Raw genomic sequence first — 110,690 nt, 5'->3', positions numbered from 1 at the left:
GCGCAGATGGCCTGGAACCAGGCGCTTGGCGCGCGCTACCGCTCCGGCGAGGGCGGCTCGGTGACCGAGCAGGACGCGGTCCGCCGCATGCTCGACAAGGGCGGCTCCAAGCCGACCGCCATGGAATATATGCTGCAGCAGGTGATCTTCGTGGTGCCGGCTTCCGAGCGCTCCGCGACGCTTGCCAAGCGCAAGCGTGAGGCCGACGCCATGCGTGCCCGCTTCAACGGCTGCAACACCACGCGCGAATTCGCCAAGGGGCTGATCGACGTCACGGTGCGGGATCTCGGCCGCGTGCTGGCGCCGCAATTGCCGTCGGACTGGGCCGAGCAGATCAAGGCGACCAAGGTCGGCGGCGCGACGCCGACGCGCGAGACCGAACGCGGCGTCGAGTTCATCGGCATCTGCTCCTCGCGCGAGGTTTCCGACGACAAGGCCGCGCAGATGGTGTTCCAGGCCGAAGGCGGCAACGACAAGGATGCCGACGAGCTCAGCAAGAAATATGTCGACGAACTGCGCAAGAAGGCCAAGATCGTCGAGCGCTAGGCCGTTTCGGCGCATGACGGAACAAGGCTCGAGCCACCCGCCCTGCCGCGAAGCAGGCATGGCGTCCCGCAGGGCGCCATGAGCATGCGCAGGAGCGATGCGCCGCTGGCGCTCAGCGTTGGCGACCCTTCCGGCGTCGGACCGGAGATCGCCATCACCGCCTGGCAGGCTGGCGACAGCGCCGGTGTGCCGCCTTTCTACCTGCTTGCCGATCCGGCCCTGATCGCGGCGCGTGCGCGCGAAATCGGTGCCAGCGTGGCGATCATGGAGACCTTGCCGGGGGAAGCGGCGCATCACTTTCCCCGCGCGTTGCCCGTCGTTCCGCTCTACGCCCGCCATACGGATAGCCCCGGGGTGCCTAATCCAGCCAATGCCGCGGGCACCATCGAGGCGATCGACCGCGCCGTCGCCGACTGTCTCGCCGGCCATGCCGCCGCGGTCATCACCTGCCCGATTGCCAAGAAGCCGCTCTACGACGCCGGCTTCCGCTTTCCCGGCCACACCGAATACCTGGCGCATCTGGCCTCGCGCCACACCGGCTCCGAGGTGACGCCGGTGATGCTGCTTGCCGGACCCGAACTGCGCACCGTTCCGGTCACCATCCACATCGCGCTTGCCGAGGTGCCGAAGGTTCTGACGAGCGAGCTGATCGTCACCACCGCCCGCATCACCGCCGCCGATCTCCAAAGCCGCTTCGGCATCGCGCGGCCCAGGCTCGCCATTGCAGGGCTCAACCCGCATGCCGGCGAAGGCGGCGCGATGGGCATGGAGGATCTTTCCATCGTCCTGCCGGCCGTCGAGGCGCTTCAGGCCGAAGGCATCGATGCGGTCGGACCACTGCCTGCCGACACCATGTTCCACCCGCAGGCACGCGCCGGTTATGATGCGGCACTTTGCATGTATCACGACCAGGCGCTGATCCCGGCCAAGACGCTGGCCTTCGACGAGGCCGTCAACGTGACGCTCGGCCTGCCCTTCATCCGCACCTCGCCGGACCACGGCACGGCCTTCGACATCGCCGGCAAGGGGATAGCGCGCGCCGACAGCCTGATCGCTGCGCTGAGGCTCGCGCGCCGGCTTGCCGACAGCGGCCGCCACGCCGCGGCCGCATGAGGCTCGATTGAGCGGGGGGCGCGTGACCATCGACGGATTGCCGCCGCTGCGCGAGGTGATCGAGCGCCATGGCTTGCAAGCCAAGAAGGCGCTCGGCCAGAACTTCCTGCTCGACCTCAACCTGACGAGCAAGATCGCGCGCGCGGCCGGCGAGCTTGGCGAGACGACGGTGATCGAGGTCGGCCCCGGCCCCGGCGGGCTGACCCGAGCGCTGCTCTTCAACGGCGCCCGGCGCGTGATCGCCATCGAGCGCGACGAGCGCTGCCTGGAAGCGCTGGCCGAGGTGTCCAGCCATTATCCCGGCCGGCTCGAGGTCATTCCCGGCGATGCGCTGAAGACGGATTTCGCTGCGCTTGCCCGCAAGGCAAATGGCGGCCCGGTGAAGATCGCCGCCAACCTGCCCTACAACATCGGCACGGAGCTCCTGATCCGCTGGCTGACGCTGGCCGAATGGCCGCCTTTCTATCAATCGATGACGCTGATGTTCCAGCGCGAGGTAGCCGAGCGCATCACCGCCGGCCCGGGCAGCGACGCCTATGGCCGGCTCGGCGTGCTGGCCGGCTGGCGCACCGAGGCAAAGATCGCTTTCGACGTGCCGCCGCAGGCTTTCACGCCGCCGCCGAAGGTCACCTCCTCGGTGGTGCATCTGGTGCCGCGCGCCTCCCCCCTGCCCGCCGATGGCAAGCGGCTGGGCCGCGTCACCGAAGCCGCCTTCGGCCAGCGCCGCAAGATGCTGCGGCAAAGCGTGAAGAGCCTCGGCGGCGAAGCGCTGCTCACTCGCGCCGGCATCGACCCGACAAGGCGGGCGGAGACGCTCAGCGTTGAGGAATTCGTGAGGTTGACGAACGCGGTGTAGCTCCTTCTCCCCGTAAACGGGGAGAAGGAAGGTGCACTGGCATTCGTCATTCAAGTGCATTACATTCTTGGCAAAGGAGACCGCCATGCCAACGAACGCACTTGTCCAGACGCGTATCGATGCCGACATCCGGGACCGGGCTTCCGCGGTGCTCGAAAGCATGGGGCTGACGGTTTCGGACGCGGTGCGGATACTCCTCACCCGAACCGCCAACGAGGGCGCGCTGCCCATCGATCTGGTGGCAAACAGTGAGGCTTACGATGTGTGGTTTCGCGCCAAGGTGCGCGAGGCCCTCGACGACACCCGACCTGACATTCCTGATGATCAAGTCGAGGCGCATTTCGCCGAAAGACGCGCGGCAGCGCGCAGCAAGGCCGGTGAACCTAAATCTTGAAGATCGTCTGGTCGGCCTTTGCGCTTTCGGATCGCGACGGGATATTCACGCATATCGAGGCTGACAACCCCGTAGCCGCAATCGCCGTCGACGGGCGGATTGTCGCCGCGACAGCCCGTCTTCGTGGCTTTCCCGAGAGCGGCCGGACCGGCAGGGTTGCAGGTACGCGAGAGCTTGTCATCGTCGGCACGCCCTACGTCGCAGCCTATCAGCTCAACGAAAATACTGTTCGAATCCTGCGTGTGCTTCACGGAGCGCAGCGATGGCCGGATGACCTGCCGGACGGCTGATGCGATTTAATCGCCCGAAGGCGGAAGAGCGCCTACTCCGTCTTCTCGTCCAGCAATCCCGAGATGAAGTCGAACAGGCCCGGCCGCCTGTCGCGCCGAAGCCGCTCCGCCGTCACTATGGCGCGGACCTCGGCGAAGGCGCGGTCGAGATCGTCGTTGACGATGACGAAGTCATATTCCTTCCAGTGCTCGATCTCGACGCGGGCATTCTTCAGCCTGGTCTCGATGACCTGCTCCTGGTCCTCGGCGCGGCGCTTCAGGCGCGCCTTCAGCTCCTTCATCGAGGGCGGCAGGATGAAGATCGAGACGATGTCGGCGCGCATCTTCTCCTTGAGCTGCTGGGCGCCCTGCCAGTCGATGTCGAACAGCATGTCGCGGCCTTCGGCCAGCGCCACTTCCGCCGGCTCGCGCGGCGTCGCATAGAAATTGCCGTGTACCTCCGCCCATTCCAGCAGCGCATCGGAATCGCGCAGCCGCTCGAACTCGCGCATGGTGCGGAAATGGTAGTGGACGCCTTCGATCTCCGAGCCTCTGCGCGGCCTGGTGGTGACGGAGACCGACAGCTCCAGGCTCGAATCGCTTTCCAGAAGATTGCGCGCGATCGTGGACTTGCCGGCGCCCGACGGCGACGACAGCACCAGCATCAGCCCGCGGCGGCGGATGCGGGATCCCAAATCCCTGGCAGCCGTCGGTTCCTTGGCAACCATCCCGTCACTCCAGATTCTGAACCTGTTCGCGAAACTGGTCGACCACCGCCTTGAGCTCCAGCCCGATCGCGGTGACCGCGGCGGCGTTCGACTTGGAGCACAAGGTATTCGATTCGCGATTGAATTCCTGCGCCAGAAAATCGAGCTTGCGGCCGACGGCGCCGCCGCCGGAAAGCAGCGCGCGCGCGGAAGCGACATGCGTCTTCAGCCGGTCGATCTCCTCGCGGATGTCGGCCTTGGTGGCGAGGAAAGCTGCTTCCTGATGCAGCCTGACCGCGTCGAGATTGGCCGACGCATCCATCAGCAGACCGACCTGTTCGGCGATACGCTCGCGGATCGCCGCCGGTTCGCGCGACGGGTCGGCTTCGGCCTTGAGCGTCAGCGCCTCGATGGTGGCTATATGGCCGGACAACAGCGTGCGCAGCGCGGCACCCTCGCTCTGCCTTGCCAGCTCGAGCCCGGCAAGTGCGGTGTCCAGCGCCGACAGGATCGCGGCGTCGAGAGCGGCTCGCTCCTCCTCCGTCTCGACCGTGTCCGGAATGTCGAGCACGCCGCGCAGCGCAAGCAGCCCATCGGCGGTCGCGGGCTGGGTGCCGAACTGCTCCTGCAGGCGCTTGGCCAAGCCCGCCAGATCCTTCAGGAAGGCTTCGTTGACCACCGGCTGCGCCTGCTGGGCGACGGCGCGGGCGACGGTCAGCGTCGCCTGGAAATTGCCGCGCGCGAAGCGCTTCTGCACGGTCTGCCGTACAGCGGGTTCCAGCCGGTCGAAACCTTGCGGCAATCTCAGCCTGACCTCGACGCTCTTGCCGTTGACCGATTTCACTTCCCAGGCGATCGACGTGCCGTCGCGTTCAGCAACGGCTCGCGCGAAACCGGTCATGCTCTGCACGTTCATATGCGTGTCACCCCTGTCGCAGGCCCAGGCGCGCTATTGCCCGAACATGCGCCCCTTGCAGACGCCGGGCCTCAGGCCCAGCGTCGGATGTCCCCTCAAAACATGAATACGGCCCGGCGTCAAAGGCGGCGAGCCAGATCGGCAATGGCCGCGACCTACTGGGCGGCGTCGCCGCCCGCGTCGCCATTTTCGCCGCTGTCGCCGGCATCACCGGAATCGGGGCCGGCATTGTCGTCGGGGGCGGCCGGCGCCGTCGTCTGGCCGGAGGCCTTGGCCGCCGCATCGGCCTGCTTCTTCTGCAGCGCCCGGTAGCGGGCGACGTTCTGGTTGTGCTCTTCCAGCGTCGCGGCAAAGACATGGCCGCCATTGCCGTCGGCGACGAAATAGAGGTCGCCGGTCTTCGACGGATTGGCCACCGCCTCCAGTGCCGCGCGGCCCGGATTGGCGATCGGCGTCGGCGGCAGGCCCTTGATCAGATAGGTGTTGTAGGGCGTCTGCTTCTCGATGTCGGACTGGTAGATCGGCCGGTCGGCCGGTTTGCCCTTGCCGCCGAACAGGCCGTAGATGATGGTCGGGTCCGACTGCAGCCGCATGCCCTTGGCCAGCCGGTTGAGGAAGACGGCGGCCACGCGCGAGCGCTCGTCGCCCCGGCCCGTCTCCTTCTCGACGATCGAGGCCAGGATGACGAAGTCCTCCATGTTGGCGATCGGCAGATCGGGCGCGCGATGCTCCCAGACGTCCTCGACCAGCTTCTTCTGATCGGCGACCAGCTTGTCCACCATCTGCTGCCGGGTGGCACCGCGGGTGAAGCGCAGCGTGTCGGTCGCGATGCTGCCCTCGGGCGGCATGGTCGCCGGCATGTCGCCGGTCAGCGCCTCCTGGTCGGCCACGCGCTGCAGCGCCTGCTCGACCGTCAGCCCCTCGGGAATGGTCAGCGAATACATCACCGACTTGCCGCTCTTGAACAGCTCCATGATGTCGCGCATCGAGGCGCGCGGCTTGATAGCGTATTCGCCGGCCTTCAGCGCGGAATCGTTGCCGGTGGCGCGCACGCCCAGCCTGAAGATGCGCGCATCGCTGACCAGGCCGCGACGCTCCAGCTGGTCGGCGATCTCCTGCACGCCGGTGTTCGGCTTGACCATGAAAGTGTCGCCGTTGGCCGACGGACCCGGCTCAACGAAGGCCTGCATGCCGAAATAGAGCGCGGCACCCGAGGCGAGCACGAGCAGGATGACCAACGAAAGGAAGAAATTCAGGAACACGACGACCTGGCTGCGCGACGCGCGCGAGCGTTTCGACGGCGGCGGCGTGCCGGCCTCTGGGCGCAACGCTTCGGCGGCTGTCTTGGGCACGATCGGTCCTTGCGTCTGACGCTGTCCGAATTCCCCGCCGCCGCCCGGATTTGTATTCATGGCGCCCTGCCGTCTGATCTTGCAACGAATCCCCTAGCCGAAGCGTAGGGACAAATTTGGCAAAAATGACGGCAGGCGGCGGACCTGCCGGCGGGCTGAATGCTCAGCCATTATAACGTTGGAAGACGAGCGAGGCGTTGGTGCCGCCGAAGCCGAAGGAGTTCGACAACGCCACATCGATCTGGCGCTGGCGCGGCTTGTTCGGCACGAGATCGATCGCCGTCTCGCGTTCCGGATTGTCAAGGTTGATGGTGGCGGGGGCAATGTTGTCGCGGATGGCGAGGATGGAGAAGATCGCTTCCGCGGCGCCCGCAGCGCCCAGCAGATGGCCGATCGACGACTTGGTCGACGACATCGAAATCTTGGAGGCGGCATTGCCGACCAGCCGCTCGACGGCGCCGAGCTCGATCGTGTCGGCCATGGTCGAGGTGCCGTGCGCATTGATGTAGTCGATATCGGCGGGCGAGAGCTTCGCCCGGTTCAGCGCCGCCGTCATGCAACGAAAAGCGCCGTCGCCGTCCTCGGCCGGGGCGGTGATGTGATAGGCGTCGCCGGTGAGGCCGTAGCCGGTGACTTCGGCATAGATCCTGGCGCCGCGCGCCTTGGCATGCTCGAGTTCTTCCAGGACGACGACGCCGGCGCCCTCGCCCATGACGAAGCCGTCGCGGTCGCGGTCATAGGGGCGCGAAGCGATCTCGGGCGTGTCGTTGCGCTCGGTGGATAAAGCGCGGCACGCCGCGAAACCTGCCATGGAAAGCCGCGTGATCGGCGCCTCGGCGCCGCCGGCCACCATGACGTCGGCATCGCCCCAGATGATCAGCCGCGCGGCGTCGCCGATGGCGTGCGCGCCGGTCGAGCAGGCAGTGACGACCGCATGGTTCGGGCCTTTCAGCCCGTGCCGGATGGAAACCTGGCCGGAGACCAGATTGATGATCTGTCCGGGGATGAAGAACGGGCTGATGCGGCGCGGACCGCGCTCCTTGAGGATCAACGCGTTCTCGGCAATGCCGTCGATGCCACCGATGCCGGAGCCGATCAGCACGCCGGTGGCACACTGATCCTCATGCGTCTCGGGCTTCCAGCCGGAATCGGCCAGCGCCTCGTCGGCGGCCGCGATGCCGTAGAGGATGAAGTCGCCGATCTTGCGCAGTTCCTTCGGCTCGAGCACGGCCTCGGGATTGAAGGTGCCGTTGGTGCCGTCACCGCGCGGAACGATGTGGGCGATCTTGCAGGCAAGGTCGTCCACCTCGAATTCGGTGATGCGGCGGGCAGCGCTGCGGCCGGAAAGCAGTTCCTTCCAGCTGTGCTCGAAGCCCGTGCCGAACGGTGAAAGCAGGCCAAGGCCTGTGACGACGACTCGCCTCATCGCAGGTCCTCCCCGGTGATGCCCGCGGAAAGTCTCAGGCCGAGGCCTTGTCGATGTACTTCACGGCATCGCCGACAGTCAGGATGGTCTCGGCGGCGTCGTCCGGAATCTCGACGCCGAACTCTTCTTCGAACGCCATGACGAGTTCAACCGTATCGAGGCTGTCCGCGCCCAGATCGTCGATGAAGCTCGCCTGCTCCGTCACTTTGTCGGCATCGACGCCGAGATGCTCGATGACGATCTTCTTGACGCGCTCTGCGGTGTCACTCATTTGGGGCCTCGTCTTACGTTGTGTTGTCTTCGTTAGCGGGCGGAATGCCGCTAATCAAGCTGAAAGATGGTCTTGTGGGAAACGCAACGCCACAGGACCGGTTCTTGCCCGAACCGCCGGGTTGCCGGCCGCATTACACGAAAAATGGCGGGCGTCCAAGCCGAAATGGCTGTTTTCACAGCCGCCGGACCTTGGTCGGTCAGGCTGTGTTGAGATTCAGGTCAGGCCGAGCTGAAGATGTGGCTTTCGAGAACCGGAGCGGAGCGGACATTCGGGGGGCCGTGAGCACCGCAAGCGCAGAAAGCCACTGTTTGCAGGCCGGCATTACCTGAATCTCAACACAGCCTAAATCATCGCCATGCCGCCATTCACGTGGATGGTCTGGCCGGTGACGTAAGCCGCCTCATTGGAAGCGAGGTAGGCGACAGCCGAGGCGACCTCGGCGCTGGTGCCCATGCGCCTGGTCGGAATCGCGGCCATGATGGTCTCTTTCTGCTTGTCGTTGAGCTTGTCGGTCATGGCCGATTCGATGAAGCCCGGGGCGACGCAGTTGACGGTGATGTTGCGGGTGGCGATCTCCTGCGCCAGCGACTTGGAAAAGCCGATCATGCCGGCCTTGGAGGCGCAGTAATTGGTCTGGCCCGGATTGCCGGTGACGCCGACCACGGAGGTGATGTTGATGATGCGGCCATGGCGGCGGCGCATCATCGGATGGGTGAGCTCGCGGGTGAGCCGGAACACGGCGGTGAGGTTCACCTCGAGCACTGAATCCCAGTCGGCATCCGACATGCGCACGAACAGGCCGTCCTTGGTGATGCCGGCATTGTTGACCAGGATGTCGACGCCTTCGAGGTCGGCTTCCGCCTTCTGGCCGAGCGCCTTGACCGCGTCGCGGTTGGTCAGGTCCGCCGGAAACAGCTTTACGCGGTCGCCGAACTCGCCGGCCAGCGCTTCCAATTTCTCGACACGGGTGCCGTGCAGGCCGACGATGGCGCCCTGGCTGTGCAGCACCCTGGCGATCGCCTCGCCGATACCTCCCGATGCGCCGGTGACGAGCGCCTTGCGGCCGGTCAGTTCGAACATTTCTTCAACCTCTCTCTTCCGGACGCCGCGGGAGCGGCCCTCGTTCCGTATACGTCATATTGTCCAGGCCATGCCAGAAGTCCTCTGCGCTCACGACGCGCTCTTCGCCACGCGCGATACGTTCCACCACCTCTGCGGCCAGGTAATAATCCTCAAGATCTTCCAGTCCGCGCTCAACAAAATCGCGTATGCACTGAGCTTTGCTTTGGCCGGTTTTCGTCGCCAGACTTTCGATGCGTCGCTCAAGTTCGGGAGAAAGACGGATCGATATAGGCATGGCCGCACCTGTCGATAGAAGTTCCAGTTTTCCCGCCTATAAGACCGCCAGCGCCGTTTCGACCTCCGCGGCCGTGCCGATGGCCCCGGTGACGATATCGCGGTTGATGCGCCGCGCCAGCCCCGACAGCACCTTGCCGGCGCCGACTTCGTAGAGCGTCGCCACGCCGTTGGCGCCGAACCATTCCACCGTCTCGCGCCAGCGCACACGGCCAGTTATCTGCTGGACCAGACGGCGGGCGATCTCGTCCGGATCGCTGGTCGGGGTCACGGTGACGTTGGAGACGACGGGGACCACTGGCGCGGTCTTCTTCACGCCGGCCAGCGCCTCGCGCATGATCTCGGCCGCCGGCGCCATCAGGGCGGAATGGAAGGGGGCGGAGACCTGCAGCATCAGCGCCCGCTTGGCGCCCTTTTCGGTGCAGAGCTTTGCCGCGCGCTCGACCGCCGCCTTGGCGCCGGAAATGACCAACTGGCCGCCGCCATTGTCGTTGGCGACCTGGCAGACGGCGCCCTGCGCGGCTTCCGCACAGGCGGCTTCGACATCGGCCTGCTCCAGCCCGATGATTGCGGCCATGGCGCCCTGGCCCGCCGGCACCGCCGCCTGCATGGCGTTGCCGCGGATGCGCAGCAGCCGCGCGGCATCGGCGACCGACACGAAGCCGGAAGCGGCAAGCGCCGAATATTCGCCGAGCGAATGGCCGGCGACGTAAGACACCTTGTCCTTCAGCGAAAAGCCGCGCGCTTCCAGCGCCCTCAGCGCGGCAAGCGACACCGCCATCAGCGCCGGCTGGGCGTTGGCCGTCAGCGTCAGGGCTTCTTCCGGTCCTTCCCAGATCAGCTTCGACAGCTTTTCGCCAAGCGCATCGTCAACTTCCTCGAAGATGCGGCGCGCCTCGGGAAAAGCATCGGCAAGGTCCTTGCCCATGCCGACGGCCTGGCTGCCCTGTCCCGGAAAGGTGAATGCGACGGCCATCTTAGCGTCTCCAACGGCTTGTTTTTCCCAGCCTCTGGCGCAAGGCGGACGGCCAAGTCAAGCCCGCGGGGACCAATTCAGCGCCTATTTCAACCGGGAAACCGGCCGATTTCCCTGTTCCAAAAGGCTTTTTGGCGATCACACTCCATGAATCAATTTGCCGCCAGATCTTTTAGCAAAACTCACCATTCGGGATCGGCGACCAGACAGCTACCTCGGTGCAATTTTTTCGAACCTAAATTTATAGGCAGGACTGACCATCGAGGGCTCTTCCAGCAGATTGGTATCCGCAAGCCCACTGACATCCGATGGGTAAAAATGTCCCGAGAAAACGATTGTTTGGCCGACCTCCAACCCCAACAGGGTTTGATACAAGCTCGAATCGGCGGTTATGAAACTTCCGTCCTCCGGCTTGGTTCTCTCCGACGACCCAAGCGTTTCTGCGGTCTGATTCAGAATTCCGTTCACCATTGAATCCGGATTGTCCAATAAGCCGCCGGAGCCAATTCGAATTTCCTCTCCAACCTCAACGGAAAGCGATGCCCAACGGCCGCTCACCCGATCAACTTTGGACACTTTCCCTACCCAGTTCGAGACCGAACCATCTTGGCTGAACGCTTCGAGCTTTTTACCCCTTTCCTGCACGAGCGTGGATTTTAGCAGGTCGTTCTGCGAAGCCTTGTATCTCTCCCGAAATTCGCTGTTGATTGCGACAAATCTCGCTTCCTGATCAGGAATGACCGGCTCAGATTGAACGTTTTGGACCGGATTGGACTGGACCCCTGCCGTGCTGGTTCCTGCGTCGGTAACGGCCTCGTTCCCTGCTGCGAATTTGGTCGAGTCACCATTGAAGTTGATGGCGAGGTGCAGCAAATACAGCCCGCCAACTACAACCACGAGCCTGACCAGAAACTTCGAGCCAAATTTGGCTTCGGGCGCCCGGGCACCCGAACTTTTTGAATTCGGAGGAAACATCAAAGCTGACACGGCCCTCTCGAATTCCTTTTTGGTCAGCGTCTTGTCTGATAGCAGCCCGTACAGCTTTTCGATTTCCTCAGCGATTTCCACGTGCCTGCCACTGAGAAGTTGCGACTTCACACTTTCGTACCCCTTGGCCGAGATAATTCCCCTCCCTCTGAGAGCCGAAAGACGAGTCAGTTCGTCGGCTTTATCTGCGCTCATTCCCTTCCCCCAAGCCATCGTCACCACCCGACTTAAATAGCCAATGAAAGTGAGAATCTCAACGGAATTTCCGTAACTTATTACGCCTCACATCGGGATTTGACGGACGTTGTTCGGTTCACCGTTTGAAGCAGGCAGCGCAATGCTGCCTCATGTCAGCGAACACAAATTTCGGTACGATTCTGAGAGAACTCCGCAACTTGCGAGAGCTTACGCAAGAGGATTTGGCGCTCCGGACTGATAGGTCAGTTGACGCCGTGTCCCAGTGGGAAAGGGGCGTATATTGGCCAAATTTCGAGACCCTCGTGCGTCTCGGGAAGGCGCTGGATGTCCCTGTTAGGGTTTTCTTTCAGGAAGGCGATCTGGCTCAATCCGAGGAGCGAGCCATGCTTGAAATTCAAGCCGGCGTGATCCTCGCCGGCCTTAGTGACGGCGATCTGCAGGTCGCCATTGAGCAGCTAAAGGCGTTAGCAAAACGAAGCCCATCGGCGTCATAGATTGAATTGGTCGACTCTCCTCTCCTCGACCATCCGGCGATCCGTCCTCCAATTTCGGTTTCCGTCGCAGTCGCATGTCCGAGCCTTAAGGCCAAGAGAGCGATCCGATCATCCTCAACCTATTTTCTTACACGCTTTATTGTTTCCGAAATTATCTCTCGGGTATTGTTCACATACGGAGTGTTCTTCAGCGCCGCATCCGCCACCGCATCGTTATCTGAAAAACAGAGGAGTAACCTTACGATCCCGTACTTCGTATATTTCTTGACAAGACCTCTTTTTGCGGCCTCCGAGGCAAACTCAGAGAATATCTTAGGAGCCTTGCCTGCAATTTCACTGATGAACTGACTCAACTGCCTAACGTTCGTGATTCCAATAAGGTTAAGTAGGTCGATTAGATTACCTAACGTTTTGGTAGCTTGATCTGAGGACAATTCAATATTGCTTGCTATCTTTGCATTGTCCGCCTGCTCCCATATGCGCTCCAACTCCTTGCTTTGTTGGACAAAAACTTCTAACGAATCCTTGTTTATGTCAGAAGATGGATCCCCCTGCTTGAGTTCATCGCTGTATAGCTTTCTCAGCTCTGCAACCTTAAGATCAATGTCAGTCAGGTTACTATCAGCATCCTCAAGCTTTGCGCTAACTAAGAACAACTTCCTTTTTATCTCCTTTGGTATTGCAGACTTTGTATTGTAACGTAGCTTGCGGTCCAAAACGGCCCATGCATGCTGAAGGACAGTTCTCACCTGAACTTCAGCCTTTAGATGAACAAAATTGGCGTTTTCCGGTAGTTTATTCCTAATATCGCTTAAACCCAACACATAGTGGACAGAGAGGTAGCCGAACCTGTCGCTTTCCATTGTTTTCCGTTTGTCAACGGAATTTTCGTTGTCGATATTGAAGTTCTGCTCAAGAACCCTACATATATTTTCCACATCTCTTTCATAAAATGTGACAATTCTCAGACCGGATAGATCGGTTATGTCGCCAAGAGATTTATATTTTCCCTCTTTCTCCGGACGATTTAGCTTACCAACAAGGCTTTCAATTGTCTTTGTTCTGCTTTCGATTTGCAGATATTCAGTTCCATTTACTTCAAAAAGGGTTTCAAGAAGTCGCTTGAGGACGCTCGTATAGGACTCATAGATCGGGCGGCTCTGAACGAATTGAGCCAGTATGTCGTCCACCCCATCGTTGGCTGCCACGATTTCCTCCAAATAGGCCCTGCTCTTGTGGGACGGACCATATCGGTTCCTTTCAGTCCCACAAGAGTTCCATTGACTTTTTGGGAATTTTATCCCACAATCTCTAAGAGGCTATTGGGAAGGAATTTGGATGTTTGTAGGCTACGCCAGAACCAGCACGATTGAGCAGCAGGCCGGCTATGAAGCGCAACTTCGGGATTTGAGATTGCAGGGCTGTGAAAAGGTTTTTGGTGAGCAGGTTTCTTCCGTCAATTCCAAGCGCACGGAACTTGAAAGCGCTATCGAGTTTGTTCGGGACGGAGATACCTTGGTTGTTACCCGCCTCGATCGCCTCGGTCGCTCAGTTGGCGACGTTCACAACATCGAAGCCCGACTGGCTGCAAAGAAGGTCGGTCTGAAAATTCTGGACCCGGCGATTGACACTACCTCGGCGACAGGCCGGCTGATGATGAACTTGCTGGGGTCAATTGCTCAGTTCGAGCGAGAAATCATGCTGGCGAGGCAGCGTGAGGGCATCGCTAAGGCCAAGGCTGAGCACAAGTTCCTTGGCCGGGTGCCCACCGCCCGCCGGAAGTCGGATGCCATCTGGTCAATGCACCACGCAGGGAAGAAGCCGGCAGAGATCGCAAAAGCGCTCGGCGTTGGCCGCTCCTCGGTGTACCGGATTTTGGCTGAGGCCGCTTGATGGCTCAAACTGCGATAAGGCTCCTTCTGGAGCAGTTGCCGGACGACGCCAGGGCGTGGATCGGCAATCTTCCCCTGCCCGCCCGTGCTGAGATCGACAGGTTGCTGAAAGAGACCGGAGTTGAGAATTTCAAAGCCCACTGGCGAGAACACAAAGCCGATCTTGACGAACTGGAACGTAGCTTCACCCTCAAGCCCTGATACCGGACAGAGGTGTTATCGTCAGCGGTTCAAAATCGAAGGACTGCTATTCGAATTCTCAGCGACACATGGCGGTCCCGTTGCCTTCCGAGTAATCGGCGGGCAGACACCGTTAAAGGCCTTCTCGGGTGGCTCGTGGGCAGACTGGGACGATGAATGCGTCCAGTTCACTGGTAGTGGCTACTTCCGGAACGGATTTCCCGTGCTGCGGCACGTGGTGTCACTCACAACCGCATGGGTTTCTCGTGAAAAGCCCTACGGGTTCCACTTCGAGGCGACCGATGACCGGAAGCATCGGATTTATGGCCGTCTCCTCGCCCGGTACGGCATGTCCACGAAGCAGTTTCCCTACACGCACTTTATGAGTGGCAAACAATTCTGGTTCGTTCGTCGAGATGCGCAGCCCATATAGCGCTGTCATTACGTGCACGACGGGCTAAACCTCGAAATTTTATTCCTGTTCGGCAGAGAAGAAAGCAATAATATTTCGCAAAGTCGCACAACAATTCGAGATACATACTGATGGTTAATCGTAATACGGCTGATTTATAAGAAAGCTCTCCCGTACGACGTTACCAGCGCCAAGCGCTTTATGATGAATATTTTTGAAAGGCATTAAGCCACCAACTCTATAACCTCGTCCAAAGAAAGAAATAAATGAACTTTCAAGATACCACTTATACCTCAAACGATGATAGCTGTCAATGTAACGAACCAAGAATTGATATTGCCAAAAGTGCATTTGGAATTGATGGAGACGAATTTTATATAGACCAGTTGATTAAATCATCCAAACTCCAAATGGAGCACATCATAGAGCGAAAAAATAGAAGCTCGTATAGGATTAGACTTGAAATTGCCGTGAGAGAACTCAATACTCTTGCAAAAAACATTACAATTGTCACCGAAGAATTGCAAGCTACTGATTTTTCTCCGCTCGATGATTAACGTCCGTCTCGACCCCACCACGCACAACGCCCTTGCCGCACTGGCAAAACGATCCGCTTCTGGAAACACCAGCGCCTTGGTCCGAAAAATCTTCGAAGACCATTTGGCCAAGGCCGGCACCGGCATAGCCAAGGAACTCATCCTTGGCGAAGTGCAGAAGCACGACATGACCCAATTCGTCACGATTTCTTTCGTAGCAGCAAACGATCCGGAGGCCGCCTACCGGCGACTGTCTGGAAAAACCAAGGAGGGGGTAATGCCATTCGCTGTTTCCGAGAGGGACCGCCCGACAGGTGATCGCCTCGTGAGAGCCTATTTCTCCGCCATGCGCAGAAAATTTGGCTCCGACGGAAAGCTGCCGGCGTTGGGCGTCTGTGAGACGGTCAAAAAGAACGGCATTGATGACACCTTCCTTCACTATCACTGCCTCCTTGCCGTTCCCTGTGTCAAAGAGAGCCTCTTTCAGCAGGCATCGCAGGATTTCTGGACGAAGATTGGAAAGCGCCATTTTGGCGCTCCCATAGCGTGCAAGGTCGAACCAGCGATTTCCAAGGAAGCCGTCGCTCGCTATGCGTTGAAAAACGTTGACGAGAACTACCCTATCGATTCGATCATTATGGTGGGGTTTGATCGAGCGCCCGGTTGACACCTTAGAAGCCATTGAAGCCGCCAGCACCGTCAGAACGCCACATACGGCCCTCGATACCGGGGCCGAAGCCGTTGAAGCCACCGGCTCGGTCGGAGCGCCACATTTGACCGTCGATGCCCGGTCCAAAGCCGTTAAATCCGCCTTGGCCATCGGGGCGCCACATTCTTCCGTCGATGCCGGGTCCAAAACCGTTAAAGCCACCGGCACCGTTGGAACGCCACATCTGCCCGTCGATGCCCGGTCCAAAGCCATTATAGCCACCGGCTTGGTTAGATCGCCACATCTGTCCATTAATGCCCGGACCGAAGCCGTTGAAGCCATCACCCGCCGCCCTCCACATAGCACCGGAACCTCCTTCGAAAAGAATGACTGTCAATTTACCCTCCTGCCGAAAACATGATCGTCGTTCGAGATTCAAATGGTGCTAAATCTTCACCCCCAGGGGAGATCGCTTAACCCATCAACACCCGTTAAGCGCACGTATCTTGCTGATCAGCGTCTTGCCGTACTGGTATGTGGTCTGCACTTCTGCCTTGCCTTGGCAGGTCGACCCATCAGCTCGGGCGTATGCGTAAGCGACGGTGACCTTATCTGCACCACGCCGTGAAATCGCCTGGAGTTGCAGCGGAGAAGAAAGCCCGCCGAAATAGGAATGGATAGACGCCTCGTTGAAGGGGCCAATTCCACGCTTCTCCGGCACGACAAGTGCGGATGCGGAAACCCCATCGGCATTAGATAGCGCATTGTAGAAGGCGGCGGCGACCTTCATAGGATCGTAAGGCGCTGGAGCGGTCTGCGTCACCACCGTTGCTGGCCCACCGGCCTGTGTTTGATAAGTGGCGAATTGCACGCCCAATTCGCCCGCCTTTTCCCCAGATAGCCAAGCCATCCCCTCAGGCGGCGCAGAGGTGATAAAGACAATCGCATCCTGCTAAAGGCCGAGTTGGTTCAAGTAAGCGCCTATTAAGGCGTTCCCGACACCGGTCTCGCTGGGAGTTCCATCCTTGACAATATACGAGGCGTGGAAGCCGATGTTGGCGGTTTGGCCTGCCAATCGTGGCGTACCAGCAAGCCACGCCAGAGCACACGCAGAGGCGCAAAGGGTGTCGCTCGCCACGGCGGTAGAAAACCCCCTGAGCCTAATGGATCTTCCTATTTCAAGGGCTGGCAAGACGGCCCCGCCCTCGCTGTTGAGAACGACAATCGCTTGGCCGGTCGTGGCGGCCACTTGGTTGAACTGGAGATCGTCTTGGGGCTCGATTACGCCTGTGATCGTGATCAAGTCGGGCGAACCCGCCGCCTGGGGCGGCCCCTTTTCGATAGCCGCCGCAGTTGCCTGCCCCGCCAACAGCGTTGCCGCAAGGCACCACAACAATCTGCCCACTTGATCCCCCCTACCCATGAAGCTTTGCATTCTGCCAGAGCCGCAGTTTAGGGCAAGACAAGCGATTGAAGGATCGATCAGCGAATATGGTGGTCACGAGCGTTGAGCCAATGATCTGCTCTTCCAAACCACCGATCGACTAAGCCGAGAGCTAAGAAGCCGCTTCAATCTGTGGCAGAACTTCCCTTTCAAACTTTTCCGCCTTTTTCGCCATGATAGCGTAGCGCTCCGGTTCCGCCTTCTTAATGTGGTTCAAGAACGCCAATTCCTTGTAGTAATCCCTGTTTGAAAAAATTTTCAGCGTAAGGGCCGGAAAGATCGCAACAACAATGTTTGCAGCGATTAGGAAAAAAACGAAAAACAGGATAATACCGACAACCATGGCCATCATGAATGACAGGAATGGGTTATCAACGGCAAAGTTGATAACCGGGTACATCGGGTTTCCTTCATCTACCGACTGGTTTGTTCTGATGGGAATTGGCCTATCACCCACAGCAACCAAAATCTTGGACGCTGGATCGATTCCAAACGAACCATTATAGCCATCAGACACACCTGAAATTATTATCACGTCACCGGGGTTCAAATTGAATATTTTATCCCCGGAAAGTATCTCTACCCGTCCATCATATTCCGCCAACACCATGCGGAAGTCTGATGTTCTCACCAGAACATCCTTATAGATGCGATCACCGTTGTTCCTAATTTCATATTTTTGGACAACATAAACCGCTGTGTAATTGTCGGGAGATGCTGGAATAAGCATCTTGTTTCCGCTGTTCATCGGAATGCCGACAATGCTTCGCTGAACGTCCAGAGCGGGAATTTCTGGCCTGCTCCCGAAAAAGTAATAAGTGAGCGCTGCCACGATAAGCGCACTGGTAACGGACGTGACCACGGTAGCAACGTGATTTTTCATGGTGATTCCCTCAAAGCCAATGCGGGGCCAATATAGGCGAAATCGGCTATCTACTAATTACCGATGTGTAGAATTTTTAGAATTCGGTCGTGGCGACATGCAAAACTGTCAACCCAAGTTTCCGATTCGAAAAGCATTCCTTCAACGGGCCAAGGCCACCGCCAGACCATTGGGTAAAGAAAAGGGCCAGAGAACCGCCAGCCCTTGCCAAGATCGAGAATGAAGTGCTGTTAGCTGGTGCGTCTGGCGATGATGCGCCGCACTGTCATGCTGGCAGAGCCGGTGGAACCGGCCAATGGCGCAATGTGTTTGTAGGCACCAAACGGGCACCGTCTATCAAGTCTTGATCAATTCCCCAAACTTCTCAATGACTCCCCTCACCTGTTCCCGCTGTTCATCGGTTCGGGCGTTATCGATGGCCCATTTAATTTCTTTGGTGATGTCACCAATCATGTAATCACGCATATCTAAAGCCGTCTCTTTGTCCGCTGGAATGATATCAACGCCACCATGCGCACCAGTGACCGCATAGGGCTTCTTGGCGTTCGTGTAGTCCACATGCACGGTACGGGTTGCACCGCCCGCAAAGTGAACTGTGAAGCTCGAACCGAACTTAGATGAACTGTCACGTTTGAGCGTCACAGAGTCCACAATCGTCCTGATGTGTTCGGCCACCTTCTTACGCATCGTGGCGTCCTTGGGTATCTCCACCGGTAGCAATTCGTTGGATGCCCTACGCTCTGCCTGTACCCGGTTCCTGTCTGACTCCAGCGCCTTTATGCGTTCGATGATGGCATTGATCTTTTTGCGATTGTTTTTGATGCGCTCTCTGTAGATCGGTTCCACTTCCCTATCTTCGTCAATGGCTTTCAGGTAGGAATCTTCCACCTTCATCAGATTCGAACGCTCACCCTGTAGGCTCTGCAAATCGGTTGTGATTTTATCCTGCGTCGAACCCGAACCACCATGGATGATGGTGTTAAGGTCAATCTCATTTACGAACGACATGAAGGCAGTTTCAAACACATCATAATTCCATGGCTTGGCGCTGCACTTGTTGATTCCGCCCACGCACTTCAACTGCAATGGCCGGTTCGGTGAACGCCTGTTCCTGCCGTTTTTGATGGTCATGGACTCACCGCAAACCGAACATTTGGCGATGCCCTTAAACAGGTTGTGGTAATGCTTCCCATTCCTGCCACGTGCCGTGTTGTGGCGTTTGGTTCGTGCTGCCTCTGCCCGGTAAAAGTCTTCCTTCGGTACGATCACCGGGAACGCTATCCATGGCTCACCGTGCTTCGGGTGGTATTCCCCGAAAACAGCCTTGTAACGAAGGATGCAAGCAACGCTGGTGACGGTCCAGAAGTTTGAACGGTTCTTGATCGACTTGCGCTTATGCAGTGACAGAGGCGGCACACCAGCTTCATTCAGCGTTTGGGCAATGGCGTTCAGACCAACACCCGAAATGCATAGGTCAAAGATGCGCTGGACAATGACCACCTTGGCGTCATCTTCCTGCAAATTCCCATTGGCGTCTTCATAGAGCCATGAAGGCGGGTTGCCCGGTACGTGCTTGCCCTTCTCACGGGCCTTTTTCGTCCTGCCTACCCATGACTCCCTGATGCGTTCAGACCGCTTCACAACCTCTTCATGGGCCATGGCCATTTTCGTAATGGAAATTATCAGGGTGCTTATGTCCAACTGCCCTGCCCGATATTCCTGCCCATCCATCAGGGTCACGATGTTGACACCCGAGTTGATGATTTGCAGGAAGATCGCCAATGCCTCTGCCGGGGTTAGGCGGCTGATGCGATCAAGGGACTCTACCAGCAAATAAGTTCCCTTTGGTATCCTGCCTTCCTGAATGGCGGCTAGAAAAGCTCCAAGCGCACCGTCCTTAACGTTCTTGCCTTTGAAGGCAGAGACACCGGCATCCACCAGTTCGTGAGCCAATCGGACGTTGGGATGCGCTGCCAACCACTCATTGGTTTTGCTGGTTTGACGCCGCAATGAGTCACCTTCACCCTGAATGGCCGATGACCACCTAAGGTAGGAAATGGCGACTGTTTCAACATTTTCCCTATATGAATGAGAATGTAAAATATCCAGCTTTTTCATAGGCTTCCACCGATCCTTGATCGCATATGGGAAGCCGGTTCGGTCAAACAAGCTCCCTGTCGGCAGAATTTTTACTTGATCACACCTGATGAAAACCGCTCACGAATCGTTTGCTGGCTCTTCTTATTTCCGCCACAGGCGCTAGCTTTGCGTGACATTTCGATGACAGTGGCGTGACGCGTGTGGAAGACGCGTAACATGGGCCGGGGAAGCGACGTGGCAAGGATCAGGAAAGGCGCGGCCAAGCCCGCGCCGCAATTTTTGGAAGACGATCCGTCCACCGGCTATCTGCCGGGGCGGAGATGGCCGATCGTCCGCTACGGTCTCGCGACGCTGCTTGCCTCCGCCCTTCTGGTGTTCGCCATCGAATGGATCGTGCGCGGCGATTTCTTCGGCACGGTCGACTTCTTCCTGCAGCCGTTCAAGCCCGGCTGGACGACCATCATCCTCTTTGCGCTGGTGCTGATCGGGCTCGACGCCATACTCGGCCGCAGCCATCAGAGCCTGATGATCGTCGCGCCGCTGACGTTGGCACTGGCTTTTGTCGGTCACCAGAAATCGCACTATCTCGGCGATCCGCTCTACCCGACCGATTTCCTCTATGCCCGCCAGATCATGGCGCTGATGCCGCTGCTGGTGCGCGAGCGCCCCTGGACGGCGGTATTGCTTGCGGCGGCGCTCGTCGCCAGTCTGACGCTGCTCGTCTATGGCTGGCGGCTCTGGCGCCGGCGCGTGCCGATCCTCAGCCGCAAGGGACGGCTGGCGCGGCTGACGCTGACCGTGCCGCTGCTCGCCTTCTTCGTCTCGATCATGGACTACGCCACCTTCTCGTGGACGCGCGACAGGCTGCAGATCATCCCGATCATGTGGGACCAGAAGGAGAACTATGCCTCCAACGGCTTCGCGCTCGCCTTCGCGATGAACGTGCCGATGGCGCATGTCTCGGCCCCGCCCGGCTATTCCGACAAGACGATGGACGCGATCGCGCGTCCCGAGGTCGCCGCCTCGATGCCGGACCAGAAGCCCGACATCATCGTGGTGATGAGCGAATCCTTCTGGGATGCGACGGAACTTCCCGGCATCAGCATCAAGCCCGATCCGATCCCGACGGTGCGCGCGCTGCGCTCGGGCTCGATGTTTTCACCGGAATTCGGCGGCATGACCGCCAATATCGAGTTCGAGGCGCTGACCGGCTTCTCCAACGCCTTCCTGCCGGCGGGTTCGATCCCTTACCAGCAATATGTGCGCACGCCGACGCCATCGCTGGCGACCTTCCTGAAGAGCGAAGGTTATAGGGCGCGCGCCATCCACCCGGGCACCAACTGGTTCTGGAACCGCGGCGCCGTCTATGCCGATTTCGGCTTCAACGACTTCCGCTCGGAAGAGACGCTGCCGCCGATGGAGAAGCGCGGACCGCTCGCTTCCGACGCGGCGATGACCGACGAGATCATGCGCGAGGCCGATGCCAGCGAGGATCCGGTGTTCCTGTTCGCGGTCAGCCTGCAGAACCACGGCCCTTACGAGCCCTACCGCTATTACAATCCGACCCATGCGGTCGACGCGCCCATCAGCAGCTGGGCGCGTGAATCGCTGCTCTCCTACGCCGAAGGCTCGGCCGATGCCGATCGCGGCCTGCAGCGGCTGATCGAGTGGGCAAAGAAGCGGGAGCGGCCGACCATCGTCGCCTTCTTCGGCGATCATCTGCCGCCGCTCGGCCCCGTCTATGTCGAGACCGGCTTCCTCAAGGACAATGTCGCGCCGCGCAAGGAGCCGACGCCGGAGGCCGCGCTCGAGCATCACGACACGCCGCTGATCATCTGGTCGAACCGCTCCGGTCCGGTGGAGAACCTGGGCTCGGTAAGCCCGGCCTTCCTGCCTTACCATATCCTCACCACGGCAGGGATCACGCACCCCTACTACACCGGCTTCCTCGGCGCGCTGCGCGAGCGTTACCGCGTGGTCGACCGCAACATGCTGCTGTCGCCTTCCGGCGAGGCGACGCCCGACTGGGCGAGGCAGAAGAAGATCGATCCGCAGATCAACGATTTCCGGCTGATCCAGTACGACATGATGTTCGGCAAGCGCCGCGTGGCGCCAGACTTCTTCCCCGAAACGGTCGCCCCGCTCGTCGCCCATACCAGTTGAGCCTGGCACCATTTTCCGCAGGCGCCGGAGAATCCGGCCCTGCGGCATTGTGGAATCGTCGATCATGGCTCCCTCCCTTGCCTTCCTGGAGAATTGCTGTATAGACGCCGGCAATCTGCCGGTCCTTGCTGGGGGCTGAACGGAGGGCCGTGGCTTTTCGAAGCCACGTCATGAAGCCAGAAGCGCTTTTGGCCTCCCGTGTCTCCGCTCTCGACCGTCTCGTGATGCTCCTTTCTTCCCCGCTCCTTCGCGATCGGGTCAGACAAGTTGCAGAGGCTTAGCCGCGAGGGCCGGTAAGAGAAACGAAGAAAGGCAGAAAAACATAATGGCTCTTTACGAACATGTGTTTCTTGCCCGGCAGGACCTGTCGCAGCAGCAGGTTGATGCGCTTGTCGAACAGTACAAGGGCGTCATCACCGCCAATGGCGGATCGGTCGGCCGGATCGAGAACTGGGGACTGAAGTCCCTCACCTACCGGGTCAAGAAGAACCGGAAGGCTTACTATACGCTGATGGACATCAACTGCCCGCCGGCCGCGCTCAACGAAATGGAGCGCCAGATGGGCCTGTCCGAGGATGTCCTTCGCTTCCTCACCATCAAGGTCGAAGCGCATGAGGAAGGCCCCTCGGCGATGATGCAGAAGCGCGAGGAGCGCTCGGAACGCGGCGGCTTCGGCGACCGTGACCGTGGCGACCGAGGCCCGCGCTCGTTCGGTGATCGTGATCGCGGCGACCGCGGCGACCGTCCGCCGCGCAGCTTCGATGGCGAGCGCGGTCCGCGCCGTCCGCGCGAAGCCGTTGAAGGGGGTGCAGAATAATGGTCGACATCAACCAGATCCCGACCCGGCGTCCGTTCCATCGCCGCCGCAAGACCTGCCCGTTCTCCGGCGCCAACGCCCCGAAGATCGACTACAAGGACGTGCGTCTCCTGCAGCGCTACATTTCCGAGCGCGGCAAGATCGTGCCGTCGCGCATCACCGCCGTCAGCCAGAAGAAGCAGCGCGAGCTCGCCAAGGCGATCAAGCGCGCCCGCTTCCTCGGCCTGCTGCCCTACGTGGTTCGCTGATATTTTCGAGCGGGCGGCTTGCCGCCCGCTTCCTTCCGGCCGTGACGGGCACGACCGGTTCGAGCATCAAATCCCGAGTTGAGGCCATAAACCTCTAACTGCCGCGACAGGCAGGACAGCGACACCGGCGGCAACGCCTCTTTGCTTCCTGACCTGTTCCGAACCATCGGCGCCGATCGCGTATCGGCTGCCCACACGAAGGAACGAAACCATGGAAGTCATTCTCCTCGAGCGTATTTCCCGCCTCGGCCAGATGGGCGACACCGTCAAGGTCAAGGACGGGTTCGCCCGCAATTTCCTTTTGCCGCAGGGCAAGGCGCTGCGCGCCAACGAAGCCAACAAGAAGAAGTTCGAGGGCCAGCGCGCCCAGCTCGAAGCCCGCAACCTCGAGCGCAAGTCGGAAGCCTCTGAGATCGCCGAGAAGCTCGACGGCAAGAGCTTCATCGTCGTGCGCTCGGCCGGCGAGACCGGCCAGCTCTACGGCTCGGTGTCGACCCGCGACATCGCCGAACTCTTGACCGCGGAAGGCTTCACCGTCAGCCGCAACCAGATCGAGCTCAACCAGCCGATCAAGACCATCGGCCTCACCAATGTGGCGATCGCGCTGCACCCGGAGGTCGAGGTCACCGTGACGCTCAACGTCGCCCGTTCGGCCGACGAGGCGGAGCGCCAGGCCAAGGGCGAGACGCTGACGACGGCCGAAGCCATCTATGGCGAGGACATCAACGACAACGCCCGGCCGGAGAACTTCTTCGACCCGAGCGCCGAGTTCGAAGGCGGCGAAGACAACGCCTGATCGGCCACGCCGGAGAGCCTGCTCCGGTCGCTTCGATGTTCAATAAGTACTGGACTAATGCCCGGGCACACGACCCGGGCATTTTTATGCCAAATGGAACTTTTCGAACCCCTATATCTTGAGGCAGACTACAGCGTCGCGCGTCCTTTGGACGCACAAATGACGCCATAGTACCTGTGACTTTGCGCAGGACCCTCCCGAAACCGTCGCCGATTTCGGGTCATACGCGAAGTCAGTCTGACCCTGAGGGACATTTGGTCATGAACATCCTGTTGAAGCGCATTCTCGACCGCCTGGTGCGGGTCGGCAATCTCAAGGTCACCGGGCCGACGGGCTCGACAGTTACTTTCGGCGATGGCAGCGGCGAGCCCGTGCACATGCACATCAAGACCACGCATGCCGAGCGCGCCATCAGCTTCGATCCGATGCTGGCCGTACCCGAGGCCTATATGGATGGCGAGCTCGACATCCTCGAAGGCGGCGTGCTCGGCATGATGCGCATCGCCTTCCAGAACATGGGCAGCGGCGGCATCGACGCCACCTGGTCGAGGGCGATCGAGGGCCTGCGCCACGCCTTCCGCCGTTTCCAGCAGATCAACACCGCCGCGCGCTCGCGCCGCAACGTGCAGCGCCACTACGATCTGTCAGGCGAGCTCTACAAGCTCTTCCTCGATGAGGACATGCAGTATTCCTGCGCCTATTTCGAACAGCTCGACATGACGCTGGACGAGGCGCAAACCGCCAAGAAGCGGCACATCGCCGCGAAGCTCAGGCTGAAGGCCGGCCAGACCGTGCTCGACATCGGCTCCGGCTGGGGCGGCCTCGGCCTCTATCTCGCAAAGGCCTTCGACGTCGACGTGCAGGGCGTGACGCTGTCGACCGAACAGCACGGCGTCGCCACCGACCGCGCGCATGCGCTGGGCCTGCAGAACCGGGTGCATTTCGAACTCAAGGACTACCGCGCGCTCAATGAACGCTTCGACCGCATCGTCTCGGTCGGAATGTTCGAGCATGTCGGCGTCAATCACTACCGCACCTTCTTCGACAAGGCGGCTACGTTGCTCAAGCCCGACGGCGTGATGCTGCTCCACACCATCGGCCGCTCAGGCGTGCCGTGGGCGACCAGCGCCTTCGTTCGCAAATACATCTTCCCGGGCGGCTACATCCCGGCCCTTTCCGAAGTGATGCCGGCGATCGAGAAATCCGGGCTCGTCGTCACCGACATCGAGGTTCTCAGGCTGCACTATGCCGAGACGCTGAAGCACTGGGGCATGCGGTTTGCCGCCAACCGCGACAAGGCCAAGGCGATCTATGACGAGCGCTTCTGCCGCATGTGGGAGTTCTACCTCGCCGCCTCGGAGGCCGCCTTCCGCTGGCAGGACCTGGTGATCTTCCAATTCCAGATCGCCAAGAAGAACGACACGCTGCCGATGACGCGCGACTACATGGCCAAATGCGAGAAGGCGCTGGAGCTGCGCGATCTCGGCCACCAGGAGCCGGCAAAGCCTGCCGCCAAGCCTACCCGCCGCAAGAAGGTGGAATAGAACGGCGCTCGCGATCAACAAGAAAAAGCGACCAGCGTCGTGTTCCTTCGCGCCCCCCTCTGTCCTGCCGGACATCTCCCCCTGTTGGGGGGAGATTGGCGACTTCGGCGACGGCGCCCTTTCTGCAACGCTGGTGATTGACGAAAGCCGGCGCGACACCTGATCTCCCCCTTGTGGGGGAGATGTCCGGCAGACAGAGGGGGGCGCTGTCCCGCCAACCCTGCCACTTGCCATCCCCGCCCCGTCTTGTGACAAGTCCCGGCAAACGATACCGGTTCTGTCATGACCTACCTGATCTACATCGCAGCCGCGCTTGCCGAGATCGCCGGCTGCTTTTCGTTCTGGGCCTGGTGGCGGCTGGCGAAGTCACCGCTCTGGCTGGTGCCAGGCCTGGTGTCGCTGGCGTTGTTCGGCTTCCTGCTGGCGCTGGTCGAGACGAACGCCGCCGGCCGCGCTTACGCCGCCTATGGCGGCATCTACATCGCCGCCTCATTAGCCTGGCTTTGGCTGGTCGAAGGCGTGCGGCCCGACCGCTTCGACCTCGGTGGCGCCGCGCTCTGCATCGTCGGCGCTTCGGTCATCCTGCTCGCACCCAGGGGCGCCTGAGATGGAACTGCCCGCCCCACTCCGGCAAGGCGTCGACAGCCTGCTCGAGAAGGTGCCGCTGCCGGTGCTGAAACAGGCCGCGAAAAAGCTTTCCGAGCGCTATCGCGCCGAGCTGCGCGACGGCCGCCTGCACATGGCGGAGGATATGGCGGTGAAGGCCTACCTGGCGACCAGGCTGCCCGCCACCTATGCCGCGGTCCGCGCCTGTCTCGACGCGCTGACCGATGCCCGTCCCGATTTCCAACCGAAAGGCCTGCTCGATATCGGCGCCGGCCCGGGCACCATGCTTTGGGCCACGGCTGATGCCTGGCCTGAGCTCGAACGGGCGGTTCTGGTCGAGGCGAGCGCCGCGGTGCGCAAGGTCGGCCAGTCGCTGGCCGCCGGCGCGATCGCCGCCCGCACCGACTGGCTTGCCGGCGACGCCACCATCGATCTCGACGGTCTCGAGCCCGCCGACCTCGTCAGCTCGGCCTATGTGCTGGACGAGATCGCGCCGGCCTCGCTGCCGAAGCTTGTCGACCGGCTTTGGCGGTTGACGGCCGATACGCTGCTCATCGTCGAGCCCGGCACGCCGGCCGGCTGGCAGCGCATCCTTGCCGCGCGAACGCAGCTCATCGAAGCCGGCGCGCATGTCTCGGCGCCTTGCCCGCATGAAGCGCCCTGCCCGCTCGCGCCACCCGACTGGTGCCACTTCTCGCGGCGTGTCGCCCGCTCGCGCCTGCATCGGCTGGCGAAGGACGCCGATGTGCCCTGGGAGGACGAGAAATTCATCTATCTCGCCGCTTCGCGTCATCCCGCGCCGGCGCGCGCGGCGCGGGTGATCGCGCCGCCAAAGACGGGCTCCGGCAAGGTCGTGCTCAAGCTTTGCCGGCCTGACGGCCATGCCGGCGAGCGCCTGCTCAGCAAGCGCGACGGCGGCGTCTTCAAGGCCGCACGGCGGGCGGACTGGGGCGACTCCGTATAGTGAGTCGGCGCGCAGTCCAGAACTTGATTCTGTTCTTTATTTGTTCTATTCATTCCGGCGAATCACAACCGAGTCAAATGGATTCAGGGCGCGGGAATTTTGTCCTGTGGACGGTTTGCCGTTCCTGTGAACATTGGGCACCAAAGCTGGTTGAGCCGAGGAGTGTTGCAGATAAGTCAGCACGGATTTGTCCAGTTCTGATATCGAGAAGCCGGGATCGAAATCGGGGACATCATGGCAGAAGCAGCGCGCAAACTCGGCGTGGCGGAGCAACCGCTTTATCGCGAGGCACCGAACAACATCGAGGCCGAGCAGGCGCTGCTTGGCGCCATGCTGGTCAACAACGACGCCTTCTACCGCGTTTCCGATTTCCTGAAGCCCGCGCATTTCTACGAACCGCTGCACCGCCGCATCTTCGAGGTGGCGGCCGAGCTCATCCGCATGGGCAAGATCGCGACGCCGATCACGCTGAAGACCTTCCTGCCGGCGGAAGAGAAGGTCGGCGACATGACGGTGGCGCAGTATGTCGTGCGGCTCGCCGTCGAGGCGGTCACCGTCGTCAACGCCACCGATTACGGCCGCGCCATCTACGATCTCGCCACGCGCCGGGCGCTGATCACCGTTGGCGAGGACATGGTCAACATCGCCTATGACGCGCCGGTCGACATGTCCCCCTCCGACCAGATCGAGGACGCCGAGCGGCGTCTTTTCGAACTGGCGGAAACAGGCCGCTACGATGGCGGCTTCGAAAGCTTCAACGATGCGGTCAAGACCGCCGTCGACATGGCCAATGCCGCCTATATGCGCGACGGCCACCTGTCGGGTATCTCAACGGGCCTGCGCGACCTCGACCGCCGCATGGGCGGCCTGCAACCTTCCGACCTGATCGTGCTCGCCGGGCGCCCGGGCATGGGCAAGACCTCGCTTGCCACCAACATCGCCTTCAACATCGCCGAGGCTTACGTCCCGGCGCAGCAGGCCGACGGCACCTTCAAGGCGGCCAATGGCGGCGTCGTCGGCTTCTTCTCGCTGGAAATGTCGTCGGAGCAGCTCGCCACCCGCATCATCTCCGAGCAGACCGAAATTTCGTCATCGAAGATCCGCCGCGGCGAGATCACCGAGATGGACTTCGAGAAGCTGGTCGCCTGCTCGCAGACGATGCAGAAGATCCCGCTGTTCATCGACCAGACCGGCGGTATCTCGATCGCGCAGCTCTCCGCCCGCGCGCGGCGGCTGAAGCGCCAGCGCGGCCTCGACCTCATCGTCATCGACTATATCCAGCTGATGCAGGGCTCGAGCGCGCGCGCCTCGCAGAACCGCGTGCAGGAGATCACAGAGATCACCACCGGGTTGAAGGCGCTGGCCAAGGAGCTCGGCGTGCCGATCATCGCGCTCTCACAGCTGTCGCGTCAGGTCGAAAGCCGCGACGACAAGCGCCCGCAGCTCTCGGACCTGCGCGAATCGGGCTCGATCGAGCAGGACGCCGACGTGGTGCTGTTCGTGTATCGCGAGGAGTATTACCTCAAGAACCGCGAGCCGAAGCTCGGCACCGACGAATACATCAAGTGGGAAAACGAGATGAACGAGGCACGCGGCAAGGCCGAGTGCATCGTGGCCAAGCAGCGCCACGGACCGACCGGCACCGTCAGCCTCGCCTTCCACGGCGAGTTCACGCGGTTCTCGGATCTGGCCGAGGAGCATCATCTGCCGGAAAGGTTCGAGTAGGCGCGTGTTCGTGACCGCACCACAAATGGCGGATGATCGCGCTCTACGGCGCCCCCCTCTGTCCTGCCGGACATCTCCCCCACTTGGGGGGAGATTAGCCGTCATCCGCGCCGGCACTTTATCCTGCGATGTTCAAAATTGGCGAAATCCCTCGCGAAGTCTGATCTCCCCCCTTGTGGGGGAGATGTCCGGCAGGACAGAGGGGGGCGTGAAGGAACGCTACGCTCGCCGACAGGCGAGAAGGTAACAGCGTGGCCAAGTCGCGCGTCCAATTCATCTGCCAGAATTGCGGCTCGGTGCATCAGCGCTGGGCGGGCAAATGCGATGCCTGCGGCGAGTGGAACACGCTGGTCGAGGAAGGCACGGCTGGCGGCATCGGTTCGGGGCCGGCGAACACGCGCAACGCCCGCAAGGGTCGCGCCGTGGTGCTCACCAGCCTTTCAGGCGACATCGAGGATGCACCGCGCATTGTCTCCGGCATCGGTGAGCTCGACCGCGCTACCGGCGGCGGCTTCGTGCGCGGCTCGGCGCTGCTGGTCGGCGGCGATCCCGGCATCGGCAAGTCGACGCTGCTCACGCAAGCGGCCGCCGCGCTCGCCTCGAAGGGCCACCGCATCGTCTATGTCTCGGGCGAGGAGGCGGTCGCGCAGATCAGACTCCGCGCGCAGCGCCTGGGCGTCGCCTCGACGCCGGTCGAGCTCGCCGCCGAAACCAATGTCGAGGACATCCTCGCAACGATAGCCGACGGCAAGCGGCCGGACCTCGTCATCCTCGATTCCATCCAGACGCTGTGGACCGACCTTGCCGATTCGGCACCGGGCACCGTCACCCAGGTGCGCGCCGCCGCGCAGGCGATGATCCGCTACGCGAAATCCACAGGCGCGGCGATCGTGCTCGTCGGCCATGTCACCAAGGAAGGCCAGATCGCCGGACCGCGCGTCGTCGAGCATATGGTCGACGGCGTGCTCTATTTCGAGGGCGAGGGAAATCATCATTTTCGCATCCTGCGCACCGTGAAGAACCGTTTCGGGCCGACCGACGAGATCGGCGTCTTCGAAATGTCGGACAAGGGGCTGCGCGAGGTCGCCAATCCGTCGGAGCTGTTCCTCGGCGAGCGGCACGCGAAATCGCCCGGTGCGGCGGTTTTCGCCGGCATGGAAGGGACGCGGCCGGTTCTCGTCGAGATCCAGGCGCTGGTCGCGCCCTCCTCGCTCGGCACGCCGCGTCGCGCCGTCGTCGGCTGGGACGGCGCGCGGCTCTCCATGGTGCTGGCCGTGCTGGAAGCCCATTGCGGCGTCCGCTTCGGCCAGCATGATGTCTATCTCAACGTCGCCGGCGGCTACCGCATCTCCGAGCCGGCGGCCGATCTCGCGGTGGCCGCGGCGCTCGTTTCGTCGCTCACCGGTCTTGCCCTTCCCGCCGATTGCGTCTATTTCGGCGAAATCAGCCTTTCGGGCGCGGTGAGGCCGGTTGCGCATGCGCAGCAGCGCCTCAAAGAGGCCGAAAAGTTGGGTTTCGGAAGCGCGGTGCTGCCGCTCGGCAGCGAGGAAGTCGTTGGCGGTAATGGGGCCGGGGGAATCGCGGCCGGCGCTTTCCAGCCCACCGAGCTTGCCGACCTCGTGGCGCGCATAGCCGGCTCACGGCGCAGCCGCGCCGATGAGGAGGAGTGATGCGGCTCATGATGTGGGGCGAAAGACATGCCGATTACGCTGCTTGATGGAATTCTCGTCGGCTTCACCCTGGTCTCAGCAATGCTTGCCATGGTGCGCGGCTTTTCCCGTGAGGTGCTGTCGGTGGTTTCCTGGGCAGCGGCTGCGGCGGCGGCTTTCTTCTTCTACAAGCCGGTCCTGCCTTACGTTCAGCCCTATGTCGACAACGACAAGATCGCCATGGCAGCAGCAGCCGGCGTCGTCTTCGTCATCGCGCTGATTGTCGTCTCCGTCATCACCATGAAGATCGCCGACTGGATCATCGATTCGCGCATCGGCGCGCTCGACCGCACGCTCGGCTTCCTCTACGGCGCGGCGCGCGGCATTCTGGTCGTGGCGGTGGCGCTTCTGTTCTTCAACTGGCTGGCCGGCGCCAAGGCGCCCGCCTGGATCGCCAACGCCAAGTCGCGGCCGCTGCTGGAGACGATCGGCGCAAAGCTCGAAAGCGTGCTGCCCGAGAACACGGAAGAGCTGGTCAACAAATATACGCATAAGGGCACGCCTCAGGCTGGCGCGCCGGCGACCACCGACCAGCCAGCGGCCGAACCGCCGGCCGGCGGCGAGGACAATGCGCCGGCGCCCGACGACAGCGAAGGCGAGGCGCCCGCCGACAACGAGCCGGCTCCAGCGCCTGCCCCGGCTCCCGCTCCGGCGCCGGCAAATTGAAATTCAGGCCAGCGCCAACGCTGGCCTGAAGCATGAATGCGGCATCGCGTGCGTTGCGTTCGATGAGCGATCGCCTTATATGGCGGTTTTAGCGGAGCTTGAGCCCCAGATGGCAGACTCAACGGCAGACGCAGGCAAAGTCCTTTCCGCCGAGGCCGATGACCATTTCCATGACGAATGCGGCGTGTTCGGCATTTTCGGCCGGCAGGACGCGGCGGCCATCGTCACACTCGGCCTTCATGCCTTGCAGCATCGCGGCCAGGAAGCCGCCGGCATCGTCTCCTATGACGGCACTCAGTTCCACGTCGAGCGCCATGTCGGCCTGATCGGCGACACCTTTACCAAGCAGAACGTCATCGACCGCCTGCAGGGCAACCGCGCCATCGGCCACACGCGCTACGCCACCACCGGCGGCGCCGGCCTGCGCAACGTCCAGCCCTTCTTCGCCGAACTCGCCGAGGGCGGCCTGGCGGTTGCCCATAACGGCAACCTTACCAATGCGCTCACAGTGCAGCGCGTGCTGCAGAAGCAGGGCTCGATCTTCTCCTCCACCTCCGACACCGAGACGCTGCTGCACCTGGTCGCGACCAGCAAGGAGCGCGATCTGAATTCGCGCTTCATCGACGCGGTGCGCCAGGTCGAAGGCGCCTTCTCGCTAGTGGCGATGACGGCCAAGAAGATGATCGGCTGCCGCGATCCGCTGGGGATCAGGCCGCTGGTGCTGGGCGACCTCGACGGCGCCTGGATCCTTGCCTCCGAGACCTGCGCGCTCGACATCATCGGCGCCCGCTTCGTGCGCGACATCAAGCCCGGCGAGATGGTGGTGGTCACCTCCAAGGGCATCGAGAGCCTGTTCCCCTTCGAGCCGCAGAAGACTCGCTTCTGCATCTTCGAATACGTCTATTTCGCGCGGCCGGATTCCTCGGTCGAGGGCCGCAACGTCTACGAGGTCCGCAAGCGCATCGGTGCGGAGCTCGCGCAGGAAAACCCAGTCGAGGCCGACATCGTCGTGCCGGTGCCGGATTCCGGCACGCCGGCGGCGATTGGCTTCAGCCAGGCCGCGGGCATTCCCTTCGAGCTCGGCATCATCCGCAACCATTATGTCGGCCGCACCTTCATCCAGCCGGGCGACTCCATCCGCCACATGGGCGTCAAGCTCAAGCACAACGCCAACCGGCGCATGATCGAGGGCAAGCGCGTGGTGCTGGTCGACGATTCCATCGTGCGGGGCACCACCAGCCAGAAGATCGTGCAGATGGTGCGCGATGCCGGCGCGAAGGAAGTGCACATGCGCATCGCCTCGCCGCCGACCAGCGCGTCCTGCTTCTATGGCGTCGATACGCCGGAGAAGTCGAAGCTGCTGGCATCGCGCATGTCGGTCGAGGAGATGGCCGAGTTCATCCGCGTCGATTCGCTCGGCTTCCTCTCGATCGACGGGCTCTACCGCGCCGTCGGCGAGGCGTGCCGCGACAACGACCAGCCGCAGTTCTGCGACGCCTGCTTCACCGGCCAGTACCCCACCCGCCTGCTCGACTTCGAAGGCCACGACAATGTGCGCACGCTGTCGCTGCTGGCGAGCGGCGGGTCGTAAGCCGGTCTACCTTACGGAATCTCTCGCATGACCCTCGACCTTTCCGGCCGCGTGGCGGTCGTCACCGGCGCCTCGCGCGGCATCGGCTATTTCATCGCCAGGGAGTTGGCGGCCGGCGGCGCGCATGTGATTGCCGTCGCCCGCACCGTGGGCGGCCTGGAAGAGCTCGACGACCAGATCAAGGCCGATGGCCGCGGACAGGCGACGCTGGTGCCGCTCGATCTCACCGACATGGCCGGCATCGACCGGCTGGGCGGCGCGATCCACGAGCGCTGGGGCAAGCTCGACATTCTCGTCGCCAACGCCGCCGTGCTCGGAGTCATCTCGCCGATCGGCCATGTCGAGGCCAAGACCTTCGAGAAGGTGATGACCATCAACGTCACCGCGACATGGCGACTGATCCGCTCCGTCGACCCGCTGCTGAGGCTCTCCGACGCCGGCCGCGCCATCATCATGTCCTCCAACGCAGCGCATTCGGCGCGCGCTTTTTGGGCGCCCTACGCGGCCTCGAAAGCCGCGGTCGAGACGATGACGCGCTCCTGGGCGCAAGAAACCGAAAGCCTGCCGCTCCGGGTCAACGCCGCCGATCCGGGCGCCACCCGCACCGCGATGCGCGCACAGGCGATGCCCGGCGAGGATCCGGAGACGCTGCCGCATCCTTCCGAGATCGCCAAACGCATCGTGCCGCTGGCAAGCCCGCAGCTTAAGGAAACCGGGCTGATCTTCCAGGCCAAGCACAACCGCTTCGTCGCCTACCGCCAGCCGGAATAAAGGCGAAGTGAGCCGGCCCGGCGAAAGCCTGTTCACGGGTCTGTGACCGGGGCGGCGGAAGCGTGTTCCGCCGCCCTGCTTTCGCCATTTGCGGGGAGTTGCTAGGATCGATCCGACTCCGACATCCAACAAAGAGGAATTCCCATGGCTGCCACCCCCAGCGTAGCGTTGGTCTGGTATCTGGTGATCGCCGGCCCGCAAGGCGGCATGGTGGTGCTGCCGAGCACCTTCGACACCCGCGAACAGTGCACCAACGCGATTGCCGAATATCAGAAGCAGCCGACGCCGCAGGGCTGGGCCGTGCAATGCGTGCCGAGCGCCTCGCCGTTTACCGATGAGGGGGATGCTGAGGAGCCGTCGGCGCAGTAGCGCGAGCTGATCTCCCCCCTTGTGGGGGAGATTGGCAGCGAAGCGGTCAGAGGGGGGCGCGAAGGAACGCCGACTTTTTCCTTTCGTCATCCTAGGGCGGAGCAAGGAGCGAAGCGACGCGGCGCAGACCCTAGGATCCATGCCGTGACGCTAAGGCATTGCAACGTTTACAGAATTCTGCACTGCTGCACTCTACGTTGACCGTCACGGCATGGATCCTCGGGTCAAGCCCGAGGATGACGAAGCATTGGGGGCGCCTCAGAACCAATGCTGAAACGCCGGCGGGACAGCGCCCCCCCTCTGCCCTGCCGGGCATCTCCCCCACAAGGGGGGAGATTGGCAGCGTCAACCTTGTGCGCTCACCGTCAACACCGGCTTGTTGTTGATCGTCTGGAACACCACGCAGTAGCGCTCGGTGAGCTTCAGTAGCGAATCGATGCGCTCCTGCGGCTCGTCGGTATCGAGGCCGAATTTCAGCCGGATCTCCCGAAAGCCGACCGGCGCGTCACGTGCGACGCCGAGCGTGCCGCGAAAATCGAGGTCGCCCTCGGCCTCGACGGTGGCTTTGCCGAGCTTGAATTCCAGCGCCGTCGCCACCGCCTTCAGCGTCACGCCGGCGCAGGCGACCAGCGCTTCGAGCAGCATGTCGCCGGAGCAAAGCTCCAGGCCCGACCCGCCGGTGGCCGGATGCAGACCGGCAACCGCGAGCGCCCTGCCCGTCTCCACCTTGCAGGCGATCGACTGGTCGTCGAGGCTGCCGCGCGCCTTGAGCGTGATCAGCGCCTTGGCGGCGTCGTCCCGATAGGCTTCCTTCAGCGGCGTCTGCATGGCCTTGAGAGCGGTCGCGTCCATTTTGCATTCCTTTTGATGCTTTCGCGCTTTGATAGCATTGATGTGCCGGCGGGACAGCGCCCCCCTCTGCCCTGCCGGGCATCTCCCCCACTTGGGGGAGATTAGCAGCTTGGCCGTCGGCGCCCCTTCCTTCAACGTCGGAGATTGGCGAAGGCAGACATGGCATCCGATCTCCCTCCTTGTGGGGGAGATGTCCGGTAGGACAGAGGGGGGCGCGAAGGAATGCGACGCTGGCCGTCTTCAATGCAAAGCGGGGACGCCTGTCGGGTCAGGCGAAACTCGAACGTCCTTCGGTCGTTGTCAGACAGGAAGGAGATTCAGCATGGCCAAGGTGACCTCGCATCTGTGGTTCGAAAGGGACGCGCGGCAAGCGGTGGAATTCTATGTCGCCACCATTCCCAATTCGGCGATCGGCCGCATGACGGATGTGGCGGCGGACAATCCGAGCGGCCCCGCTGGCAGCGTCAAGATCATCGAATTCGTGCTCGACGACCAGAATTTCATCGCGCTCGAAGCCGGTCCGCTCGACCCGTTCAACCACTCCTTCTCGATCCTCGTCGAGCTCGAGAGCCAGGCCGAGGTCGACCGCATCTGGAACGCCTTTCTCGACAATGGCGGCAAGCCCGAGCAATGCGGCTGGCTGAAGGACCGCTGGGGCTTGTCGTGGCAGATCGTGCCGAAAATCCTCGGCGACATGGCAGCCCATCCCGACCGCGAGCGCGCCAGACGCGTCACCGAGGCGATGCTCGGCATGGTGAAGATCGATGTGGCTGAGTTGGAGAGGGCGTTTGGAGCGGGGTGAGTTCGCTGGAGATTAGCGAAAAGCGGGACACGGCCAATCTCCCCCCTTGCGGGGGAGATGTCCGGCAGGACAGAGGGGGGTGTGAAGGATCGCTACGCGGGCGACGTTTCGTATGCTCGGCTTTCCTCCGGAGTCTCGGCTGTGAGCAGTTGACAGGAGGGCGGGACAGCACCCCCCTCTGCCCTGCCGGGCATCTCCCCCGCAAGGGGGGAGATTGGCAGCTTTAGCGACGCCGCCCTTTGACTTCGCCCGCTCCGGCCATACCTTTGCGGGAGCCATTCCCGCGGAGGTCGCATGCGGTCCAAGTTGAAGCTCGTTCCCCTCATCCTCCTGATCCTCACGGCCTTCGCCCAGCCGGCCCCCGCCGAAACCCCGGAACGGCCGGCGCCGGCCGGCGCCGTGCTGTCGCTTTTGCCGCCGCCGCAGGTGACCGAGCATTCGGTCACGCTTGGCGGGCGCAAGCTCGACTACGAGGCCAAGGCCGGCACGTTGTCACTTCTGTCCGGCAAGGGCGAGGTCACGGCGGAAATCTTCTACGTCGCCTACACGCAGCAGTCGCCCGCCCCGGCAAAGGAGCGGCCGATCACCTTCGCCTTCAACGGCGGGCCGGGCGCGGCGTCGGCTTACTTACATCTCGGCGCGCTCGGCCCGCGCATCATTGCCGCCGCGGCCGACGGCGAATTCCTGCCGCCGCCGCAAAAGCTCATCGACAATCCCGACAGCTGGCTCGACATGTCCGATCTCGTCTTCGTCGATCCGGTCGGCACCGGCTACAGCCGCGAGGCGCCGGGCCAGGACACGAAAGCATTCTGGGGTGTCGACCAGGACGCCAGCTCGGTCGGCGCTTTCATTCGGCTCTACCTGGCGCAGAACGGCCGCACCGCTTCACCGCTCTTCCTCGCCGGCGAAAGCTATGGCGGCTTTCGCGCCGCGCTGCTCGCCAGGACGCTGCAGGAGGATGTCGGCCTGAGCCCCGCCGGCATCGTGCTGATCTCGCCGGCGCTGGAGTTCATGCTGGTGCGGCCGGACCAGTTCGACCAGTTGCACTGGGCGCTCGAACTGCCTTCGCTGGCAGCAGCTCGGCTCAAGGCCGACGGCGTCAGCGGGGAGGCATTGCGTGACAGGCTGGCCGAAGTCGAACACTACGCGCTCGGCGATTATCTGACGGCGCTCACCAGCGGACTGGAGCAAGGCGGAAAGCTCGCCAGCAGGCGCGTGGCGGAGATCACCGGGCTGCCGCTCGACCTCGTCGAGCGCAATTTCGCCCGCGTGCCGACCGGCCTCTTCGCCCGCGAGTTCCGGCGCGCCAAGGGCAAGGTGCTCAGCCCTTACGACGCCATGGTGGCGACCAGCGACATCGCGCCGGAAAGCGCCCATATCGCCGGCCCCGATCCCGTGCTCGACCGCAGCGTGCCGGCGCTGACCTCGGCCTTCGTCGCCTACGCGCGCGATGAACTGAACTACCGCACCGATGTCAGCTACCGGCTGCTCAACGGCGAGGTCAGCCACAACTGGGACTACGGCACCTCCGGCCAAGGCTATGCCGGGGTGATGAACGACCTGCAGCGGGCGCGCTCGCTCAACCCTTCGCTCGGCGTCGTCATCGTCAACGGCTATACCGACCTCGTGACGCCCTATCTCGCCTCGCGCTACCTGGTGAACCAGATCCCGTCACTCGCTGACGCCAAGCCGATCCGCGTCGATGTCCTGGAAGGTGGGCACATGATGTATCTCAGGCCGGACGGAAGGCGCGCGTTGAAGGAGGCGGCATCCGAACTCTACCAGGCGACGCAGTAGGCGCCTTGACCATTTAAGCCTGCGGGGGCCCGGCTCCGCGCTGCGGCGCGGTGGTGAGGTCAGGAACCGGTTTTACTACCGGCCATAGGACGGCGCCCGGAGAGGGCTTCAACGGCGTCTTCAATGCCGACAACCTGCTGCTCGACGTCCTCCAGATACAGTCGCCCGGCCACAACCTGACCGTCGACAATTTCGAACAGCGTGACCCCGCGCACTTCGAAGGGTTGCCCGTCGGAGCGAGTACCCGACCAATGCCATTCGATCCAGGTCGTGTCACCGTCTTGGACGGACCGCGCGACCGCCGCGTGGAAATCAGGAATTCCCGCGAACATGGCCTCCCAGTTGGCGCGCATCTGGGCCCGCCCGACGAAGGCTCTGCCCGGGTGCGCTGGCTGCACGCTGCGATAGTTCTCGTGGATGAGAGCGGTGACGGCGTCGAGATCATGCGCGTTCATCGCCGTCACAAGTCGATCGATCACTTCGGTCATCGAACTTCCGGACTTATGCAACGCAGGCATTGGCGCTCTCCGTGGTCTACTGCCGGTGCGAGCCACGCCGATCAATCCGCGAGCCTCAAAATTACCTGATCGGGCCGTGGCCGTCCAGCATTGCAAGGGCCCGAACATGCTCGTCCGCCGCCTTGGGCAATATCATCAGCGACCGCTAGGCATCGGGCGAATGCAGGCCGACGGCCACTGCCCCAACGCAAGTGCGGAGCTGGCGCAGAGGCGTGCCGGCTGCGCCATGGGATGGTAGCTGCTGCTGACAGCAGGGTGTCAGGACAGCAAGCGTAGTCTGGTGACATGACGGATTCTCTCGACAGGGCCGACACGCTCGTGCTTGCCACCGCCGACGCCGCCGCCGAGCGCACGCTCGGCATCGTGCTGGTCTCGGCCTCGGCCGTCGCCTTCGCGCTCACCGGCGTGCTGACCAAGTCGATCCGAGCGGATCCGCTGACCATCACCTGCTGGCGCGGCTTCGTCGGCTCGATCCTGATCACCCTATACGTGCTGTGGCGGCGGCGCCGCTCGGGCGGGCGCGAGAGTCTCAGGCTCGGCTGGCGCGGCTGGCTGCTGGCGGTCGAGGGCGCCGCGGCGAGCATTGCCTTCATCTCGGCCTTCAAATACACCTATGTCGCCAATGTCGCGGTCATCTACGCGACCTCGCCATTCATCGCGGCACTGCTTGCCTTCCTGCTGGTGCGGGAAAAATTCCGGCTGCAGACGATGCTGGCGGCAGCCGTGTCGCTTTGCGGCGTCGCCATCATGGTGGGTGGCGGCCTCGGCAGCGGCCACCTCTTCGGCGACGGGCTGGCGCTTTTGATGACCGCCGGCAGCGCGCTCTACATGATCATGGTGCGCGCCTTCCGCGACTCGCCCGTCGTCTGGGCCGGGGCGGTGTCCGCCGTGCTGCTCTTCGTGCTCGGCTGGTTCGTCACCGACCCTCTGGGCGTCTCGACCCGCGACGTCGTGCTGCTTGCCACCTTCGGCTGCTCCTTCGCGCTGGCCTCGATCCTGTGGACGGAAGGCTCGCGATTGATCCCTGCCGCCGAATCCGGCCTGCTCGGCTCGGCCGAGGTTCCCTTCGCCATCCTGTTTGCCTTGCTGTTCCTCGGCGAAATCCCGCCGATGGCCAGCATCATCGGCGGCGCCATTGTGCTTTGCGCTGTTTTCGCGCATGCCGGGCGCGACTGGATGAAGGCGAAATCGGCGCGTTCTTAAATTATTTTCGCGGTCACGGAACCATCACCCGACTCAGGCATTGTTGGATCGACGGGTCACCCCCCAAGTCCCCCCAAACCCCTCGACCCGTCCGACTAGAAGCCGACCCGCAAAAAGGTCGGCTTTTTCTTTTGGGAATTCCCGGGGGGCGTGACGGCTTCCGTTCAGGACGGCAACGCCAGGCCGCTGCTGAGAAGCTCCGCCAGATCCCGCGCCGAACGAGCGGCCTCGCGGCCCAAGCGGATGGCGAAGTCAGCCACCGGCAGCGGCGGCAAATCGAGATCGGGAGATCCCTCCACGATGCCGGAATGGGCGAAGCGCTGCGTGCGCGGCGTCAGCGCGATGCCGGCATCGACCGCCGTGCGCAGGCCGGCAAGGCTGGCGCTGCCGGCGGCGATGCGATAGCGGCGGCCGGCGGCATCGAGCGCGTTGAGCGCGGCCTCCCTGAAGCCGCAATATGGATCGAGCAGCGCCAGCGGCACTGCTTCCTGCCGCGTCGCCAATCCTTTATCCGAGCAGAGCCACAGCATCGGCTCGCTGATCAGAGCCACTTCATCCGGCGACGGGGCATGGCGCATGGTGATCGCGAGGTCAAGCTGGCCCGCCTGCAGCGCCGATCCGAGTTCCAGGGAACGGCCGACGCGCAACTCGATCCTGACGCGCGGATGGCTGACGGCGAAGGCCCTGAGCATCTCCGGCAGGCCATGGTCGGCAAAATCCTGCGTCGTGCCGATGGCGATGCGGCCGCCGGCCCGCGCGCCCTTCAGCGCCAGCCAGGCCTCGGTGTGGACGGCAAGGATGCGCCTGGCGTGGCCGACAAGATCCTCGCCGGCCGGCGTCAGGCCGCGTCCCCTGCCCTGGGGCGCGAGCAACGGCTCGCCGACGATCTCCTCCAGCCGCTGCATCTGCGCGGTGATCGCCGATGGCGAACGGCCGACAGCGGAAGCCGCCTTGGCCAGCGAGCCTCCGTCGACGAAGGCGAGGAAGGTTTTGAGGAGGTCGGGATCGAGCGCTTCCATACTTCGACGATATCGAAGTGTTTGTCAAAAACAATTCGATTTTTTTGACTCATCAATGATGACATTGTTTTCTCACCGGCGGCGACGAGCCGCAAAACCCCGAAGGAGAGAAAAATGCCGATCATCAATGTCAGCGTCACCGGCAAGCCGGATGCAAAGCTTTCCGCCGCGATCGCGAAGGACGTCACCGAGATCACGGCCTCGCATCTGCGCAAGGACCCGACCATCACCGCGGTCGCGGTCAGCTATATCGACCCGCAGCACTGGTTCGCCGGCGGCAAGTCGCTGGCCGAGCATGGGACGAGCACCTTCTGGCTCGATATCAAGGTCGTCGACGGCACCAACACCAAGCTCGAGCTCGAAGCCTATCTCAAGGCGATCTTCGACGCCTTCGGCCGCCTGCTCGGCGGCGTGCACGAGGAAAGCTACGCGCTGGTGCATGAGGTTCCGGCGGCGGCCTACGGCTTCGGCGGCAAGAGCCAAGAGTTCCGGTTCATCAGCGGGAGGCTAAAGGCGGCGTGAGCGCTGTCTTCCCCTACTCACCCCCGCATTGACCTTCCCCCCACTTCCGCTACCCTCTGCTACCGAAGCGGCCGTCCAAGAGCCGCGCCCTGGAGGACGTTGGGAGAGAGCGGCATGATGCTGACAGTGGCGTTGCTTGCCGGCCTTGTCTTTGCCTGGCTGCTGATCGGCGTGATCGAGAGGTTCCGGCTCGACCTGCGCTTCACCCAGGCGCTGCTTTACGTGCCGTTCAAGCTCGCCTACCGCATCGCCGACAACCGCATCCGCATTGCCCGCAATGCGCGGACGCCGGTCATCTATGTCGTCTCGCACCAGTCGCGCATCGAACCGGCGCTGATGCTGTCGCTCTTGCCCGACGACACGCTGCACATCCTCGACGAGACCTCGGCGCGCTCGCTATGGCTGGAACCGTGGCGCGAGCTTGCCCGCACCATCGCCTTCAACGCCGAGCATGTCTTCGTCAGCCGTCGGCTGGTGCGCGTGCTGAAGGGCAAGGGCCGGCTTGCCGTCTACCTGCCCGATACCGTCGAGCCGGACGTCAAGTCGTTCCGGCTGTTTCGCGCCATCACCCGCATCGCCATGCAGGCCGACGCCCGCATCGTGCCGATCTTCGTCGCCGGCTCACGCGACCTGCCGGTGTCGCTGACGCCGGCCGCCAAGGCGCCGCGCCACTGGTTCCCGCGCCTGTCGCTCAGCGTGCTGGAGCCGATGACCATCGCCGAACTGGTGGCGCGCAACCCTGACATGGCCTCGAACACCAACGCGCTGTTCGACCGGTTCGCCGAGGCGCGGCTCTACGGCAGCAATCTCGACCGCGGGCTGTTCCTGGCCATGCGCGACGCGGCGGATCGCGTCGGCGCCTCGCATCCGATTATCGAGGACGTCATTTCGGGCGCGCTCAGCTACCGCAAGATGTTCATCGGCGCGCGCGTGCTCGGCCGCCGCTTCGAGGCGGTGACCGCACCCGGCGAAGCGGTTGGCCTGCTCCTGCCCAACGCCAATGGGGTGGTGCTGTCCTTCGTCGGGCTGATTTCGGCGGCCCGCGTCGCGGCGATGATCAACTACACCGCCGGTCCGGCGAGCGTGACGGCAGCGATCCGCACCGCGGTGATTCGCACAGTCGTTTCCTCGCGCGCGTTCATCGAGAAGGCCGGCATCGACGATATCGTCGCCGCCGTCGAGGCGGGCGGGGCGAAGATGCTGTGGCTGGAGGATGTGCGCGAGAGCGTGACGGTGCTCGACAAGGTCGCCGCGGCGCTTTTCTGGCGCTTCCCGCTGCAGCGGCAGCAGGCGTCGAAACCGGCGGTGATCCTGTTCACCTCTGGCTCGGAAGGAACGCCCAAGGCGGTGGTGCTGTCGCACCGCAACCTTCTCGCCAACGCCATGCAGGCCGAGGCGCGCGTCACGATCTCGCCTGCCGATATCCTGCTCAACGTGCTGCCGGTGTTCCATTCCTTCGGGCTGACCGGCGGCACCATCCTGCCGCTGGTGACCGGGGTGAAACTGTTCCTCTACCCCTCGCCGCTGCACTACAAGATCATCCCGGAGATCGCGCGCAAGGTGAAGCCGACGGTGATGTTCGGCACCGACACCTTCCTCGCCAACTATGCCCGCACCGCCAAGGACGGCGATTTCTCCAGCCTGCGCTTCGTGGTGGCCGGCGCCGAAGCGGTGAAGCCCGAGACGAGGCGCACCTATCGCGACCGCTTCCAGGCATCGATCATCGAAGGCTTCGGGCTGACAGAGGCGGCGCCCGTGGTGGCGGTGAACACCGCCATCCATAATCGTGACGGCACCGTCGGCCGGCTGCTGCCGGCGATCCGCATGAAGCTCGAGCCGGTCGAGGGCATCAGCGAGGGCGGCCGGCTGTGGCTCGACGGGCCGAACATGATGATGGGCTACATGACCGCCGACCGCCCCGGCGAATTGCAGCCGCTCGAGGGTTGGCACGACACCGGCGACATCGTCTCGGTCGATCGCGACGGCTTCATCACCATCCGGGGCCGCGCAAAACGCTTCGCCAAGATCGCCGGCGAGATGGTGTCGCTGGGAGCGGTCGAGATGCTGGTGCAGTCGCTGTGGCCGGAAGAGCGCCACGCCGCGGTGGCGGTGCCCGACAAGCGGCGCGGCGAACGCATCGTGCTGGTCACGACGGCCGACGACGCCAATCCGGAAGAGCTGCGCCAGTTCGGCAAGAAGGCGGGCGCCGCCGAGCTGATGGTGCCGAACGACATCATCAAGGTGGAAGAGATCCCGGTTCTGGGCTCCGGCAAGACGGATTATGTGTCGGCGCGGAAGCTGGCGATCGATCGGCTGGGGCTGGATGCGGCGGCGTAGCGCCTACCCGATATCCGAAGGCGGCACCTTTTCGCCTTCGCGCATGGCGCGCTTCGAATAGGCCCGCACCGAGAACGGCAGGAAGACGAGATAGCCGGCGACCGAGGCCGTCAGCGTATACCAGGGATAGGCCATCAACAGCAGGATGTAGAGCACGACGCCGAGGATCACCGGCAGCACCCTGTCGCCCGGGACCTTGACGCTCTTGCCCGAATAGACAGGCAGTCGGCTGACCAAGAGGAAAGCTACGAGCACGGTGAAGCCGGTGGCGACGAAGGCCGCAGGGCGGGTAGGTTCCAGCCCGAGCCGTAGGAAATAGAGATAGCAGGGGAGCATGACCAGAACCGCGCCCGCCGGGGCCGGCACACCGACGAAATATTCGGTCTGCCAGGCCGGCTGGTCGGTGTCGTCGGCGAGCACATTGAAGCGGGCGAGCCGCATGCCGCAGGCGATGGTGAAGAGCAGCGCCGCAATCCAGCCCGGCGAGCCGGCGCGGTCGAGCAGGAAGGCATAGAGCACCAGCGCCGGCGCGACGCCGAAATTGACGATGTCGGCCAGCGAATCCATCTGCGCGCCGAATTTCGAGGTCGCCTTCAGCATGCGCGCCAGGCGACCGTCGATGCCGTCGAGGAAGGCCGCGAGCAGCACCATGACCACGGCCGGCTCAAAGCGGTCCTCGAAGGCGAAGCGGATGCCGGAGAGGCCGGCGCAGATGGCAAGCACGGTGACCAGATTGGGCAGCACCATGCGCATCGGGATCTCGCGGATGCGCGGGCCGCCGCTGGCGTGCGCCTCGAACTTCTTGAAGGGCGCGCCCACGTCTCAGGAAATCCTGACCAGCGGGGCGACGGCAATGCCGCCGAACTCCGCAAGCACGGTCTCGCCGCCTACGGCCGTCTGGCCGACGGCGACACGCGGCACAGCATTCACCGGCAGGAAGACGTCGACGCGCGAGCCGAAGCGGATCAGCCCGAAACGCTCGCCGATGCCGATCGATCCGCCGGTCTCGGCCCAGCAAACGATGCGGCGTGCCACAAGGCCGGCGATCTGCACCGCGGCGACGATGCCGTTGGGGCTGTCGATGACGAGACCGTTGCGCTCGTTCTCGGAGCTTGCCTTATCGAGCTCGGCATTGAGGAATTTGCCTGGACGATGCTCGATCCGCGTGATCCTGCCGCGCACCGGCGCGCGGTTGATGTGGCAGGAAAAGACATTCATGAACACCGAGATGCGGGTCATCTCGCCGGAGCCCAGGCCAAGCTCGCTGGGCGGCACGGCCGGTCCGACCGCCGAAATCACGCCGTCGGCCGGGCTCACCACCAGCCGGTCGTCGACCGGCGTGACGCGCTCGGGATCGCGGTAGAAATAGATGCACCAGGCAGTGAGGACCAGCCCGATCCAGAACAGGATCGAGGAGAAATAGCCGAGCAACAGCGTTGCCGCGCCGAAGGCGGCGATAAAGGGATAGCCCTCGCGATGGATCGGAACGAACGTATTCTTGATCGAATCGACAAGCGTCATAGGGCTCAAGGGCGGTCCCTGTTGCAGGTCCGGCCTCAATAGCGGAAAGCCCCCCTCCCCGCAACGCAACAATGGGGGAGGATGGGCGGATGGATACTGTGAGACGCGAACAAAGACCTACCCGGCGGCAGCGGAGCGATCAAAGTGCTCGTGAAGTTCAGGCATAGCAGCCTCGGCGAGCTTTTCGTCATCCTTGCCACGCAACAGCACACCGCCATTCGGCGAAGAGAGGAAAAGGAAGGCCCGGTCAGACGCCAGCACCACCCAGTTCACGACTGGCCCTTCCGCCGTTTGCACGACTGAGTTTGCTGAAACAACGGCATCCGCGGGATCGAAGCCGGCCTTGCGCAGCAGCAGATCGACAGCGACCGGAGCATGGTACTGCTCGGCCAATTCAATGACCGTCTCGATCTCCGTCCCCTCAGCATGACCAAGCCGGACACCGACCCGCGGTGCGTTGGCCCCCAACGGGTTCTCACCCGGCCGTATCACCGGAGGATCTTCGGGCGCGATATGCTCATAAACGGCGACGTGTGTCTTTGTTGCGGCGCATAGCCGAAGCTCTTTCGCGCTGGTGCGCAGTTGGAAGACCATCTGCTTTTCGCCTTCGACATCCAGCATCCTTGCCATGCCGAACGCCTGTTTGATCTCCGACGGCGATATCCTTGCGCAGGCGAGACCGGCGCCGACCTCGCGCTGGCTCAACATCTGGCTCACCAGTTTGCCGACCGACTCATGAAGAAGCCTGCCTTCACGCTGGGGGTTGGACAGCACTATTCGATCGATCGCATCGTCGTAGTCGTCATCATCGACAATCTGCAGATCCGGCCAAGAAGTGATCCAGCGCGCGAGCAAACCGTCCAGCGGCGCGGCCTCATCTGCCTCGTAGAACGCATCATCGAGCGTATCAAGGAAATCGTCGCGGCCACCTTCGAAGCCTGTTTGCCTCGCTGCTTTGTCAGGATGTCTAGCAACCCAGGCTGACATCTTTTCCAAAGTCGCCAACTGCCCCTTTGCCTCGCAGGCGCTGAGTCCAGCTCTGGCGTTGGCAATCATGGTGTCGATTTCCCTGGCCGCATTATGGATGAACTGACTATGGCCGCCGTTCTTAACTTCCGAGGAATACCAGTCCGCGTGAAAGACCTGCATCGCCTTAGGGTTGATCTCCTGATAACGATAGAGCCCTTTGGAAATCATGGTCACGGCGAATTGCATGATGGCGACGACGAGCTGAAAAGGCTCTTCACCAGCCTCTTCGATCTTCGAACGAGGCACCACAATCAAGGGTACGAGAAGGCTGCCTTCCTTATTATCCTCGGAAGCTAGTGATTTCTTCTCGGAGGCTGCTTTGGATTTGCGCGAGAAAAACCCAGACATCGAAATGTTTCCGTGATCCAAAGTAAATGGCCGATTATTTCTGTCGAGACAATATCAGTAGCCGTCGGAGATAAAAGCCCTCGGCTGATCTATTGAATAGGAAGAGCGACGCCCGCACCGGCCAGGTGCTGAGCGCCGCCGTAGCCGCGCCTGGCGCCGGATGGCCGTCTTACAGCTCCGGCACGCGCTGATAGTTGGCGATGTCGGCCTTCACACCCAGGCGCGTGATCGTTTCCTGCGGGCTGAAGGCGATGCGCTCGTGGGCTGCCTTGACGATCGGCACCACCTTGTCGACCGCGGCCTGGCTTTCCCACTCGACCATGGTGACGAGGTTGAATTCGCCAGGGCCGGAGAATTGCTCGAGCAGGAAGTCCTGCACGAAGCCCTCCTGCTGGCGTAGCAGCTCGTGTGTCATGCGGACCTTGCCGAGGATCTCGTCGCGTGCTTCCGCCGGGACGACGAATTTGTCGACCCGGAACACGCTGCCATCGCGTTGATTTTTAGTGCTCATCTCGATCTGTCTCCGTTCTTGGAAGATTACTTCGCAGGGGCTCGGGAGACGGTTTGCAAGCTCAAGATAGGTTGAGGTCAAGGGGATTTTAGCGCCGACTTCCCCTTCTCCCCTTGTGGGAGAAGGTGGCCGAGCGAAGCTCGGTCGGATGAGGGTGCTCCAGCGGAGTGAGACGCTGGCGTTCCCTGGAACACCCCTCAACCGTCTCGGCGCTGCGCGCCGATCCACCTTCTCCCACAAGGGGAGAAGGAAGAGGCGCTAGCTCACCTCCGACGTCCTCCTGCGCACAATCACCCCGAGTTCGTCGGTCTCACGCGCAATGCGCAGCCGCTCCTCGGCTTCGGTCGCCTCGCGCTGGCGGTCCCACATCGAGGCGTAGAGGCCTCTCTTGCCCAACAGAGCCGCATGGGTACCGCGCTCGGCGATCTGGCCGTCCTTGAGCACGATGATCTCGTCGGCCGAGATCACAGTCGACAGCCGGTGGGCAATCACGATGGTGGTGCGACCCTTGCTGACGAGGTCGAGCGCTGCCTGGATCTCCTGCTCTGTCTGGGTGTCGAGCGCCGAGGTCGCCTCATCCAGCATCAGAATCGGCGGCGCCTTGAGGATGGTGCGGGCGATCGCCACGCGCTGCTTTTCGCCGCCCGACAATTTCAGCCCACGCTCGCCGACCATCGAGCGATAGCCCTCGGGGAGCTTGGCTATGAACGGCCCAATCTGGGCGAGCTCGGCCGCCTTGCGCACCTCCTCCTCGCTGGCGCCGACGCGGCCGTAGCGGATGTTGTAGGCGATGGTGTCGTTGAAGAGCACGGTGTCCTGCGGCACCATGCCGAGCACAGCGCGCAGGCTCTCCTGCGTGACATCGCGGATGTCCTGGCCGTCGATCAGAACCTGGCCGCGTTGGACGTCGTAGAAGCGGAACAGGAGCCTGGAGACGGTGGACTTGCCGGCGCCGGAGGGGCCGACGATGGCGACCGTCTTGCCGGCCGGCACCTCGAAGGATATGCCTTTCAGGATCTTGCGGTTCGGATCGTAGGAGAAGTGCACGTCGCGGAACTCGACCTTGCCGGCACTCACCTTCAACGGCTTTGCGTCCGGCTTGTCGACGATCTCCTGCGGCACGTCGAGGAGGTCGAACATGTGCTCAATATCGGTCAGCCCCTGGCGGATTTCGCGGTAGATGAAGCCGATGAAATTGAGCGGCACGGAAAGCTGCATCAGCATGGCGTTGATGAAGACGAAATCGCCGACTGACTGCGTGCCTGCCTGCACCTCCAGCGCCGACATGCACATGACGATGACGGTGCCGAGGCCGAAGATGAAGCCCTGGCCGAAGTTCAGCCAGCCAAGCGAGGTCCAGGTTTTCGTCGCGGCGATCTCGTAGCGCGCCATCGAGCGGTCGAAGCGCTCGGCCTCCATGCGCTCATTGGTGAAATATTTGACCGTCTCGAAGTTCAGAAGTGAGTCGATCGCCTTGGTGTTGGCGTCGGTGTCGCTGTCGTTCATGTCGCGCCGGATCGAGATGCGCCAGTCGCTCGCCTTGACCGTGAACCAGACATAGATCCAGACGGTGAGCGCGACGACGCCCACATATTTCCAGCCATAGGTGTAGGCGAAGATGCCTGCCGTCAGCGCAAATTCGAGGATGGTCGGCGCCGTGTTCAGCATGACGAAGCGCACGATGGTCTCGATGCCCTTGGTGCCGCGCTCGATGATGCGCGACAGGCCGCCGGTGCGGCGCTCGAGATGGAAGCGCAGCGACAGCTGGTGCATGTGCACGAAGGTGCGGAAGGCGAGTTGGCGCACCGCATATTGGCCGACGCGGGCAAACAGCGCGTCGCGCAGCTGGTTGAAGCCAAGCTGCACCAGCCTCAGCACATTGTAGGCGATGACCAGCATCACCGGCGCGAGCATGAAGGCGGGCAGCGGCGGCGGCGTCTTCGAGCCGTGGGCCAGCGCATCGGTCGCCCATTTGAAGAAATAAGGACCGGCGACCAGCGTCAGCTTGGCGACGACCAGAAGCAGCGTCGCCCAGGTGACGCGGGCTCTCAAGTCGGCGCGGTCGGCCGGCCACATATAGGGCCACAGGTTGCGCAGTGTGGTGAGGGTGCCGGATTCGGCGGAGACGGTCTTGTCGGCCACTAGTCTTGCCTTTTGGGTGAGAGGGTCAGCGGCTGGCGCAGCAGGAGTTGACGAGGTCGCGAAGCGAGGCGGACACGCCGGCAAGCGCCGCGTGGTCGACCGCGTAGCGAGAGCGCTGGCGATCGGCCTCGAAGCGAACGAGCCCGGCCTCGACCAGGATTTTCAGATGTTGCGAAACCGTCGACTGGGCGAGGTCGAGATGGTCGACCACCTCGCGGCAGGAACAGCAGCGGCTGGCCGAGAGATGTTTCAGGATCTCGATGCGCGCCGGATGCGACAGCGCCGCGAACCGCGCGGCGATGGCGCGGCTGTCGGGGGCGCGGTTGTCGGAGGGAGATTCGATCATCGTTCATCGGCGATAGACGATGAACGATGGGAGGGCAAGCTAGGCGGATGGGTAGATCGCTGGAGCTGCTGCTCTCCCCCTTGTGGGTGAGACGTCCGGCAGGACAGAGGGGGCGCGAAGGAACGCGGCCTCTCCCAATCTGGCCAGCATGCACAGCCCACCGTTTTATGCGGACTGTATTGACTGAGAAGCCGGCGGGACAGCGCCCCCCTCTGCCTGCCGGCATCTCCCCCACAAGGGGGAGATCAGCTAATCGCCACCCTACTCCGCCTTCGGCGTCGTCATCTGGTCGCCCATGGCCTTCATGTCGGCCGGCTCGCCTTCCTTCGACTTGCCGGGGACCTTGAAGACCTGGCCGGGCCAGATGCGATCGGGATCGCGGATCTGGTCCTGGTTGGCGAGATAGATGGTCGAGAAGCGCGTGCCGTGGCCGTAGACCCGCCGCGAGATGCGCCAGAGCGTGTCATTGCGGCGGATGATGACGGAGCCGTCGGCGTGTTCGAGCTTCGGCGCGACCGTCTCCGCCACGCCGGCCGAAGGCGTCGCTTCCGCGACTTTGGCCGGAGCCTCTGCGGCCGGCGCCGTCGACTCGGCGGGCGTGGTTTCAGCGGCCGCCGTGGACTTGGCCTCGCCAGACTGGGCTTCGGCGGACTTTGCCTCCGCGGACTGGGACCCGGCACCCTGGACCTGCGTGAGCTTTTTTCCAGCCGGTTTGGTCTCGCTCGGCGCGACGGCGGCGATCGACTCGCCGGGCTCGCGTTCGAACGGCACGGCGGCGCGGGCGACGACCTTCACGCCGTCGTCATCCAGGCCGTCGACGTGGATGGTGTGGTTGCCGACCGGGATGTCGCGCGCCGCCTCGATCAGGAAATGGCCGTCGGGCGAGGTCTTTGCCTCGCCGAGCAGCAGGTCGTCGGCATAGGCGCGCACCTTGCGGCCGGAATCGGCCGTGCCGGCGACAAAGATCTTGCTGCCGTCGATCTCGACCGCCTCGACGGCGATCTTGGGCTCGGCCGCCGCCGGCGCCGCGGGCGCCGGCGTTGTGGCGCCTGCAGTCTGGCCGGTAGCGGCTGGAGCAGCCGCCGTCGGCGCTGTCGCCGTGGCGGGCGCCGCCGGCGCGGCAGGGGTCTGCGCCGCCGGCGCGGCAGCTTTATCGGCGGCCGGTGCGGCCGGCTTGGCCTCCGGCTGCGGAACGGTGAGCAATTCGGACGGCTTGCCCGGCTCCTCGACCATCGCCAGCACCTGGCCGGTCGGGCTCTGCGGCACCGAGACGACTGCAGTCTGCGCCGAGGCGACAGCAACACCGCCGGCGGTAGCGCGCAGCGTGATCGTGTAGTCGCCGGGCTTCAGCGGATCGTCGAGCACGATAGCGAAGGCGCCGTCGGGGCCGGCGTCCGTCGAGCCGAGCACCGTCGCGCCATTCAGGACCTCGACCTTGGCACTGGGCGCCGCACCGCCGGCGACGACGATCGAGCCATTGCCTTCGACGCGCACGACATCGAAGGTCGGCAATATCGGACCGGCGGCCGGCGCCTGGGCGGCCGGCGCAGACGCCGCCGGGGCCGTCGCATTGTTGGCGGGCGCCATCTTATTGGCGGGCGCCATCGTGTTGTTGGCCGGTGCCATCGTGTTGGCCGGGGCTTGCGCCTGCGGCAGCCGCCCCTCGGTGGACGTGCTCGAGGATTCAGCCGGCTTCGTGTCCGCTTGCGGAAGTGCCGCGACCTGTGCCGGTTTTTCCTTGTTGATATACGGGTCGAGCGCGCCCGACCCGTAGGCGACCGCCGCGACGACGGCCACGCCGCCCGCCGCGAACAAAAACGCCTTTGAAGGATTGATAGCCATAATCTTTTAGTGCCCCCTTAGCCACCTAACGCCGGTCTAGCGTGTTTTAACCAGTGCTACAAGAAAAAGCCCGCCCATGGGCTTGACCGCGCCAGCGGTCCCCATCACCAATCATGGCTATGAACACGATTCGATCCGTCTGCGTCTATTGCGGTTCGTCTCCGGGTCGCGACGAGGCCTATATCAAGGCCGGCCACCTGCTCGGCCGCTCGCTGGCGAAATCCGGCCTGCGCCTGATCTATGGCGGCGGCACCAAGGGGATCATGGGCGCCGTCGCAGACGGGGCGCTCAAGGCCGGCGGCAAGGTGACCGGCATCATCCCGCGCTTCCTGATCAACAGGGAGGCGACCGAGACTGCTCTCGACAAGCTCGACGAGCTTTTGATCACCGACAACATGCACGAGCGCAAGCACCGGATGTTCGAGAAGTCCGACGCCTTCGTCGCGCTGCCGGGCGGCATCGGCACGGTCGAGGAGATCGTCGAGATCATGACCTGGGCGCAGCTCGGGCATCACCGCAAGCCGATCGTGTTCGCCAACATCAAGGGCTTCTGGGATCCGATGCTTTCGCTGATCGAGCACATGTCGGGCGAAGGCTTCATCCACACCGCACATAGGGTGAGGCCACTGGTGGTCAACGATCCCGAGGCCATCGTCGCCGCCATCATGGTGGCGGGATCGTCGGTCGACGCCCCGACGGAGGGTGTGCAGTCGGTGATCGACAAGATGTAGGTTTAGGGGAATAGGCGAGTAAGGGAGTATGTAGGTGACCGCCGGCTGATGAGGCGTCACCTTACTCCCCTACTCCCAAACCGGCAGCGCTTACGAGTCGCCGCCACCGAAAATGCGACGAAGAAAGCCGCCTCGCCCCGCGCCGCTATAGCGCTCGGGCAGAGGGCGGGCGAGCAGGAACTGCTCATGGCCCTCGACGGTCTCGGTGCCGCAATAGCTGCATTGCAGTGACCGCGCCAACGGAACGATTTCCCTCAACACCGCTCCGAAGCCCTCGCCGTCGATCGGCACGTCCTTGGCCATGCGCAATTCGCGTGCGAACGTCTCAATGCTCAGGAAGCGATAGCCGCGCTTTTCGAGCTCGGCGCGCAGCTTTGCAAGAGAGGGCTCCGCGCCCCAGAACTCGAAGCGCGTCGGCCGGATGCAGGCATCCGCGGCGACTTCAAGGCCGAGATCGCCCATCGCTTCAGCAGGAAGAATGACCGGCGCAACCGCTGCCAGCGAATGCTGTTCCAGCTCAAGCGGAAAGGCCGAGGCCTCGGCCGCCGTGCGGGCTATCCGCTCGAAGCCGGCCACATCCTCCGTGGTGAAGTAGAAATCGCGGCGCCCCTGGCCATGTTGCTCCGCCAAGTAGCAGGCCGGGCAGCCGGCGTTTGCCAGATCCTCGCAAAGCCTTTCGAGGAAGGCGTAGTTCCGGCTCGATCCCTTGGGCGTCAGCAGGGCGTCGCGCGGCGTCAATTCGTTTGCGCGAGGTGTGATCTTCAGGAGCAGGATAGGCAGCGAGGCGGCCACCCGCAGGAGCGCCATGTTCACCCGCGTATGGACGAAGAGCTCACCACCATCGGGGCGATAGCGCACCAGGCCTCGGTGCGGTTCCGCCTCGCGGATGACCTCTTCGGTCTCCTCGTTTGAGACCTGTTCGCCGGTGACTTCGAACTCAAGCAAAGCCATTGCGTGACCCCCTTGCCCGGTGGGAAGGTCATCTTGCCAGTTTGTTGCGCCCTAGCCTAGGTGGCCGGGCCTCCCTCGGCACGGCCTGAGCGAGAGGCGTCTTGCGCTCAGCCGATCGAGGCAGAGATAGACGACCGGCGTGGTGTAGAGCGTCAGAAGCTGCGAGACGACGAGCCCGCCGACAATCGCGATCCCCGAGCGGCTGGCGCAGCACACCTTGGGCTGGCTCAGTTCGCGCGGCCTGCCGATCGTGGCAGACGCTTGCACTTCGTCGAACTGCGCGGCACGCTGGTGCTGGCCTGCTGTGGCGACAATCGATGAAGGTGCAAATGCGTTCGACCGACTATCTCGGCCGCCTGTTCGGCCTCGAAGGCAGACATGCCTTCATCACCGGCGCCAGCCGGGGGCTTGGGCTTGCCTTCGCCGAGGCGCTTGCCGGCGCCGGCGCGCGTGTCACGCTCGGCGGCCGCAAGGCGGACGAGCTGAACGCTGCGGGCGACCGCCTGCGCGCCGAGGGCCACGCCGTCGCGGAATCGGTGATCGACGTCACCGACACGCAGTCGGTCGACAGTGCGATCGCGGCAGCGGAGGCCGGCACCGGGCCGATCGACATCCTGGTCAACAATGCCGGCGTCCAGCGCCGCGCGCCGCTGGAGACGTTCACCGACGCCGACTGGGACGCGCTGATGGCAACAAACCTCGACGGCGTGTTCAAGGTGAGCCGGGCGGTGGTGAAGGGGATGATTACGCGCCGCAAGGGTGCCATCATCAACGTCTCCTCGGTGCAGAGCGTGCTCGCCCGCCCCTCGATCGCGCCCTACGCGGCGAGCAAGGGGGCGATCACCATGCTGACCAAGTCGATGGCCGGCGAATGGGGCCAGCACGGCGTGCGCGTCAACGCCATCGCGCCCGGCTATTTCAAGACCGAGCTGAACGCCGCGCTGGTCGCCGACGAGACATTCTCGAGCTGGCTCACCGGCCGCACGCCGATGCGGCGCTGGGGCGATGTGGAGGAACTCGCCGGCGCGGCGGTGTTCCTGGCCTCAGATGCAGCGAGCTTCGTGACGGGACAGACGCTGTTGGTGGATGGCGGGATCACGAGCGTGTTGTAAGCGCGACTGGCGCACTCACACCGGCAGGCTCGTCTCACCCACCGACCGGTGCTGCTCCACCGGCGGATCAATCTTGGCGCCCGTCGCGAGCCCAGTCAGCAGCCGGTCCACCGACAGCCTGCCGGCCCCGCTGACCGCCAGGATGAACATGCCGCCGGCTATCGCCAGGTCCTTCTCGAAATGCAAGAGCTCATTCTGGCTGGCGAAGTTGGTGTGGAAGAGGCCGGCCGTCATCAGGCAGAACAGGCCGAGGCCGATTGCGCCGAGCCGCGCCAGGATGCCGAGCGCAACCGAGAGGCCGGCGCCGAGCTGCAGCGCGATGGTGGCAAGGAGCAGCGGCGTGCCGACGCCGAGGGCTGCCATCGCCTTCTGGGCGCCCTCGAAATGCGTCGCGAGCTGCAGCCCCTCATGCAAGAAGATGAGGGATAGAAGCAGGCGGCCGGCGAGCAGGACCACGTTCTTTGCGTGAAGTTTCTCGATGAGTTCGATCGGTGACATGGGTCGGCTCCGGTTTTCCGAAACAGGTAAGCGCCGCGCGTCCAGGCGAGCGCCCGCATGCGCTTGAGGTTGAAGGGTCGGAGCCGGCGCGAGGGAGAGAACGCCGGCTCCGGTCTTCGGGCGCTACCGCCTGCGCCCAAAAGTCGGTACTCATAGGGGCGAGGTCAGTGCCAGACCCCCTCTCCGGCCGCTTCGCGGCCACCTCTCCCCCACTTTGTGGGGGCGAGGAAACAGGCCGCCTACTTCGTCACCTTGGTGTCGATCGCCTGCTTGAGGTCCGAAAGTTCCTCGCAGCCCGCCGGGCAGAGCTCTTGCAGCGAGGCGAGCTGCTCCTTGGCCTTGGCCATGTCGCCGGTCTCGACATAGAGCTCGCCGAGATATTCATGCGCCGCCTTGTGGTCGGGCTTAAGCTCCAGTGCCTTGGTGTAGTAGGTGAGCGAGGTCTGGTAGTCGCCGGTCTTGCGCAGCGTGAAGCCGAGCAGGTTGTAGACGTCGGCCTGCTGGGTGTCCTGCGCCAGATCGCGCAAGTCGGCCAGCGCGCTTTGATAGTCCTTGGCGTCGATCTTGGCCTTCACAGCCGTCAGGTCCGGCGCATCGGCGCCTTCGATGTCGTCCACGGCATAGGCCGGCACGGCGATGGCGATCGGGGCCGCGGTCAGCACCGCAATAGTGCCGAGCACCGCAAAAAGTGCATGTTTCATGGGAGTTGGCTCTTTCTGTTCAGGATCCGATTCAGATCTGGGTAGGGGTGAAGGCGTAGGCGTTGCCGTCCTTGACGAAGCTGCCGGTGCCCGGGAACGGGAAGTGCGAGCCGCAAATGCGGACATTGTCGGCAATCACCTGGTCGATGATCTTGTGGCGCGTGGCGATCGCCATCGGCCCGTCCTGGTCGTAGGCGCCCTGCCATTCGGGATGCGGGGCGAGCAGCGCCGGCACGTACATGGTGTCGGCCGAGACGAGGAACTGCTCGGAGCCGGCATCGACATGGTAGACGGAATGGCCGGGCGTGTGGCCGGGCGCCGCCATGATGCGGATGCCGGGCACCACTTCCGTGCCGTCGTCGACCAGCTTCCAGTTCTTCCACTTCGGGAAGTTTTCGGCGATGCGCTTGCCCGCCGGCTTGCGACCTTCGGGCAGCTTGGCCAGCCGGCTGGGATCGGTCCACCAATTGTATTCGGCGGCGTTGACGATGAGCTCCGCATTCGGGAAGACCGGCGCGTTGGTGCCCTTCTCCATCAAGCCCCAGACATGATCCGGGTGGAAATGCGAGATCAGAATAGTGTCGATCGCCCTGTAGTCGATGCCGGCGGCCTTCATGTTGGCCGGCAGATGCGTGGCGTTGGCCTGCCACTGGCCGACGCCGGAGCCGGCATCCATCATGATGGTGCGGCCGTTCATCTGCAGAACGGCGACGGTGAGCGGAATGGGCATGAAGTCGGTCGCGAGCCCGGCCTTGGCGAGCGCGGCCTTGGTGTCGTCGACCGAGACGTCCTTGATGAAGGCCGGGTCGTGCGGCTTGCGCCAGATGCCGTCATAGACGGCGGTGACCTCGAGCGAGCCCACCTTGTATTTGTAGAAGCCGACCGGCGGCTCGACCGGGGTTTCGGCGAAAGCGGCGGGGGCGAATTCCAGCTTGCCGGCAATGCCGAAGGCGGCCGCGGCGGCGGCGGATCCGAGCACCATGCGGCGTGTCATGTTGAACATCAGAAGTCTCCTCTTGTGGCTGCGGTTGGGGTGGTTTGGAGAAGTCGGCGGAGGGCCCGGTGCTGCCCTCCGCCGAGACTGCGGAAACCGGAACCGACTGATCTGACTGAAGACCTGACGATACCGGGAAGATCGGACCTCGGCTCGAGCGTTACCGGTGAGGACGTGCCTTCCTCACCGAAAGCCTCGGCCGTCGTTCGACCTTCGGAGCTCAGCGACCCCAAATGCCCTGGCCGGGCTCTTCCGCAGCGATCTTGGCCGCCGGCTTCATGTCGTGGCGGACCATGTCCGGTTTCGTGATGGAAGCGGTGTAGGCGGTGTCGACGGCGACGGCCTGCTGGCTGGCATTGGTTGAAGAAAAATGGTCGCTGCCGGCAAAGGCGCTGCCGGTGGCAACGAGAATGGCGGCAAGGGTGAGGACGGTTCTGTTCATGTCGGTATTCCTTCCGGGTTGGTTGACATGTGCCTTGGGAGGATGGCCTCGCTACACAGCAAGACCCGGAAGGCCCGGGCTTTATTCCCGGACCGGCGCAGAATTTTTGAAGACCTGAGAAAACGCAGCTTCGGCAAATGAACCAAAGTCTTCAGTCGGTTGACCAGAATACCGGAAACCTGACGGCCGATACTGAAACTTAGGGCGGCTGCGGAAGTTATAATTTAAGCACTTTCCATTAGCATCGACCGTTGGACCATTGCCCAAGAGGGGTAGTCGGATCGACTTGACCAGGAAGGGTCTCAATCTCGGCCGCGTCAGTCAGGCCGTTTTCTCTTCCGCCAACTTGCCGGCGGCGATAGCTGCCGTCGTGCTTTTGATCTGCGCCGCGTTTGTCGACCAGCAGAACAGAACTGTCTCTGACCAACTGATGCGTGCCGATGTGCTGGCCAAGGTCAACGTCGTTCGCGCCAAGCTGGAAGGCAACATAAATGGCAATCTCCAGCTGGTGCAGGGCCTCGCCTCGACGATCGTGACCGAGCCTTACATGGGCCAGCAGAGATTTGCCTCGCTGGCCGCCAATCTGTTCAAACAGAATTCGCAATTGCACAATATTGCCGGCGCGCCCGATCTCGTCATCTCGCTGATGTATCCAATGGAAGGCAACGAAAAGGCGATGGGGCTCGACTATCGCAAGAACGAGGCGCAACGCATGGCGGCGCTTCGGGCTCGCGATCAGCGTGCGCTGATCCTTGCCGGTCCCGTTAACCTTGCGCAGGGTGGCCGCGGTTTTATTGGCCGGATCCCGATCTTCGTGCCGACGGCGGGCGGTGGCGACCGTTTCTGGGGCATCGTCTCGGCGGTGATCGACGTCGATCGGCTTTATGCCGCGAGCGGCCTTACCGATCCCGGTCTCGACATCGACATTGCGCTCACCGGCAAGGACGCGCTGGGTGGCGGTGGCGAACGCTTCTTCGGCGGCGAGAGCATCGTCACGGCCAATCCGGTGACGGCCGCGGTCCAGTTGCCGCTTGGATCCTGGCAGATATCCGCCATTCCCAAGGGAGGCTGGCCGACCACGCCGAAAAACGAAGGTGCCTTGCTGGCGACAATGGCGCTGGCGGGAACGCTGGTGGTGCTGCCTATCCTGGTCGCCGGCCGGCTATTCGGCGAAAGGCAGAAGAACTACGCCGAGCTCAGGCGGCTTTCGCAGCGGCTGGAACTCGCGCTCGATGCCTCAGGCATCGGCGTGTGGGAACACGACCTTACCACCGACCAGATGGTATGGGACGACCGTGTCAATGAGATCTATGGCAAGCCGGCCGACGGCAAGGCTCGCGGCTATGACGATTGGGCACGAACCATCCACCCGAACGATCTTGAACGGGCGCGAAGCGATTTCGACGCCGCCGCCACGACCAAGGGCCGCTATTCCTCGCAATACCGCCTTTTGCTTCCGGATGGCACAGTCCGGCACGTTCGAACCCGGGCAAACTTCCTGCAGGACATTGGCGATACGCCCAAAATGGTCGGCGCCGAATGGGACGTGACCAGCGACGTGCTGCTCAACGAGAACCTTATGCGAGAACGCCAGCTGTCGGAATCGAAGAACGCCGAGCTCGAAGCCGCGAAGGCGCGCATCGAGCATGTGGCACTGCACGATTCGCTGACCGGCCTGCCCAACCGCCGCTTTCTCGACGAGATGCTCGCCGAAGGCGGCTCCGTCGACGGCCGGACGGCGCTTCTGCATCTCGACCTCGACCGCTTCAAGCACATCAACGACACGCTCGGCCATGCGGCGGGCGATGCCATGCTGATGCATGCGTCCAAGGTCATCAAGGCCGAGGCCGGCGCGTCCGATTTCGTCGCGCGCATCGGCGGCGACGAGTTCGTGGTGGTAAGCCATGGGCGCGGCGACGACGAACTCGCCGGGCTCGCCGACCGCATCATCGAGGAGATGCGCCAGCCCGTCGACTATCAGGGCCATCAGTGCCGGTTCGGCGTCAGTATCGGCATCGCGGCCAACAGGAACGGCGACGCAAAGCAGTTGCTCATCAACGCCGATCTCGCGCTCTACCGCGCCAAGAGCCGCGGCCGTAACCGCTACGAGTTCTTCAATGAAGAGCTGCAGAGCGAAATCGTGCGGACCAAGCAGACTGCCGACCAGATTCTGGGCGGATTGGATCGTAAAGAGTTCATCGCCTATTACCAGCCGCAGTTCGACGCCAAGACGCTGGAGATCGTCGGCGTCGAGGCGCTGTCCCGCTGGCGCCATCCGCGGCGCGGCATCCTCACCCCGGACGTCTTTCTGAAGGTGGCCGAGGAGCTGAATGTCGTGTCGCTGATCGACCGTACGGTCCTCGAACAGTCGCTGGAAAATCTCGAGCGCTGGTCGCTTGACGGGCTCACCATCCCGCACGTGTCGGTCAACGTCTCGGCGAGGCGCCTGGAGGACAAGGATCTTATAAGCGGTCTGCGCAAGCTCGCGATCAAGGAAGGAACCGTGTCGTTCGAGCTGGTGGAGTCCATCTTCCTCGATGAGAACGACGATCTCGTTGCCTGGAACATCGAACATCTCAAGGAACTCGGGATCGACATCGAGATCGACGATTTCGGCACGGGCTATGCGTCAGTCGTCAGCCTGCTCAAACTGCAGCCTCGTCGCCTCAAGATCGACCGCCAGCTCGTTACACCGATTACCGGCTCGGCGGCGCAACGGCGGCTGGTATCCTCGATCATCGAGATCGGCAAGTCGCTCGGCATTGGAGTCGTGGCGGAAGGCGTCGAGACGATGGAACATGCGCGCATCCTGAAGGAACTTGGCTGCGACATCCTGCAGGGATATGCCTTCGGCCGGCCGATGGACGCGGAATCCTTCAGAACCTTCGCCCAGTCCCGCAAGTGGCTGGCAGCCGGATAATTCAGTCCACTGGCATCCCCCTTACGCCTGATGCCCAGCCGTCATCGAACCGTCACACGAAAATCGGGCGCGCGTGCTAGAAAGCCGCCCGGCCGCCCCCTGCGACCCCGACCGCACCAAGAGCCGGCGAAGCCGCCATGAACATCGCTGTCCCCAACGAAGGCACCGACCTCTCGCCCTATTTGCCCGACGAGCATGGTCTTTTCTTCATCTACCATTTCACCGCCGACGGCCTGCGCACCAAGGACCCGGCGGAGGCGCGCTGGACGTGGCGCAGCTACCAGATCACCGACATGCGGGCCCGCCAGGAGATCGGCGCCGAGCAGGCGCTGCCGGCTCCCGTGCGCGAATCCTTCCTGTCCCCCAGCCATGGCTGCCATATCGATTTCGAGGACGACTTCCTCTACGGCGATCTGCCCGACCTTCGGCACGACTTCGCCGAGGCGCGCGGGCTCACCCATTTCCGCTTCGCCTTCAACGAGAAAATGCTGATCGGGGCCCGTAAGCAGCCGCTGGAGTCGGTCGACAAAATCCGCAAGCTGGTCGAGAGCGGAACGCGCAAATTCCGCTCGCCGGCCGAGCTCATCGAGGCCGTGGTGGGCCAGTCGCTCGACGGCATGGCGGGCGAGCTCGACAAGATGGGCGATACGCTGGACGGCATCGAGGACCGTATCGTCGTCGACGCATGGCACAGCGAGCGGCAGGCGCTGGTCGATGCGCGCCGGCATCTGGTGATCGTCCACCGGCAGATGGCGACACTCACCAACCTCTTCCGCCATCTCGACCATTCGCACCGCGACGACCTGCCTGATCCGATCAACGATATGGCCACACGCCTGTCGAACCGGGCGCACACACTGCACCACGACGGCGAGCAGCTGCAGGCGCGAACCCGGCTTTTACAGGATGAGCTGATGGCGAAGCTGACGGAGCAGTCGAACCAGCTGCTCTACATACTCTCGGTCATGACGGCGGTGCTTTTGCCGATGACCATCATCTCCGGCCTGTTCGGCATGAATGTCGGCGGGCTGCCGCTGGTCGATACGCCGCTGGGTTTCTGGGTGGTGACGGCGATATCGATCGCGATCGCCGGTATCGTCTACATGATCGTGCGGCGACTGGGGCGCGGTTAGCGCCTTACGCGCTTGCGCGCAGATCCTCGACGAGGGTGCCGGCGGCGCGGATTTCGGCTTCGTGATCGGGCTCGCGCCATGTCTCGGCAAGGCCGGCCGCGTACCATTCACGCATGGCGGGGAGATCGAGCAACCGCTTCGGATAAGCAGCGGCAGCGCCCTCGAACGTCAAGCCATAGGACTGCGCCCGGAAGGTCACCGGCGCAAAGAAGGCATTAACGGCGCCGAAGCGGTCGCCGGCCAGGAACGGGCCGCCGAAACGGGCGAGGCCGTCATTCCAGAGGTCACCGAGGCGGAAGAGATCATGCTTCAGCGCGTCGGACATCGGGAACGGCTCGACGCGCACGCCGCAGCTCATCGGGCAGAGGTTACGCAGCGCGGTGAAGCTCGAATGCATTTCGGCGGCGGCCGACCGCGCCCAGGCGCGCGCACTGCCGTCCGCCGGCCATACGCCCTGATGGCGCTCGGCCAGATATTCGACGATCGAGAGCGAATCCCAGACCGCCCAGCCATCGTCGACCAGGCAGGGCACGCGGCCGTTCGGCGAGAACGCCCGGAAGAGGCTGAAACTCGATCCGGTCGGGAACGACGTCAGCCGCTCCTCGAAGGGAATGCCGAGGGTGCGCATCAGCACCCACGGCCGCAGCGACCAGGACGAATAGTTCTTGTTGCCGATATGCAGAACGTACATCGAGCCACTACCTCGTTGCGGGAGCCGGCTGGCGAGCTTCGCGGCCCCTGAACATCGACCAGCTGTACATGGCCAGTGCCGTCCAGATCAGCGCGAAGGCGATGGCCTGCGTGGAGCCGAACGGCTCGCCGAAGATCAGCACCGCGATCAGGAACACCATGGTCGGCGCGATATACTGCATGATGCCGATGGTGGAGAGGCGCAGCAGCCTGGCGCCGAAGGCGAAGAGCAGAAGCGGCACCGCGGTGATCGGGCCGCAGCCGATCAGCAGCGCGGTGTCTTTTGCGGTGCTGGAAATGAAATGGTCCTGCCCGGTGGCGATCAAATAGGCGATGTAGCAGAGCGCCGGCACCGACAGCAGCAGCACCTCAAGCAGAAAACCCTGGCTCGGGCCGATCGGCAGCGTCTTGCGGAAGAAACCGTAGGCGGCGAAGGAGAAGGCGAGCGCCAGCGACACCCAGGGCAATTTGCCGGCCTCGACAGTAAGCACCGTGACCGCGATCGCGGCCAGCGCCACCGCCGCGATCTGCAGCCGGTCGAGCCGCTCGCCGAGCAGCACGGCCCCGACGACGACGTTGACCAGCGGGTTGATGTAGTAGCCGAGCGCGGTCTCGACGGTGCGGTCGACCGCGATCGCCCAGACATAGATGCCCCAGTTGAGCGAGATCAGCACCGCCGTCAGCGCCGCCATGCTGATGCTCCTCGGCGAGCGGATCGCGGCCTTGAAATCGGCGGTGCGGCCGGCCCAGATCAGCACGAAAGCTGCGATCGGCACGGACCAGACGACGCGGTTGGCGATCACCTCGGCGAGCGGCAGATGCGCCACCGCCTTCATGTAGAAGGGCAACAGCCCCCACAGGAAATAGGCGCCGAGCGCCAGCAGGAAGCCGCGGCGGGCCTTGTTATCGGCATCGAGATTGGCTGTTGCGGTGACCATGGCCCAACGCTATGGCCCAGCCGGATGGGCAACACCATCGCAAAATTATGATGGATCAATGGACTTTCGGTGATGGTTCAAGGGGTGAAGCGGCATACAGCCGCAAACGCCTCGTTCCTTCCCACCCCCCTCTGGCCTGCCGGCCATCTCCCCCGCAAGGGGGGAGATTGGCAGTTCCGCTCGCAGCGTTCCTTCCTGCGACGTTGGCGATTGGCGAAAGCCAAAGGGACATCCGATCTCCCCCCTTGCGGGGGAGATGGCCGGCAGGCCAGAGGGGGGTGCTGTCCCTCGGCCTCCGAGTCATCTTTCAGCCCTACTCCGCCGCGACCAGCCCCGCCATCTCGCGGTTCTTCATCAGCTTGTAGATGATCGAATCCATCAACGCCTGGAAGGAGGCGTCGATGATGTTTTCCGAGACCCCGACCGTCCACCAGCGGGCGCCGGTGGAATCATGCGATTCGACGAGAACGCGGGTGATGGCCTCGGTGCCGCCGTTGAGGATACGCACCTTGAAGTCGGCGAGCTCGAGGTCGACGATCTCGCTCTGGTATTTGCCGAGATCCTTGCGCAGCGCGATGTCGAGCGCATTGACCGGGCCGTGGCCTTCGGCCACCGACATCTTCTCCTCGCCGTCGACCTCGACCTTCACGATCGCCTCGGAGACGGTCTTCAAATTGCCGTTGGCGTCGAAGCGGCGCTCGACCATGCAGCGGAACGAGGTGACGGTGAAGAACTCCGGCAGGCCATGCAGCATCTTGCGCGCGAGCAGCTCGAAGGAGGCGTCGGCGCCCTCATAGGCATAGCCCTCGGCTTCGCGCTCCTTGACGACCGATATCAGCGCGTCGAGCCGGCGATCATCCTTCGGCACATCGATGCCGCGCCGCTTCAGCTCGGCGAGGAAATTGGCCTTGCCGCCCTGGTCGGAGACCATGACCCGGCGGCGGTTGCCGACCGCTTCCGGCGGCACGTGCTCGTAGGTCGCCGACTCCTTGGCAAGCGCGGAGGCATGGATGCCGGCCTTGGTGGCGAAGGCGGACGAGCCGACATAGGGCGCCTGCGCTTCCGGCGCGCGGTTGAGCAATTCGTCGAACGCGCGGGAGAGGCGCGAAATGCCGGTCAGCGCCTCGGCCGAAATGCCGGTCTCGAAGCGGTCGGCGAAGGCCGGCTTCAGCGAGAGCGTCGGGATGATGGAGATCAGGTTGGCGTTGCCGCAGCGCTCGCCGATACCGTTAAGAGTCCCCTGGATCTGGCGCACGCCGGCTTCGACGGCGGCCAGCGAATTCGCCACCGCCTGGCCGGTGTCGTCATGGGCGTGGATGCCGAGATGATCGCCCGGGATGCCGCCGGCGATGACTTTCTCGACGATGGCGCGCACTTCCGAAGGTTGCGTGCCGCCGTTGGTGTCGCACAGCACCACCCAGCGCGCGCCGGCGTCATAGGCGGTCCTGGCGCAGGCCAGCGCGTAAGTAGGATTGGCCTTGAAGCCGTCGAAGAAGTGCTCGCAGTCGACCATCGCCTCCTTGCCGGCAGCGACGGCCGTCTCGACCGAGGCCTTGATCGATTCCAGATTCTCCTCATTGGTGCAGCCGAGCGCGACACGCACATGATAGTCCCAGCTCTTGGCGACGAAGCAGATGGCGTCGGACTTCGACTGGACGAGCGCCGCCAGCCCTGGATCGTTGGAAGCCGAGACGCCTGCCCGCTTGGTCATGCCGAAGGCGACGAATTTCGCGCTATCCGTCCGCTTCTCCTGAAAGAAGGCGGTGTCGGTCGGGTTGGCGCCCGGATAGCCGCCCTCGACATAGTCGATGCCGAACTCGTCGAGCAGCTTGGCGATCGCGATCTTGTCCTCGACGGAAAAGTCGATGCCCGGCGTCTGCTGGCCGTCGCGGAGGGTGGTGTCGAAGAGGAAAAGTCTTTGTTTTTTCATCGTGGCAAGGCGCTTGAGCACCCCCCTCTGGCCTGCCGGCCATCTCCCCCGCAAGGGGGGAGATCGGCAGCTTTGCCGACGGCGCTCGTCCTGCAACGTCGGCGATTGGCGAAAGCGAAGGCGACATCCAATCTCCCCCCTTGCGGGGGAGATGGCCGGCAGGCCAGAGGGGGGTGTGACGGGACGCCGTACATCAATTACTTCCCTGCAAACTTATCCGTCGCGCGGATCAGCCGATCCAGAATCCCCGGCTCCGAATAGGCATGGCCGGCGCCCTCGATCAGGTGGAAATCCGCCTTGGGCCAGGCCTTGTGCAGCGCCCAGGCGTAGCGCGCCGGGCACGGCATGTCGTAGCGGCCGTGGACGATGGTGCCGGGAATGTCCTTGAGCTTCCAGGCGTCGCGCAGCAGCTGCCCCTCTTCCAGCCAGCCGGCGTGGACGAAGTAATGGTTCTCGATGCGGGCGAAGGCGACCGCGTAGTCGTCCTGGCCGAACGGCGTGCTGGTCTCCGGCTCCGGCAACAGCGTGATCGTCTCGCCTTCCCAGAGGCTCCAGGCAAGGGCGGCCTCAACCTGAGCCTTGCGGTCTGAGCCCACCAGCCGCTTGCGGTAGGCGGCCATCATGTCGCCGCGCTCGGCCTCGGGGATCGGCGCCAGGAACCGCTCCCACTTGTCGGGGAACATCTCGGAGACGCCGAACTGGTAATACCATTCGAGCTCGGCGCGGGTGAGCGTGTAGATGCCGCGCACGACGAGCTCGCTGACGCGCTCCGGATGCGTCTCGGAATAGGCGAGCGCCAGCGTCGAGCCCCAGGAGCCGCCGAAGACCAGCCATTTGTCGAAGCCGCAGTTTGTGCGCAGCCGCTCGATGTCGGCGACCAGATGCCAGGTGGTGTTGGCTTCGAGTGAGGCATTGGGCGTCGACTTTCCGCAGCCGCGCTGGTCGAACAGGATGACGTCGTAGAGTCTCGGGTCGAACAGGCGCCGGTGTTTCGGCGAGATCGTGCCGCCCGGACCGCCATGCAGGAACACGGCGGGCTTGGCGCCCCTCGTGCCGCAGCGCTCCCAATAGATGGTATGGCCGTCGCCGACATCGAGCATGCCGGTCTCGAACGGCTCGATCTCCGGATAGAGCGTGCGGAAGGAACTGCTGTGGATCGTCATAGTTTCAAGCCCTGCTGCGGCCAGTTGGCCGTCTCGTGGTCTGGATGCTGGAAGGAGATGATCTGCTCCTGCCGTCGATAGTAATCGGGGTCGTCGTGGATCGGCGCCTCGAAGATCTTCTCCACCCAGGGCAGCCGCACCGCGTAGTTGACCTGAATCTGCGGCGCCAGATCCGAGCGATCGTCGAAGGCGCCGATGGCGATCTCCAGCGCGCCCGGCTGCCGGTAAGTCAGCGGCGTGCCGCAACGGCGGCAGAAACCGCGGTCGATGTTGACCGAGGACTGGAAATAGCTCGGCTCCTCATGGGTCCATTCGACGCCGTCCTTGGGCACCATCACCAGCGCGCCGAAGAAATTGCCGAACTGTTTCTGGCACATGCGGCAATGGCAGATCGACGGGCGGCCAAGCTTGCCCTTGATGCGGAAACGCACGGCGCCGCATTGGCAACCGCCTGTTCGAACTTCATCGGTCATTGTTTTTCCTCCGGCGGCCATTGGTCGGTGTCGTGGTCTGGATGCTGATAGGAGACGAGCTCGGCGAGATAAGGCGCTGACGAGACATCGCCCATCGTCTCCTCGGACGGCAGTTTCGGAATGCCATCGACATAAGGCAGCTTCGCCTCGACGCCCCATTGGATCGTAGGCGCGATGCCGGTCGGATCGTCGAAGGCGGCGATCGCAAGTGCTGTGCCGTCCGGCGCCTCGAAGGTCAGCGGCGTGCCGCATTCGGCGCAGAAGCCGCGCCAGGCCGCGCTGGAAGAGCGGAAGCGCTTCGGCTCGCCGCGCGTCCAGTCGAGTTTGGCGCCGCGCACCGAGACCAGCGGCAGATAGAAGTTGCCGCTCGCCTTCTGGCACATGCGGCAATGGCAGACCGAGGCATCGCCCAGCGCGCCCTCGACGCGGAAGCGCACCGCCCCGCACTGGCAGCCGCCCGTATAGACCGGCCGGTTGTCGAGGCTCATCGCTCACTCCGTTTCCTGGGCCGAACCACGGGCTCACTCCGGATCATGGCAGACCGCCTCGACATTGTTGCCGTCGGGATCGAAGACGAAGGCGCCGTAATAATTCGGGTGATAATGCGGACGCAGGCCCGGCCCGCCATTATCCCTGCCGCCGGCGGCAAGCGCCGCGGCATGGAAAGCATCGACCTCGGCGCGGCTGCGCGCGGTGAAAGCCACATGCTGGCGGTCCTTCGGCTTCTCCTTGCCCACACTCATCCAGAACACCGGCCGCTCGCGGCCATAACCGCCGACCTTGGCGCCGCCGGTATACTCTTCCGGCACCATGTAAAGCAGCGAAGCACCCAGCGGCGCCATCGCCTTGTCGTAGAAGGCCTTGGACTTTTCGAAATCGGAAACGCTGATGCCGAGATGGTCGATCATGGAACTACCTCCCTCGCTGGTTCCGGCACGTCGGCGCCGGCCAAGCCGGCCGCAATCACGATGTGCTGACAGACATTGTCGATATCGCGGATCACGTCATCGTTCCAGAAGCGCAGGATGGTCCAGCCGCTGGCGCTTAGGTAGGCGCTCCTTGCCTCATCGTGCCGCGAGTGCTCCGCGTCGGCGTGCTGGCTGCCGTCGACCTCAACAATCAAACGATGACCCGAGCAGGCGAAGTCAACGATGTAAGGCCCTATCGGCACCTGCCTTCGGAAGCTTATTCCCATCAGCCGATGGGCGCGCAACTCGTTCCAAAGCTTCAGCTCGGCATCGGTCATCGCACGCCGCATCGATTTGGCGTTCTTGCGCTGGCGAGATGGAACGAGGTCGTGACCCATGGCTACGCAACTCCACGCTGGAGACTGGCGAAACCGCAAACGACGTCCGATCTCCCCCCTTGCGGGGGAGATGTCCGGCAGGACAGAGGGGGGTACTGTCCCGCCGGCGTAGCAACCAGAGAGCGCTGCGCTCTCAGGAAATGGCGGGAGTGAGAGCGGGAAAGCTCAAGCGCTGGCGTTCCTTCGCGCCCCCCTCTGTCCTGCCGGACATCTCCCCCGCAAGGGGGGAGATCAGCCGTCATCGCGGCTTTCGCCAATCGCCCAACCACCCTCACCGCTTGATCTCCCAAGTCGTCACGCGCTGGCCGGTGGCAGGGTCCTTGCCGTCTTTCAGTTGCACGCCTTGCGACAATAGCTCGTCGCGGATGCGGTCGCCTTCGGCCCAGTTCTTGGCGGCGATGAACTGCAGGCGGTCGGCGATGGCCTTGGCGATCGCCGCCTCATCGACCTGAGCCGCGCCGACATCGAAACCCAGAAAGGCCAGCGCCGCCTTCAGCGAAGCGGCGGCGCCGTTCTCGCCGGCGCCGCTGAACTCGATCGCCTCGCCGGCGAGCTGCGTCAGGCGCTGGAAGGCGGCGTAGGTGGCGAGGTCGTCGGACAAAGCCTCCACCACCTCGGCTGGCAGATCCTTTGCCGCCACGGGCGCCAGGTCCGCCGCGCGCTTCCATTTGCGCAGGGTGTTCTCCGCCTCCTCCAGCTTGCGCACGGAGAAGTCGATCGGCTCGCGGTAATGCGTCATCAGCATCGCCAGCCTCAGCACCTCGCCCGGCCAGTTGCGGCCACCGAAGGTGGTCGTCTCCAGCAGCTCGTGGATGGAATAGAAATTGCCGAGGCTCTTCGACATCTTCTGGCCCTCGACCTGCAGGAAGCCGTTGTGCATCCACACATTGGCCATGACCTTGGTGCCGTGGGCGCAGCGCGATTGCGCGATCTCGTTCTCGTGGTGCGGGAAGATCAGGTCGAGGCCGCCGCCATGGATGTCGAAGACCTCGCCGAGATAGGCGGCGGACATCGCCGAGCATTCGATGTGCCAGCCGGGCCGGCCCCTGCCCCACGGGCTCTCCCAGCCCGGTTCTTCCGGGCTCGAGAGTTTCCACAGCACGAAATCGCCGGGGTTCTTCTTGTGCTCATCGACCGCGATGCGGGCGCCGGCCTGCTGCTCGTCGAGATTGCGCTTCGACAGTTCGCCGTAATCCGGCATCGAGGCGGTGTCGAACAGCACTTCGCCGCCGGCGACATAGGCATGGCCGCGCTCGATCAACTGCCTGATCAGCGACAGCATGTCGGCCTTGCCGTCAGCGCGGGGCGCGACGAACTCGGTGGCGCGCGGCTCGAAGGTCGGCTCCAGGCAGCCTAGCGCCGCGACGTCCTTATGGTACTGGTCGGCGGTCTTTTCGGTGACCTTGCGGATCGCGTCGTTGAGCGTGAGCTTCCCTGCTTCGATCTCCGCGCCGAAATCGCGAAGCGCCCGGGCGTTGATCTTGTCGTCGACATCCGTGATGTTGCGCACATATGTGACGTGGTTTTCGCCGTAGAGTTGGCGCAGCAAACGGAACAGCACGTCGAAGACGATCGCCGGCCGCGCATTGCCGATATGGGCAAAGTCGTAGACGGTCGGGCCGCAGACATACATGCGCACGTTCAGCGGATCGATCGGGATGAATCGTTCCTTCGTCCGCGTTAGCGTGTTGTAGAGGCTGAGGCCCCTCGATGCGTCAGACATGCGTGCCCTTCCGAATCCCTTGGACTTGAATGGAACCTTTCTTGCGCCAAGGCGCAAATCGGGCTCCAGCCTGCTGGCCGGGGCGTTTGTCCAATCTAGGGGAAGATAAGGCGAAAACGTCCGGACCAGCGCGAGGCTAGCCAATAATGCAAATGCCACAAATGGCGAAAGACGTTTTCATGGGCGGCTTTATCGCGCCCGCAGGTGTTGCAGTCAAGTCGCTCAACTCGGGAAAGATGTCGTCGGATCACAGGTAAAGACGGGCCGAAACATTTTATTAAACATGTCGGCACAGTGATGAAACATTCGCCGGCTAGACCCGCCGGGTGTCACGATTTGGTCCGAATCGACCGGCAAACGCGGGACACGAAAACGTTACCAGGGAAGAGAACAATGCCACGAAGCAAACAGGAACAGAGCCGACCGGCGCAACAGCCGCTCACCAAGCACTACCGGGCGATCGGCCCGGCGGCCATCGTTGCAGCCCTTCTTCACACTGCGAAGAAGAAGAAGCCGGCGCAGAAGATCGTTTCGCCGCGCGCCGCCTGAAAGGGCGCGACCGGCGCGGTCTTCGACCATAAGGCGCCGGTAATGAGGGCGACGCCCAATGCGTGCCCTGGAGATGAAGGCCTCCGGAAGCAGCTTTCGCTAGAACAGGGTCATCTGGTTATCGTCCGCGCCGGGTTTCTGGCGCCTGACCCTCTCGGGCTGTGGCCCGACGGCGCCCCGCTCCTGAATCTCCGGCCCGGTGTTGGCGACCTTGTTGACGAGGTCGGAAACCGGGATCGCCTCGAAGAAATCGGGCTCGGCGGGCTTCAACAGATCGAGCACGTCGCGCGGCTCCTGCGTGCGGCAATCCAGCCAGCGGGCGAAGTCGCGCTCCTCGATCACCACCGGCATGCGGTCGTGAATATGGGCGATGCCGGCATTGGCGCGCGTGGTAAGAATCGCACCGGTATCCATTTCGGAGCCGCCCGGCTCGGCATAGGTTTCGACCAGGCCGGCGAAGGCGATCACCCCGCCGCGCTTCGGCCGGATCCAGTAAGGCTGGCCCTTCGTGCTGCCCGACTGCTGCCATTCATAGAAGCCGGAGGCCGGCACCAGGGCGCGGCGGTGGCGCATGGCGGTCTTGAACGAGGCCTTTTCCAATACGCCTTCCGAGCGGGCGTTGAAGAGCAGCGGAAACTCTTTCGTGTCCTTGACCCAGGCGGGTATCAGGCCCCAGCGCACCAGCATCGCCTGTCGGTCTGGCAAATTGGAGCCCGGCGCGCGCGGCGGACCGGCCAGCGCCATCAGCACGGGCTGCGTCGGGGCGATGTTGTAGCGGGCCGGAAATTCCTCCAGCTCCGCCAGGCCGAGAAGGGCGGCGGTCTGGTCCGGCGTGGCGGTCAGGGCAAAGCGTCCGCACATGGATCTGGGGCTCTTCGAATGAGGCGCCACAAAAGTGGCGATGGAACCGCCGCGCTGCAACCGCTAATGCTGAGCGCGGCCAGTCGATCCACAACAGGTTGCGAGAGCATTCGACACGTCATGAAACCACGCAAGATAGTCCCGGCTGTTTCCGTCGCCGTCGTGCGCGGCAAGACTGTGCTGCTGGTCAAGCGGGCGCGAGCACCCTCGCAAGGGCTCTATGCCTATCCCGGCGGCAAGGTGGAGGCGGGCGAGACTTTGGTGCAGGCCGTCGCGCGTGAGCTCGAGGAGGAAACGGGGCTCGAGGCGAAGGACTACCGTCCGCTGCGCGACATCCATATCGACGGCAGCAGTGAGAATCACGCCGTCGACTATCTACTGACGGTGTTCGGCGCGGCCTATGTTGGCGGCGAGCCGGCGGCAAGCGACGATGCCGAGACGGCGGCCTTCTACACGCTGGCGGAAATGGCGGAGATGCCGCTCGCGGGCGACGTGTTTGAAGTTGCCGAGGAATTGCTCGGACCTGGGCAAGGCTCCAGCGGCGACCACTCACAATAGCCTTGCGGGCGACAAAATGTTTCGCCACAAAGCCTTGCTCTTCCATTGCAAGGCCCTGATGACCCGTGCCTCTCCCCTGCTCGCCGCATGCCTTGCCATCAGCATGGTGGTCACGGCGCGGCCGGCGTTGGCCACCGATGCGCCGTTCGAGCCCGGGCTGATGCGGCTCGCCGAGGTGCTGGGCTCGCTGCATTTCCTGCGCAATCTGTGCGGCGAAAAGGGCGACCAGTGGCGGGTCGAAATGGAAAAGCTGCTCGAATCGGAAAACCCGGACCCCGAGCGGCGCGCCCGCTTCATCGCCTCCTTCAACCGCGGCTACCGTTCCTTCAGCGGCACCTACACGCAATGCACGCCCTCGGCCACCGAGGCTATTGCCCGCTACATGAAGGAGGGCGAGACGCTGTCGCGCGACATCGCTTCCCGCTACGGGAACTGAGGATCAGCCCAAAGGCTGCGACTATCCGGTTGCGCACATATTTGAGGGAATCGGCTCCAATGTGACGCGCCTTATTGTGTCCGGCCGCGCCTTGGTGCAATCATCTGTTGCGCTTGTGCAACAATGTTAATGAAACGTTAGTGCGCAAATGCGGAATTAACTCAAACTGAAGGTTTTAATGCCGCAAGCCGGTCTAATCGGCTAAACTTGGCACGGATTGAGCGCAGCCTTGCTCGAAATGTAGATTTCGACCGTAAAAATGTCGTATTTACAATGACTTATCTGAGGCTGCCGACGAACGGACAGGTCAAGCCCGATCCACCGCCGGATCGCCGCTTGAAGAAGGTGGACTCGCAATGGAACATGGTGTCAGCGACATCGACGCGTTGGTCAGGGAAGAAAAGCGCCTGACCGCAGTCGAAAGCCACAGCGAAGCCTGGGCTGAAGGCTTGTCGGCTGGCATCGAGCCCGAAATCATCGCCGAAGCCGCCCTCGAAACCGCCTTTGGCGAAATGCTGCGCGCCAATGGCGAGACCTCCGCGCTTGCCCTGCTCGACCGCATGCGGGAAAAGGTGATCTCGGGCGCCTTCGAGCCGGAGCGGCTCAAGCACTAAGGCGTGTTGAGATTCAGGCCGGCCTGCAGATGTCGGTTTCCTGCGCTTCCGGCCTTCGCCGGCCGAAGCATCGATGAAATGAGGGTTGCGTGGCAGTTAAGGCTACGGCCGGCATAGGCCGGTGCCCACGTACTCAAGTACGCTCCGCTCCGGTTCTCGGTCCAGTTTGGTTGCTTCGCGCCGGTCCTCGACTCCGGCACGGCTTGACCTGAATCTCAATACGCCGTCGCCCGCGTGCTTTCTGAGCGCGACTTTTGACGGCAACGCGCGATTTGGGCATCATGCGCCGGTGCCTTAACAGCTCAACGCTGTCCGGACCGAGCGAGCCCGGGAACCATGGAGAGGCAAGGGGTGAAATTTTTATTGGCAGGCCGCCAGCGCGCCTGGGCAGTCGGCATGTGGATCGCTGCGTCCAGCCTGGCATTTCCTTTGGGCTTGTGCCTCGCCAGCACGCCATCCCACGCGCTGAGCGAGATCCAGCGCCAGGACCTGCCTTCTCCGATCACGCCGCCTGCCGGTAACGACACGGCCGTTCCGGGAACCACCGTGCCGATGCCGGTCCCGCCCGGCACCAAACCCTCCGACAACGGCCAGCCGGCCGACGATACGGACAAGAGCGAGCCCGAGGCGCCAACCGGCAGCGGCGGCATCACCAGCCCGCGCGCCGATCCGGATGCGCCGCCACCGCCGGTCGTCTACGACCTCGACAAGCTTCCCGAACCGGTCAAGCGCATGCACGGCCTGATCATCGAGGCCTGCAAGACCGGCGATATCGAAAAACTCCGGCCGCTGATCGGCTCGGGCGATTCCATGACGCAGCTGTCGCTCGGCGACATCGACGGCGACCCGATCACCTTCCTCAAGGGCCTATCCGGCGACAGCGACGGCCAGGAGATCCTCGCCATTCTGGAAGAGGTGCTCAGCGCCGGCTATGTCCATGTCGACACCGGCACGCCGCAGGAGCTCTATGTCTGGCCGTATTTCTTCGCGCTGCCGCTCGACAAGCTCGACCCCAGGCAACGCGTCGAGCTGTTCAAGCTCGTCACCGCGAGCGACTATGACGACATGAAGCAGTTCGGCGCCTACATCTTCTACCGCGTCGGCATCACGCCGACCGGTCAGTGGCTGTTTTTCGTCGCCGGGGATTGAGAGCCTTTAAGCCGGCAGCGCCTCGGAGAATTCTACCGCCCTGCCCCGGCCGGGCGAGACGATCTCGCCCTCCCACATGACCCGGTTGCCGCGCACGATGGTGCCCACCGGCCAGCCGGTGACCTGCCTGCCGTCATAGGGCGTCCAGCCTGCCTTGGAGCCTGCCTGAGCATTGGTGATGGTCTCGCGGCGCTTCAGGTCCACGACGGTGAAATCGGCATCGTAGCCCGCTGCGATGCGGCCTTTCCGCGCCATGCCGAAGATGCGCTGCGGGCCGTGGCTTGAGAGATCGACGAAGCGCTGCAGGGTGAGCCGCCCGGCATTGACGTGGTCGAGCATGATCGGCACCAGCGTCTGCACGCCTGTCATGCCCGACGGCGAGGCGGGATAAGGCTTTGCCTTCTCGGCCAGCGTGTGCGGCGCGTGGTCCGAGCCGAGCACGTCGACGATGCCCTGCGAAATACCATGCCAGACGCCGTCGCGGTGGCGCGCGGCCCGCACCGGCGGGTTCATCTGGAGCAGCGTGCCGAGCCGCGCATAGTCGTCCGCCGAGAGCGTCAGATGATGCGGCGTCGCCTCGCAGGTGGCGACATCCTTATGCTGTTCGAGGAAAAGGATCTCCTCGGCCGTCGAGACGTGCAGCACATGGATGCGCGCGCGCGTTTGTCGCGCGATGCGCACCAGGCGCTCGGTGCAGCGCAGCGCCGCGATCTCGTCGCGCCAGGCCGGATGGGACGACGGATCGCCCTCGACGCGGAGCCCAAGCCGTTCGCGCAGGCGGAACTCGTCCTCCGAGTGGAAAGCGGCACGGCGGCGTGTGTTGCGCAGGATCGAGGCGACGCCCTCGTCGTCCTCGACCAGCAGATCGCCGGTGGACGAGCCCATGAACACTTTTATGCCGGCAGCGCCCGGCAGCCGCTCCAGCTCGCCAACATCGCCGGCATTGTCGCGCGTGCCGCCGACCCAGAAGGCGAAGTCGCAATGCATGCGGTTCGTCGCGCGCCGCACCTTGTCGGCAAGGGCGGCCTCGCTGATGGTCAGGGGATTGGTGTTGGGCATCTCGAAGACGGCGGTGACGCCGCCCAGCACCGCCGCGCGGGAACCGGTTTCCAGATCCTCCTTGTGCTCCAGGCCCGGCTCGCGGAAATGCACCTGGCTGTCGACGACGCCGGGCAGGATGTGCAGGCCCTTGCAGTCGATCGTCTCGCCGGCCGACGACTGGCCGAGATCGCCTATCGCGGCGATGCGCCCCGCCCTCACGCCAACGTCGCGCCGGCCTTCGCCGTCATGGTTGACCACCGTGCCGCCTGTCAGGATGAGGTCGAAGGTGGTTGCCATGGACTGGTCCAATCTCTTGCGGGGGGAGTGAGGCCGGCTTACGTAATGACCATCATTTTTGCAAGATCAGGCCGCTCATGCCCTTTGCCCAGTTGAAAGACCGCGCGCTCATTTCCGTGTCAGGCCCGGATGCCGAGCATTTCCTGCAGAACATCCTCACGACGGATCTCGACGCGCTCGGCGCCGGCGAGGCAAAGCCAGGTGCGCTGCTTTCGCCGCAAGGCAAGATCCTGTTCGACTTCCTGATCTCGCGGGCCGGCGGCGACGGCTTCCAACTGGAATGCCGGGCCGACATCGCCGACGATTTCGTGCGCCGGCTGATGCTTTACCGGCTAAGGGCAAAGGCGGAGATTGCCAAGCAGGATCAGGCGCTTTTCACGGTTGCATGGGGCGATGATTCAACCGGCTCACCTTTCGATTCAACCGGGGCTCAATCAACGGCGCTTATCGACGCCCGCTTCCGCGATGTCGCGGTCAGGCGTGTCTACGGCGGCGCAGCGCATGATGGCGACGTCGACGCCTGGCGGGCGCTGCGCATTGCCAACGGCATCGCGGAAAGCGGTTCCGACTACCAGCTCGGCGACGCCTTCCCGCATGACGTTCTGCTCGACGAAACCGGCGGCGTCGGCTTCAAGAAAGGCTGCTATGTCGGACAGGAAGTGGTCTCGCGCATGCAGCATCGCGGCACTGCGCGACGCCGCGTTTTGATCGCCACCGCCGAGAGTCCCCTGCCCCCGAGCGGTACGGAGGTGACTGTCAATGGCCGGACCGTCGGCACTCTGGGTTCGGTAAGCGGCGGACGCGGCCTCGCCATCGCCCGCATCGACCGCGTCAAGGCTGCGCTTGATGCCTGCGATGCGATCATGGCCGGCGAGACAGCAATCATGCTCGCCATCCCGGCCTGGGCAAAATTCACCTTCCCGCAGGACGCGGTCAGCGCGGAGGAGGCCTGATGGCGGCCGACAGGGCCGGAGCGCCGCCGCGCGCCTGGCAGCGCATGCTCTCCGGCCGCCGGCTCGACCTGCTCGACCCCTCGCCGCTCGACATCGAAATTGCCGATATCGCGCATGGACTTGCCCGCGTCGCGCGCTGGAACGGCCAGACCAGCGGCGAGCACGCCTTTTCGGTGGCGCAGCATTCGCTGCTGGTCGAGGCGCTCTATGGCGAGCTGGTGCCGGCCGCGTCCGCCGAGGCGCGGCTTGCCGCGCTGCTGCACGACGCGCCCGAATATGTCATCGGCGACATGATCTCGCCCTTCAAGTCGGTGATGGGCGGCTCCTACAAGGATTGCGAGCTCAGGCTGCAGCGCGCCATCCATCTGCGTTTTTCGCTGCCGGCCGAGCTCGGCGCCGCCTTGCGCAAGGACATCAAGCGCGCCGACCAGATTGCCGCCTATTACGAGGCGACGCTGCTGGCTGGCTTCTCGACGGCCGAGGCGACCGAATATTTCGGCCGGCCGCGCGGATTTTCCGCCGACCGCTTCGACTTCACGCCACGCCCGGTGACCTGGGCGCAGGCGGCATTTCTGAAGCGTTTCACGGCGCTTGAGGCTAAGCGCCAGGCGTTTGTTGCCGCGAATTCCACTGCGTAAGAAACGCCAGCTGATAGCGATCCCGCCGAGCGCGAGCATCAACTTGTTTGCGGCTGTAGGCGCGACGTGTTTGGCGTAATTTGCTACTGACATGGCGTGCTTCGTCAATGAACAGGCAGGGCTCCGATCCTAGATTCTGGTCAAGCAAGATGAGAGGCAATCATGTTTGACCGACAGAAAAAGACAGCTCTCGTGACTGGCGCATCGTCGGGCATGGGCAAGGAAATCGCAAAGCACCTGATCCAGGACGGCTTCCAAGTCTATGTGGCCGCGCGCCAGACCGACAAGATGGAAGACCTCGCGGCGCTTGGGGCACGCCCGCTGCGCATGGATATTTCCAAAAACGAAGAGATCGACGCGGCCGTCGCCGGCATCCTCGCCGAGGTCGACGGCGTCGATGTCCTCGTCAACAATGCGGGTTTCGGGCTCTACGGGCCGGTCGAGGATATCGGCATCGACGAGGCGCGCTATCAATTCGAGGTGAACGTCTTTGGCCCGGCCCGCCTGACGCAGCTCCTGCTGCCGGCAATGCGCAGAAAGAAGGCAGGCACAATCGTCAACATCACCTCGATGGGCGGCAAGATCTATACCCTGCTCGGCGCGTGGTATCACGCAACCAAGCATGCGCTGGAAGGCTGGTCGGATAGCCTCCGGCTCGAGCTCGCTCCCTTCGGCATCAAGGTCGTGGTCGTCGAGCCGGGCCTCATCGAAACCGGATTCGGCGATGTCGTCGCGGACGGGCTTTTGAAGCGATCCGGTAGCAGCGCCTATGCAAAGGTGGCCCAAGTGGTGGCGAAGACGACGAAAGCGAGCTACGGCCATGGGCTTGGCAGCCACCCACGCGTCATCGCCGATGTGGTCTCGACGGCCGTGCGTTCGGCCAGGCCGCGGACGCGCTACGCCGCCGGCAAATATGCAAAAATGATGATCGGCGTCAGGAAGTGGTTGGGCGATCGCATGTTCGACCGGCTTATCCTCAGCCAGATGCGGTGAACGGCGCAGGGCTCTGCGACCAAAGGAGACCGGGCATGAGCGGCGTCCCAGGCGACAAATGCAAGGTGCCTCGTGCATTCTGGCGCGCCGTGGAGCGTCTTGGCCTGCCCGCGTCGGCTGTGTTGCGGCAGGCCCGCCTTCCCGTCACCCTTCATCTCAACGATCAGGCCTTCGTCACGACCGCGCAATATTTCGCGCTGTGGAGGGCCCTCGAGGAACTCTACGCGAAACCGGCTCTAGGCATCCGGCTGGTCGAGGTCGCCGACACCGCGATCCACCCGCCCTCCACGCTCGCCGCGTTCCACGCGCGGAACTATCGCGACGGCATCGCCCGGATTGCTCGCTTTAAACGACTTTGCTCGCCCGAGCAGTTGCATGTTGCCGACGAGAACGGCGAATGCACGATAAGTTCCGAGTGGCTTTACGCCAACGAGCCGACGCCTGCAGTCGCCACCGACGTCGCCTTTACCTTTCTCGTCGAGCTCGGCCGGCGGGGAACGGGGCAGCATCTTGTCCCCCTCCGAGTCGACGTCACGCGTCCCGACGATAAGAGCGGCGCGCATCGGAGCTATTTCGGATGTCCGGTCCGCTACAGGGCAGCGCGCGACTTGCTGGTCCTGCGTTCCGTCGATCTCGATCGTCCCTTTCCAGGCCACAACCCCGAGCTTCTCGACATCCTCACGCCCGCGCTTGCCGCCGCACTCGGTGAGCTTAGCGCGCAAAGCTCGATCAGTGAGCAGGTGAAGGTCGTATTGAAGCGAAGCCTGGCAAGCGGCAGGCCGGAGCTTTCCGACATTGCGCGCGAGCTTGGGATGAGCGAACGCACGTTGCAGCGGCGCATCACTGAGGAGGGCAAGAGTTTCCGCGAGCTCCTCGTCAACGCGCGCCAGGAACTCGGCCGGCAACTTTTGTCGGATCCTTCGGCCGATATTGATGAGGTAGCTTACCTGCTCGGCTATCAGGACGCGAGTTCCTTTTATCGTGCCTTCCGCGAATGGGAGGGCACAACTCCCAATCGTTGGCGGGAACTCCATTTCGACGGCTTGCAACCGCAAGCTTCGGGCAGCTTACTGCAATAGCCAGGGGCTGGCCGGCGGCATGTCGCTTCGGCGTACACAACAAATCGGCGCAGCCGGCCATGGTTACGCATCGGCCGGATCTTCGGCCATGCTGTGATTGCTAACCGCGAGAACGCTAAATTAACCGCAGGCCGCGACAGTACCGTGTTCAGTCACGGTCAGCAGGCGCGCTCATGCCCGTCGCTCATGTCAAGGCTGGTTCGGCCGCAGCCAAGCGGAAAGCAACAGGTATTGGCCCGGCTCGACGAATTGCCGAGGAACTGCGCGCGCAAAACGAGCGCTTTTCGGCCGCCGTCGAGAACATGTCGCACGGCCTGTGCATGTTCGATGCCGACGAGCGCATGATCATCTGCAACCGCAACTACATCGACCTCTTCCGCCTTGACGCCAGGGTCATGAAGCCGGGCATCCGCTTCTTCGACATCCTGCAGCACAGCGTCGATATCGGCATCGCCTCGCAAAGCGCCGAGGAACTCTACGCCGTCCGCAAGCCCTATATCGACGGCGCCAACCCCTCGATCTATGAGGAGACGCTGGCCGACGGGCGCATCATCGTCATCTCGCACCGGCCGCTCGCCTCCGGCGGCTGGGTGTCGATCTACGAGGACGTGACCGTGCAGCGTCGCGCCGAGAAGGAGCTGAAGGAGCAGCACCGCCGCTTCGACGCCGCTTTGGCCAACATGTCGCAAGGCCTGCTGATGTACGACGCCGACGGCAAGATGATCGTGCGCAATCAGCGTTTTCTGGAACTCTACAACGTCTCAGAGGCGGATATCCCGTTTGGAACGACGCATCGCGACGCGCTCGAACGGCTGCTCGAACTCGGCATCTATACCAAGCTCGACGTCGCCAGCGAAGTCGCCAAGACCGAAGCCTGCCTGCAGGCGGGGAAGATGCATTCGACTTACCGCTATCTATCCGACGGCAGGACGTTCCTCGTCGTACGCCAGCCGATGGGCGGCGGCTGGGTGGTGACCTTCGACGATGTCACCGAGCGCCGCCGCGCCGAGGAGCGCATGACGCATCTTGCGCATCACGACACGCTGACCAACCTGCCCAATCGCTCGATGTTCCGCGAGCGGCTCGACCAGGCGCTGAGCGAGGTCAAGATCGCGCCGCTGGCGATCTTCTCGCTCGACCTCGATCGCTTCAAGGCCGTCAACGATACCTTCGGGCACCCGGCAGGCGACTGGCTGCTGAAATGCGTGGCCGAGCGCCTGCGGCGTTGCCTGCGCAGCGACAAGGACGTGGTTGCGCGTTTCGGCGGCGACGAATTCGCCATCATCCAATTCAACATCAAGGCTGGGGCCGATGCCGAAAAGCTGGCAAAACGCATTGTCGAGGTGATCGGCAAGCCTTATCGCGACAAGGGCCGCGAGATGCATGTCGGCGTCAGCCTCGGCATCGCGCTCTATCCCGCCGACGGGGAGGATGCCGACACGCTGCTCACCAATGCCGATATGGCGCTCTACCGGGGCAAGAGCGAGGGTCGCAACATCTACCGTTTCTTCGAGCCGGGCATGGACGCCATGGTCCGGGAACGCCTGGCGCTCGAAGCCGATCTCGAAGCCGCACTCCCGAGGCGCGAATTCGAGCTGGACTACCAGCCGATCCTCGACATCGCGTCCGGCGACATCGTCGGTGCCGAGGCGCTGATGCGCTGGCGCTCGCCGTCGCGCGGGCTGGTGCCGCCGCAAGACTTCATCGCGGCGGCCGAGGAAACCGGCCTGATCGTGCAGTTGGGCGACTGGGCGCTGCGCAAGGCCTGCGGCGTGGCGGCGGGCTGGCCGCAGGACATGCGCATGGCGGTCAATGTCTCGGCGGCCCAGATCAAGAGCGGCGGCTTCGCCCGCAGCGTGATTGCGGCGCTCGCCTTTTCCGGCCTGGCAGCCGGCCGGCTGGAACTCGAAATCACCGAGACGGTGATGATGGACGAGAGCGAAACGGTGCTGAGGACACTCGGGCAACTGCGCGGGCTCGGCGTTCGCATCGCGCTCGACGATTTCGGCACCGGCTATTCCTCGCTCGGCTATCTGCGGCGCTTCCCGGTCGACAAGATCAAGATCGACCGCTCCTTCATCCACGATCTCGACAATCGCGACACGGCGGCGATCGTGCGCACCGTGATCGGGCTTGGGACCGAGCTCGGCATCACCGTCACCGCCGAAGGCGTCGAGACCGAAGCGCAGCTCGACATGCTGCGCAAGGCCGGCTGCGGCGAGGCGCAAGGTTTTCTGATCGGCGTGCCGGCCAAGGCAACCGAGATGAGCCGGCTGCTGCGCTTGCAGGAAAAGCTCCGCCGATCCGGCTGACGCCAAGCAACCGTCAGCGCAGCGTCTCGATGTATTTCTCGTGGAAGCTGACATAGCCGGACTCGACCACCTCGAGATGCCGCGCGATCAGCCGATGGAATGCCGGCAATTGATGGAACGGCACGCCGGGATAGGCGTGGTGCTCGGCATGGTAAGGCATGTTCCAGGCGAGCTTGCGGACGAACCAGTTGGTCAGCGTCGTCCTGGTGTTTTCGAGCATGTTGGCGACGAAGGGGCAGCGGCCATGCTCGGCCAGCAGATAGAGCCTGAGGAAGGGCTGCCCGAGCAGCGCCGGCACGATCCAGACATAAAGCAGCACGCTTGCCTTGAACCAGACGGCAAGCGCGAGGACCACGACATAGAATGCGATCATCGCCCGCGCCTCGGCCTGCACTTTCGGCAGACCCTTCGGCGGCACATAGCTGTCGCGGCAGCGGCCGTTGGCATTGGTGTAGAGCGTCTTGAAATGCCCCCACCACACCGGCAGGCCCGAGACATGGACGAAATATTGCCGCAAGGTCTCCGGCTTCGGGAAGGCCAATTCCGGATCGTTCTCGGGATCCTGGGTGAAGCGGTGATGGGCGAAATGAAAGTAGCGGAACCAGTCGGCGGGCAGCGCGATCGCCAGGCTGCAGAGGCGCGCGACGGCATCGTTCAGCCACTGCGTCTCGAACGCCGTCCTGTGCACGGTCTCGTGCAGCAGCGTGAACAGGAACACGATCAGGATGCCCTGCGGCAGCATCAGAACCGGCCAGAACGACACCTTGGCCACGATCAGCGCGCCGAGGACGACGATGGCGCCGAGATGGAGGGCGAACTGGAGGAGACCCGGCCAGTCCGACTTGCCGGTCAGCCTGCTGCGCTCCTCATTGCTCAGCGAGGCGATGACGTCCCGGTGGTCAATGGTTTCGGTGCGGTCGATGGCATTCATGACGCTACCGTACCGCAGAAAGAAACCTTTCGAAAAACGAGGAATTCTGCAAAATAGATAAGCTCACCTTATCTTTCGGATCGCCATGGTCGCACTTCCATCGCTGAGAGGACTGCAAGCCTTCGAGGCGGCGGCGCGCACGGGCAGCTTCGCCGCGGCGGCGGAAGAGCTGTCGGTCTCGGCGGCGGCCGTCAGCCAGCTCATCCGCACCGTCGAGGAGCAGGTGGGCCGCAAGCTGTTCCATCGCGCAAACCGCCGCGTCGTGCTCACCGAGGCCGGCGTCGAGATGCTGCCCAGGCTCACCATGGCCTTCCAGGAAATCGGCAGCGTGGCGCGCGATGTCGGCGGCGATGCGTTCCGGCCAAGGCTCGTCATCTCGGTGCCGCCTTCCATGGCGTTGGGCTGGCTTTCCGAACGCCTCGCCGGCTTTGTCGCCAGCCACGGCGCCGCGGATATCTCGCTCAGGGGCGAGGACGACCCGGTGCCGTTCGACCGTGAGCTGATCGACATCCGGCTTTCCTACGGCCCGCACTATCGCGAGCACCCGACCGAGGAGATCGTTAGGGACGCCGTCTATCCCGTCTGCGCGCCGGGCCTTGCCGGCGCAATCAGGTCCGAAAGCCTCGCCGGCCTGCCGCTGATCCACACCGACTGGGGACCGACGGGTGCTGCCTTTCCGTCCTGGCGCAACTGGTTCGAGGCGGCCGGCATCGAGCCAGGGCGGTTGGCCCAGCGCGGCCTTTCCGCCAACTCGTCGCGGGCAGCACTCGACCTGGCTATTTCAGGGCTAGGCGTGGCGCTGGCACAAGGCATCTATTGTGCCCCGGCGCTGGAAGACGGCAGGCTGGTGCGACCCGTGGGACGGGCGATCACACTGCGCCAGTCCTACTGCCTGACCATTCCGGAACGCAGCGCGAGACGCGATGTCGTGGCGGCGTTCCGCGAATGGCTGATCAGGGAATGCGTGCGCGCGGTCAAATCTCCGGCGCTCACACGCAGTACGGCTGCAAAAAGTGCACCGTCACCGATTTGATTTTTCCGCGCGGTGATCGCCAATGTCGATTTCAGTTGAACGAAGCAGGAGATTTTTATGTCGCTCGAACTCATCAACCCGGATGATTTGCCAGTTCCAGAGATGTACACGCAGGTTGTCGTCGCGACGGGATCCAAGCTGGTATTCGTCTCAGGTCAGCAGCCCGAAGACATACACGGCAAGCTCGTCGGGCATGGTGATTTTGCGGCGCAAGCGCGCCTGGCATTCGGCAATCTCGGCCGAGCGCTCAGTGCGGCAGGTGCACGGCCTGAGCACGTTTGCAAGATCACAATCTACATTGTCGATTATAAGCGCGATGAACACGTTCCGATCATCGAAGAAGCGCAGATTTCGCTGTTTGGAGATCACAAACCAGCGAATGTGGTGGTCGGGGTAGCGATAATGTCCCCGGGCTATCTCATAGAGGTGGACGCGATAGCGGTCATTGACGAGGCCATCAGAAGCTAGCTGCCGATCATCGAAAAGCTATACGGTGACGGCGCGCTAAGCGAACCACGGTGGCAGTGCGCTAATCTCCTTTCGCTTCCTGAATTTTTCAAAGGTGCCCGGCCAACGCCGCGACCATGTCCTTGCTGGTTGCCACCGGGACGATCTCGAACTCCACCAGGTCGGCCCATTCGACGACCCAGCGCTGCAGCAGCGTGACGTCATCGGCCTCGACCAGCAGGAAGCAGCGGCTCATGTCGCCGGCGATCCAGCTGTGGTGCACGGTAAGCTCGTCGGGCTTCAGCCGGCCCTTGTCGCGGAAGCGGCGGTAGATGTCCTTGCGGTCGCAGCCGCTAAAATCCTCGATCACGAAAAACAGCACCTTTGCCCCCATTCGAGCTTCTAAAGCGCGTCGCAATCCTTCAGATTCGCTCCATGCGCTTTAGGTTTTTGATTTTACGCATGTCTTTATCCCGAAACCGGTTCCCACTTTCGGGAGACATGCTTCTATCGTTCCAGGCGCTCCAGGAACCATTGCGTCAGCCGTACCCAGAGCTCGTCCTTCTCGCCGGAATCCTCCCAGCCGTGATCGAGATTGGGGTTGTCGTTGACCTCGATGACGAAGACGCCGTCCTTGGTCTCCTTGAGATCGACGCCGTAGAGCCCGTCGCCGATGCATTTTGCCGCCTTGACCGCCGTCTCAACGACATGCGGCGGCGTCTGCTTCAGCGTGAAGGTTTTTATCCCGCCCTGATCGGGCTTGCCGTTGGCCTTGTGGTTGACGATCTGCCAGTGCTTCTTCGCCATCAGATAGTGCACGGCAAACAGCGGCTGGCCACCAAGCACGCCGACGCGCCAGTCATATTCGGTGGGGATGAATTTCTGCGCGATCAGCAGATCGGAGTCCTCCAGCCACTCTGTCGCGAGCTTGGTCAGCTCAGCCAGATTCTCGCATTTCTTGACGCCGCGCGAGAAGGATGAGTCCGGGATCTTCAGCACCAGCGGGAAGCCCAAGGTCTGAGCCGCGAGCTCCAGATCGGAGGTGCCGGCAATCATCACCGTCGGCGGCACCGGCACCTTGTTGTAGGTCATCAGCTCGTTGAGATAGACCTTGTTGGTGCAGCGGATCATCGACAGCGGATCGTCGATCACCGGCATGCCTTCCTGCTGGGCGCGGCGCGCGAAGCGGTAGGTGTGGTTGGAGATGGAGGTGGTCTCGCGGATGAACAGCGCGTCGTAGTTGGCGAGCTTGGCCAGGTCCTTCCTGGTGATCGGCTCGACCTCGACGCCCATCTTCTCGGCGATCCGCGCCCAGTAGCGCAGCGAGGAAATTTCCGACGGCGGCAGTTCCTCATGCGGATCGACCAGCGTCGCAAACGTATAGCGCGACGGCGTGCGGCCCTTGGTGTCGCGCCATTCGCGGTTGGTGTAGGTCTCCAGGCACTGCAGGAAGAAGGCTTCCTCTTCGTCGGTCATGCGGGCGAGCGGCAGGAAGCCGATCTTGCGGATCGAGGCCCATTCGGCGCTGTCCTTGATATGGACCTCCAGCGCCGGCGCGCGGAACCAGTCGAACAGCAGCTTGGTGAAGCGATCCCACACTTTCGACGGTCCGATGCCGAAGAAGACCGCGACCTTGGACGGAAAGGTGCCGCCGAGATCCTTGCGGCATTTGTTCAGCGCCAGCTCGAGTTCCGGCAGCGCGTGCTCGTAGAGCTTGCGCTCCGAGAGATCGATCATGGTCTCGACGGTCGGGATCACCTTGTGGCCACGCGAGCCGGCGAGCAGCGAGGCGTAATAGCCGCGGCTCTGGTAGCCGTAATTGTTCGACAGGTTGATCACCTTCGGCCGCTGGCCGCGAAACAGCGCCGGATGCGCGAGATAGTCGCGGTTGGTGATGATCTTGTGCGGCGTCGCCACCTGGTCGAGATCGTTCTGCCTGCCTGTAAGGATGACCCAGGTCATTGTTTCAGCGTTTTCCCAGAGTGATGGCGGCGCGCAACCCGTCGCGGCCGAACTGCGCCATGTTCATGAAGATGCCATAGGGCACTGGAATGTTGGCGGCGTCGAGGATCGTTTCCTGCCTTTCGTCCTCGACCCAGGGATCGTGGATAAGGATATGGTCGCCGTCATCGCCGATGGCGAGCACCCAATGCGGCACCTTCTTGCCGAACATCAGGAAGCCGCTGATCAGCACCAGCACCAGCTTGCCCTCGCCAAGGGCCGAGCGGATATCGTCGATGCCGAACGGACGATAATTGACCGGGATGCCGTAAAGTTCCGCGCGGCGACGGAAGTCGACCTGGGCGAGCTCCATCACCCGGCGCTTGTCCTCGCTGCGCACCGACTGCAGGAAGAGCGCGCCGTGGAAGGAGACGAAGATCTCGGCAGCTAGCCCGCTTTCATAGCCGGCAACCGCCAAGCCGAAAGGCTCGCAGCCGCCCGGTCCCGACATCATGAAGACGGTGGTCGCCTCACGCCACAGGCGGATCTCCATGACCGGATCGGGCACGAAGCCGCGGTCGAAATTGGCCATCGCCATCATCAGGCAGCACGGGCCGCAAGTGAACTCGCAGGTCTGCTGGTAGAACGGCACTTTGGTGCTGGTCGGGACATCGCCGCGCAGCGTCTTTTCGTAACGCAGCGCCGTGGCACCGTCCTCGTAATAGCCCGGCTCGCGGCCGATTTTTCGGTAGCCTGCCTGCTCGTAGATGCCGATGGCGCGCTGATTGTCCTCGCGCACCTCGAGCCGCAGCATCATGCGATCGTGCTCGTAAGCCGCCTCCTCGGCCGCGGCCAGCAGTTGGCGGCCGATGCCGAGGCGGCCGAAGAAAGGACCGACGGCGATGGAATAGAGCCGGGCCACGCCGCTGCCCTTGCGAAACAGCACCACCGCGTAGCCGGCGACATGGCCGTCATTCTCGGCCACCAGCATCTCGGCGGTCTCGCGCTCGATCAACTGGCGAAAGGAGCGACGCGACAAGCGGTCGCTTGAGAAAACAGCCTTCTCGATGGCGGCGAGGTCATCGACGTCTGACGCGCGGGCCTTGCGGATCTCGGCAGGCATGCGGGCTTTGGGAGAACCTCGATTGGATTTAAGGAAAAACGGCCCCGGTCAACAAGCGACACCCGGCCGAAGCGCCGGTATTCATCAAGCGCTATCGCTCCTTGATTAGGGCCGAATTGTGACAGGTTCCGCGGTGGTAAGGAAGCGCGAATTGTTTGAACAGGATCGCTGTTCGGACGGCCTCCGGCTGCGCAAAAACGCAGCCGGGTTCAGCTCGAAATGCCGGCGAGAAGCTGGCCATAGGCGCTCTTGGCGACGTCCGACAGGCGCTCGCGCGGCAGCGAGCCGACGACGGCGCAGCCATAGCCTTTATCCAGCCAATAGACTGCCTGGGGTCCGTCCGCTTCCGCCGAGTAAGTGCCCTTGGCGGCCTCGGACGATTCGGCGGTGACGAAGAGCGAGATGCGCTCGCCCTTGGCGTCCTCGTAAAGCAACATCGCGGCTTTGCCGTGCTCGCCGGAAGGCAGCAGCCGCCCACCGACGAGCTCGAAGCCCTGGGCCACGAGATCGGGCGCCACCAGCTTCAGCCCAACCCGGTTGGACAGCCAGGTCTGCAGATGGTCCTTGTCGCTTGCCGGCACCTCGACCGCATGACGCTTCTCGGCGGCGTAGATGACATGGGCGGCGATTGCCTGCTCGACGAGCTGGTCGTCGCTGTTGTCGCTTCGGCCGATGCCGTCGATGCCGGCGACATAGCCACTGATGCCGCCAACCATCAGCACGACGGCGGCGGCCGCCGAGAGCCACCAGCGCGAACGCCAGGCGGGCCCCCGCGCCGGCGCTTCGCCAAACACCGCCTGCCTCAGCCTTGCCGGCACGGGTTCGTCCATCACGCCGGCCAAGGCGGCGCGGAGCGCCGCGTGGTCGGCGATATAGCGGGCGCTCTTCGCCTTCATCTCGGGATTGGCCTCGAGCCAGGCGTCATAGGCCATGCGCTCCTCGCCCGGCAGCTCGCCATCGAGGGCCATGTGGATATCGCGTTCAGTGAAATCGCGCCGGGTCATCGCTCGACTATCCTTATAGAGCGGCGGCGCGAGGAGTCGTCCAGCAGGCCGCGCAGTTCCTCGCGGCCGCGCGCTATGCGCGACATCAGCGTGCCGGCCGGCACGCCGAGAATATTGGCGGCCTCGGCATAGGAAAAGCCTTCAATGGCGACCATGACCAACGCCGCGCGGCGATCGGGGCTGATCGCCTGCAGCGCGTCCATGATCTCGCGCGAGGCGACGGTCTCGACCTGATCGGCGGGCGCGGACTGGGCTTCGCCGGCTTCGAGAGGCAGCATCGCCGCCTCACCGCGCCGGTTCACCTTCCGCATCTGGTCGATGAACAAGTGATGCATGATCGTAAACAGCCACCTCCTGGGGCTTTCTCCAGTCTGCCAGTTGTCGAGCCGCACAAGCGCCCGCTCCAGGCAGTCCTGGACGAGATCGTCGGCGGAATCGCGGTCGCGCAGCAGCGAACGCGCATAGCGCCGCAGACGCGGTATCTCGCTCAGGATCGCTGCCTTCTTGTCGTCCATGACCGCTTGTTTCGAGGTCGTTTTCCATCCGATTGAACGCGCCTTCCCGGCGCGGCGCAAGCAGCCAGCGCGAAGCGGACCACCCGCTCCGGTACCCAAGCACCTTAACAACGCCGGCGGATGGCTGTTTATTCCCAATTCAAAGGCAAGGGCCTTGAATAACATAGTTACGCACGATACGTATAATACGTAAACTACGTATGAGGTGACTGATGAAGCAATTCACCTTTTCAGATATGAACCGCGCGTCCGGCGAAATCCTGGAAACGGCGATGATCGAGCCTGTCGCCCTCACAAAACGCGGCAAGGAGAAGCTGGTCATACTGTCAGCCAAGCAATACCGGCAACTCGTCGCCTCGCCTCGTGCCGTCGCCTACACGCTCGAAGATGCGCCGGATGAGGTCCACGACGAACTTATGTCGGGTTTGGAGTCCATCATAACCGGCGAAAAGCCGGATGCTTAAGCCCGGCGATCTGCTTCGATACTATTATCTATGGGCGCGTCAGGCTGACGTTGGCGAAGAATCCGGCCGCAAAGCACGACCCGTCTGTATCGTGGTCAGAACGCCAACTACGCCGGCCGCGTTGTTCCTATTTCCGCTCACCTCGCAGAGGCCAGATCGGTCGCGAACCCATATTGCTATCAGTGAGATCGAGTGCCGCAGGGGTGGCCTCGACTTTCCGTCATGGTTGATCCTCGACGAATATAATCGCGTACGGATGGACGAAGCTTACGATCTCGTCACGACGAAGCCGATCGGTTCTTTCAGCCCGGCATTTGTTCGCAAGATTGCGGGTCTCATCAAGGAGGCTGCCGGACAGCGCCGCCTGCGCGGCGTAGTCCGAAGATAGCGGGTTGTCACCTCTCTCTCGCCGCCCTGGTCAGCAGCCGCTGGTAAAACAGCCCGATGCCGATCAGCACTGCGCCCAAGCCGATGAAGGACAAGGCGCGCAGTACGCCTTCCAGCTCCGACATGTCGAAGAGGAAGACTTTCAGCACCGCCACCGCGATCAGCACGGCCGAGGCGATGCGCAGCACCTGCGACCGCAGCCAGACGCCGGCGGTGAGCAGCGCCACGCCGATGACCAGCCAGAGCGCCGAATAAGTGTAGGTCTCGAGCTGGCCGAGCCCGCTCCACAGGCCGATGAACTCGCCCTTGAACAGGCGCCGGACCGACAGCGTCGCATAGGCGAAGGCGAGCAGCGACGCGACCAGCGCCAGCATCGCCGCATACCACCGCGGGCGCTTGTCGCGGACATAAAGCGCCAGCGCACCGGCGGCGACAGCCGGCAGCAGATAGGCGAGGAACAACAGGTTGAAGAACGGAATGGTGCCGGTCGATTCATCCGTCACCAGCGGGTTCAGCACCGCGAAATGCTGGATGACGATCAAGCCGGCGGAGATCACGCCGGCGGCCATCGAGCCATAGCGCAGCACCGAGCTCGGCGAGCGCAGATCGATGGCGACGAGGATGGCGCCGGCGCCGAGCGCGATCAGCGTGTAGATCGCCTGTTCGGCAAGGGTGACGGGGCCGGTGTCGATGACGCCGCCATGCATGGCGTGGCGCACCAGCATCGCAACGGCAAGCAGTGCGAACAGCGCCGAGGCCGCCTCCATGGCAAGCCGCGGCCGGCCGTTGGTGGTGCGCGCGAGCTGCCAGGCGGCGAAGCCGAAGGCGAGCGCCGGCACGCCATAGCCGGGCAGCAGCCAGTTGAAGACCGGCGTTCTCGACAGCGCCGCCGCACCGACGATGGTCGGATCGAAGGCGACGCGCACGAGCACGGCAACCGCCGCGCCCACCGCGAGCCAGCCCAGCACCGGATAGGAGCGCCAGCGTGTGGCAAGCGCCGGCACGACAGCGGCGGCGCCAAGCAGCACCGTCGTCCAGCCGGACCCGAAGGCCATGTGCAGCATCAGCAGCCCGGAAACGCCGGCGCCGGCGAGCGCGAAGGACACCGCCGGACCGCCACTGAGTGGCGGTTCCTCGCCACGAGCGATCCACTCGCCACCGGCGGAGAAAAGGAGCGCCAGCAGCAGGGCCGGCAACGCGTAGCCGAGATCGTGATCGATATCACCGAAGGTCAGCCAGAGCGCCGTAAGCACGACCAGCGGCGCAATCACGCCCCATGCCGCCCAGGACGCAGCACGAACGTGTGCCGCGGCCGCGAAGCGGCGCGCGGCCCAGAAGCCGGCGGCGATGAAGATAACGCCGAGCGCGACGCCGATGCGGAAGGTCAGCGTGTCGGACGTCGCCAGCGGTTCCGCGCCCAGGCCGACATCCAGCGCATCGGCGCCGATGGTGGCGGGCGGGATGATGCCGAGATAGATCAGCACCGTCGCCAGGCCGGCGGCGAAGACCAGCGGCAGCGCGCGCGGCCGGTAGAGCGCCGCCGCCACAAGGGCTGCAAGCAGCACCGCGCCATGCAGGGCATCGCCCGCCTTGGCAAACACCGGATCGACCGACAGCCCGAGCGCGGTCAGCGCAACGAAGAAGCCGGGCGCGATCGAAGGCCAGTCGAAGCCCGGCTCCACTTCATCACGCCGACTAAGCCAGACGAAGGTGAGGACGGCGAGCGTCGCCAGGCTGATGAACAGCACCGCGGCAAGGTTCACCTCCGGCGCATCGGTCATGTAGAGGATGGTCCAGATGCCGGTGCCGGCGAAGGCCGCCGCGACAAGCGCCTTCCAGTCGCGGATGCGGGCTATCGCGGCAGTGGCGGCAAGCACGATCGCCAGATAGACGAACAGCGCCCAAGGATTGGGCGCTTGCGAAGCGACGAGCGCCGGCGTGACCATGGCGCCGACGAGGCCGATGCCGGCCAGCGCCAGGCCGTGGACCAGCGAGGCGGCGATGGCCGCGACGCCGATGGCGCCGAGCAGCGTGAAGGCGAGCGCCGGACCGATGAAGCCATAGATGCCGTGCGCGGCATAGACGGTGCCGAACAGGATGAAGGCGCCGGCCGCTGTCAGGATCGACGGGATATAGGCGCCAGCCGCACCTTGCACCGGCACCCTGAAGCCAGTGCGGCGGATGAACTCGGCGCCGCCGACCAGAACCAGGCCGAGAATGCCGGCCATGGCGAGGCGCACGCCGGGGCCGAAGATGCCGGCCTCGATCGTGTAGCGGATCAGGAACAGGCCACCCAGCGCCAGCGCGACGCCGCCGACCCAGACCGCCCAGCGCGTGCCCAGCGCCGTCTCGACATCGCGCGCGGCCATTGCAGGCGCAGCCGCTTCGGCCGGCGCGGCAGGTTGCGCCGATTGTGCCGGCTCCGCGGGTTCGGACGGAGTCCCCCCGCCCGCTTGGGCCGGTGCCTCGGCTCTTGGAGCATCGGGCGTCGTGGCAGCGGCTTCGTCCGGGGCGGCTTCAGTTGCCGGCGGCGCGGCAAACGTGACCGCTGCGACCGGCGCCTCGGCTGGCGCGCCTTCCGTCGCCTCGCCCGTCTTGGGCGTGGGCTGCGGAACACCCGAAAGGACCAGGCTGCGCAGGGCGCCAAGCTCGCGCTCGATCAGGCCGATGCGGGTTTGCTGGCGTGAAATGATGACGAATAAAGCGATGACGGCGGCAATGGCAATCAGGCTGAAAAACATGGCGGTTTCCCCTCAAAACCGTGCCAGTCGTGGCCGACAAATGCGGCAATGAGACGGCTATCGAAATCAGCGCCTTGCCGGCCTGCAAGGTCGAGCATGTTTCGGCGCCTGGAGCAATTCCAGGAAAAGTGTGTAGCGGTTTTCCGCCCGGAATTGCGTAAAAAAGAGTTGGAGCGGTTCAGCGATTTCTGCCAGACGCTGAACCGCTTCAACACCAGCAACTTGAGGCTTTATCCAATGGCGATACGTCCAAACGGCTGAGACTCGGGCCGAGAAACTACCTGCCGCCGGCCGCGAAATACTCGTGCTATTCTTACACGCTGGAACAGCCAAGAGGATAATCGATGCCGCAACGAAGCGCAGGCCTGCTGATCTACAGGCGAACCGCCGGTGTGTTCGAATTTCTGCTGGTCCACCCCGGCGGACCGTTCTGGGCAAGGAAGGACGAAGGCGCCTGGTCGATCCCGAAGGGGCTGATCGGCGACAAGGAAGATGAGCTTCAGGCCGCCCGCCGCGAGGCCGAGGAAGAACTCGGCATCGCCATCAACGGTGATTTCCAGCCCGTCGGCAGCTACAAGCAGTCGGGCGGCAAGGTCGTGATCGCCTGGAGCGTCGAAAAGGACATCGATGTAGATGCCGTCAGGAGCAACACATTCACCATGGAATGGCCGCCGAGATCGGGCGCCATAAGGGAATTTCCCGAAGTAGACAAAGCCGGCTGGTTCTCGCTTCCCGAAGCCGGGCTCAAGATCCTGAAGGGCCAGCGCGCAATCCTCGACGATTTTCTGGGACGGCGGGGCGCCGATTAGCTGCTCGCCCTATCCGCCGGCTATCGCCTTCGCCGCCGCCTGATGCCGGCGCAGTGCGGCGAGGAAGCCGGCACGGGCGTCGGGCGGCTCCAGGCCGCGCGGCTCATAGACATGGCGGGTGAAGAAGAAGCCGGTCAGCCGGAAGGCGTCCTCCAGCGCCGCTTGATCGGCGCGCAGGCCGGAGCCGCGCTGCAGGAAGGCAGGCAGCGCCAGCATCTTGTCGCGCCAGGGCTCGCCCGCGGCGCGCGAGACCGCGCGTCCGGATTTCGGCGAGACATAGGCGAGGTCCTGCCGCGTGCCGGTCGCGGCGCATTGGCTGAGATCGAGGCCGAAGCCGAGCTCATCGAGGATCAGCAGTTCGAAGCGCGCCACCAGCTCGCCCGCGGCATCGGCATCGTCGAGATGGGAGATCATCACGGCAAGAGCCTCGTAGAGGCCGCCATGGGCATCGCGCTCGGGCAGAAGCCTGAGATGCGCGGCCATGGTCTGCAGCCCGTAGACGGCGACGGCGCTGTCCATCAGCCGGGCGGCGTTCATCTCGATCGCCTCGGCCTGGAAGACGCCGAGATGCTCGTCGAGCCGCGCCCGCCACAGAAGGTCGACGCGATTGCCGGGCTGCAGCACCGGCTGCTGCTTGCGCGAGCGGCCGCCGCGCACAAGGCCCAGATGACGGCCATGCGCGCGCGTCATCACCTCGAGGATGGCGCTGGTTTCGCCATGCCTGCGTGTGCCGAGAATAATTCCCTCGTCGCGCCATTCCATGGGCGGAGCTTTTCACCTGTTGCGCGGCGAAATCAAGATTTTGGTATCTGGCCCGCGATATGTGCTGACATCAGCCAAGGAATGTCGCTGCATCACGCGCAGCGTTGGTGGTCGGCAAGCACCTCGTCGATCACCAGGCGCTGCCTTTCGACCTCGGCCTGGTTGGCATCGTGTCCGGCAACGGTGATCAGCGCCTTCCACAAGGTCCAGCCGCGGCCGCGCGCCCAGGTCGCGTCGTCGACGGCGATGCGGTCGCGAAACGCTTGCCGGCTTTCGCCCTCGAAGAAGGTCCAGGCGATCGCCAAGTCGCAGGACGGATCGCCGACACCAGAGGTGCCGAAGTCGATCACAGCGATCAAGCGACCGTCTTCGACCAGCAGGTTGCCTGAGGCGACATCGCCGTGGAACCAGACCGGCGGACCGCGCCAATCGGCGGCAAGGGCTGCTTCCCAGACAGCGGTGGCGGCCTGCGTATCGATCTCGCCTTCGAGCGTGGCGATGGCCCGCCTCGCCTCGTCGTCATAGACGGTCAGCGGACCGCCGCGATAAAAATTATGCTGGCCCGGCCACGGTCCGCCGGCCGGATCGATCCGCTTCAGCGCGATCAGGAAATCGGCGAGCGTCGTCGCGAACGCGCTGAGATCGGCGATGCGTGCGGTCTTCGCCGTCTCGCCGTCGATCCAGCGGTAGACGGACCAGTGCCACGGATAACCATCCGCCGGCTTGCCCATGGTGAGCGGCACCGGGATCGGCAGCGGCAGAAGCGGCGCGAGCTTCGGCAGCCAACGATGCTCCTTCTCGACCTGCAGCGAATAGGGAGCCGCACTCGGCAGCCTGACCGTCATTTCATCGCCGAGATGGAAGGTGCGGTTGTCCCAGCCGCCGAACGCGACCGGGTTCACCGGAAGATGCCGCCATTGCGGAAATTGCGAGTCGACCAGCCGGCGCACGAGATCGGTGTCGATGTCTATCTTTGGACTATGCATGTCGGGTCTCGAAACTGCCGGGCGGCATTCCTAACCGACATGCGTCAATGGGGAAACTCCAGTCCCATCTCGCGATAGCGCTCGGGGTCGTCGCCCCAATTCTCGCGCACCTTCACGAACAGGAAGAGGTGCACTTTCTGCTCGAGGATTTCGGCGATCTCGGTGCGCGCGGCCTGGCCGATGGCGCGGATCGTCTCGCCCTTGTGGCCAAGCACGATCTTCTTCTGGCTGTCGCGCTCGACATAGATGACCTGCTCGATGCGCACCGAGCCGTCCTTCTTCTCTTCCCATTTCTCGGTCTCGATATGCGAGGAATAGGGAAGCTCCTGATGCAGTCTCAGATAAAGCTTTTCGCGGGTGATCTCGGCCGCGAGCTGGCGCATCGGCAGGTCGGAGATCTGGTCCTCCGGATAGTACCAGGGACCAACGGGAAGCGTCCCGGCGAGATAGTCGAGCAAATCCTTGCAGCCGGAGCCGGTCAGCGCCGAAACCATGAAGGTACGCTTGAACGGCACGCGTTCGTTCGCTGCCGCGGCCAGCGCAAGAAGCGTCTCCGGCTTGACGCGGTCGACCTTGTTGAGGACGAGCAGCATCGGCTGCTGAACGTCCTTCAGCCGGTCGAGGATGGCGTCGGCATCGCCCCTGATGCCGCGTTCGGCATCGATCAAAAGCACCACGACATCGGCGTCCTTGGCGCCGCCCCAGGCGGTGGTGACCATCGCCGTGTCGAGACGCCGCTTCGGCTTGAAGATGCCCGGCGTGTCGACGAAGACGATCTGCGCGTTCTCATGCGTGGCGATGCCGCGCACGATCGCGCGCGTCGTCTGCACCTTGTGGGTGACGATCGAGACCTTGGCGCCGACCAGCTGGTTGACCAGCGTCGACTTGCCGGCATTGGGCGCGCCGATCAGCGCGACGAAGCCGGAGCGCGTGGCGGGTGCTTCAGGAGTTTCGGTGCCGATCATGCAGCGCTCCATACGCCTTCGCGCAGCAGCAGCGCTGCCGCGGCCGCCTGCTCCGCCTCGCGCTTGGAACGGCCGCTGCCGATCGCCGGCGCAAAGGGGCCGACCTTGACGCTGACGGTGAACAGCGGATCGTGGTCGGGGCCTTCACGACCGTCGACCCGGTAGGCCGGGACGGCGCCCGACGCCGCTTGGTGCGCCCATTCCTGCAATTCGGTCTTGGCGTCGCGGCGAGCGGCGCCTATCGCCTGCGAGCGCGGCTGCCAGTAGCGATGGATGAACGCGCGGGCAGTCTCAAGGCCGCCATCCAGGTAAAGCACAGCAATCAGCGATTCCAGCGCGTCGGCGCGCAGGTTGGTTCGCTTGCGGCCCTCGAGGTTGCGCACGTCGGAGCCGGCGCGGACCAGCTCCGGCAGGCCGATCTCCTCGGCGATCTCGGAGAGCGCTTCGGCGTTGACCAGCGCGTTGAGGCGCAGCGAGAGCTCGCCCTCGGCGGCCTCGGGAAAGGCGGCGAGCAACATGTCGGCCACGACGAGGCCGAGAACGCGGTCGCCCAGGAATTCGAAGCGTTCGTAGTCGACGCCGGCATGGGTCGAACGCGCGCTGGCATGGGTCAGCGCGCGTTGCAGACGCTGGCGGTCGGCGAAGACGTGGCCGGTGCGCTCGACAAGCGCTTCGGCAAGGGCATCGGCGGTCAAACGCTTGGTGGCCGCCATGACCTTAGTGGACGAGATGGAACAGGCGCCCGGCGCGCATCAGCGACGGCCACTTCCAGATTTCCAATGGGCTTGCGCCATCGGCGATCGAGAAGAAGATGACGTTGGCACGGCCGACGAGGTTCTCGGCCGGCACGAAACCGACGGTGAAGCGGCTGTCGGAGGAGTTGTCGCGGTTGTCGCCCATCATGAAATAGTGACCGGGCGGCACGTCGAACTCGCGCGTGTTGTCGCCGATCGAATTGGGCGTCAGGTCGAGCGTGTCATAGGTGACGCCGTTGGGCAGCGTCTCGCGATAGACATCGACGGGACGGTCGACCTCAGTGATATCGGGATTGTCGATCTGGCCGACCTTTTCGCGCGGCACGGGGGTGCCGTTGATCGAGAGCTGGCCGTCCTTGACCTGGATCTTGTCGCCGGGCAGGCCGACGACGCGCTTGATGTAGTCGACGGACGGATCCGGCGGGAACTTGAACACCACCACGTCACCACGCTTGGGCTCCGAGCCCCAGATGCGGCCGGAGAAGATGTTGGGTCCGAACGGCAGCGAGTAGCGCGAATAGCCATAGGCCCATTTGGTGACGAACAGATAGTCGCCTTCGAGCAGCGTCGGCCGCATCGAGCCGGACGGGATGGAGAAGGGCTGGAACAGCAGCGTGCGGATCACGAGCGCGAGCAGCAGAGCCTGGATGATGACGGAGAAGGTTTCGCCAAGCCCGCCGGATTTCTTCTGCGATTTTTCAGCCACGCTCATGTCGTCCTCGATTGTGCGTTGGTTGGTATAGAGTCTCGGCGCGCGCTGGGCAACGTCATGCCGCCCGTGGTCAGATGGAATCAATGTGGCGCTTGTTCGGCGGGCACTGCCTCGATGATCACAAAGGCTTGAGCAAGCGGAAAATCGTCGGTGATGGTGAGGTGGATCAGCGCACGGTGGCCCTTGGGCAGGATTTTTTCCAGCCTGACGGCAGCGCCGCCGGTGAGCGCCATGGTGGGCGCGCCGCTAGGCAGATTGACCACGCCCATGTCGCGCCAGAACACGCCCTCGGCCATGCCGGTGCCCAGCGCCTTGGCGCAGGCCTCCTTGGCGGCGAAGCGCTTGGCGTAGGAAGCGGCGCGGGCCGCCCGCTTCTCCGACTTCGCCTGCTCGACCTCGGTGTAGATGCGCTGGATAAAGCGCTGGCCATGCCGTTCCAGCGACTTCTCGATGCGTCTGATGTCGATCAGGTCGCTGCCGATGCCGATGATCATTCCGCGGGGACTTCCCGTCCGCCATGCGGGGGCTTCTTCTTGGCCCGCTCGGCCATGCGCCGCTGCCGCTGCTCGCGGAAAACGGTCATGCCCCAGCGCGTGACGCCATAGAAGATGAGCCCGAAGATCAGGCCGAGCGGCACCGCGCCGAGAAGCATGGGCTCCAGGATCGGATGCCACAACTTGGCGAAGGAAAGTGTGTGCATCATTTCGCCGAGATGCTCGGGCGGTCCGTGCTTGGGCAGCCGCTCATGCAGGATGAGCTTTCCGGTTTCCCAGGACGCGCCCCAGAGCAGCGGGAAGGTCAAAGGATTGCCGAAGAACACCGCGCCGAGTGCCGCGGCCACAAGATTGCCGGCGATGACCCAGCAGATGACGGCGGCAATGACGAAGTGGAAGCCGAGCGGGAAGAAGGACGCGAAAACGCCCGCCGCGACGCCGGCGGCGACGGAATGAGGCGTCGCTTTCAGCCGCAGAATGCGCTTGGAGAAATACTGAACGGAGCGCGAAAAGGAGCGGCGCGGCCACAGGTAAGTACGCACCCGCTCCAGGAGGCCATCAGGCTCTCGGCGTCGAAAAAGCACTCTGTTTCAGTTCCCGGTCCAACACGCGCTCCCCTGCCATCCGGGTAGCGCCAACATATCTTGCGCTCCGAGGGCGCAGGAAGGCAACAAAACTTTGATATAGCGATTGCCAGGCCACGGAACAACGAAACGACGCCGCGATGGTCTGCCGCAGAGGTAACAAGAGCGCCATTCTGGCGAAACTGAGGAAATGAACCGGGATGCGACGCCGATGATCGCCATTCGACCGGCACGGGCCGACGACGCCGAAGCATTGCCGGAGATCGAGCAGTCCGCCGGGCTGGCGTTCCGCACCGTCCCGGACCTCGCCTGGCTTGCCGATGGAGACAATGTGAGCGCCGAGCGGCATCGCGCGCTGATCGCCGAAGGCGCATGCTGGGTTGCCGCCGACGACCAGGACAAGCCCGTCGGCTTCCTGAGCGCCGGGATCGAAGGCGGTGCGCTGCACATCTGGGAGCTCGACGTGCGCCTCGACCGGCAAGGCTCCGGCATCGGCCGCGCCCTGCTTGAACGGGCGATCGAGGACGCCAGGCGCCGCTGTCTGGCGGCGGTGACGCTGACCACATTTCGCGACGTCGCCTGGAATGGGCCTTTCTACCGCAAGTTCGGATTTCGCATTCTGGAAGGCACCGAGATCGACCAGCGCCTTGCCGGCCTGCTCAATGACGAGGCCGAACACGGCATGCCGGCCGAGCGGCGCTGCGCCATGCGGCTCGATCTGAGCCGCTCTTAAGCCGGATACTCGCTGACCTCGACCAGATTGCCGTCGGGATCGCGGAAATAGACCGACATCATCCTGCCGCGGGCGCCGATGCGCTCGACGGGACCGACTTCGATCGCCACGCCGTTGGCCGCGAGGCTGGCGCGGATATCGGCAAGAGGCACCGCCGTGACGAGGCAGAAATCGCCGGAGCCCGGCGTCGGCGCCTTTGCCTTCGGCTCGAAGGTGCGGCCGACCTCGTGCAGATTGATCTTCTGCGTCCCGAACAAAAGCGCGGTCGGCCGGTTCGGTTCATCGAGCCGCCGCATGCCCAGCACGCGCTGGTAGAAGTCGCAGGTCGCTTCGACCGAGCGGACCGTCAGCACGACATGATCGATGCCGGCGATCATCGCGACCCCGCTGCACGCCACTGACGAAGAGATTCAAACAGCGCGCTCAAGTGGTTGTTTTTGCGCATGGCGACTTCAGATGTTGCGACTGCCGGGCTTGACGGCTGGAATGGCGGCAAGTTCCGGCGGCAGGCGGTCCGGCGGATAGGCCGGGACCTCATATTCGGCGAGCGCGATCAGCGGCACTCCGACATCGGTCTTGCCGGCCGAGCGGTCGATGATGCAGGCCGCCGCCACCACCTCGGCGCCGATTTCGCGCAGGCATTCGATGGTCTCACGAATCGAAAGACCAGTGGTGACGATGTCCTCGACGATGACGACGCGCGATCCCTTGTCGATCTCGAAGCGGCGCAGCCTGAACTCGCCCCCTTCCCGCTCGACCCAGATCGCCGGCGCGCCGAGATGGCGCGAGGTCTCGTAAGCCGGGATCAGGCCGCCGACGGCCGGGCCGACGACGTAGTCGATCCTGCCCGGCACAGCTTTTCGGATCTTCTCGGCCAGCGCCTTGCACAGGCGCTCGGTCTTGTCGGGATGCATGAAGACGCGCGCCTTCTGCAGGAAGACCGGGCTGCGCAGGCCGGACGTGAGAATGAAATGACCTTCGAGAACCGCGCCGGCCTCGCGGAATATGCCCAGCACTTCTTCGGTGTTCATCCCTTTCCCCATTCATCGTTCATCGTTTAACCGTTCACGCGCCGCGCATCGCTGACGCTCGAATTGTCCTTCAGCTGCGACAGCAGCCGGTTGAGATGCTTCAGATCCCAGACCTCGAGGTCGATCAGCATCTCGGTGAAATCGGGCGCGGTTCGCACCATCGACAGCGTGTGGATGTTGGCGTCGTTGGACGCGACGACCTGGGCGATGTCGGCGAGCGATCCCGGCGCATTGATGGCGGTGACCGAGATGCGGGCCGGGAAGCGCTCCTTGGTGCTCTCGTCGATGTCCCAGCGCACGTCGATCCAGCGCTCGGGCTGGTCGTCGAAGGCCTGCAGGGCCGGCGACTGGATCGGATAGATGGTGATGCCGGTTCCCGGCTGGATGATGCCGACGATGCGGTCGCCGGGCACCGCCCCTTCCGGCGCGAAGCGCACAGGCAGATCGCCGCGCACGCCGCGGATCGGCACCGCGCCGTCGCGCTGCTGGTCCTTGCCCTTGCGTGCGGCGCGGCCGGGCATCTGGAACAGCATGCCGGCGGCGTTGCGGATCTTCGACCAGCCCTCCTCGCGCTGCTTGGGCGCCGCGACCGTGACGCGCTCGTCCTTGTAGTCGGGGAAGACCGCCTTCATGACGTCGGTCGAGGCAAGCTCGCCGCGCCCGACGGAGGCCAGCACGTCCTCGATGTCCTTGCGCGCCAGCCGGTGCAGCACCGGCTTCAGGCTTTCCTTGGTGAAGTTCTTGCCGGCGCGTTCGAAGGCGCGTTCGAGGATGCGAGCGCCGAGCCCGGAATATTGCTTGCGGATGGCGTTCTTGGTGGCGCGGCGGATGGCGGCGCGCGCCTTGCCGGTGACGACAACCGATTCCCAGGCGGCGGGCGGCACCTGCGCCTTGGAGCGGATGATCTCGACCTCGTCGCCGTTCTTCAATTCCGTCATCAGCGGCATGATGCGGCCGTTGACCTTGGCACCGACGCAGGTGTCGCCGACATCGGTGTGGACGGCGTATGCGAAGTCGATTGGGGTGGCGCCGCGCGGCAGCGCGATCAGCATGCCCTTGGGCGTGAAGCAGAACACCTGGTCCTGGAACAGCTCCAGCTTGGTGTTTTCCAGGAAATCCTCGGGGTTATCGCCTTCGGCCAGCTGCTCGATGGTGCGGCGCAGCCAGGCATAGGCGTTGGTCTCCTTGGAGATCGCGTGCGCGGCGCCATTCGTCTTTCCGCCGGTATCCTTGTAGATCGAGTGCGCGGCGACACCGTATTCGGCGATCTTGTTCATCTCGCGGGTGCGGATCTGCAGTTCGACGCGCTGGCGCGACGGACCGACGATGGTGGTGTGGATCGAGCGGTAGTCGTTCTGCTTCGGCGTCGAGATGTAGTCCTTGAAGCGGCCGGGCACCATCGACCAGGTGGTGTGGATGGCGCCGAGCGCGCGGTAGCAGTCCTCGACCGTGTCGACGACGACGCGGAAGCCGAAGATGTCGGAGAGCTGCTCGAAGGAAAGCGCCTTGGCTTCCATCTTGCGGAACACCGACCACGGCTTCTTCTGCCGGCTTTTGACACTGGCTTTGATCGCATGCTTTTCGAACAGGCCCGACAGCGCCTTCTCGATCTCGTCCAGCACGCCTTTGTTGCGCTCGAAGATTTCAGCCAGCCTGGCAGTGACGGCGCGATAGGCCTCCGGATTGATATAGTGGAAGGCGATCTCTTCCAGTTCCTCACGCATGCCTTGCATGCCCATGCGGCCGGCGAGCGGCGCATAGATGTCCATCGTCTCCTCGGCAATGCGCAGGCGCTTGGACTCGGGCATATGGTCGAGCGTGCGCATGTTGTGCAGGCGGTCGGCGAGCTTGACCAGGAGAACGCGGATATCCTCGGAGATCGCGAGCAGCAGCTTGCGCAGGTTCTCCGCCTGCTCGGCCTTCTTGGAAACGAGGTCGAGCTTCTTCAGCTTGGTCAGGCCCTCGACCAGCTTGCCCATTTCGGGGCCGAACAATTCATCGATCTCGGCCCGGGTCGCGGTCGTGTCCTCGATCGTGTCGTGCAAAAGGGCAACCGCGATGGTCGCCTCGTCCATGTGCATCTCGGTGAGGATGGCGGCGACTTCCAGCGGATGCGAAAAATAGGGATCGCCCGAGGCGCGCTTCTGGTGGCCATGCTTCTGCATGGCGTAGACATAGGCCTTGTTGAGCAGCGCCTCGTTGACGTCAGGCTTGTAGCGCTGCACGCGCTCGACAAGCTCATACTGACGCATCATGGGCGGGATCTCGCGGTGCTGAAATGATTGATGCGCCGCACCTAGGTGCGACGCATCCCATAGATAGCCACGAAAGTGACGATACGGAAGTGCCGGATGCTTGATCCAGCAACCTTCGGAAGAACTTAGTAGTCGTCGCTCTTTTCCGGCGGCACCAGACCCTCGATGCCGGCGAGCAGGTCTTCCTCGCTCATCCGGTCGAAGGCGATGTTCTCTTCGGCATCGTCGGTGTCTGCGGCGGCGGTGGCGGCGCCGGTCTGATCGGCGATCGCCTCGCCGTCGGCCTCCGGCTCGTCGACCTCGACATGCTTCTGCAGCGAGTGGATCAGGTCTTCCTTGAGGTCGTCGGGCGACAGCGTCTCCTCGGCGATCTCGCGCAGTGCAATGACGGGATTCTTGTCATTGTCGCGAGGAACGGTGATCTGCGCGCCCTGGCTGATCTGGCGGGCACGGTGGCCGGCAAGCAGCACGAGCTCGAAACGGTTGTCGACCTTGTCGATACAATCTTCAACGGTTACGCGGGCCATGGACTGCCCCTTTCATGCGTGGATTTGATGGAAAACTGGCGGGCTCCATAACAAGGACGCCGCCGAAATACAAGCTTTATGGCGGCAACGCTGAAGCATGAACCCTTGCCCGGCTCAATACCGGGCTTCACCTCACGCACATAGTGCCGATCACAATTGCTTGCAATGCGCCTCCTCGCCCTTGGATATCCATAAATCTGGCGTTATCTCGGATGAGACGGCAAGAGGGACCATTACCGGGCCTGCCCGTCGCGTCCATTTAGACGACAGAAATTTTTGAAAAGGGATATTTTTCAATGTTCGATCCTCGTGAAAAGATCGCCCTTTTCATCGACGGCGCCAATCTCTACGCCACCTCGCGGGCGCTGGGCTTCGACATCGACTACCGCAAGCTTCTGTCGAGCTTCCAGAAGCGCGGCTACCTGCTCAGGGCCTATTACTACACCGCGCTGGTCGAGGATCAGGAATATTCCTCGATCCGGCCGCTGATCGACTGGCTGGACTATAACGGCTTCAAGGTGGTGACCAAGCCCGCCAAGGAGTTCACCGACTCGACCGGCCGCCGCAAGATCAAAGGCAACATGGATATCGAGCTGACCGTCGATGCGCTGGAGCTTGCCGATGTCGTCGACCACTATGTCATCTTCTCCGGCGACGGCGACTTCCGTACGCTGGTCGAGGCGCTGCAGCGTCGTGGCCGCAAGGTATCGATCATCTCGACGATGGCCTCGCAGCCGCCGATGATCTCCGACGATCTGCGCCGTCAGGCCGACCATTTCATCGACCTGATGACGCTAAAGAACGAAGTCGGCCGCGATCCATCGGAGCGGCCGGTGCGCCGGCCGGAGCCGGCTGAAGCCGACGAAGACGATTATTGAGAGCGGCGACCTTGAGCGCCGCGCCCTCCCCCGAACCCGGCCGTGACTGTCCGCTCTGCCCGCGGCTGCACGACTTCATCGCCGCCTGGCGCGAGCGCGAGCCGGGCTGGTTCAACGCGCCGGTGCCGACCTTCCTGCCGCCGGAGGGCGAGGATGCCGTCAGACTGCTGATCGTCGGGCTGGCGCCCGGCCTGCGTGGCGCCAACCGCACCGGGCGTCCCTTCACCGGCGACTATGCCGGCGACCTGCTCTACGGCACGCTGATTGCTGAAGGCCTGGCGCGCGGCGAGTTCAAGGCCAGGCCCGATGACGGGCTAGAGCTCGTAGGCACCGCGATCACCAATGCCGTGCGCTGCGTGCCGCCGGAGAACAAGCCGGTCGGCGCCGAGATCGCCACCTGCCGCACCTTCCTCAAACCGACCATCGCGCGCTTTGCCAATCTGCGCGCCATCCTGACGCTTGGCTCGATCGCGCATCAGTCGACCGTGCGGGCGCTGGGCGGGCGCGTCGCCGCCCTTCCGTTCCGCCACGGCGGACGCCAGGAGGCCGGCGGCATCACGCTGTTCTCCAGCTATCACTGCTCGCGCTACAACACCAACACAGGCGTGCTGACCGAAGAGATGTTCGTCAACGTCTTCAAGGAAATCGCGGCGTTCCTGCAAGGCTGACGGGACAGCCGGCCGGGTTCATACCGGCAACAGCGCGTCGGGCTTGACGTCGCCGATCGAGGCATAGGTGTGCGTCTCCTTTACCCCCGGCAGCGGCAGGATGACTCGCTTCAGAAAATCCTGATAGGCGCCCATTTCCGAAATACGAGCCTTCACCAGATAGTCGAAGCCGCCGACGACCATGTGGCATTCCAGAACCTCGGGCGCCCTGATCACGGCCTCGGCGAAGCGATCGAAAATATGAGGTGCAGTGTGGTCGAGCCGCACCTCGATGAACACGAGGGTGCCGCGGCCGATCTTTCGCGGATCGAGCACGGCCCTGACCGCGGTGATGAAGCCCTCACGAAACAGTCGCTTCACCCGCTGGCTGGCGCCGGTTGGCGAAAGGCCGACTCGGGCTGCGAGATCGAGAGTCGTGCGCCGCCCGTCCTCCTGCAGCAGCCGAAGGAGGCTGCGGTCGATATTGTCGAGATCGCCTTCTTCAGGATTCACACCAAAAACGCCTTTAGTTGGTGAATCTCACTTAAGTCTTGCGAAAACAGCGTATTTCATCTCGGTTTTTTCGGCAATAGCCTGTGCTTTACCAAGCGAAGCCGAGCCCGTTTCTGCTTCGTCCGGCGAGAAGACAGGCAGGTGCGAAGATGGCACGGGACCGCAATACGAGGCTGGCGATCATCGCGGGCTTGGCCATGATCGGCATCTACGCCGTGCAATTTGTTGCCGCCCGCTTCAGTCTCAGGCAACATCTGACGTCGACCGATCTGGCAACGCTGCGTTTCGTCGGCGCCGGCATGGTCTTGCTGCCGATCGCCTGTCGAAGCGGCATGGCAGCGATGCAGTTGTTGGGTTGGAAGCGCGCCCTGGCGCTTGCGACACTGGCCGGATTGCCATATCCGATCATCATCAATTGGGGGCTGACCTATGCGCCTGCCGCGCATGGCGCTGCGCTCTGTCCGGCGTCGATTGTCTTCTTCTCGTTCCTGCTGTCGCAAATCGCGACCACCGACAAAGCCTCGCGCCAACGAACCATCGGCGTCGTTGGGATCATTGCCGGCCTGATGCTGTTCATTTCGCCGGCGCATGCAGGCTTCGGCATGACGGACGTGTTCTTCGGCGATCTCTTGTTCATCGGATCTGGTGCGATGTTTGCCAGCTACGCCGTGCTCGTGCGGCGATGGCGCGTCGATCCGGTGACGGCGACCGCCAGCGTCGTGCTTCTGTCATGCCTGCCGCTGCCGCTTGTCTACCTATTTGCGCCGACCGGCCTTCATGCAGCGCCGGCCGCCGAAATCGCCAGCCAGATCGTCATCCAGGGATTTCTGGCAGGCGCGGCCGCCATGTTTCTCTACACCTTTATCGTCCGGCAGTTGGGATCGCAGGCAGCATCGCTGTTCATGCCCTGCGTGCCGATCGTGGCCGTCATCGTCGGCGTAGCCGTGCTCGGTGAGACGCCGACAAACGTCCAGTTCGCTGCCATCGCAATCATGGCGGCAGGCATGGCATTGTCAGCTTTCGCCAAACCCATGGCCAAAGCCGCCCTGCCGTGAGGCGCCGCGAGCGGCAAGCGGTGGAACAAACCCGTCCAGCCAATCACGGCGTTCCCGAAGCGCTAGATTCAGGCGCCGGCGCAAACAGTTCGGTAAGCCTCGCCGGCCCGCCCTTCAGAACGTTCAGGTCGACATCGCCGTCGATGCCGTCGACACGGCCCTTGTCGAGGTATTGCCAATAGACCCATTCGTCTTCGTTCAGCGGCCCCCGCAGGGAGCGCAGCCAGCGCTGGCGAACCGCGATATGAGCGGCATAGGTCGGCGCCATCTCGTCGGTGATGTAGATGATGGCCGGCTTGCCATAGGCTGTCTCGACCGGGCCCAGGAATGCAAGGAGTTCGGCGTTCAGCTCGGCGGGCGAAGGGCGTCGCGGACAATTGCCGTGGAACTCGATGTCGACCACCGGCGGCAAAAGTTGCTCGCCGCGCGGCACGACCGAGATGAAGTTCTTGGCCTGGTCGGCGCCCGGGCGGCAGAAGGTGAAGAAATGATAGGCGCCGACGGCGAGGCCCGCCGCGCGGGCCTGGCGCAAATTTTCGGCAAAAGTATCGTCGACGTGGTCGCCGCCCTCGGTCGCCTTGATGATGGCGAAGGCGACATCGTCGGCCGCGACGCGCGGCCAGTCGATCCTGCCCTGGTGATGCGAGACGTCGATGCCCCTTATGGGGAATTCGCCGCGATCCGGCGGGAAAGCGCGGGGCCGGAAAAAACCCTCCGCCCAGATGGCAAGCGCCAGAGAGACGAAAGCCAGGGCCACGACGATCAAGCGGTTCCTCAAGCCCTGGCTCCCCCTGCCCGCCTTGCCTGGATATTGCCGATTCGTGTTCACGCAATTCTGGATGGAAAACCGATGCAGACTTTTCCTGGAATTGCTTTACCCGCGCTCCTTGAGGAGCCGTCCCTTCTCGCGCGACCAGTCGCGCTGCTTTTCCGTCTCGCGCTTGTCGTGCAGCTTCTTACCGCGGGCGATAGCCAGCAAGAGCTTGGCGCGGCCGCGATCGTTGAAATAAATTTTCAGCGGCACCAGCGTCATGCCTTCGCGCTCGACGCTCTGCGAGAGCTTCGCCATCTCGCGCTTGCTGACGAGCAGCTTGCGGCGCCGGCGCGGCTCATGGTTGAAGCGGTTGGCCTGCAGGTATTCCGGCAAATAGGAATTGATCAGCCAGATTTCGCCGCCTTCGGCCGAGGCGTAGCTCTCCTGGATGTTGGCCTGGCCCTGGCGCAGCGACTTGACCTCGGTGCCGGTCAGCACCAGGCCGGTCTCGATCGTGTCGAGCACCTCGTAGGAAAAGCGCGCCTTGCGGTTTTCGGCGACCGTCCTGTTGTTGGGATCGGCTTTCTTGACTTGATTCATAATGCGGAGAGGTGGCGCCTCATCCCTAATTTATCAAGCCGGCATGCTTCAGCGCGGCGTCGAGCTTCTCGGCGGTCGAAGCTTCGACCGTCACCAGCGGCGAACGGACCACGTTCTCGACCTTGCCCAGCTTCGACAGCGCATATTTGGCGCCGGACACGCCCGGCTCCGTGAAGATCGCCTTGTGCAGCGGCAGCAAGCGATCCTGCAGGTCGAGCGCCTTGGCGCTGTCGCCCGAAAGGGTCGCCTCCTGGAACTCGGCGCAAAGGCGCGGCGCGACATTCGAGGTCACCGAAATACAGCCGACGCCGCCATGCGCGTTGAAGCCAAGCGCGGAGGCATCCTCGCCGGAGAGCTGGATGAAATCCTTGCCGCAGGTCATGCGCTGCTCGGACACGCGCTCGACCTTGCCGGTCGCATCCTTGACGCCGACAATGTTCTTGAAGTCGTGGCGCAGCCTGCCCATCGTCTCCGGCGTCATGTCGATCACCGAGCGCGGCGGGATGTTGTAGATGATGATCGGCAGCTTGGTCGCCCGGGCGACAGCGGCGAAATGCTCGTAAAGGCCGCGCTGGGTCGGCTTGTTGTAGTAAGGCGTGACGACAAGGGCGGCGTCAGCGCCTGCCTTTTCGGCATATTGCACCAGACCGACGGCTTCCTCGGTGTTGTTGGAGCCGGCGCCGGCCACCACCGGAACCCTGCCCTTGGCAACCTCGATGCAGACCTTCACGACATGGCGATGCTCGTCATGCGAAAGCGTCGGCGACTCGCCGGTGGTGCCGACCGGAACGAGGCCCTTGGTGCCCTCGGCGATCTGCCATTCGACAAAAGCGCGAAAGGCTTTCTCGTCGAAACGCCCGCTCTTTTCGAACGGTGTGACGAGCGCGGTCAGCGAGCCTCTCAGCATATTGTCCAAACTCCTTGGAACTTTGTCGGGTTTATTTGCGCGCCTTCTAACCGAAAGCGAAGCCGCGCACCATAGTCTCGACATGGTTCAGCGGCAAGCATCGCCATAGTGCCAGCAGGGGGGCAATTCGAACGGCCTCGATAACCTTTTGTTTACGCGCCTTTCACGAGCTAAGTCTAGGCTCGGGAACGGGCCTTCGAGATCCCTGCCTGCTGACAGTGTGCCAGGATAGAATAATGCCGACGAGGCGGCCTCATCTCTTCGCGCTTCTTGGCGCGGTCGTCGCGCTGATGCCGGGGATGGCGATCGGCGGCAGCGTAGACGTGCGTATGACGGCGGCGATCCCCGTCCCCGAGGCGCTGCAGGCCCCAGGCGAGACGCCGCCCTCCCCAACCGGCATCGCCCAATTGAAGAGCGGCCTCGACGCGCTGGCTGCCAATAACATCGCCGGCGCCCGCAATGCGCGCGACACGCTGCCCGCCACCTCGCTCGACCGGCATATCCTGGCCTGGGCGATCGCGCTCTATGGCGGCGACCAGGTGCCGAGCGGCGAGATCGCCGATGCGGCCAAGATGCTGCCCGGATGGCCGGGCACGATCGCGCTGCGCAAGAACAGCGAGCGCGCGCTCTATCGCGAGAATCCGCCGCCGCAGGTCGTGGTGCAGGCCTTCGGCCGCAGCCAGCCGCTGACGCCTGAAGGCGTGATGATCCTCGCTCGCTCGCAGGTGGCGCTGGGCAATGCCGCGGCGGCGCGCGCGGTGCTGGTGCCCTTCTGGCGCACAGAGAGGCTGGAGGCGAAGGACGAAACCGCCATCATCAAGGAATTCGGCGCGCTGATCCCGGCGGCCGACCACCGCTACCGCATGGAGCGCATGTTCTATGCCGAGCGGCCATCCTCGGCGCTGCGTGTCGCCGGTCTTGCCGGAGCACAACAGCTGGCCGACGCGTGGGCGGCCGCCGACAAGGGCGACAAAAACGCCGCGAAGTTGTTGAAGGCTGTGCCCGCGGCGCAGCGTTCGGCCGGCTATTTCTTCGCCGAGGCCGAATATCTGCGCAAGCAGCAGAAGTTTGCCGATGCCGCGGCGGTTCTGATGAAGGCGCCGACCGACCGAGATGCGCTGGTCGATCCCGACGCCTGGTGGGTGGAGCGGCGAGTCCTTTCGCGCGAACTGGTCGACCAGGGCGACATGAAGACCGCCTACAAGATCGCTTCCATGCACGCGGCCGAAAGCCCGGCCAGCGCCACCGAAGCCGAGTTCCATGCCGGCTGGTATGCGTTGCGCGGCCTGAACGATCCGGCAACGGCCGCCTCGCATTTTTCACACATCGCCGAGCTCGCCCAAGGGCCGGTGTCGCTGTCGCGCGCCTATTACTGGCTCGGCCGTGCCGCGGAAGTCGGCGGTCCGGGCAGCGCCAAGGACTATTTCACGCGAGCAGCCAGCTATGGCACCACCTTCTATGGCCAGCTCGCCGGCGAGCGCGTGGGCCTCAGGACCCTGAACATCGTCTATCCGAAACCGAGCGCCGCGGACCGCCAAAGCTTCGAGGGCCGCGAAGCGGTGAGCGCGATCAAGCGGCTGCAGGAAGCAGGCTATGACCGCTACGCCGAAACGCTTTACCGCGATCTTGCGGGGCAACTGACCAGTCCGGGCGAGCTTGCGCTGCTGGCGGTACTCGCTGAAAAGCAGGACAATCATTTCATGGCGCTCAAGGTCGGCAAGATCGCCGCGCAGCGCGGCATCGATGTCGGCGCGCTGTCGCATCCGCTCGGCGTCATCCCCGATTCGGCCAATATCTCGGGCTCCGGCAAGGCGCTCGCCTATGCCATCGCCCGCCAGGAAAGCGAGTTCAATATCGGCGCGATTTCCAGCGCCGGCGCGCGCGGCCTTCTGCAATTGATGCCGGGCACCGCCAAGCAACTTGCGAAGAAGGCCGGCATGGCCTTCTCGCAGGCGCGGCTGACGACCGACGCCGGCTACAACGCGACGCTTGGTTCAGCCTTCCTCGGCGAGCAGCTCGACCGCTTCAACGGCTCCTACGTGCTGACCTTCGCCGGCTACAATGCCGGCCCCAACCGCGCCGCCCAGTGGGTGGCGAAATACGGCGACCCGCGCGGCAAGGACGTGGACGCCGTCGTCGACTGGATCGAGCGGATTCCCTACACGGAAACAAGAAGTTACGTACAGCGCGTGATGGAGAATTACGAGGTCTACAAGATGCGCATTTCAGGGAAGTACGACATCGTCGGAGATCTGGTGAACGGGCGGAGTTGAGGAAGCCTCAGTGTGATTGCCTTGTTGTGAAGGCAGAGCGCTCAACTTCGTTCGATCGAGTTCCCGCCCACCCCCCTCTGGCCTGCCGGCCATCTCCCCCGCAAGGGGGGAGATCGGATTTCACTTCGGTTTTCGCCAATCTCCCGTGTCGCAGAAAGAGCGCCGAGGCCAAAACTGCCAATCTCCCCCCCTTGCGGGGGAGATGTCCGGCAGGACAGAGGGGGGCGCTGTCCCGCCGGCGTGTCAAGATTGCCTAACGTGCCCCTTTCCAAGATTTGACCGCGACCGCCCGCGCCTGTAGCTGTCGGTCACCTCAGCGAGGAGCAGTATTGCGATGCCAAACGACGAGGGCTTTTCCGATTTCTTCTACGCCGCACCCGATGGGCTGAAACTCCATGCCCGGGTCTATGGCCAGACAAACACCGACGCTTGGCCGGTCGTGTGCCTGCCCGGGCTCACGCGCAATGCCCGCGACTTCCATGAGCTCGCGCTCCACCTTTCGAGCAACCCAAGGAGACCGCGCAAGGTCGTCGCTTTCGACTATCGCGGGCGCGGACAGTCGGACTACGACCCGGATATCAGTCAATACAATGTCGGCGCCGAAGCCGGCGACGTGCTCGCTGGCTTGTCGGAGCTGGGTATCGAAGAGGCTGCCTTCATCGGCACGTCTCGCGGCGGGCTGATTATCCATGTGCTCGGCGCGCTGAAGCCGGCCGTGTTGAAGGCCATCGTCCTCAACGACATCGGCCCGGTAATAGAGGCGGAGGGCCTGGCCCATATCCGCTCCTATCTCGATCGCGCGTCGAAACCGAAGACTTTCGCCGAAGCGGTCGAAGCGCAGCGGCGCGTGCACGGCGCCGGCTTTCCGGCGCTCACCGATGCCGACTGGGCGCGGATGGTTGGCGCCATCTGCCGCGATACGGATGCCGGACTGGTGCCCGATTTCGACCCAGCCCTGGTCGATACGGTGGCCGGCGTCGACTTCAGCAAGCCGCTGCCGGATTTGTGGCCGCAATTCGACGCACTTGCCACCGTGCCGATGCTCGCCGTTCGCGGCGGCAATTCGACACTGTTGTCCGCCGTGACGCTCGAGGAGATGGGAAGGCGCCATCCCGGCATGGAGACGATCACGGTCGAAGGCCAGGGACACGCCCCCTTCCTGGAAACCGCCAATCTGCCGCAAGGGATTGCGGGTTTCCTCGATCGCGCCGAAGGGAAGTCAAATTAAAGTAAAGCCCGAGACTAACTCAGCCCCGGGCTTGTCGGTGAAATATAGATTCCTCGGGACGTGGCGCGTGCCTATTTGCCCTTCGAGCTCTTGCGACGCGCCTTCGCCGGCTCCGATCCGCTCTCCTTGCGAGCGGCTTTGGCCGCAAACGGCGCGGTCAACGGCGACGCAAACACCGAGCTCTCCTCCGAGCGCGGCGCCTCGTCAGCACGCGGTTTCTCGAGCACGACGACGCAACCATCGAGGTCGTTCGTGGCGAGATGCGCGTAACGCATGGTCATCGACAGCGTCTGGTGGCCAAGCCACATCTGCACGCGCCGGATGTCGATGCCGCCCTGGACGAGCCGCGAAGCGCAGGTGTGGCGCAGGATGTGCGGCACCACCTGCTCATCGGCACCGAGACCGACCTCGGTTTTCGCCTCGTTCCAGATGGCGCGGTACTGCGCCTGGGTAAGCTTGGTGAACGGACCCCTCGGCCGACGTCCTTCCGTGGTCGGCGGCAGCTTGATCACCTCCTTGACCCGTTCGGTCATCGGGATGGTGCGGCTGCGGCCCGACTTTGTGATCCAGAAGCTGACGCGATGTTCCTGGATGTCGTTCCAGATCAGGCCGAGCGCCTCGCCGAGACGGCAGCCGGTATCGACCAGGAAGACGGAAAGTCTATAAGCATCCTCGCTGCGGCTCTTGATGGCGGCGAACAGCCTTGCTTCTTCGTCCCTTTCGAGGAAACGAA

118 protein-coding genes and 1 pseudogene (2 of these 119 running past the window's edge) are annotated in these 110,690 nt (G+C 63.5%); 54 read left to right on the top strand and 65 right to left on the bottom strand.

The features are described from left to right. From RFN30_RS03140 to RFN30_RS03120, 5 genes are all read left to right on the top strand, one after another. Positions 1 to 546 carry the 3' portion of a peptidylprolyl isomerase gene (locus tag RFN30_RS03140; RefSeq protein ID WP_320260658.1) on the top strand. 378 nt of this gene lie to the left of the window's left edge, so 546 of the gene's 924 nt are visible here — the last part of the coding sequence; the start codon falls outside the window, past its left edge; it ends in the stop codon at positions 544 to 546. A gap of 84 nt (positions 547 to 630) precedes the next feature. Beyond that, on the top strand, positions 631 to 1,659 hold the full coding sequence (gene pdxA, locus RFN30_RS03135) for a 4-hydroxythreonine-4-phosphate dehydrogenase PdxA (RefSeq protein WP_320260964.1): 1,029 nt from the start codon (positions 631 to 633) through the stop codon (positions 1,657 to 1,659). A gap of 22 nt (positions 1,660 to 1,681) precedes the next feature. Continuing rightward, a complete protein-coding gene (rsmA, locus tag RFN30_RS03130) occupies positions 1,682 to 2,515 on the top strand; it encodes a 16S rRNA (adenine(1518)-N(6)/adenine(1519)-N(6))-dimethyltransferase RsmA (protein WP_320260963.1) in 834 nt (277 codons plus the stop codon). 85 nt (positions 2,516 to 2,600) lie between these two features. Continuing rightward, positions 2,601 to 2,909 (top strand): type II toxin-antitoxin system RelB/DinJ family antitoxin, encoded by a 309-nt coding sequence (locus RFN30_RS03125; protein WP_320260962.1) that lies wholly within the window; start codon positions 2,601 to 2,603, stop codon positions 2,907 to 2,909. Next, a complete protein-coding gene (locus RFN30_RS03120) occupies positions 2,906 to 3,199 on the top strand; it encodes a type II toxin-antitoxin system RelE/ParE family toxin (protein ID WP_320260657.1) in 294 nt (97 codons plus the stop codon). The genes RFN30_RS03125 and RFN30_RS03120 overlap by 4 nt, the downstream gene beginning before the upstream one ends. A 32-nt stretch (positions 3,200 to 3,231) precedes the next feature. Here the strand turns inward: RFN30_RS03120 and gmk are convergent, their stop codons facing one another. The 9 genes from gmk to RFN30_RS03075 form a co-directional block, all read right to left on the bottom strand. Next, the gene (gmk, locus tag RFN30_RS03115; protein WP_320260656.1) at positions 3,232 to 3,906 is read right to left on the bottom strand and encodes a guanylate kinase; all 675 of its coding nucleotides are present in this window, start codon (positions 3,904 to 3,906) and stop codon (positions 3,232 to 3,234) included. A gap of 4 nt (positions 3,907 to 3,910) precedes the next feature. Next, positions 3,911 to 4,801, bottom strand: coding sequence for a YicC/YloC family endoribonuclease (locus tag RFN30_RS03110; protein WP_320260655.1), 891 nt, complete (start codon positions 4,799 to 4,801; stop codon positions 3,911 to 3,913). A 155-nt stretch (positions 4,802 to 4,956) separates the two neighbouring features. Continuing rightward, positions 4,957 to 6,213 carry an endolytic transglycosylase MltG gene (gene mltG / locus RFN30_RS03105; protein ID WP_320260654.1) on the bottom strand — a complete coding sequence of 419 codons (1,257 nt, stop codon included), beginning with the start codon at positions 6,211 to 6,213 and terminating at the stop codon, positions 4,957 to 4,959. Positions 6,214 to 6,316: 103 nt separating this feature from the next. Next, entirely contained in the window at positions 6,317 to 7,579 is a 1,263-nt protein-coding gene (gene fabF, locus RFN30_RS03100; protein ID WP_320260653.1) for a beta-ketoacyl-ACP synthase II, read from the bottom strand. A gap of 34 nt (positions 7,580 to 7,613) precedes the next feature. Continuing rightward, complete coding sequence (locus RFN30_RS03095; protein WP_006203723.1) at positions 7,614 to 7,850, bottom strand: acyl carrier protein; 237 nt, start codon at positions 7,848 to 7,850, stop codon at positions 7,614 to 7,616. Between the two features lie 345 nt (positions 7,851 to 8,195). Then, a complete protein-coding gene (gene fabG / locus RFN30_RS03090) occupies positions 8,196 to 8,933 on the bottom strand; it encodes a 3-oxoacyl-[acyl-carrier-protein] reductase (RefSeq protein WP_320260652.1) in 738 nt (245 codons plus the stop codon). 4 nt (positions 8,934 to 8,937) lie between these two features. Next, the gene (gene relB / locus RFN30_RS03085) at positions 8,938 to 9,210 is read right to left on the bottom strand and encodes a type II toxin-antitoxin system RelB family antitoxin (protein WP_320260651.1); all 273 of its coding nucleotides are present in this window, start codon (positions 9,208 to 9,210) and stop codon (positions 8,938 to 8,940) included. 36 nt (positions 9,211 to 9,246) lie between these two features. Beyond that, complete coding sequence (fabD, locus tag RFN30_RS03080; RefSeq protein WP_320260650.1) at positions 9,247 to 10,185, bottom strand: ACP S-malonyltransferase; 939 nt, start codon at positions 10,183 to 10,185, stop codon at positions 9,247 to 9,249. A 210-nt stretch (positions 10,186 to 10,395) separates the two neighbouring features. After that, positions 10,396 to 11,367, bottom strand: a complete 972-nt coding sequence (locus RFN30_RS03075) for a hypothetical protein (RefSeq protein WP_320260649.1) — start codon at positions 11,365 to 11,367, stop codon at positions 10,396 to 10,398. Positions 11,368 to 11,519: 152 nt separating this feature from the next. Here RFN30_RS03075 and RFN30_RS32355 point away from each other — a divergent pair. Further along, positions 11,520 to 11,699, top strand: a pseudogene (locus tag RFN30_RS32355) (helix-turn-helix domain-containing protein); the annotation flags it as partial. Positions 11,700 to 11,983: 284 nt separating this feature from the next. Here RFN30_RS32355 and RFN30_RS03070 read toward each other — a convergent pair. Beyond that, the gene (locus RFN30_RS03070) at positions 11,984 to 13,072 is read right to left on the bottom strand and encodes a GTP pyrophosphokinase (protein WP_320260648.1); all 1,089 of its coding nucleotides are present in this window, start codon (positions 13,070 to 13,072) and stop codon (positions 11,984 to 11,986) included. 130 nt (positions 13,073 to 13,202) lie between these two features. Between RFN30_RS03070 and RFN30_RS03065 the strand changes: the two genes are divergently transcribed. The 4 genes from RFN30_RS03065 (at position 13,203) to RFN30_RS03050 (ending at position 15,551) form a co-directional block, all read left to right on the top strand. Next, positions 13,203 to 13,757, top strand: a complete 555-nt coding sequence (locus RFN30_RS03065; protein ID WP_320260647.1) for a recombinase family protein — start codon at positions 13,203 to 13,205, stop codon at positions 13,755 to 13,757. Beyond that, positions 13,757 to 13,957 carry a hypothetical protein gene (locus RFN30_RS03060; RefSeq protein ID WP_320260646.1) on the top strand — a complete coding sequence of 67 codons (201 nt, stop codon included), beginning with the start codon at positions 13,757 to 13,759 and terminating at the stop codon, positions 13,955 to 13,957. Before RFN30_RS03065 ends, RFN30_RS03060 begins: the two co-directional genes overlap by 1 nt. A gap of 657 nt (positions 13,958 to 14,614) precedes the next feature. Further along, positions 14,615 to 14,905 carry a hypothetical protein gene (locus tag RFN30_RS03055; RefSeq protein WP_320260645.1) on the top strand — a complete coding sequence of 97 codons (291 nt, stop codon included), beginning with the start codon at positions 14,615 to 14,617 and terminating at the stop codon, positions 14,903 to 14,905. Next, on the top strand, positions 14,856 to 15,551 hold the full coding sequence (locus RFN30_RS03050) for a YlcI/YnfO family protein (protein ID WP_320260644.1): 696 nt from the start codon (positions 14,856 to 14,858) through the stop codon (positions 15,549 to 15,551). The genes RFN30_RS03055 and RFN30_RS03050 overlap by 50 nt, the downstream gene beginning before the upstream one ends. Positions 15,552 to 15,555: 4 nt before the next feature. On the opposite strand, the gene RFN30_RS03045 is transcribed toward RFN30_RS03050, so the two are convergent. The 5 genes from RFN30_RS03045 to RFN30_RS03025 all read right to left on the bottom strand — a co-directional run bounded on the left by RFN30_RS03045 (position 15,556) and on the right by RFN30_RS03025 (position 19,978). After that, entirely contained in the window at positions 15,556 to 15,930 is a 375-nt protein-coding gene (locus RFN30_RS03045) for a hypothetical protein (RefSeq protein WP_320260643.1), read from the bottom strand. 84 nt (positions 15,931 to 16,014) lie between these two features. Continuing rightward, a complete protein-coding gene (locus RFN30_RS03040) occupies positions 16,015 to 16,410 on the bottom strand; it encodes a hypothetical protein (protein WP_320260642.1) in 396 nt (131 codons plus the stop codon). Between the two features lie 75 nt (positions 16,411 to 16,485). Beyond that, positions 16,486 to 16,836, bottom strand: coding sequence for a hypothetical protein (locus RFN30_RS03035; protein WP_320260641.1), 351 nt, complete (start codon positions 16,834 to 16,836; stop codon positions 16,486 to 16,488). A gap of 253 nt (positions 16,837 to 17,089) precedes the next feature. After that, positions 17,090 to 17,860, bottom strand: coding sequence for a hypothetical protein (locus tag RFN30_RS03030; protein ID WP_320260640.1), 771 nt, complete (start codon positions 17,858 to 17,860; stop codon positions 17,090 to 17,092). A 336-nt stretch (positions 17,861 to 18,196) separates the two neighbouring features. After that, positions 18,197 to 19,978 carry a recombinase family protein gene (locus RFN30_RS03025; RefSeq protein WP_320260639.1) on the bottom strand — a complete coding sequence of 594 codons (1,782 nt, stop codon included), beginning with the start codon at positions 19,976 to 19,978 and terminating at the stop codon, positions 18,197 to 18,199. A gap of 216 nt (positions 19,979 to 20,194) precedes the next feature. Here RFN30_RS03025 and RFN30_RS03020 point away from each other — a divergent pair, with 216 nt between their 5' ends. The 13 genes from RFN30_RS03020 (at position 20,195) to RFN30_RS02960 (ending at position 33,929) form a co-directional block, all read left to right on the top strand. Next, positions 20,195 to 22,123 carry an LTA synthase family protein gene (locus RFN30_RS03020; protein WP_430698545.1) on the top strand — a complete coding sequence of 643 codons (1,929 nt, stop codon included), beginning with the start codon at positions 20,195 to 20,197 and terminating at the stop codon, positions 22,121 to 22,123. Between the two features lie 325 nt (positions 22,124 to 22,448). After that, a complete protein-coding gene (gene rpsF, locus RFN30_RS03015) occupies positions 22,449 to 22,940 on the top strand; it encodes a 30S ribosomal protein S6 (protein ID WP_320260637.1) in 492 nt (163 codons plus the stop codon). Further along, on the top strand, positions 22,940 to 23,188 hold the full coding sequence (rpsR, locus tag RFN30_RS03010; RefSeq protein WP_006203718.1) for a 30S ribosomal protein S18: 249 nt from the start codon (positions 22,940 to 22,942) through the stop codon (positions 23,186 to 23,188). Before rpsF ends, rpsR begins: the two co-directional genes overlap by 1 nt. Positions 23,189 to 23,399: 211 nt before the next feature. Further along, positions 23,400 to 23,984: a 50S ribosomal protein L9 gene (gene rplI / locus RFN30_RS03005; protein ID WP_320260636.1), complete on the top strand. Its 585-nt coding sequence runs from the start codon at positions 23,400 to 23,402 to the stop codon at positions 23,982 to 23,984. Between the two features lie 260 nt (positions 23,985 to 24,244). Beyond that, entirely contained in the window at positions 24,245 to 25,528 is a 1,284-nt protein-coding gene (locus RFN30_RS03000) for a cyclopropane fatty acid synthase (RefSeq protein WP_320260635.1), read from the top strand. Positions 25,529 to 25,810: 282 nt separating this feature from the next. Next, positions 25,811 to 26,134, top strand: a complete 324-nt coding sequence (locus RFN30_RS02995; protein ID WP_320260634.1) for a YnfA family protein — start codon at positions 25,811 to 25,813, stop codon at positions 26,132 to 26,134. A 1-nt stretch (position 26,135) separates the two neighbouring features. Next, complete coding sequence (locus RFN30_RS02990; RefSeq protein WP_320260633.1) at positions 26,136 to 27,098, top strand: small ribosomal subunit Rsm22 family protein; 963 nt, start codon at positions 26,136 to 26,138, stop codon at positions 27,096 to 27,098. Between the two features lie 234 nt (positions 27,099 to 27,332). After that, positions 27,333 to 28,823 carry a replicative DNA helicase gene (locus RFN30_RS02985; protein WP_320260632.1) on the top strand — a complete coding sequence of 497 codons (1,491 nt, stop codon included), beginning with the start codon at positions 27,333 to 27,335 and terminating at the stop codon, positions 28,821 to 28,823. Between the two features lie 251 nt (positions 28,824 to 29,074). Further along, entirely contained in the window at positions 29,075 to 30,493 is a 1,419-nt protein-coding gene (gene radA / locus RFN30_RS02980; protein WP_127427362.1) for a DNA repair protein RadA, read from the top strand. A gap of 27 nt (positions 30,494 to 30,520) precedes the next feature. Then, positions 30,521 to 31,198 carry a CvpA family protein gene (locus RFN30_RS02975; protein ID WP_320260631.1) on the top strand — a complete coding sequence of 226 codons (678 nt, stop codon included), beginning with the start codon at positions 30,521 to 30,523 and terminating at the stop codon, positions 31,196 to 31,198. A 109-nt stretch (positions 31,199 to 31,307) separates the two neighbouring features. After that, on the top strand, positions 31,308 to 32,789 hold the full coding sequence (gene purF, locus RFN30_RS02970; protein WP_320260630.1) for an amidophosphoribosyltransferase: 1,482 nt from the start codon (positions 31,308 to 31,310) through the stop codon (positions 32,787 to 32,789). Positions 32,790 to 32,816: 27 nt separating this feature from the next. Further along, positions 32,817 to 33,560, top strand: a complete 744-nt coding sequence (locus RFN30_RS02965) for an SDR family NAD(P)-dependent oxidoreductase (protein ID WP_320260629.1) — start codon at positions 32,817 to 32,819, stop codon at positions 33,558 to 33,560. A gap of 144 nt (positions 33,561 to 33,704) precedes the next feature. Beyond that, entirely contained in the window at positions 33,705 to 33,929 is a 225-nt protein-coding gene (locus RFN30_RS02960; RefSeq protein WP_124996320.1) for a hypothetical protein, read from the top strand. Positions 33,930 to 34,274: 345 nt separating this feature from the next. On the opposite strand, the gene RFN30_RS02955 is transcribed toward RFN30_RS02960, so the two are convergent. Further along, entirely contained in the window at positions 34,275 to 34,781 is a 507-nt protein-coding gene (locus tag RFN30_RS02955) for an OsmC family protein (protein ID WP_320260628.1), read from the bottom strand. 322 nt (positions 34,782 to 35,103) lie between these two features. Between RFN30_RS02955 and RFN30_RS02950 the strand changes: the two genes are divergently transcribed. Together RFN30_RS02950 and RFN30_RS02945 are read left to right on the top strand one after the other, a co-directional pair. After that, positions 35,104 to 35,583, top strand: coding sequence for a VOC family protein (locus tag RFN30_RS02950; protein ID WP_320260627.1), 480 nt, complete (start codon positions 35,104 to 35,106; stop codon positions 35,581 to 35,583). Positions 35,584 to 35,877: 294 nt separating this feature from the next. Further along, positions 35,878 to 37,380 (top strand): S10 family peptidase, encoded by a 1,503-nt coding sequence (locus tag RFN30_RS02945; protein ID WP_320260626.1) that lies wholly within the window; start codon positions 35,878 to 35,880, stop codon positions 37,378 to 37,380. Between the two features lie 59 nt (positions 37,381 to 37,439). On the opposite strand, the gene RFN30_RS02940 is transcribed toward RFN30_RS02945, so the two are convergent. Further along, complete coding sequence (locus RFN30_RS02940) at positions 37,440 to 37,868, bottom strand: nuclear transport factor 2 family protein (protein WP_320260625.1); 429 nt, start codon at positions 37,866 to 37,868, stop codon at positions 37,440 to 37,442. A gap of 315 nt (positions 37,869 to 38,183) precedes the next feature. Between RFN30_RS02940 and RFN30_RS02935 the strand changes: the two genes are divergently transcribed. Then, on the top strand, positions 38,184 to 39,101 hold the full coding sequence (locus RFN30_RS02935; RefSeq protein ID WP_320260624.1) for a DMT family transporter: 918 nt from the start codon (positions 38,184 to 38,186) through the stop codon (positions 39,099 to 39,101). Between the two features lie 164 nt (positions 39,102 to 39,265). Here the strand turns inward: RFN30_RS02935 and RFN30_RS02930 are convergent, their stop codons facing one another. Continuing rightward, positions 39,266 to 40,120: a LysR substrate-binding domain-containing protein gene (locus RFN30_RS02930; RefSeq protein WP_320260623.1), complete on the bottom strand. Its 855-nt coding sequence runs from the start codon at positions 40,118 to 40,120 to the stop codon at positions 39,266 to 39,268. A gap of 114 nt (positions 40,121 to 40,234) precedes the next feature. Between RFN30_RS02930 and RFN30_RS02925 the strand changes: the two genes are divergently transcribed. Further along, on the top strand, positions 40,235 to 40,642 hold the full coding sequence (locus RFN30_RS02925; protein ID WP_320260622.1) for a tautomerase family protein: 408 nt from the start codon (positions 40,235 to 40,237) through the stop codon (positions 40,640 to 40,642). 114 nt (positions 40,643 to 40,756) lie between these two features. Beyond that, entirely contained in the window at positions 40,757 to 42,979 is a 2,223-nt protein-coding gene (locus tag RFN30_RS02920; RefSeq protein WP_320260621.1) for an AMP-binding protein, read from the top strand. Between the two features lie 3 nt (positions 42,980 to 42,982). On the opposite strand, the gene RFN30_RS02915 is transcribed toward RFN30_RS02920, so the two are convergent. The 7 genes from RFN30_RS02915 to RFN30_RS02885 form a co-directional block, all read right to left on the bottom strand. Continuing rightward, positions 42,983 to 43,798 carry a CDP-alcohol phosphatidyltransferase family protein gene (locus RFN30_RS02915; protein ID WP_127217548.1) on the bottom strand — a complete coding sequence of 272 codons (816 nt, stop codon included), beginning with the start codon at positions 43,796 to 43,798 and terminating at the stop codon, positions 42,983 to 42,985. Between the two features lie 3 nt (positions 43,799 to 43,801). Further along, positions 43,802 to 44,500: a phosphatidylserine decarboxylase gene (locus tag RFN30_RS02910; protein ID WP_320260961.1), complete on the bottom strand. Its 699-nt coding sequence runs from the start codon at positions 44,498 to 44,500 to the stop codon at positions 43,802 to 43,804. Positions 44,501 to 44,617: 117 nt separating this feature from the next. Then, a complete protein-coding gene (locus RFN30_RS02905) occupies positions 44,618 to 45,877 on the bottom strand; it encodes a DMP19 family protein (protein WP_320260620.1) in 1,260 nt (419 codons plus the stop codon). Positions 45,878 to 46,046: 169 nt separating this feature from the next. Next, the gene (locus RFN30_RS02900) at positions 46,047 to 46,388 is read right to left on the bottom strand and encodes an antibiotic biosynthesis monooxygenase (protein ID WP_320260619.1); all 342 of its coding nucleotides are present in this window, start codon (positions 46,386 to 46,388) and stop codon (positions 46,047 to 46,049) included. 258 nt (positions 46,389 to 46,646) lie between these two features. After that, complete coding sequence (locus RFN30_RS02895; protein WP_320260618.1) at positions 46,647 to 48,530, bottom strand: ABCB family ABC transporter ATP-binding protein/permease; 1,884 nt, start codon at positions 48,528 to 48,530, stop codon at positions 46,647 to 46,649. A 25-nt stretch (positions 48,531 to 48,555) separates the two neighbouring features. Next, on the bottom strand, positions 48,556 to 48,876 hold the full coding sequence (locus tag RFN30_RS02890; RefSeq protein WP_320260617.1) for an ArsR/SmtB family transcription factor: 321 nt from the start codon (positions 48,874 to 48,876) through the stop codon (positions 48,556 to 48,558). Between the two features lie 261 nt (positions 48,877 to 49,137). Further along, a complete protein-coding gene (locus RFN30_RS02885) occupies positions 49,138 to 50,718 on the bottom strand; it encodes a LysM peptidoglycan-binding domain-containing protein (protein WP_320260616.1) in 1,581 nt (526 codons plus the stop codon). A gap of 119 nt (positions 50,719 to 50,837) precedes the next feature. Here RFN30_RS02885 and RFN30_RS02880 point away from each other — a divergent pair, with 119 nt between their 5' ends. Next, positions 50,838 to 51,449 (top strand): LOG family protein, encoded by a 612-nt coding sequence (locus tag RFN30_RS02880; RefSeq protein WP_320260615.1) that lies wholly within the window; start codon positions 50,838 to 50,840, stop codon positions 51,447 to 51,449. A 90-nt stretch (positions 51,450 to 51,539) separates the two neighbouring features. Here RFN30_RS02880 and RFN30_RS02875 read toward each other — a convergent pair whose 3' ends face one another. Then, positions 51,540 to 52,400: a hypothetical protein gene (locus RFN30_RS02875; RefSeq protein WP_320260614.1), complete on the bottom strand. Its 861-nt coding sequence runs from the start codon at positions 52,398 to 52,400 to the stop codon at positions 51,540 to 51,542. A 51-nt stretch (positions 52,401 to 52,451) separates the two neighbouring features. After that, positions 52,452 to 52,667: a hypothetical protein gene (locus RFN30_RS02870; protein ID WP_320260613.1), complete on the bottom strand. Its 216-nt coding sequence runs from the start codon at positions 52,665 to 52,667 to the stop codon at positions 52,452 to 52,454. Between the two features lie 62 nt (positions 52,668 to 52,729). Between RFN30_RS02870 and RFN30_RS02865 the strand changes: the two genes are divergently transcribed. Beyond that, on the top strand, positions 52,730 to 53,512 hold the full coding sequence (locus RFN30_RS02865; protein ID WP_320260612.1) for a glucose 1-dehydrogenase: 783 nt from the start codon (positions 52,730 to 52,732) through the stop codon (positions 53,510 to 53,512). A 15-nt stretch (positions 53,513 to 53,527) separates the two neighbouring features. Here RFN30_RS02865 and RFN30_RS02860 read toward each other — a convergent pair whose 3' ends face one another. The 4 genes from RFN30_RS02860 to RFN30_RS02845 form a co-directional block, all read right to left on the bottom strand. Next, entirely contained in the window at positions 53,528 to 54,010 is a 483-nt protein-coding gene (locus RFN30_RS02860; protein WP_320260611.1) for a DoxX family protein, read from the bottom strand. A gap of 239 nt (positions 54,011 to 54,249) precedes the next feature. After that, positions 54,250 to 54,711: a tetratricopeptide repeat protein gene (locus RFN30_RS02855; protein ID WP_320260610.1), complete on the bottom strand. Its 462-nt coding sequence runs from the start codon at positions 54,709 to 54,711 to the stop codon at positions 54,250 to 54,252. 31 nt (positions 54,712 to 54,742) lie between these two features. After that, the gene (locus tag RFN30_RS02850) at positions 54,743 to 55,714 is read right to left on the bottom strand and encodes an MBL fold metallo-hydrolase (protein WP_320260609.1); all 972 of its coding nucleotides are present in this window, start codon (positions 55,712 to 55,714) and stop codon (positions 54,743 to 54,745) included. A gap of 211 nt (positions 55,715 to 55,925) precedes the next feature. Then, positions 55,926 to 56,147, bottom strand: coding sequence for a DUF680 domain-containing protein (locus tag RFN30_RS02845; RefSeq protein WP_320260608.1), 222 nt, complete (start codon positions 56,145 to 56,147; stop codon positions 55,926 to 55,928). Positions 56,148 to 56,433: 286 nt separating this feature from the next. Between RFN30_RS02845 and RFN30_RS02840 the strand changes: the two genes are divergently transcribed. Together RFN30_RS02840 and RFN30_RS02835 are read left to right on the top strand one after the other, a co-directional pair. Continuing rightward, the gene (locus tag RFN30_RS02840; RefSeq protein WP_320260607.1) at positions 56,434 to 59,067 is read left to right on the top strand and encodes a bifunctional diguanylate cyclase/phosphodiesterase; all 2,634 of its coding nucleotides are present in this window, start codon (positions 56,434 to 56,436) and stop codon (positions 59,065 to 59,067) included. 137 nt (positions 59,068 to 59,204) lie between these two features. Further along, positions 59,205 to 60,200, top strand: a complete 996-nt coding sequence (locus RFN30_RS02835; RefSeq protein ID WP_320260606.1) for a transporter — start codon at positions 59,205 to 59,207, stop codon at positions 60,198 to 60,200. A gap of 4 nt (positions 60,201 to 60,204) precedes the next feature. Here the strand turns inward: RFN30_RS02835 and RFN30_RS02830 are convergent, their stop codons facing one another. From RFN30_RS02830 to cysS, 9 genes are all read right to left on the bottom strand, one after another. Continuing rightward, positions 60,205 to 60,891 (bottom strand): glutathione S-transferase N-terminal domain-containing protein, encoded by a 687-nt coding sequence (locus tag RFN30_RS02830; RefSeq protein WP_320260605.1) that lies wholly within the window; start codon positions 60,889 to 60,891, stop codon positions 60,205 to 60,207. Positions 60,892 to 60,898: 7 nt separating this feature from the next. Continuing rightward, positions 60,899 to 61,828: an EamA family transporter RarD gene (rarD, locus tag RFN30_RS02825; protein ID WP_320260604.1), complete on the bottom strand. Its 930-nt coding sequence runs from the start codon at positions 61,826 to 61,828 to the stop codon at positions 60,899 to 60,901. 313 nt (positions 61,829 to 62,141) lie between these two features. After that, entirely contained in the window at positions 62,142 to 63,758 is a 1,617-nt protein-coding gene (gene cimA / locus RFN30_RS02820) for a citramalate synthase (protein WP_320260603.1), read from the bottom strand. Between the two features lie 197 nt (positions 63,759 to 63,955). Then, positions 63,956 to 64,921, bottom strand: coding sequence for a prolyl aminopeptidase (pip, locus tag RFN30_RS02815; RefSeq protein WP_320260602.1), 966 nt, complete (start codon positions 64,919 to 64,921; stop codon positions 63,956 to 63,958). Further along, on the bottom strand, positions 64,918 to 65,394 hold the full coding sequence (locus RFN30_RS02810; protein ID WP_320260601.1) for a GFA family protein: 477 nt from the start codon (positions 65,392 to 65,394) through the stop codon (positions 64,918 to 64,920). The genes pip and RFN30_RS02810 overlap by 4 nt, the downstream gene beginning before the upstream one ends. Continuing rightward, on the bottom strand, positions 65,391 to 65,882 hold the full coding sequence (locus RFN30_RS02805; protein WP_320260600.1) for a GFA family protein: 492 nt from the start codon (positions 65,880 to 65,882) through the stop codon (positions 65,391 to 65,393). The genes RFN30_RS02810 and RFN30_RS02805 overlap by 4 nt, the downstream gene beginning before the upstream one ends. Positions 65,883 to 65,915: 33 nt before the next feature. Next, positions 65,916 to 66,302 carry a VOC family protein gene (locus RFN30_RS02800; RefSeq protein WP_320260599.1) on the bottom strand — a complete coding sequence of 129 codons (387 nt, stop codon included), beginning with the start codon at positions 66,300 to 66,302 and terminating at the stop codon, positions 65,916 to 65,918. Further along, positions 66,299 to 66,700, bottom strand: coding sequence for an endonuclease domain-containing protein (locus RFN30_RS02795; RefSeq protein WP_320260598.1), 402 nt, complete (start codon positions 66,698 to 66,700; stop codon positions 66,299 to 66,301). Before RFN30_RS02795 ends, RFN30_RS02800 begins: the two co-directional genes overlap by 4 nt. 271 nt (positions 66,701 to 66,971) lie before the next feature. After that, the gene (gene cysS / locus RFN30_RS02790) at positions 66,972 to 68,423 is read right to left on the bottom strand and encodes a cysteine--tRNA ligase (RefSeq protein ID WP_320260597.1); all 1,452 of its coding nucleotides are present in this window, start codon (positions 68,421 to 68,423) and stop codon (positions 66,972 to 66,974) included. A 393-nt stretch (positions 68,424 to 68,816) separates the two neighbouring features. Between cysS and RFN30_RS02785 the strand changes: the two genes are divergently transcribed. Next, positions 68,817 to 68,972 carry a hypothetical protein gene (locus tag RFN30_RS02785; protein WP_126094908.1) on the top strand — a complete coding sequence of 52 codons (156 nt, stop codon included), beginning with the start codon at positions 68,817 to 68,819 and terminating at the stop codon, positions 68,970 to 68,972. Positions 68,973 to 69,071: 99 nt separating this feature from the next. Here RFN30_RS02785 and RFN30_RS02780 read toward each other — a convergent pair whose 3' ends face one another. Further along, positions 69,072 to 69,833 (bottom strand): SOS response-associated peptidase, encoded by a 762-nt coding sequence (locus RFN30_RS02780; protein WP_320260596.1) that lies wholly within the window; start codon positions 69,831 to 69,833, stop codon positions 69,072 to 69,074. Positions 69,834 to 69,953: 120 nt separating this feature from the next. Here RFN30_RS02780 and RFN30_RS02775 point away from each other — a divergent pair, with 120 nt between their 5' ends. The 4 genes from RFN30_RS02775 (at position 69,954) to RFN30_RS02760 (ending at position 72,590) form a co-directional block, all read left to right on the top strand. Beyond that, entirely contained in the window at positions 69,954 to 70,391 is a 438-nt protein-coding gene (locus RFN30_RS02775) for an NUDIX hydrolase (protein ID WP_320260595.1), read from the top strand. Positions 70,392 to 70,449: 58 nt separating this feature from the next. Next, positions 70,450 to 70,827 carry a TIGR02301 family protein gene (locus RFN30_RS02770; RefSeq protein ID WP_320260960.1) on the top strand — a complete coding sequence of 126 codons (378 nt, stop codon included), beginning with the start codon at positions 70,450 to 70,452 and terminating at the stop codon, positions 70,825 to 70,827. A gap of 356 nt (positions 70,828 to 71,183) precedes the next feature. Next, on the top strand, positions 71,184 to 71,441 hold the full coding sequence (locus tag RFN30_RS02765; RefSeq protein WP_040972051.1) for a hypothetical protein: 258 nt from the start codon (positions 71,184 to 71,186) through the stop codon (positions 71,439 to 71,441). A 396-nt stretch (positions 71,442 to 71,837) separates the two neighbouring features. Next, on the top strand, positions 71,838 to 72,590 hold the full coding sequence (locus tag RFN30_RS02760) for a hypothetical protein (RefSeq protein ID WP_320260959.1): 753 nt from the start codon (positions 71,838 to 71,840) through the stop codon (positions 72,588 to 72,590). 6 nt (positions 72,591 to 72,596) lie between these two features. On the opposite strand, the gene RFN30_RS02755 is transcribed toward RFN30_RS02760, so the two are convergent. Next, positions 72,597 to 73,928: a dihydroorotase gene (locus RFN30_RS02755; protein ID WP_320260594.1), complete on the bottom strand. Its 1,332-nt coding sequence runs from the start codon at positions 73,926 to 73,928 to the stop codon at positions 72,597 to 72,599. 77 nt (positions 73,929 to 74,005) lie between these two features. On the opposite strand from RFN30_RS02755, the gene ygfZ reads away from it, so the two are divergent. The 5 genes from ygfZ (at position 74,006) to RFN30_RS02730 (ending at position 79,903) form a co-directional block, all read left to right on the top strand. After that, a complete protein-coding gene (gene ygfZ, locus RFN30_RS02750; protein WP_320260593.1) occupies positions 74,006 to 74,881 on the top strand; it encodes a CAF17-like 4Fe-4S cluster assembly/insertion protein YgfZ in 876 nt (291 codons plus the stop codon). After that, on the top strand, positions 74,881 to 75,519 hold the full coding sequence (locus RFN30_RS02745) for a YfbR-like 5'-deoxynucleotidase (protein ID WP_320260592.1): 639 nt from the start codon (positions 74,881 to 74,883) through the stop codon (positions 75,517 to 75,519). Before ygfZ ends, RFN30_RS02745 begins: the two co-directional genes overlap by 1 nt. A gap of 162 nt (positions 75,520 to 75,681) precedes the next feature. Next, positions 75,682 to 76,512 carry an oxidoreductase gene (locus tag RFN30_RS02740; RefSeq protein ID WP_320260591.1) on the top strand — a complete coding sequence of 277 codons (831 nt, stop codon included), beginning with the start codon at positions 75,682 to 75,684 and terminating at the stop codon, positions 76,510 to 76,512. A 35-nt stretch (positions 76,513 to 76,547) separates the two neighbouring features. Continuing rightward, a complete protein-coding gene (locus RFN30_RS02735) occupies positions 76,548 to 77,591 on the top strand; it encodes an AraC family transcriptional regulator (protein ID WP_320260590.1) in 1,044 nt (347 codons plus the stop codon). Positions 77,592 to 77,764: 173 nt separating this feature from the next. Then, positions 77,765 to 79,903, top strand: a complete 2,139-nt coding sequence (locus RFN30_RS02730) for a putative bifunctional diguanylate cyclase/phosphodiesterase (RefSeq protein WP_320260589.1) — start codon at positions 77,765 to 77,767, stop codon at positions 79,901 to 79,903. Between the two features lie 13 nt (positions 79,904 to 79,916). On the opposite strand, the gene RFN30_RS02725 is transcribed toward RFN30_RS02730, so the two are convergent. Further along, complete coding sequence (locus RFN30_RS02725) at positions 79,917 to 80,807, bottom strand: fatty acid desaturase family protein (protein ID WP_320260958.1); 891 nt, start codon at positions 80,805 to 80,807, stop codon at positions 79,917 to 79,919. A 112-nt stretch (positions 80,808 to 80,919) separates the two neighbouring features. Between RFN30_RS02725 and RFN30_RS02720 the strand changes: the two genes are divergently transcribed. Together RFN30_RS02720 and RFN30_RS02715 are read left to right on the top strand one after the other, a co-directional pair. After that, positions 80,920 to 81,867 (top strand): LysR substrate-binding domain-containing protein, encoded by a 948-nt coding sequence (locus RFN30_RS02720; RefSeq protein WP_320260588.1) that lies wholly within the window; start codon positions 80,920 to 80,922, stop codon positions 81,865 to 81,867. A gap of 57 nt (positions 81,868 to 81,924) precedes the next feature. After that, positions 81,925 to 82,335 carry a RidA family protein gene (locus RFN30_RS02715; RefSeq protein WP_320260587.1) on the top strand — a complete coding sequence of 137 codons (411 nt, stop codon included), beginning with the start codon at positions 81,925 to 81,927 and terminating at the stop codon, positions 82,333 to 82,335. A gap of 88 nt (positions 82,336 to 82,423) precedes the next feature. Here the strand turns inward: RFN30_RS02715 and RFN30_RS02710 are convergent, their stop codons facing one another. The 5 genes from RFN30_RS02710 to RFN30_RS02690 all read right to left on the bottom strand — a co-directional run bounded on the left by RFN30_RS02710 (position 82,424) and on the right by RFN30_RS02690 (position 86,897). Then, positions 82,424 to 82,708 (bottom strand): DUF3303 domain-containing protein, encoded by a 285-nt coding sequence (locus tag RFN30_RS02710; RefSeq protein WP_320260586.1) that lies wholly within the window; start codon positions 82,706 to 82,708, stop codon positions 82,424 to 82,426. Positions 82,709 to 82,821: 113 nt separating this feature from the next. Continuing rightward, positions 82,822 to 84,276, bottom strand: coding sequence for a RimK family ATP-grasp domain-containing protein (locus tag RFN30_RS02705; protein ID WP_320260585.1), 1,455 nt, complete (start codon positions 84,274 to 84,276; stop codon positions 82,822 to 82,824). Positions 84,277 to 84,280: 4 nt separating this feature from the next. Next, positions 84,281 to 85,378 (bottom strand): peptidase C39 family protein, encoded by a 1,098-nt coding sequence (locus RFN30_RS02700; protein ID WP_320260584.1) that lies wholly within the window; start codon positions 85,376 to 85,378, stop codon positions 84,281 to 84,283. A 209-nt stretch (positions 85,379 to 85,587) separates the two neighbouring features. Continuing rightward, positions 85,588 to 86,382, bottom strand: coding sequence for an anti-sigma factor family protein (locus RFN30_RS02695; RefSeq protein WP_320260583.1), 795 nt, complete (start codon positions 86,380 to 86,382; stop codon positions 85,588 to 85,590). Then, complete coding sequence (locus RFN30_RS02690) at positions 86,379 to 86,897, bottom strand: RNA polymerase sigma factor (protein WP_126085039.1); 519 nt, start codon at positions 86,895 to 86,897, stop codon at positions 86,379 to 86,381. Before RFN30_RS02690 ends, RFN30_RS02695 begins: the two co-directional genes overlap by 4 nt. Before the next feature lie 212 nt (positions 86,898 to 87,109). On the opposite strand from RFN30_RS02690, the gene RFN30_RS02685 reads away from it, so the two are divergent. Together RFN30_RS02685 and RFN30_RS02680 are read left to right on the top strand one after the other, a co-directional pair. Then, entirely contained in the window at positions 87,110 to 87,361 is a 252-nt protein-coding gene (locus RFN30_RS02685) for a type II toxin-antitoxin system prevent-host-death family antitoxin (protein WP_320260582.1), read from the top strand. Further along, a complete protein-coding gene (locus tag RFN30_RS02680) occupies positions 87,354 to 87,749 on the top strand; it encodes a hypothetical protein (RefSeq protein WP_320260581.1) in 396 nt (131 codons plus the stop codon). The genes RFN30_RS02685 and RFN30_RS02680 overlap by 8 nt, the downstream gene beginning before the upstream one ends. A gap of 7 nt (positions 87,750 to 87,756) precedes the next feature. On the opposite strand, the gene RFN30_RS02675 is transcribed toward RFN30_RS02680, so the two are convergent. Next, a complete protein-coding gene (locus tag RFN30_RS02675; protein WP_320260580.1) occupies positions 87,757 to 90,489 on the bottom strand; it encodes a DUF2339 domain-containing protein in 2,733 nt (910 codons plus the stop codon). A 96-nt stretch (positions 90,490 to 90,585) separates the two neighbouring features. On the opposite strand from RFN30_RS02675, the gene RFN30_RS02670 reads away from it, so the two are divergent. Both RFN30_RS02670 and RFN30_RS02665 read left to right on the top strand, forming a co-directional pair. Further along, a complete protein-coding gene (locus RFN30_RS02670; RefSeq protein ID WP_320260579.1) occupies positions 90,586 to 90,750 on the top strand; it encodes a hypothetical protein in 165 nt (54 codons plus the stop codon). 83 nt (positions 90,751 to 90,833) lie between these two features. Next, positions 90,834 to 91,298 (top strand): NUDIX hydrolase, encoded by a 465-nt coding sequence (locus tag RFN30_RS02665; protein ID WP_320260578.1) that lies wholly within the window; start codon positions 90,834 to 90,836, stop codon positions 91,296 to 91,298. A gap of 9 nt (positions 91,299 to 91,307) precedes the next feature. Here the strand turns inward: RFN30_RS02665 and recO are convergent, their stop codons facing one another. The 7 genes from recO to RFN30_RS02630 all read right to left on the bottom strand — a co-directional run bounded on the left by recO (position 91,308) and on the right by RFN30_RS02630 (position 96,556). Beyond that, positions 91,308 to 92,060, bottom strand: coding sequence for a DNA repair protein RecO (recO, locus tag RFN30_RS02660; protein WP_320260577.1), 753 nt, complete (start codon positions 92,058 to 92,060; stop codon positions 91,308 to 91,310). Positions 92,061 to 92,152: 92 nt separating this feature from the next. After that, a complete protein-coding gene (locus tag RFN30_RS02655) occupies positions 92,153 to 93,046 on the bottom strand; it encodes an aminoglycoside phosphotransferase family protein (protein ID WP_320260576.1) in 894 nt (297 codons plus the stop codon). Between the two features lie 44 nt (positions 93,047 to 93,090). After that, positions 93,091 to 94,023, bottom strand: a complete 933-nt coding sequence (gene era / locus RFN30_RS02650; protein ID WP_430698528.1) for a GTPase Era — start codon at positions 94,021 to 94,023, stop codon at positions 93,091 to 93,093. Beyond that, positions 94,008 to 94,724, bottom strand: a complete 717-nt coding sequence (gene rnc / locus RFN30_RS02645) for a ribonuclease III (protein ID WP_320260574.1) — start codon at positions 94,722 to 94,724, stop codon at positions 94,008 to 94,010. Before rnc ends, era begins: the two co-directional genes overlap by 16 nt. Positions 94,725 to 94,728: 4 nt before the next feature. Next, positions 94,729 to 95,478, bottom strand: coding sequence for a signal peptidase I (lepB, locus tag RFN30_RS02640; RefSeq protein ID WP_320260573.1), 750 nt, complete (start codon positions 95,476 to 95,478; stop codon positions 94,729 to 94,731). Positions 95,479 to 95,558: 80 nt separating this feature from the next. Next, positions 95,559 to 95,972: a holo-ACP synthase gene (gene acpS, locus RFN30_RS02635; RefSeq protein ID WP_320260572.1), complete on the bottom strand. Its 414-nt coding sequence runs from the start codon at positions 95,970 to 95,972 to the stop codon at positions 95,559 to 95,561. Continuing rightward, positions 95,969 to 96,556, bottom strand: coding sequence for a DUF2062 domain-containing protein (locus RFN30_RS02630; protein WP_320260571.1), 588 nt, complete (start codon positions 96,554 to 96,556; stop codon positions 95,969 to 95,971). The genes acpS and RFN30_RS02630 overlap by 4 nt, the downstream gene beginning before the upstream one ends. 190 nt (positions 96,557 to 96,746) lie before the next feature. On the opposite strand from RFN30_RS02630, the gene RFN30_RS02625 reads away from it, so the two are divergent. Next, positions 96,747 to 97,289: a GNAT family N-acetyltransferase gene (locus RFN30_RS02625; RefSeq protein WP_320260570.1), complete on the top strand. Its 543-nt coding sequence runs from the start codon at positions 96,747 to 96,749 to the stop codon at positions 97,287 to 97,289. Here RFN30_RS02625 and RFN30_RS02620 read toward each other — a convergent pair. The 4 genes from RFN30_RS02620 to rpoZ all read right to left on the bottom strand — a co-directional run bounded on the left by RFN30_RS02620 (position 97,286) and on the right by rpoZ (position 101,102). Further along, positions 97,286 to 97,666: a VOC family protein gene (locus tag RFN30_RS02620; RefSeq protein WP_320260569.1), complete on the bottom strand. Its 381-nt coding sequence runs from the start codon at positions 97,664 to 97,666 to the stop codon at positions 97,286 to 97,288. The genes RFN30_RS02625 and RFN30_RS02620 overlap by 4 nt on opposite strands. Positions 97,667 to 97,741: 75 nt before the next feature. Continuing rightward, the gene (pyrE, locus tag RFN30_RS02615) at positions 97,742 to 98,320 is read right to left on the bottom strand and encodes an orotate phosphoribosyltransferase (protein ID WP_320260568.1); all 579 of its coding nucleotides are present in this window, start codon (positions 98,318 to 98,320) and stop codon (positions 97,742 to 97,744) included. Between the two features lie 26 nt (positions 98,321 to 98,346). Continuing rightward, positions 98,347 to 100,575, bottom strand: coding sequence for a RelA/SpoT family protein (locus RFN30_RS02610; protein ID WP_320260567.1), 2,229 nt, complete (start codon positions 100,573 to 100,575; stop codon positions 98,347 to 98,349). Positions 100,576 to 100,700: 125 nt separating this feature from the next. Further along, the gene (gene rpoZ, locus RFN30_RS02605; protein WP_040972027.1) at positions 100,701 to 101,102 is read right to left on the bottom strand and encodes a DNA-directed RNA polymerase subunit omega; all 402 of its coding nucleotides are present in this window, start codon (positions 101,100 to 101,102) and stop codon (positions 100,701 to 100,703) included. Between the two features lie 296 nt (positions 101,103 to 101,398). On the opposite strand from rpoZ, the gene RFN30_RS02600 reads away from it, so the two are divergent. Together RFN30_RS02600 and RFN30_RS02595 are read left to right on the top strand one after the other, a co-directional pair. Further along, on the top strand, positions 101,399 to 101,980 hold the full coding sequence (locus RFN30_RS02600; RefSeq protein WP_066997475.1) for a LabA-like NYN domain-containing protein: 582 nt from the start codon (positions 101,399 to 101,401) through the stop codon (positions 101,978 to 101,980). After that, positions 101,977 to 102,648 (top strand): uracil-DNA glycosylase, encoded by a 672-nt coding sequence (locus RFN30_RS02595; protein ID WP_430694707.1) that lies wholly within the window; start codon positions 101,977 to 101,979, stop codon positions 102,646 to 102,648. Before RFN30_RS02600 ends, RFN30_RS02595 begins: the two co-directional genes overlap by 4 nt. Before the next feature lie 18 nt (positions 102,649 to 102,666). Here RFN30_RS02595 and RFN30_RS02590 read toward each other — a convergent pair whose 3' ends face one another. Next, positions 102,667 to 103,140 (bottom strand): Lrp/AsnC family transcriptional regulator, encoded by a 474-nt coding sequence (locus RFN30_RS02590; RefSeq protein WP_320260565.1) that lies wholly within the window; start codon positions 103,138 to 103,140, stop codon positions 102,667 to 102,669. Between the two features lie 149 nt (positions 103,141 to 103,289). On the opposite strand from RFN30_RS02590, the gene RFN30_RS02585 reads away from it, so the two are divergent. Continuing rightward, positions 103,290 to 104,195: a DMT family transporter gene (locus RFN30_RS02585; RefSeq protein ID WP_320260564.1), complete on the top strand. Its 906-nt coding sequence runs from the start codon at positions 103,290 to 103,292 to the stop codon at positions 104,193 to 104,195. 43 nt (positions 104,196 to 104,238) lie between these two features. Here RFN30_RS02585 and RFN30_RS02580 read toward each other — a convergent pair whose 3' ends face one another. The 3 genes from RFN30_RS02580 to dapA form a co-directional block, all read right to left on the bottom strand. Next, on the bottom strand, positions 104,239 to 104,973 hold the full coding sequence (locus RFN30_RS02580; RefSeq protein WP_320260563.1) for a glycoside hydrolase family 25 protein: 735 nt from the start codon (positions 104,971 to 104,973) through the stop codon (positions 104,239 to 104,241). Positions 104,974 to 105,069: 96 nt separating this feature from the next. Continuing rightward, positions 105,070 to 105,549 (bottom strand): SsrA-binding protein SmpB, encoded by a 480-nt coding sequence (smpB, locus tag RFN30_RS02575; RefSeq protein WP_041002108.1) that lies wholly within the window; start codon positions 105,547 to 105,549, stop codon positions 105,070 to 105,072. A gap of 25 nt (positions 105,550 to 105,574) precedes the next feature. After that, positions 105,575 to 106,456: a 4-hydroxy-tetrahydrodipicolinate synthase gene (gene dapA, locus RFN30_RS02570; protein ID WP_320260562.1), complete on the bottom strand. Its 882-nt coding sequence runs from the start codon at positions 106,454 to 106,456 to the stop codon at positions 105,575 to 105,577. Between the two features lie 236 nt (positions 106,457 to 106,692). Between dapA and RFN30_RS02565 the strand changes: the two genes are divergently transcribed. Next, positions 106,693 to 108,729: a lytic transglycosylase domain-containing protein gene (locus tag RFN30_RS02565; RefSeq protein WP_320260561.1), complete on the top strand. Its 2,037-nt coding sequence runs from the start codon at positions 106,693 to 106,695 to the stop codon at positions 108,727 to 108,729. Positions 108,730 to 109,063: 334 nt separating this feature from the next. Further along, on the top strand, positions 109,064 to 109,957 hold the full coding sequence (locus tag RFN30_RS02560; RefSeq protein WP_320260560.1) for an alpha/beta fold hydrolase: 894 nt from the start codon (positions 109,064 to 109,066) through the stop codon (positions 109,955 to 109,957). Between the two features lie 71 nt (positions 109,958 to 110,028). Here RFN30_RS02560 and RFN30_RS02555 read toward each other — a convergent pair whose 3' ends face one another. Continuing rightward, positions 110,029 to 110,690, bottom strand: the 3' portion of a protein-coding gene (locus tag RFN30_RS02555; RefSeq protein ID WP_320260559.1) for a tyrosine-type recombinase/integrase. The gene runs 412 nt beyond the window's last position; the window shows 662 of its 1,074 coding nt (coding positions 413–1,074); its start codon lies beyond the right edge, outside the window — the gene reads right to left on this strand; the stop codon is at positions 110,029 to 110,031.

Source organism: Mesorhizobium dulcispinae (assembly GCF_033977345.1).
In the GTDB taxonomy this organism is placed as follows: Bacteria; Pseudomonadota; Alphaproteobacteria; order Rhizobiales; family Rhizobiaceae; genus Mesorhizobium; species Mesorhizobium dulcispinae.
This window is presented reverse-complemented; position numbering and strand designations above follow the sequence as displayed.

Bases quoted from the DNA above. Each gene is read 5' to 3' on its own strand.
- pdxA (WP_320260964.1), top strand. From the start codon at position 631: ATGCGCAGGAGCGATGCGCCGCTGGCGCTCAGCGTTGGCGACCCTTCC.
- RFN30_RS03125 (WP_320260962.1), top strand. From the start codon at position 2,601: ATGCCAACGAACGCACTTGTCCAGACGCGTATCGATGCCGACATCCGG.
- gmk (WP_320260656.1), bottom strand. From the start codon at position 3,906: ATGGTTGCCAAGGAACCGACGGCTGCCAGGGATTTGGGATCCCGCATC.
- RFN30_RS03110 (WP_320260655.1), bottom strand. From the start codon at position 4,801: ATGAACGTGCAGAGCATGACCGGTTTCGCGCGAGCCGTTGCTGAACGC.
- mltG (WP_320260654.1), bottom strand. From the start codon at position 6,213: ATGAATACAAATCCGGGCGGCGGCGGGGAATTCGGACAGCGTCAGACG.
- fabF (WP_320260653.1), bottom strand. From the start codon at position 7,579: ATGAGGCGAGTCGTCGTCACAGGCCTTGGCCTGCTTTCACCGTTCGGC.
- RFN30_RS03095 (WP_006203723.1), bottom strand. From the start codon at position 7,850: ATGAGTGACACCGCAGAGCGCGTCAAGAAGATCGTCATCGAGCATCTC.
- fabG (WP_320260652.1), bottom strand. From the start codon at position 8,933: ATGTTCGAACTGACCGGCCGCAAGGCGCTCGTCACCGGCGCATCGGGA.
- relB (WP_320260651.1), bottom strand. From the start codon at position 9,210: ATGCCTATATCGATCCGTCTTTCTCCCGAACTTGAGCGACGCATCGAA.
- fabD (WP_320260650.1), bottom strand. From the start codon at position 10,185: ATGGCCGTCGCATTCACCTTTCCGGGACAGGGCAGCCAGGCCGTCGGC.
- RFN30_RS03075 (WP_320260649.1), bottom strand. From the start codon at position 11,367: ATGAGCGCAGATAAAGCCGACGAACTGACTCGTCTTTCGGCTCTCAGA.
- RFN30_RS03065 (WP_320260647.1), top strand. From the start codon at position 13,203: ATGTTTGTAGGCTACGCCAGAACCAGCACGATTGAGCAGCAGGCCGGC.
- RFN30_RS03060 (WP_320260646.1), top strand. From the start codon at position 13,757: ATGGCTCAAACTGCGATAAGGCTCCTTCTGGAGCAGTTGCCGGACGAC.
- RFN30_RS03055 (WP_320260645.1), top strand. From the start codon at position 14,615: ATGAACTTTCAAGATACCACTTATACCTCAAACGATGATAGCTGTCAA.
- RFN30_RS03030 (WP_320260640.1), bottom strand. From the start codon at position 17,860: ATGAAAAATCACGTTGCTACCGTGGTCACGTCCGTTACCAGTGCGCTT.
- RFN30_RS03025 (WP_320260639.1), bottom strand. From the start codon at position 19,978: ATGAAAAAGCTGGATATTTTACATTCTCATTCATATAGGGAAAATGTT.
- rpsF (WP_320260637.1), top strand. From the start codon at position 22,449: ATGGCTCTTTACGAACATGTGTTTCTTGCCCGGCAGGACCTGTCGCAG.
- rpsR (WP_006203718.1), top strand. From the start codon at position 22,940: ATGGTCGACATCAACCAGATCCCGACCCGGCGTCCGTTCCATCGCCGC.
- rplI (WP_320260636.1), top strand. From the start codon at position 23,400: ATGGAAGTCATTCTCCTCGAGCGTATTTCCCGCCTCGGCCAGATGGGC.
- RFN30_RS03000 (WP_320260635.1), top strand. From the start codon at position 24,245: ATGAACATCCTGTTGAAGCGCATTCTCGACCGCCTGGTGCGGGTCGGC.
- RFN30_RS02995 (WP_320260634.1), top strand. From the start codon at position 25,811: ATGACCTACCTGATCTACATCGCAGCCGCGCTTGCCGAGATCGCCGGC.
- RFN30_RS02990 (WP_320260633.1), top strand. From the start codon at position 26,136: ATGGAACTGCCCGCCCCACTCCGGCAAGGCGTCGACAGCCTGCTCGAG.
- RFN30_RS02985 (WP_320260632.1), top strand. From the start codon at position 27,333: ATGGCAGAAGCAGCGCGCAAACTCGGCGTGGCGGAGCAACCGCTTTAT.
- RFN30_RS02975 (WP_320260631.1), top strand. From the start codon at position 30,521: ATGCCGATTACGCTGCTTGATGGAATTCTCGTCGGCTTCACCCTGGTC.
- purF (WP_320260630.1), top strand. From the start codon at position 31,308: ATGGCAGACTCAACGGCAGACGCAGGCAAAGTCCTTTCCGCCGAGGCC.
- RFN30_RS02965 (WP_320260629.1), top strand. From the start codon at position 32,817: ATGACCCTCGACCTTTCCGGCCGCGTGGCGGTCGTCACCGGCGCCTCG.
- RFN30_RS02960 (WP_124996320.1), top strand. From the start codon at position 33,705: ATGGCTGCCACCCCCAGCGTAGCGTTGGTCTGGTATCTGGTGATCGCC.
- RFN30_RS02955 (WP_320260628.1), bottom strand. From the start codon at position 34,781: ATGGACGCGACCGCTCTCAAGGCCATGCAGACGCCGCTGAAGGAAGCC.
- RFN30_RS02950 (WP_320260627.1), top strand. From the start codon at position 35,104: ATGGCCAAGGTGACCTCGCATCTGTGGTTCGAAAGGGACGCGCGGCAA.
- RFN30_RS02945 (WP_320260626.1), top strand. From the start codon at position 35,878: ATGCGGTCCAAGTTGAAGCTCGTTCCCCTCATCCTCCTGATCCTCACG.
- RFN30_RS02940 (WP_320260625.1), bottom strand. From the start codon at position 37,868: ATGACCGAAGTGATCGATCGACTTGTGACGGCGATGAACGCGCATGAT.
- RFN30_RS02935 (WP_320260624.1), top strand. From the start codon at position 38,184: ATGACGGATTCTCTCGACAGGGCCGACACGCTCGTGCTTGCCACCGCC.
- RFN30_RS02930 (WP_320260623.1), bottom strand. From the start codon at position 40,120: ATGGAAGCGCTCGATCCCGACCTCCTCAAAACCTTCCTCGCCTTCGTC.
- RFN30_RS02925 (WP_320260622.1), top strand. From the start codon at position 40,235: ATGCCGATCATCAATGTCAGCGTCACCGGCAAGCCGGATGCAAAGCTT.
- RFN30_RS02920 (WP_320260621.1), top strand. From the start codon at position 40,757: ATGATGCTGACAGTGGCGTTGCTTGCCGGCCTTGTCTTTGCCTGGCTG.
- RFN30_RS02910 (WP_320260961.1), bottom strand. From the start codon at position 44,500: ATGACGCTTGTCGATTCGATCAAGAATACGTTCGTTCCGATCCATCGC.
- RFN30_RS02905 (WP_320260620.1), bottom strand. From the start codon at position 45,877: ATGTCTGGGTTTTTCTCGCGCAAATCCAAAGCAGCCTCCGAGAAGAAA.
- RFN30_RS02900 (WP_320260619.1), bottom strand. From the start codon at position 46,388: ATGAGCACTAAAAATCAACGCGATGGCAGCGTGTTCCGGGTCGACAAA.
- RFN30_RS02890 (WP_320260617.1), bottom strand. From the start codon at position 48,876: ATGATCGAATCTCCCTCCGACAACCGCGCCCCCGACAGCCGCGCCATC.
- RFN30_RS02885 (WP_320260616.1), bottom strand. From the start codon at position 50,718: ATGGCTATCAATCCTTCAAAGGCGTTTTTGTTCGCGGCGGGCGGCGTG.
- RFN30_RS02880 (WP_320260615.1), top strand. From the start codon at position 50,838: ATGAACACGATTCGATCCGTCTGCGTCTATTGCGGTTCGTCTCCGGGT.
- RFN30_RS02875 (WP_320260614.1), bottom strand. From the start codon at position 52,400: ATGGCTTTGCTTGAGTTCGAAGTCACCGGCGAACAGGTCTCAAACGAG.
- RFN30_RS02865 (WP_320260612.1), top strand. From the start codon at position 52,730: ATGCGTTCGACCGACTATCTCGGCCGCCTGTTCGGCCTCGAAGGCAGA.
- RFN30_RS02860 (WP_320260611.1), bottom strand. From the start codon at position 54,010: ATGTCACCGATCGAACTCATCGAGAAACTTCACGCAAAGAACGTGGTC.
- RFN30_RS02855 (WP_320260610.1), bottom strand. From the start codon at position 54,711: ATGAAACATGCACTTTTTGCGGTGCTCGGCACTATTGCGGTGCTGACC.
- RFN30_RS02850 (WP_320260609.1), bottom strand. From the start codon at position 55,714: ATGTTCAACATGACACGCCGCATGGTGCTCGGATCCGCCGCCGCCGCG.
- RFN30_RS02845 (WP_320260608.1), bottom strand. From the start codon at position 56,147: ATGAACAGAACCGTCCTCACCCTTGCCGCCATTCTCGTTGCCACCGGC.
- RFN30_RS02835 (WP_320260606.1), top strand. From the start codon at position 59,205: ATGAACATCGCTGTCCCCAACGAAGGCACCGACCTCTCGCCCTATTTG.
- RFN30_RS02830 (WP_320260605.1), bottom strand. From the start codon at position 60,891: ATGTACGTTCTGCATATCGGCAACAAGAACTATTCGTCCTGGTCGCTG.
- rarD (WP_320260604.1), bottom strand. From the start codon at position 61,828: ATGGTCACCGCAACAGCCAATCTCGATGCCGATAACAAGGCCCGCCGC.
- cimA (WP_320260603.1), bottom strand. From the start codon at position 63,758: ATGAAAAAACAAAGACTTTTCCTCTTCGACACCACCCTCCGCGACGGC.
- pip (WP_320260602.1), bottom strand. From the start codon at position 64,921: ATGACGATCCACAGCAGTTCCTTCCGCACGCTCTATCCGGAGATCGAG.
- RFN30_RS02810 (WP_320260601.1), bottom strand. From the start codon at position 65,394: ATGACCGATGAAGTTCGAACAGGCGGTTGCCAATGCGGCGCCGTGCGT.
- RFN30_RS02805 (WP_320260600.1), bottom strand. From the start codon at position 65,882: ATGAGCCTCGACAACCGGCCGGTCTATACGGGCGGCTGCCAGTGCGGG.
- RFN30_RS02800 (WP_320260599.1), bottom strand. From the start codon at position 66,302: ATGATCGACCATCTCGGCATCAGCGTTTCCGATTTCGAAAAGTCCAAG.
- RFN30_RS02795 (WP_320260598.1), bottom strand. From the start codon at position 66,700: ATGGGTCACGACCTCGTTCCATCTCGCCAGCGCAAGAACGCCAAATCG.
- cysS (WP_320260597.1), bottom strand. From the start codon at position 68,423: ATGTCTGACGCATCGAGGGGCCTCAGCCTCTACAACACGCTAACGCGG.
- RFN30_RS02785 (WP_126094908.1), top strand. From the start codon at position 68,817: ATGCCACGAAGCAAACAGGAACAGAGCCGACCGGCGCAACAGCCGCTC.
- RFN30_RS02780 (WP_320260596.1), bottom strand. From the start codon at position 69,833: ATGTGCGGACGCTTTGCCCTGACCGCCACGCCGGACCAGACCGCCGCC.
- RFN30_RS02775 (WP_320260595.1), top strand. From the start codon at position 69,954: ATGAAACCACGCAAGATAGTCCCGGCTGTTTCCGTCGCCGTCGTGCGC.
- RFN30_RS02770 (WP_320260960.1), top strand. From the start codon at position 70,450: ATGACCCGTGCCTCTCCCCTGCTCGCCGCATGCCTTGCCATCAGCATG.
- RFN30_RS02765 (WP_040972051.1), top strand. From the start codon at position 71,184: ATGGAACATGGTGTCAGCGACATCGACGCGTTGGTCAGGGAAGAAAAG.
- RFN30_RS02760 (WP_320260959.1), top strand. From the start codon at position 71,838: ATGTGGATCGCTGCGTCCAGCCTGGCATTTCCTTTGGGCTTGTGCCTC.
- RFN30_RS02755 (WP_320260594.1), bottom strand. From the start codon at position 73,928: ATGGCAACCACCTTCGACCTCATCCTGACAGGCGGCACGGTGGTCAAC.
- ygfZ (WP_320260593.1), top strand. From the start codon at position 74,006: ATGCCCTTTGCCCAGTTGAAAGACCGCGCGCTCATTTCCGTGTCAGGC.
- RFN30_RS02745 (WP_320260592.1), top strand. From the start codon at position 74,881: ATGGCGGCCGACAGGGCCGGAGCGCCGCCGCGCGCCTGGCAGCGCATG.
- RFN30_RS02740 (WP_320260591.1), top strand. From the start codon at position 75,682: ATGTTTGACCGACAGAAAAAGACAGCTCTCGTGACTGGCGCATCGTCG.
- RFN30_RS02735 (WP_320260590.1), top strand. From the start codon at position 76,548: ATGAGCGGCGTCCCAGGCGACAAATGCAAGGTGCCTCGTGCATTCTGG.
- RFN30_RS02730 (WP_320260589.1), top strand. From the start codon at position 77,765: ATGCCCGTCGCTCATGTCAAGGCTGGTTCGGCCGCAGCCAAGCGGAAA.
- RFN30_RS02720 (WP_320260588.1), top strand. From the start codon at position 80,920: ATGGTCGCACTTCCATCGCTGAGAGGACTGCAAGCCTTCGAGGCGGCG.
- RFN30_RS02715 (WP_320260587.1), top strand. From the start codon at position 81,925: ATGTCGCTCGAACTCATCAACCCGGATGATTTGCCAGTTCCAGAGATG.
- RFN30_RS02710 (WP_320260586.1), bottom strand. From the start codon at position 82,708: ATGGGGGCAAAGGTGCTGTTTTTCGTGATCGAGGATTTTAGCGGCTGC.
- RFN30_RS02705 (WP_320260585.1), bottom strand. From the start codon at position 84,276: ATGACCTGGGTCATCCTTACAGGCAGGCAGAACGATCTCGACCAGGTG.
- RFN30_RS02700 (WP_320260584.1), bottom strand. From the start codon at position 85,378: ATGCCTGCCGAGATCCGCAAGGCCCGCGCGTCAGACGTCGATGACCTC.
- RFN30_RS02695 (WP_320260583.1), bottom strand. From the start codon at position 86,382: ATGACCCGGCGCGATTTCACTGAACGCGATATCCACATGGCCCTCGAT.
- RFN30_RS02690 (WP_126085039.1), bottom strand. From the start codon at position 86,897: ATGGACGACAAGAAGGCAGCGATCCTGAGCGAGATACCGCGTCTGCGG.
- RFN30_RS02685 (WP_320260582.1), top strand. From the start codon at position 87,110: ATGAAGCAATTCACCTTTTCAGATATGAACCGCGCGTCCGGCGAAATC.
- RFN30_RS02680 (WP_320260581.1), top strand. From the start codon at position 87,354: ATGCTTAAGCCCGGCGATCTGCTTCGATACTATTATCTATGGGCGCGT.
- RFN30_RS02675 (WP_320260580.1), bottom strand. From the start codon at position 90,489: ATGTTTTTCAGCCTGATTGCCATTGCCGCCGTCATCGCTTTATTCGTC.
- RFN30_RS02670 (WP_320260579.1), top strand. From the start codon at position 90,586: ATGTTTCGGCGCCTGGAGCAATTCCAGGAAAAGTGTGTAGCGGTTTTC.
- RFN30_RS02665 (WP_320260578.1), top strand. From the start codon at position 90,834: ATGCCGCAACGAAGCGCAGGCCTGCTGATCTACAGGCGAACCGCCGGT.
- recO (WP_320260577.1), bottom strand. From the start codon at position 92,060: ATGGAATGGCGCGACGAGGGAATTATTCTCGGCACACGCAGGCATGGC.
- RFN30_RS02655 (WP_320260576.1), bottom strand. From the start codon at position 93,046: ATGCATAGTCCAAAGATAGACATCGACACCGATCTCGTGCGCCGGCTG.
- era (WP_430698528.1), bottom strand. From the start codon at position 94,023: ATGGAGCGCTGCATGATCGGCACCGAAACTCCTGAAGCACCCGCCACG.
- rnc (WP_320260574.1), bottom strand. From the start codon at position 94,724: ATGGCGGCCACCAAGCGTTTGACCGCCGATGCCCTTGCCGAAGCGCTT.
- lepB (WP_320260573.1), bottom strand. From the start codon at position 95,478: ATGAGCGTGGCTGAAAAATCGCAGAAGAAATCCGGCGGGCTTGGCGAA.
- acpS (WP_320260572.1), bottom strand. From the start codon at position 95,972: ATGATCATCGGCATCGGCAGCGACCTGATCGACATCAGACGCATCGAG.
- RFN30_RS02625 (WP_320260570.1), top strand. From the start codon at position 96,747: ATGAACCGGGATGCGACGCCGATGATCGCCATTCGACCGGCACGGGCC.
- RFN30_RS02620 (WP_320260569.1), bottom strand. From the start codon at position 97,666: ATGATCGCCGGCATCGATCATGTCGTGCTGACGGTCCGCTCGGTCGAA.
- pyrE (WP_320260568.1), bottom strand. From the start codon at position 98,320: ATGAACACCGAAGAAGTGCTGGGCATATTCCGCGAGGCCGGCGCGGTT.
- RFN30_RS02610 (WP_320260567.1), bottom strand. From the start codon at position 100,575: ATGATGCGTCAGTATGAGCTTGTCGAGCGCGTGCAGCGCTACAAGCCT.
- rpoZ (WP_040972027.1), bottom strand. From the start codon at position 101,102: ATGGCCCGCGTAACCGTTGAAGATTGTATCGACAAGGTCGACAACCGT.
- RFN30_RS02600 (WP_066997475.1), top strand. From the start codon at position 101,399: ATGTTCGATCCTCGTGAAAAGATCGCCCTTTTCATCGACGGCGCCAAT.
- RFN30_RS02585 (WP_320260564.1), top strand. From the start codon at position 103,290: ATGGCACGGGACCGCAATACGAGGCTGGCGATCATCGCGGGCTTGGCC.
- smpB (WP_041002108.1), bottom strand. From the start codon at position 105,549: ATGAATCAAGTCAAGAAAGCCGATCCCAACAACAGGACGGTCGCCGAA.
- dapA (WP_320260562.1), bottom strand. From the start codon at position 106,456: ATGCTGAGAGGCTCGCTGACCGCGCTCGTCACACCGTTCGAAAAGAGC.
- RFN30_RS02565 (WP_320260561.1), top strand. From the start codon at position 106,693: ATGCCGACGAGGCGGCCTCATCTCTTCGCGCTTCTTGGCGCGGTCGTC.
- RFN30_RS02560 (WP_320260560.1), top strand. From the start codon at position 109,064: ATGCCAAACGACGAGGGCTTTTCCGATTTCTTCTACGCCGCACCCGAT.